The organism is Hymenobacter canadensis, assembly GCF_027359925.1.
Taxonomy (GTDB): Bacteria; Bacteroidota; Bacteroidia; order Cytophagales; family Hymenobacteraceae; genus Hymenobacter; species Hymenobacter canadensis.
Genome location: NZ_CP114768.1, coordinates 1 through 115,343, shown reverse-complemented (window position 1 = coordinate 115,343; position 115,343 = coordinate 1). Strand labels below are relative to the sequence as shown.

Here is a 115,343-nt window from a genome sequence, read left to right as displayed (position 1 = left end):
GCGCGGGCGTCCAGGGCGGAGTGCGCAGCGAGTGGTTGGGGTCGGCTAGGAAGGCTTCCTCCGAAGGGTAGGCCAGCAGCCGCACCCCGGCCGGGTTGACGTGGGTGAACCAGCCCAGGGCCAGGTCGTAGATGCCCGCCATTTCGCCGGAATGGGCATACAGTACCTCGGCCAAAACAGCGGTGTAGGCAACCGGAAGGAGGGGCATAGGGAGGGAAACACCGCGCGGAGGCCCCAAACGGGCAGCAGGCACGCGCGGCCGTATGCAACCGGACTTGACAAACGTCAACCCGGCTCCCTGATAAGCGTCATACGCGCCGGCGGCGGCTTCCGGTAATTTTACCAGCACTTATTCTGTCGAGCTTCCGACCTGTTACGGTGCACCTACCTTATTCCCCGGCCCATGTTTCCTTCCTCCATTCTTCCGCTGCTGCCCGTTCACCCAGCCATGCTGCTCGTGCTGCTGCCCAGCGTGGGGCCCGGCACCCGGCAGGAAACGCCGCTCGTTCGCTCGGCCACCAATCTGCTGCTAAAGAGCCTGCAGGTGCAGCTGGGCGCGGCCATTCGGATACTGAAGGTAGATGAGGCCAGCCACCCTGGCGTAGTGCAGGCCTTCGACGGCCGGGGCGTGCCCGCCTTCGTGCTCCTGCGCGACGGTGCGGAGCTGTGGCGGCAGCAGGGCCTGCCCGAAGGCGAGCCGATGGCGGCCCTGCTGTTAAGCAAGGTGGCAGATGCGACGTGACGGGGCTATAAGAACGACGTGCTGAGCTTGCCCAGAATCATCTTCCCATGCGCCTGACCATCAAACAAGAATTCGAGAAAGTGTATCCGGATATGAAGCGGGTGATTGCCCGCTATTTTTTTACGGGTAAGAGCGCGCTCGGCAGGTTATTGGCCGCGTGATGGCCCTGAGCGAGCAGGAAGTATTCGGCACCATCTCGCCCATTTTGCAGGAGTATTCCAAGCGCCACCGCAGCATCACGCGGGTGTTGGGCCGCAATTGCGCCCGGCTGCAGCCGCTGTTTGCGGGCCTGGGGCTGGATTTTGAGAAGTAGCTGCCCTACCGCAGGCTGCTGATGGGCAGCTACTTCACCCACGAATATTCCATCGAGTCGGCGGCGTTTTTCAACCCGTCCATTGTGGAAGACCCCGACCAGTCGGAGCTGTAGGAAGGCGAGAAGCACGTCATCATCAGCTTCTAAGGTGTACGACCCCAGGCCGAACGTTGATTTTGCCCTGGCTGAGCGCATCGGCACCCGCTGGTTCTGGTCGAGCGCCTTGCACAACCAGGACATCGAGGTGCTGGTTGCGAAAGGCCGGGCCACGCTCACCGGCACCGTGGCCACCTGGCTCGACCGGGAGCAGGCCGCTTACGACGCTTACAGCGTGGGCGCCCGCTACGTGGACAACGACCTGCTGGTATCCACCGCCGGCGGGCGGTAGTAGAAGCAGGCCGGGAGGAGGTGCAGGCGCTGAACAGCAGTAGGCCAATCAGTAGGCCAATCAACAGCAAAACCGAAAGGGAGCGGGGAGCGGACAGCGGACATGAAAAGGGTAATAAAAGTGGAGGCAGAAGGCCTGTGCGGGTGAATGGCTCGATTTAGCGAGCCGGCTCAATCACCGAAACAGCACGACAAAACAGCGTAGTGGGTGCCATAGTCGGGCCAGCAATCAGACCGAATGGGCCCAATCGGCCCCTCAACCGCCGGTAGCCACCCTGAATAAAATAACCGCCTTGCTACTCGAGCCTGAGCAGGCCGTGCGGTGCGGGGTGAACGTGGCTCTGGCAAGCAGCTGGCATAGCGCGCCGCCCGTTGCACGCACACCACCAATCGCTGCCCCCCGACTTGGTCTCGGGTACACCACGTACTCAGCCCAGATTTAGGTTAATTCAACCGTTCATTGGTTGCCCTCGCACATGTTTCCAGCGTGAGGCTCAGGCCGTAGTGCGTACTTTGTACCGTGACCAGTTCCCTTGCCTGCTGGTTCTCCCACCACCCATAGTCCGTCTTCCTGGCAACTGCCAGTCTGGCAAGCCAGTCACGGAAAATGTTTGTCCATGCCCCTGCTTCCCCTCCTGCCAGCCTCCCTGCCAAGTTGTTGCCGCTCCGGCCGGGGCATTTCAATCGCCTCCAATTGCGCATTTGGCCGCCGGTGGGGGCAGGTGCTCCTGCTGTTCCTGGCCGGGCTGCTGCCGTTTTATGGCAGCGCCCAGCCGGCCAGCCGGCCGCCGGTTCAGGCGCTGGCGGCCGATACCGGCGTACTGGACCCATCCACCGAGGTAGAAGCAGCATACCTGACGCTGGGGCGCCTGAATGCCAGCTCCCGGCGGGTGGCCGATACCGAGGATGTGGAGCAGCAGCTGCCCGTCATCGAGGCCAACCTGCAAACCATCTACCACAACCTGACCCAGTACGGCAACGCCCTCAATGCCCGGCAGCTGCTTACGTTTCAGATTCTTCTGAAAGATATGCGCCACGACCTGACCACCTGGCGCACCACGCTGACGGGTTCGGGCCGGCAGCTGGCGGACATGCAGCAGCAGCTAAATCAGATGGGGGAGCGTTTGAGTCGGGTAGCCATTGCCCCGGCCACGCCGGGCCAGGCCGTGCTGTCCCAGACGCTGGGCAGCATTCGGCGCAAGCAGGCCCGTACCAGTGCGCGGGTGCAGCAGCAGCATTTGGGGGTAAGTGCGCTGCAAAACCGCGTTTCCGGCAACTATGTGCACCTGCTGGAGCTGGAAGACAATGTGGCCGTGGCGCTGCGGCAGCTCGGCCAGCGCAGCCGCCAGCCCGACGCGGAGCCCTTGCCGCGCGCCTCGGCGACCGATGCGGGTGAGCAGGCCAAAATCAGCCAGCTCGTGAGCCAGCTCTACGCGGATCAGCGCCAGCTGCTGACCTATTACTTCCACCAGCACGGTGGGGGCTGGGGTTGGATGCTGGCCATCGGCGGGCTGTTTTTTGGGTGGGTGTACCGCAATTTCCGCCGGGCCGACCAAGTGGCCCCGGAAACGGCGCTGGACCAGCAGGCCCTGACGCACCTGCGGCCGTGGCCGGTGGCCGGTACGTTGGTGGTGGTTCTCACGCTGGCGCCATTTTTTGATTTGCAGGCTCCGGCGGGCTACATCGATCTGCTGCAGTTTCTGCTGCTGGCGACGCTGACCTTTCATCTGGCCCGTAGCTGGCCCCGCCCGCTTTATGGGCGCTGGCTGCTGTTTACGGGCCTGTTCTTTGGCCTGAGCTACGCGTACGCCGTGCCGCTGCCGGGGCCGGGGCTGCGCTGGCTCACGCTGGCGCTGCATCTGGCCGCGGCGGCGCTGGGAGCCGTATGGGCCCGCCGCCTGCGGCCCGGCCCGGAGCTGGCCTGGTTCGTGGGCCCGGTGCTCTGGCTGAGCGTGGCGCTGCACCTGGCCGCCGCCACGGCCAATGGCGTGGGCTATCTGGGGGTGGCCAAGCTGATTTCCGGGGCGGCCATCTACGGGGTGCTGCAGATTATCGCCTTGTCCACGTTCATTCGCCTGATCACCCAAGCCTTGCACCTACAGATGCAGCGCAGCCGCCTGGCCAGCGGGGCCTCCGCCCGGTTTAACTTCGACCTGATTGAGCGGCAGCTGCATACGCTGCTCTCCGGGGTGGTGCTGGTGCTGTGGCTGGTGGTGTTTCTCACCAACCTGAACCTGTTCAGCACACTCTACGGCGTAGTACACTACCTGCTGACTACCCCGTTCCAGGTGGGCAGCGCCACCTTCAGCCTGCTCAACCTGGTGCTGAGCGGCGGCATTGTCTTCCTGACCTTCCAGGTGCAGCAGTACGTGGGCTACTTCTTTGGGGAAGCCGACGACGAGTTTCAGTCAAATCAGGAGCGCAAGGGCTCCAAAATGCTTGTCATCCGGCTGGTGGTGTTTGCCACGGGTTTTCTGCTGGCCGTGCTGGTTTCGGGCCTGCCTCTGGATAAGATTGCACTGGTGTTCGGGGCCCTGAGCGTGGGCATCGGCCTGGGTTTGCAGGGCATCGTCAACAACCTGGTGTCAGGGGTTATCCTGATTTTCGAGCGGCCCTTCCAGGTGGGCGACTACATTGAGGTGGCCGGCAAAACGGGCCGGGTCAAGGACATCGGCATCCGGTCCAGCAAGCTGATTTCCATGGCCGGCTCAGAAATTATCATGCCCAACGGCGACCTGCTGGCGGGCCACGTCATCAACTGGACGCTCAGCAACAACCACATGCGCGTGGAACTGGACCTGAAACTGGCCCCCAACACCGACCTGGAGCGGGCCCGGCAGCTCATCAGCGAGGAAGTGCTCAGTAACCGCAGCGCCCTGCAGCAGCTGCCGCCCGAAATTCTGCTGCGCGGTATCAACGGGCAGGTTTACGACCTGAAAGTGCTGTTCTGGATCAACAACATCCGGCAGGAGCAGCTGATTAAGAGCGAGATACTGGCCAGCATCCACAAGCGCCTGACGGAGGAGGGTATTCTGCTGAATTAAGCTACCCCGGCAGGTTGGATGTTGGTCCGCAGTATGGCTACTCTATCGGCTCCACGCCGTGTAGGGGCGGGTTCATGTGTCGATTTCCAGCTGTCCAAACCTGCCAAAAAACCGCGTGAATTGCGCGGTACGGCCTGTCCAATTCCTCGCTTTTCTTGCCTGCCGGCCACAAAAAAGCCCTGACCAGTTGGCCAGGGCTAGACAGCGGCAGCGCAGGGCTGCCGGCCAGGTGCTATGTGCTAGTCGTCGTCGCGCTTAACCTTGAGCTTGTTGCCAGTTGCTTTCATCTTCCCGCCGCGGGCCTGGCTCATCTGCTCCCGGCGCTGGGCCTGCAGCGCCGTGAACTTGGTGTACTGTTCGGCCGTCAGGATGCCCTGCATATCGGTGTTGAACCGGGCCTGGCCAGCCTGCATGGTTTCCATCATCTGCTGGCGAGAGCCGGGGCCACCGGCCTGCCCGCGCATGGCCTGCATTTCCTGGATCCGGGTAAGCGAGAGTTGTTTTACACGGGTCGTCTGTGCGTCGTCAAGGCCCAGCTCCTGGCGCAGCTGTTCGCTCTGGCGGGCGGCCATTTCCTCGGGGGAGCGTTGCTGGCGGTTGCCATAAGGCGTGGAAGCGGAAGTTTGGGCAGTAGCCGCGCCGGCCAGCAGAACCGAAGCAGCGAATACAATCAGCCGAAGCTTTTTCATGAAAGTGGGGTAAGTAAAAAAAAGGGTTGATGACCAGTTGGCGGCGGTCTTGGTCCCGGCCCCGGCCCTAATGAACGGCCCTAGGGTCAGGAGTTGAGTGGTGAACCAAGGACGCGGCGCGAATGCCGGGACTTTTCTGCCTCAACTAACCTGGCGAAATCCGTCACAGCTTTACTGGATACTTGTTTACTGGCTACTTGCGCGCATCGGCCCGCTCGTAGAGCGCGTCAATCGTTTGCTCGTCCTGCCGCAGCATGGGAAGCATGCGGGCAGCATACTCCTGCAGTTCCGGGGTAGATAACTTGGTGGCCGCTTCCGAATACTGCTTGAGCGTTCGGGCGTGCTGGTCTTTCAAAGCCCGCAGGTACTTCTTGTCGAAGCCCAGGTACTTGCGGTCATCCACGTCGTTGTAGAGGTCCCGGTCGTCTTCGCTCAGGGCGGTGGGCAGGGTGATGTGGTTTCTCTCGGCTATTGCCTGTAGTTCCCGCTGAGCCTGTTCGTGGGTGGCTTCCATCTGCCGGCCCCAGTCCAGTACTTCGGGCGCAATGGCCTTTTGCTGCGCCAGGCGGCCCAGGGCCACTTCCAGCTGGTGGTGGCTGGCTACGGCCACCACGAATTCCGAGTCGTAATTCAGCTCACTCTTGCGCAAGGGCGAATCGTCGGCCTTGAGTTTGTTGCGCTGCTTGTTGATTTTGTTGGCTTCTTTCAACGGCTTGTCCTGGGCGTGGGCCGGGGCCAGGCCAGCCAGAGAGAAGGAACCGAGCAGCGCGGCGGTCAAAACGAATTTCAAGTGATTTTTCATGAGGTAAAAACGTAGCGTGAGTATATCAAGTAGGCGGCCGGGACTAGGCCTGCCAGCATCCTGATTTATCACTTCAAACGCCAGCGCCGTAACGGGGGGGCTGCAAATCCGCTGAACGCGCCCAATCAAGCAGTGAACCGGCCGATGCGGGTTGTCAGCTGTCAGCGTCCGGCCCATCCCCACGGCCGGTTCAGGCGCGGCGAACGGGCTACCAGGAAATTTACAGGCCGCCCTTGCTGGTTTTAGCCAAGCCATACAGCAGCTCGCGGGCGCGGTGCAGCTGCGCCTTTACCGTGCCCAGCGGCGCCCGAAGCTCGGCGGCCAGCTCTTCGTAGCTTAGCTCATCGAAGTAGCGCCTGACCACCAGCCGGCGGTATTTAACCGGCAGCATATCCACAAACTGGCGCACTACCACTACTTTCTCCTCGTGCATGAGCTGCGCCTGCGGGTCGCGGGCCGGGTCGCCGAAGGCCAGCAGCTGCTCCTCCAGAGGCCCGTCGCGGTGGGTGGGGCCGCTATACATGTGCACAGTTCGCAGCTTTTGGCGGCGCAGGAAGTCAATGCTGTGGTTGGCAGCAATGCGCAGCAGCCAGGTACCAAAGGCGTACTCCGGGTTGAAGTTGGGCAAGTGGCGGAAGGCTTTGGTAAACACTTCCATTGTTAAATCGTCGGCATCATCGGGGTTTTTTACGATGCTGCGCACGCTATGGAACACCGGCCTGCGGTAGCGGTCCAGCAACTCGGCGTAGGCTTTCTCGTCGCCGTGGGTGGTGGCGGCCACGATAAGAAGGTAGTCGTGGCGGGTCCGCTCCGACAGCTCACGGGTCACTTCAATGTTGTTGACGCGCATAAAAAAGGATAATAGAGAGATGAGAACGACAATGCCTGCCCGGTTGCGGGGCAGCTGCCGGGCCTTCCGGTAGCAGGCGGCCCCGTCAACCGGCCAGAGCTGGCTGCTGCCAGGCGAGCCATTCAGTGGCGGCCTGTTCCTCGCTGAACGCCTGCCAGGGGGAGGCCATGGGCGACGGGGCGGCGGAAGCGGCGGCCGGCAGCTCCGCCAGAGGCGGCGGCAATACCAGGTAGGCTACGGCCACCCCGGAGTGCATGTACAGACCCTGCGTGCGAGGAAAAGCCATCAGTAGTCCACTGGCTGCTCATGGTGCCGCCGGCGTTGCGGCGCCGAAGATCCAGCCGCCAGCGGCGGCACTGGCACTGCCGGGCACCGTCCGGAAAGGTCAGCGCTACCTGGGCCAGACGCAGGCGGGAGTGGATATCCACGTCCAGGTCGGGGTGGAACAGGTCTTTGCGCAAGCCCCGGCGCAGGTTATGCTGGATGTACGTCAGCACGCAGCCGTTCTTATGGCTGAGCCAGAGTTGCCAGGCGGCAGGGTAGTACTTGTGCAGGCCGTAGAAGATGCCGGGCTGCACGGCCGTCAGCTGCCGGCGCAGCCACTCGCGCAGCGCCAGCAGCTCATCGTGGGCGGTGGCGGCCTGGCGGCTCAGCGGCTCAACTGCTCGCACTTCAGGCGGGCGGTGTCCAGGTCGCACTTCAGCACATCGTGTACCACCTGGTCTTTGTTGTCGAATCACTTGTAGACCGTCTTCTTCGACGTGCCCAGGTGGGCGGCAGTGTCGTCCATGGTCATGCTTTGCACGCCGTAGCGCAAAAACAGCGGCAGGGCCGGGGTCAGGATGCGTTGGTGAGAGGTCATGGGAGCTGGAAAAAGCTGTACCGGGGAAACATTACCAGAGCCGGGCGTTTCCGCTGCTGGTGGATCAGGTACCGGAAGCCGGGGCAAATCTAGGCCGCTTCTTTCCCCTTGATAACTTTAGTCTTTGATAAGTAGGGGCTTAAGGCCTGTTTTAGGCGGTTTTAGAGCTGGCTCAGGCGGGCTTTGGGCGCGTTCATGCCGGAACGCGGCGCGTTCAGCCGGAAAATGGTCAAGTTGAACGCATTTGGGCCGGATGGACCCCCAGACCGGGGGGGAGCTGGCTTGTTTGACACGGGCTTCCTTCTACCTTTGTGCCACTTCCCCGGCCCGTCTTGGCCCGGTTGCCGCCGGCCGGTGGTAGGCCCCGCGCCGCGGCCCAGTTAACACCGCTTTCACTTGCCCGTGCCTACCCTCGGAGCGAGCATCCCCTTTTCAGGTAGGTTGTATGGAGATACTATTCACCACCGATTGTCTGCGCGTACAGTGGCACGCCGCCACTGGCACCCTGGAAATGGCCTGGCAGTGCTTCGCCAGCGGCGACGAGTTTCGCCAGGCGGTTAGCACTACCCTGGACCTGGCCCGGCAACACGGAGCCCGCAACTGGCTCAGCGACAACCGGCTGATGCGCGCCATTCGGGTCGCCGACCAGGAGTGGTATTCCACGGCCCTGCACGCGCCGCTGCTGGCGCTGGGGCTGCGGCGTATGGCCGTGGTGGAATCCGAAGACGCTATGAACCGGATGGCGGTGAATGGGCTACTGCGCCAGCATGCCAATACGTTCACGTTCGAGCTGCGCCAGTTTGCTACCCTGGAAGAGGCCCGCACCTGGCTGCGAAGCGAGTAGCGTTGCTGGCCACTGGCCTTGCGCTGGCCTTACCTTAACTTCTCCCGTATGCCGCAGCACTCCGCCCCGCCAGCCGCCCGGCCGCTGAACACGGCCATGATCAGCCCGCAGCAGTATCTGCGCATTGCGTTTCTGACGGGCGTTATCCTGGCGGTACTCGGCCTGCCGGGCCTGTTGCGCCGCCCCGAGGTGACGCCGGCCCTTGTGGTGGCGCAGTTTGTGCAGGTGCTGGTATTCACTGATGTGCTGCTGGGGCTCAACTACTTCCTGCGCTACAGCAACTCGCCCGTGCAGCGGTGGCTGCGGCGGCTGCCCCTTCGGGGTAGCCAGGCGTTGCGCGTGTTGCTGAATCTGCTGCTGGCCTCGCTGCTGGGGCCGCTGCTACGTACCGCCATGGTGCGCCTGGGCTACGGGGTGGAGGATACTTCCTGGCCGCTGCTGCTGGTCAGCTCCTGGCTGCTCACCTTTATTATTCTGGTGATACAGTACTTTATTGAGGTGACCGAGCGGAGCCGCCGCCTGCTCCAGGAAAACGAGCTGCTCAAGCGCGAGCAGCTGCAGGCCCGCTACGAAGGCCTCAAGCAGCAGCTCAGCCCGCACTTTCTGTTCAACTCCCTGGCCACTTTGCGCTGGCTGATTCATGACGACCCCAACGCGGCCGAGCAGTTCGTGGAAGAAATGTCGCAGGTGTACCGCTACCTACTGCAGTACGGCGAGCAGGACGCCGTGCCCCTGCGCGATGAAATGGCCTTTCTGCGCTCCTACGTGTTTCTGCTGCGCATGCGCTTCGGCGAGAGCCTGCAGCTCGATGCCGAGCTGCCCGAGCAGGTGCTGGACCGCCTGGTGCCGCCCCTGGCCCTGCAGACGCTGGTCGAAAACGCCGTCAAGCACAACGCCGTGAGCCGCCAGCACCCGCTGCGCATCACCGTGGCGCTGGGCGTGCCCGACTGCCTGCTGGTGCGCAACTCCCGGCGCGCCCGCCTGACCCCTGAGCCCAGCAGCGGGGTGGGGCTGCGCAACCTGGCCAACCGGGTCCGCATCCTGCACCAGCAGGAGCTGCAGATAGAGCAGAGCGCGGACGAGTTCAGCGTGTGTCTGCCGCTGCCGCCCATGCTCGTTGGGGAAGGCGTTTCCTGATTGGTTTACCCCCGTACCCTGGCCGCGGCTCTGACAGCGGGCTAACTACCTGTAGTTCCATATGCAAGTGCTCATCATCGAAGACGAATACGCCGCCGCCCGCTCCCTGCAGCGGCTGCTGAGCGAAGTGCGGCCCCAGGCGCAGGTGCTCGACCAGCTGGAGTCCGTAGTAGACGCCGTGGCATGGCTGGCAGCCAACCCCGCCCCCGAGCTGATTTTTATGGATATTCATCTGGCCGACGGCAGCAGCTTCGAGATTTTCCGGCGCACGACTGTTACCAGTCCGGTAATTTTCGTCACGGCCTTCGACGAGCACGCGCTGGAAGCCTTCCGCGCCAACGGCATCGATTACCTGCTCAAGCCCCTGACGCGGGCCGACCTGCAGCGCAGCCTCGACAAATTCGATGCGCTCCGCCAGTCCCCGCCGCCTGGTGTGGCCCCGCCGGCCCCAGCCGGACCGCCGGTGCCTGATTTTGCCCAGTTGCTGCGCAGCGTGCAGCAGCAGCTGAACGGCGGTGCCGCCGCCTATAAATCCAGCTGGCTGATTCCGCACAAAACCAAGCTGATACCGGTGGCCACTGCCGACGTGGCCTATTTTGCCATTCGCCACGGCCTGGTGTTCCTCACCACCCTGACCGGCCAGGAATACCAGATGGAGCATCCGCTCGATGAGCTGGAAAGCCAGGTAGACCCCCGGCTGTTTTTCCGGGCCAACCGGCAGGTGCTCTTCGCCCGGCCCAGTCTGGTGGCCCTGGAGCCCTATTTCAACGGCCGCATGCAGCTCTACCTGCGGCCCGAGTCCCGCGAGGAAGTCATCGTGAGCAAGCCCAAAGTGACGGAGCTGAAAAACTGGGTAGCCGGTGGCTGAATACCTCAGGCTATAGTAGCCTCAGATGGTAGATAGGGTGTTGTAACATCGTCCGGAACTTGGTTTACGTGCCTACCAGCTGCTACTAACGGACCTGAGCCCGCAGCAGGCGGCCCAACAGATGGAAGATAATCAGTTGCCGGACACGCTAACGGACTTACTCGTAAGTGGTTAAGTGTTATTTTTCCCCCGTAACCCAGCGTCCCATGCCCGCCGAATCCGTTTTCAGCGCCCTCACGGCCTTTCAGCAGCAACTTGACTCGCCTGCGTTCCAGGACGCGATGCGGGCGCAGTTGCGGGCCGAAGCCGCCGCCGTCAACACCTTCCTTTCCTACCGCGACGCGCAGGGCCGCTACGTGCACGAGTACCCCGCCACGGGCGAGGTGTACGAGGTCTCGCTGACCCAGCCCCGGACGCGCCGTCTATTACCCTCTATTCAGCCCGAGCGCCTATGAAGCCCCTCCCCAAAGAGCCGATTTTGGACAAGGCCGACGGTTCACGCACAGCGCACCTGCAGCCCGTCATTGACTTTCTGAAAGCCCAGGGCAACGAGCCGGCCACGGGCGACGCGTTCGAGTACAACCGGGACGGGTTGGGCACCTATGGGTTTGCCCAGCCGCTCGATGTGGACTTGCTGCAGCAGCATTTCGACTTCCCGCCCAGCATCCACCTTTCCAGCGCCGGCTTGCACGACAGCCGCAACTTTGTGCGCATCGCCCAGGACTTCGGCCCCCAGCCGGTGCGGCCCTTGTCGTTTGAGCTATAAGAGGCAGGCCTTTCCAAGCGACAAAATCACCTGGAAAGGCCTTTTTGGGCATTGTAACACCCTCCCTTTGGCCCGGCGGCCTTTACAGGTGTGTGGGGCTGACAAGGGCAGGTAATTCTCCCATTCCGCACCTATTGCAACATAAAGGGGAAGCTGCCAGTGGTAGCTTCACCTCTTGTGTAGAGCCTATTTCCCGGCAAAATACCACGCTTGGCAAATAGGGGCGGTAAGGCGAAAAACCGCCACTTTTCCAGGAGTGCGGGTACAACCCATCTCATGTTAAGGGACGAAAATTAGATAGAACAGGGAGTTTCTAGAAGCCCCTGCGCAAAAAAAAGTCTTGTTTTGCTACCCAACTGGGTTAATAGGTTACGTCAAACCGACCATTCTGGATCGTAACAAAAGAACCTGGGCTAAAGCCATTTTCGAGACGTCCTTCAAAAGTGCCGGAGACAATGCGGCGGACTGTATCTACGCGGGTTAGCACGATGCGCGTGGCGTTTGCGCGGCTCACAAAGGATTCGCGCGCACGACGACTCTCGGTGAGGGTAATGCCGTTGGCCCCGGTGGACACAGCACCAATCGGATAGGAAGGAGGAGGTGATCTTGATATATATGTCCCGGTACCACGCAAAGTATCGATGGTTAGCGCAAAAGATTCTTGATGGCGGGGTGTAATTAATCCCGCTGATATGGAAAAGCGCCGTACCCCTTGGTAAGTGCGGGAATACGCCCGTAAAACATTGTCAAAGCAGCCTCCGCCACCAGAGCCGTAGCAGCCTCGGCCAAAGTTGATCCAAACACGTCCGTCCACCTCAAACCCCAGCGTGTTGGCCCCGATAGCAGTGATAGGCGGCAATTCCAACTCAGGATCCGGAGTTGTTTTGTCGCAACTACATAGCAGTAACGACCAGACAAGCCAGCTAGTCACACAAGAAGTATGTCTTTCCATAGAAGTCCACAGAGGTGACCGCACAAGTGAAGATATGCCCAACGTTAGCCCAGTCCAAGGCTATTAGTTGGGTAAGTAGACACACTTTTTAGCTTGCTTATAAATGTAAAATGCTGTTAATCAAATTATTAATTAATAAAAAAAGGACTTTTGATTTCACGATAGTGGCTTTGGCCATTTATACATTCCAACGTCGCAGTGCTTTAAGCAGCCACCCCTGAATAACGGTCTATAAAGACTCACCATCAGGTATAAAAAAGGCTTTCCGGAGAATGAAACCAATAGCACCCTGTAAATGTAATTACATTGTACGTACATTTGCTTTATGAACACGCGCCTGATTCGGGTGGGCAATTCCCAGGGGATTGTGCTGCCTAAGAAGTTACTGCAGCAGTACAATCTCACCGGCGAGGTAGACCTGCAGCCCACGCCCGAAGGCCTGCTCATTAAGCCGGTCGTGAAGACCCGCCGCCAGGGCTGGGACGAGCGCTTTCAACAAGCCATTGCCCAGGGCCAGGCTCCGGAGGGCGAACTGTTGGAGGGCTTTTCGGATGAGGCCTTTGAAGAAACGGAATGGCAGTGGTAGGCGTGCAGCGCTTCGAGGTGTGGCTCATCAACCTTGACCCGACCCAGGGCAGCGAAATCAATAAGACCCGCCCCTGTGTCGTGCTCTCCCCCGACGAGATGAACCGCTACCTGCGCACGGTCACTATTGCGGCTCTGACGAGCACCCGGCGTGACTACCCTTCCCGGGTGGACTGCACTTTCCAGGGCAAAGAGGGCCAGGTCGCGCTCGACCACATCCGCTCCGTGGACAAAACCCGCCTGGTACGCCGCTTAGGTGTATTGCCCAAAGCCACGGCGCAGGCCGTCTGTGACCGGCTGCAGGAGATATTCCAGTACTGATATCCACTAGGGGGGTATGGACTGCTTGTTGCTGTAATACCTTGTATAATAAACATTTGAGTCTTGTAAACTAAACTCATGGTTTTGTAATACTAAACATCCATATCCTGAACTATCCTACATTCGCTGTTAAAATAAACGTTTAACAAAACCGGATGAGTCAGCAAAATGCAGGACAGAACCGGAGTTAAGTAGTACTTCTGCTGGGGAAGCCGCAACAGAACCCGAACAAAACATAACTACACCCAAAGCCAAGGGAGGCCGGCCCCGCAAGGCCCCCGATACAGGACTTTGGGCCATTCGGGGAGTAGATATGGAAACGCGGGCCATCGTGGAGAAAACCGCCCAGCGCGCCGGCAAGACCATCGGCCAATTTGTGAACGAGGATATGCGTTCCTTCTGTCAGGGCCAGCTCACCCAATCGCAGCTGCCGGCCAGCCCCCGCGACCTGCAGCTGCAGGTGGAGCAGCTGACGCAAATGGTTGAGGGCATTGCATCCAAGTTAGCCGAGCCAGCGCGAAAGAGCCTTTGGCAGCTTGTTTTCGGCAAGTAGGCGAGAAAACTGCTTCTTGGTGGCCGCGTCAAACAGCGGCCCGTTTGCGAGCTTTTTAAGGCCCAGGATGGTGAGTAGGAGTCCCGACACTGAATGAGCCTTGATATGCCTAGTGTGTTGTTAAACAAATAGGGAAAAACCTCCGCCTCCGCCCCGCAACTACGCTGATTTGCTTATTATGGGCTTAAAAGTCAATATTTTATGCAAGAAACAGATAAAATATAGTCGCAACGTTCATTTTCACTACCCTCTTCTGGTAGCCTTAATGGGCGAGGGAAAATTATCAACCCTCGTTACTCTTACGGCGCTTTTGGGCCTTATCAGTAACATTCAGGCCCCTTGGCTTCCGAGTCGGAGGTTTTTCCCGTATTTGTTTAATAACACCCAAGGCCATAGCCGGGACGCGCCCGCCAGCAGCGAGAGCAGCATGGCCGTAGCCAGCATGGGGCGCAAATACCAGTGCGGAAAAGTATGGGGCAACGCCGGAGTTAGCAGCTACAAAACAGCGTCTTCGTCAGGGGCAGCCCGCCCTGTTGCATTACGCGGGCGGGTACCGGGCGGCCCTCACACAATCAGGCCGTCGCTCATATCAATTATCCGGTCACTGTTGCGGGCAAAGTCCTCGTCGTGGGTCACGGCGATGATGGTTTGCCCGCGCTCGTGGGCCAGCTCCCGGAAGATTTCAAAAACGTTCTGCGTATTCTTCGAATCCAGGTTACCGGTTGGCTCGTCGCCCATAATCACGGCCGGGTCGTTTATCAGGGCGCGGGCAATGGCCACGCGCTGCTGCTGCCCGCCCGAGAGGCGGCTGGCCAGCTTCAGGGCCTGGCCGTCGAGGCCCAGCAGCTTCAGGTTCTGGTAGGCCTTCTCCTCGATTTCAGCCCGGCTCTTTTTGTTAAGCTTCAGGGCCGGCAGCATCACGTTGTCGAGCACCGTGAAGTCGGTGAGCAGGTAGTGAAACTGGAACACGAAGCCAATGTGCTCGTTGCGGAAAGCGGCCAGCTGGTTTTGAGTGCGCCCGGTCAGGGCCTCGCCGTTGAGGTGCAGCTGGCCTTCGTAGTCGGTATCCATCGTGGACAGCACGTAGAGCAGCGTCGACTTGCCCGAGCCCGACTTGCCGGTCAGGGCCAGGAACTCGCCTTTTTTCACCTCAAAGCTGATGCCTTTCAGCACCTGGAATTTCTCGGGCTCGTAGAAATACTTGACAATGTTGTCGGCCCGCAGGGCGATGTGGCTTTCCATTTCTTACCCTCTGAGGATGGCCACGGGGTCGATTTTCGCGGCCTTGCGGGCCGGCAGATACCCCGCGATGAGCGTGGTCAGCACCCCAAACCCGAACGCCAGCAGGTAGTTGCTGGGGTGGTAGGTCATAGGCAGCGTTTGCAGACCCGCGATTTTAAAGGGAATCACGTTCACGATTCGGGCTACGCCGTAGCCAAACACCATCCCCACCAGGCCCCCCACCAGGCCGATAACTAGGGCCTGGGTCACAAAAATCTGGGTCACGTCGCCGCCCGAAAAGCCCATGGCTTTCAGAATGGCAATCTCCTTGATTCGCTCGTTGATGGTCATGTTCATGATGTTGTAGATGCCGAAGCCCGCCACCAGCAAAATGGTCAGCGACACGGCCAGGGCAATGATGTTGCGCAGCTGCGAGCCGGCTTCCAGCTGCTGGTTGGCATCCTGCCAGCTTTCCACTTTATAGGGAATCACCGGCGCAATGCGCTGCACCAGCGGGGCGGTTTGCTCGTAATCCTGCACGTTCACCTGCAGGTCGGTCACGTACTCCTGGTTTTCAGCCAGCAGCTGCCGGGCAGCGGTGATGTTGAGGTAGGCCTTGGCCTTATCTACCTGCTTGACATTGGTTTGAAACAGCCCGATGAGCTTGTAATTGTGGCTGATGCCGTCGGAGGTGAGGATGTTGATATTGTCATCGACGTGCACGCTCAGGTCGTGGGCCAGGTCGGCGCCGAGGATGATGCCGTCGGGGCGGTAGCGCAGGCTGGCCCAGGTGCCGACGGTCATGTACCCCCCGATGCCGAAGAGCTTGTCTTCATTCTCCACGTCAACGCCCGAGAGCGTGCCGTTGAGCTTGGCGCCGCCGTTGCGAAAAAACACGTTGATGTTGACCTGCGGCGTGATGGCCACCACCTCGGGCTGCGCCCGCACCAGGGCCAGGATGGCGGCCGTGTTTTTGATGCCCGTGGTGTAGGGCAGCACCCGCGCGTTGCGGATGTGGGAAATGGTCGCGGCCGGATACACCTTTTTCACCAGATTGGTATTGTCGGCTGGCCCGTTGTTGTAAATCCGCACGTGCGCTAAGGAGGTGAACGCCAGCACCGTTTGCGCATCGTTGACGCCCGCCATGAAGCTGTTCATGAAGATGTACATCGAAATGCCGAACACCACGCCCAGCAGGGCCACCACGGTCTGCCGCAGGTTGGTGGTGAGGTGCACCCGGGCGATTTTGAAGTTCGTGGCCAGCATCGCTACTTCGCTTTGGGCAGGGTGAGCCGGTCGGTGGCGCGCAGGCCGCGGGTAATTTCCGTCCACTCCAGGGTGCGGATGCCAACCCCGACGGCTCGCTTCTGCTTGCCGCCGTCCAGCAGCACGTAGGCATCGTTGAGCAGGGCGTAGGACGGAATAACCAGGGCATTCTTCTTTTCCTCCACGATGATGTTGGCCTGCAGCTGGGTGCCATTCAGCAGCCCCCTGGGGGGCGGGTTGAAGGTGGCCTCGGCCACGAACGACTGGTCGGTGGTGTTGAACGCGGGGTACACTTTGCGGATGGTGGCGCGGTAGGTCTGGGCTTTGTCGCTGTTCAACGAAATCAGCACCGGCTGGCCCACTTTCACCCGGCCAATGTCATCCTCGGCAATGTCGAGCTTGATAAGGCTGCCTCCCGCGCCCAGCAGGGCCAGGGCGTCGCCTTTGCGCACGTAGTCGCCCGGTTTTTTGCGCACGTTCATCAGCACGCCCGGCTGCTCGCTGCTGAGCACGTAGTACCGGTCATTCTCGCGCTGAATCGTGTACTGGTTGGCTGCGTTGGCCACGCTCAGGTTGAGGGTGTTTTGCAGTTCGGCGCGGTTTTTCAGCAGCACGCGCAGGTTGGACTGCGAAGTCTGGTACGTGAGCCGGGCGTTTTCAAAGTCGGCCGTTGCGACGGCCTGGGTTTTCACCAGCCGCCCGTAGCGGGCGTAGTTGGCCGAGTCGACCAGCAGCTTTTGCTGCGCCTGGGCCAGCTGCAGCTGCAGCTGCGCCAGCTGGGGCGAGCCCTGCCGCGCGTTGCTTTTCGCATAGTCCAGGTTTACGGCCGCGTTGGCTACCTGGCTGCGCTGCACGGCGTTGGCGAGGCGAAACAGGACCTTGCCGGCCGGTACCGTATCGCCTTCGGCCGCGTAGGCGGCCTGCAAAAAGCCTTCGGCATTGGCCACTACGGTGTATTGGCGGGCGTTTTCGAGGTGGCCGCTGCCAAACACGGCATCCACGATGTCGCGGCGCTGGGGCGCTACTTCCGGCGCGGGCCGGCAGCCGGCGGGCCCGGCCACGGCCAGCACCAAAAGCAGTCGATAACAGATGCGTTTCATGAGCACAGAATGCTTAATTACCAGCGCTACTGCCGGGCCAGGAGGCTGGCGTAGTTGGCAAGAAACAAGGATAAGTTGTTCAGGTACAGGTTTTCGGCCATCAGGTAGTCCTGGAAGGCGCGCAGGTACCCATCCAGCGGCAAAACCCCCTCGCGGTACTTCTGCTGGCTCAGGCGCAGGTTGTCGCCGTAGAGGCGGAAGCTGGTGGCGCTGCTGCTCACCATGTCGCGGTAAGCGGCCTGGTTTTTCAGCAGCAGCCGGTCGCGGCTGACGCTCTGGTCGCGGGCCTGGTCGAGCTGCAATTGGGCAATGGTGGCCTGGGCTTCGGTGCTCCTGTTCTTGTTGTAGTTGGCAAAGCCCGTAAACAGCGGCACGTTGATGCTGAGCCCAATGTACTGGTACGGCCGCCAGGCATTAGCCCCAAACGACAAGCCAAAGTCGTCGCGAAACTGCTGGTTGCCCAGAAACGCCGAGGCCGCAATAGCCGGGTAGGCGGCCGCGCGCTGCAAGCGGCTTTGGGTAGCCGCGAGGCCCAGCTGGGTTTCGTAGGGCGCCAGGGTTTTGTCGGGCTGCAGCGCCGGGCCAGCGCCGGCCGGCACGGCTCCGGGGGGGAGGGTTTCCGTCAGGCAAAGCTCACGGGTGGGCTTTTCGCCGAGCAGGACTTTCAGGTTTTCGAGGCTCTGGTCGAACAGCTGCTGGCTCTGGGCCTGGTTCTGGCGCACGTTGCTGGCGTTGATGGCGGCCTGGTTGGCCGACAGCAAGTCGGCGGTGCCTGCCTGCAGGCGCTGCCGCGCGAGCGTTTGCACGGTATCCGCCAGGCGGGCATCCAGCTGGTTGATTTGCAAAGCCGCCTTGGCAATCAGCGCCGAAAAATACAGCTGGGCCACCTGCTCTTTCAGCGTTTGGGCGTAAGCGGCTTGTTGCGCCCGGTTCAGCTCGACGTTGCCCTGGGCCACTTTCGCTTGCAGCACCGTCGGCCAGTCAAACAGCTTCTGCGACAGCGTGAGGCCGGCGGTGTAGGCGTACTGCCGGCCAAACTGCGCATAATACGTGGTGCCGGGCCGGCCAACTAGCTCGCCCGGCACGGGCGTGACGGGCAGCTTCAGGTTATCCGTGCCCGTGAAGCCGGCCGAAGCCTGGGGCAGCCGCAAGCCTTTGGCAGCCTTGTAGTTGTACTGCGCCTGCCGGAGCTGCTGCTGGTACACGGCCTGCGTCGGGTTGTGCAGCAGGGCCCCGTCAATAGCGGCCCCCACCGATGCAATGCGCACCGTATCGGGCTGGCTCTGCGCCTTGGCCTGAGCCAGGGCCAGGCTCAGGAGCAGCCCGCCCACCGTCGCTTTTTTCATGGGAAATGAGATTTTCTGACCAGACCGGAAATACGGGCTGCCTACCGTAAAAACCACGCTAGTTGGCCGCCACGCGGGTCCAGGTCTGGGTCTGGCTCATGGGGCCCACTGAGCCTTTCAGCTCCAGCGTCCGTGGGTTAGGCAGGTACACCGCGCCGTTCACCCAGCGGCCGCGCTTAGCGGCGTAGAGCTGGCCGCCGGCATACTGGTTTTTGCTGCCTTTCAAGCCTTTGGCAATCACATCACCCACCTTCAACTTACTATCATCCGCCCCCGGCTGCACCCAGGTAATAGTGGCGGTATAGGTTTGGTCGGGGGCCTGCGTGAACGTGATTTTGCCGTTCCAGTCTTCGCTGAGCCACGTGCCCAGAATAGGGGCCGCCGGGGCAGGTTGCTGCGCAGCCGTGCGCAGCACCAGGCCAAGGAGCAAAACCAGCGCCAGCAGGAAAGTCTTTGCCGATTGCATGGGAGGAATATTTGACGTGAGCGGCCCGCCACCAGTGGCGTTCCGTGGCACAACAATACAGCCCCCAGTAGTACTAGGCCCGCAAAACCTATTCGAACTACCCAAATTCGGTCCTGAACTACCCGAACTTGGCACTGAAATGACCAGGGGGCACGGTAGTTTTGGGTAGACCAATGCCCCGCGCACCACCGGTCAGCGCACTTCCGGAAGTAAGCGCGGACTATCGGAGAGCATCAAAAAGGGTGGGGTTGTTGAGATTAAGCGGTTATCAATAAGGTTTCCAAGGGAGGAAAGTAGTCACTCCAGTTATGCTAGGTCTGACCGGAGACAGGAAGTGCCCCACCCTTTTTGATGCTCTCCTGCTAAGAATGGATTTACACGTCAGGTATCTGGGGGTTGCGGAGTGCAGGGCCGGGCTGGAAAACTGCCTTAATTTTTTTCAATGACCACTTTCCTGGTCACCTGCCCGCCATCCGTGACGATGGTCATCACGTACAGGCCCGCCGGCAGGGTGTGTACGTCCAGCGTTGGCGAAGTAACGCGCTGCACCACCCGCCCCGCCATGTCGGCCAGGAAAGCGCCGCGGAAGGCGTGGTTTTTCACCTCGATGGTGAGCACCGAGCGGGCCGGGTTGGGGTAGGCACTTACCCCGGCCGCGTCGGCCAGCGCGCCGCGCGTGGCGGTGGGGTTCAGGCGGAAGTCGCCCCGGTACACCCAGGCGGTTTGGCTGGCCGGCACCCCGTTGCTGTCGTAGCCGCCGGCGTAGAGCACCCGGCCGGCTTCGGAGGCAAAGGGCGACACGCACAGGATGCGCACGGCCAGCAGGGTGTCGGTGGGCGGCGTGCCGTTCTGCAGAATGTTTTTCAGGGTGTAACCGACCGCCCCGTTCACGATGGCCCGCTCGTAGTACATGCCGTCGATGCTCCAGCGGTCCACGTGGGCGCGGGGGCCGGGAGTGGTGTAGCGGGCCTCAAAGCCGATGAGCTGCACGGTGGCCTGGCGCAGGGGGTTGTACCAATTCAGAATGTTGTCATTGTAGGCAGCCAGCACCCCGTTGATGGGCGTGCCCAGGCGTAGGGCCAGGTCGGGCGCATAGGCGAATTCTGCCTGGGCCAGGCCGGTGGCCGGGTCGAGGGTGCGGGCACTGCCGGCCCAGGAAAACCACAGCCGCTGGCCACCGCCGGGAAGGTCGACCACCGACAGCCCGCGGATATCAGCGTTGGTGCTGCCCTGGTTGTCGGTCCAAATCTGGGTCCAGCTCGGGCTGGTGGCCGAGTCGTTGCGGCGGTAGATGCGGGCCACGCCGTTCTCGCTCGTGCCGCAGTAGAGCACCCCGTTCGACTCCGTGAAGCCCATCACCCGAAACTCCTGGCCCACCACCAGCTCCGGCACCAGCGTCCAGTCTATTTTGGTGGACAGGGTGGGATTATACACGCCCCGCAGCACGCCGGTGGTTTTGAGGCCAAGGAAGATGTATTGCCGGTTGGCCGCCGCGTCGTAGTGCATTCCAGCGGAACGGACGCTCACATCGGCCCCGGGGGTGGTGAAGGTCGTGATGCTGTCCTTGACCCAGGTGTTGGCCGCGTCGTCGCGCAGGTACACGATGAGCCGGCCGTCGCCGTTGCCGGGGTTGGCCAGCAGCACCGTATCGGGCCGGGCCAGCACGCTGCCGTTGTGGTCGCGGGTGAAGATGAACTGCTTAAGGTTGTTTATTCGCAAACTGCCCGGAAACTCCTTTTCCTCCTGCCAGGGGGCGGTGGGCGAAGCCTTGCTCAGCAGCTGGCAGCCGGCCACGGGCAGGGTGCGCCGGCTTTCCATCCAGTAGCTGTTACCGGCGTAAAGCCGACCCTTGTGCGGCACGAGGTGCAGGATTTCGGTGCCGCCCAGGTACTGGCCGGCCACCGTTTGCCCGGCGGAGTAGGACTTGGCCCATTGCTGAGCAGCCGCAAACCGGCAAGGGAGCAGCAGCATAAAAAAGGCAAAGTACAATATTTTCACGGGCGTCGGGGGTAATGTTCAGCCCTTCAGACAAGACCAGCGGGAACAGGTTTACCCCCCGGGAAAAGATTTTTTGTTTGGGAATCAAGCGCTTAAACCCCGAAGGCAAATCTTCCTCTATGGTAAAAAGTCACTCCACTGCCCCATGCGCCATTTCCTGACCTCCCTATTTGCTGCCGCCGTATTACTAGGCAGCGCCGCCTGCACCAAGAACGACGGCCCTTCCCCCACCAATACCTACGGCGAGCCTACCACTGCACAGTACAAGACGCTGCCGGGCACCAACGCCAACCTGCTCAGCCTGGACGTGTACACCACCGGCGCTACTACCGGTACCAGCGCCGCGCCGCGGCCCGTGGTCATCTGGGTGCACGGCGGGGGCTGGCGCCAGGGCGACAAGGCGCAGCAGCTGGCCAACAAGCTCAGCCTGTTCAGCTCCCTGAACTACGTGTTTGTGAGCGTCAACTACCGGCTCAGCCCGTTCTCATTTGAACTCGATAACCCCAACCGCATCAAGTTTCCGGACCACAACAACGACGTGGCCGACGCCGTGCAGTGGGTGCTGAGCAACATCGACGCGCACGGCGGCGACCCGGCCAAGGTGGTGCTGCTGGGCCACAGCGCCGGCGCCCACCTCGTGTCGCTGACGGGCACGAGCCCGCAGTTTCTGCCCGCGCGCGGCCTGGCCCTGAACCGGCTGCAGGGCGTGGCCAGTATCGACACGGACACGTACGACCTGACGGGGCAGGGCGGGGAGGACATCTACCAAAACGCTTTCGGCAACGACCCGGCCGCCCTGCGGCAGGCCTCGCCGATGACCCACGTAGCCGCGGGCACCGTCTACCCCCGGTTTTTCGTCGCCAAGCGCGGTGCCGCCGCGCGCATCGCCAACGCCAACGCTTTCATCAGCCAGTTGCAGGCGGCGGGCACCGTGGTGAGCCAGGTAGACGGCAGCCGCTACGACCACGAGGGCGTCAACAACGCCATCGGGGAACCGAACGAAACCGTGGTTACGCCGGCGCTCCGGGCTTTTCTGGAAACGTGTTTTCAGTAAGCCGAGGGCAACGGCTACCTGGCACGCCACGCAACACAACCTGTTAGCGGCTGCTTCGCTCAGGGCAGAAAAACGGGCTGGTGCGAAGCTTGCCCGCCCCCTGCTTACGCGCTGCGCGGGAAACCAGGCCATTCACGGGCGGTCAAATGCCCCCCAAAAATCAGTCGGCGAAATCCAACATCCCGGCACCACGGCGGGGCGTGCGGTTGTGGCCATTTCTCGGGAATTAAACGCGCCAACCAAAGAACAGTCTGATAGCTAACAGCAGTTCGATGCGCTGGCCGGCTTCTTCGTAGCGAGCGCCTCACAGCTTCAAATGCCCTCCCCATGAAAAGAATCCTACTCTTCACGCTCACCCTACTGGCCTTCTTCGGCCCGGCCCGGGCCCAGTTTACGGTGCAGGACGTGCGCATCGGCGACCCGACCGCCAGCTACCTGGACTTCGAAATCTGGCAGGCGGGCAACCGGCTCTGCTTTCAGGACGAAAACAACCGCGGCTATGTGGGGATGCTGGACAGCCAAACGGGCAACCTGGTGTCGGCCAGCGGCAAAGACTACCTGTTCGACACCGCGCTGACGTCCGTCACCCAGTCCCTTAACGGGCCGGAGTGGGGCTACCGGGTGGGCGGGGCCGACGTGTTCTACACCAAGCAAATCGGCACGGCCGACAAGCACATCGGGCAGGCCATCTGGAACGGCACCGGCTACACCGCCACCGACCTGAGCGCCTCGCTGACGGGTCGGCGCTTCGCCACCATCTGCAGCAAGAACCCCACCGACCCGGCGGCGCGGCTGGTGTACGCCCGGGGCAACAACCTGCTCAACTTCACCATTCACTGGAGCGCGGTGGCCAATCCGGTGAGCGATACCCCGGTGCCGTACGGCGCCAACAGTTCCAGCGGGCCCCGGTTCATCGAGGGCGAGCAGGCGCTGCTCACCAACGACGCGGTGAACGGCACGACCCAGATTTTCCGCTACGACTTGGCCACGGCGAACCTGACTCAGCTCACGTTCGACTCCGGCAACAAGATTGACGCCTTCACCTGGAACGCCCCCGACTACGGCAACGCCCGCCTGCTGTACTGCACCGTGAACGACACCATTCTGCGTCTGTACCGCCAGGTGGGCAGCGCCTTTACGCCGGTGTACGATGTCCGGCTGCCCGACCCGTCGTACGGCTACTACTTCTCCGCCGAGCCCTTCGTGTTTCAGAACAAGTCCTACCTGTTCGTGTGCGCGGCGGCCCGCAAGTTCATTCCCGGCTCGCAGAGCAACTCCCTGCCGGCCGACGTGTGGGTGGTGGCCCTGGACCCCGCCCGCCCCGCCCCTTCTTCCGCAAGGTGAGCGACAGCCGGGTGGCCCTGCGCCTCGACCCGGAGGTGTTCATCACGCCCACCGAGGCCTACATCTACTACTACGAGTACAACCAAAACGGCAACGTGCACCCCGTGGCCCTGCGCAAGTGCAGCGCGGGCCTGGCCAGCGCTCCGCTGACCTCGATGGCCGCGGCAACCGCGCCGCTGCGGCTGACGGTGTTCCCCAATCCGGCGCAGGGCGTCATCAACATGGAGGGGGCCAGTGCCCTGCGGGAACTTTACGTGTACGACGCGCGGGGGCGACAGGTGTTTGCGGCCACCCCCAACGCGGCCACGGCAACCATCAATTCAGCCGGCTTTGCGGAAGGACTGTACTTCATCAGGGCGCGGACGGCGACCGAATCACTCGCGCAAAAAGTAATTGTCAAAAACTAACCGCTTCATGAAATTCCCCTCATCCCTCCGGGCGCCATGGCTGCTTGGCACCGCTCTCCTACTCGGCGCCTGCGGCAAAGAGGCCACTACCACGCCCACGCCCAGCGCCCCGGACAGCGCCACCGACATCCTGGTCAGCGACGAGCGGGCGCAGATTGGCGACCCCGAATTTGACCCCTACACCGGGCGCATCTGCTGGCAGTCCATCACCGACCACAAAATTTGGGTGTGTAAAATCGACCCCGCGACGGGTAAGCTGGCCGTGGGCAACGGGCAGCAAACGCTGGTGGACGGTGGCGACGTGGTGCCGCTTACTTCTACCTTCAACGCCGGCGAGTGGGCCTTCATCCAAGCCGGCGCGGCCATCGTGTACACCAAAAACAGCGGTGGCAGCCGCTACGTGGCCGTGGCCACCGAAACCGGCGCGGCCGGTACGTCTGCCGCGACCTGGACGCTCAATACGCTCATGGCCACGCCCAACCGCTTCCTGCCGCGGGCCACGAAGAACCCGAACGACAACGTGGCCGCGTTTCAATGCGCGACTTCGCCCGGCACCGGCACCACGAAATATAAATTCTTCAACAACCCCGGCACCGAGTTTTCCATCGGCAGTTTTTCCGACGCCCACTGGGCCGAGGACGAGCAGGTGCTGACCGGCATTCTGCCCAACAGCCAGGTTGGGTTGTTCAACCCCGCCACCCCCACCGCCGCGCCCGTGCAGCTCACCCAAAGCAGCGGCACCACCTACTCGCGGCCCTACATGTGGCGGGCGCCCGACCAGGGCAACGCACGCATGTTCTTCGCCAAGGCCAACGGCAACGAAATTCGGGTGTTTAAGGAAACCGCGCCGGGCAGCAACACCTACGCCCCGTTCCAACAGTTCCGCTGCCCTTCCACCAACCCGGCCTACGTGAACATCGGCTCGCCGGAGCCGGTGATTTACAAGGGCAAGTCCTACATCACGTTCATGGCTTCGGCCTCGCCGCTGGAAACGTCGGGCCTGCCGGCCGAAATCTGGCTGGCCAGCGTGAGCGCCACCGCGCCGACGTACAAGATGGTGTCCGACGCCGCCGTCCGCGTCCGCACCGACCCGGAGTCGTACCCGACGGCCACCAACCTCTACGTCTACTACACCGAAGTGGACGACGCCGCCACCCCCGACGGCAACCTCGACCCGACCACCATCCTGCGCCTGCGGCGCTGCGAAACGGGGCTTTAGGCTGGTCCGGGTCGATGGACCCTTCTAACCCGTCCAGCTTCCCCCTTTCCTTTTCGGAGAGGAGGCCGGGGGCAAACGTTGGAACAAACCGCTTACACCGATTCCATGATACCCTTATCCCATAGTCCCCGCCCCATGATTATCGAATGCACCCCCGCGGAAACCGTGGGCCGCAGTACACTTACCCGCGTGGCGGGCGGCCTGACCCGGCGGTTCGCCGGGTTGCTCGTGCTGGGCACCGCACTCCTGGGGGCCTGCCAGGCCGACAGTTCTGCACCCGACCCCACGCCGGGTCCTACCCCGGCGGCCTTTGTGCCCAAAGATGAAATCATCGGCAGCAATTTCCTGCAGGTGGAATTCTCCGACGACAGCCGCTCGATGGTGTGGATTGAAGCCATCGGGGGCGGCCGGGCCAAGGTCTACTACGCCGACGTGAACCTGACCACTGGCCTGCCCGACCTGGCGGGCAAGCAGTACGTGGACACCATCCTGGGCCAGGGCTGGCCCTACTGGGGTGCCGACAGCCAGGGGCCGTTTTTTCTGCTCCAGAACGAGAGCGGCCAGCTGCGCTACTTCCGCCGCAGCGGCACCAACACGCTTACGGCTCACACGCTGAGCCCGCTCAACGCCGACCAAAAGTCCCTCCTCAACGTGTCGCACGACCCCGGCCGGCCCTACTTCTGGGTGAGCTACGTGGTAAAGTCCAGCGTGGCCTCGACCAAGGACAGCCTGTTCTGCCTCCGCTCCGATGCGCCCGGCACCCGCGTGTTCGTGGCGGCCGAAGTGAAGAACACCGCCGGCTCGGCCTACGAGCTGACCTTCCCGCGCTGGCTGAAAAACTCGGAAACGCTGCTCTACCCTTTCCGGGGTAACCCCGCCCAGCCGGTGTTCGACATCAAGCTCTGGAACGGGCAGACGGGGACTTCCACCCTGGCCACCAACGACGGCGCCGCCTTTCACCACGTCGACGACCTGGCCTTCGCGCTCAACGGCCAGCAGTACCTGTCCAGCAGCAGAAACGCCGGCCGGCTCACCATCTGCCAGCAGCAGGCCGGCGGCCTCTACACCGAAATCGAGAGCCACGCCACGCCCACGGCCATCCAGCCCTACACCCTGACCTCGTTCGAACCCTTCGCGTTCGATGGCCGGGTGTACGGAGCCTACCAGGTGTACGCCGGCGGCGGCATTCCAGGCAGCACCAAGGGCGAAATCTGGCTCAAGGGCATCCTGGGCGAACCAGCACACCTCAAAATCAGCACCCTCGACGGCGTGACGGTGGACCCCGAGTACGTGGTGGGGCCCAACAAGGTGTGGGTGTACTACTACGGCAAGCCCGTAGGCCAGCAAACCTTCGATTTGCACCGCTGCGAAACGCCCCTGACCAGATGAGGGCGTGAATAAGCAGGGGTGAGGTTTCAGTCAAGCCGTCCGCCTGCTTCGAGAGCTGCATTAAACCAACTGCCACCAGATACATCAATAGACTGCCACCCGATTGCTCGGGACCTTTCTTACTCATTGCCATTGCGGCCCCTTATTCCCATGAAAAAAACTCTGTCCTATCCGACGTTTCTGCTGGCGCTGCTGTGCGTAGCCTGCTCCACCACCAAGCCCGCGGCTACCACGACACCCGCCGCCGCCTCCTCGGCAGCGCAAACCCGGACTTCCGCTGGCGGCGGCAACCGTCAGGAGATGCTGCAGGAACTGGCGGCCGAGCTGAAGCTGACGCCCGAGCAGCAGCCCCAGGTCACGGCCATTCTGCGCGAGCAGGTGGGCCAGCTGCAGGCCGCCCGCGACAATGCCGGCGGCGACCGGCAGCAAATGATGAGCGAGCTGCAGCGCATCGGCGGCGCTACGGATGCGAAGATGAAGGCCGTGCTGACCGCGGAGCAATACGGCAAGTACGAGGTGTTCAAGCAGGAGCGGCTCCGCGCCCGGCGCGGCGGCCAGTAGTTTGCCCGGGGTCAGGCCCTGCACCCGCTTAAACCACCATCGGGAAGCCAGGTGAAAGAGGCCCGGATGATTTCCAACCAGATGACCATGAAAAAGACCTTACTCCTTCTTTTCGCGTTGCTAGCCAGCGTCGCGGGGCGGGCGCAAACGGTTTCTTATAACGGCCCGGAGTCGCTACTGCCCAACGCAGAAGGGCAGTATTCCAGCGTCGCGCTGCCGCCGGGGGCAACCGTGAGCTGGTCGATTTCCGCCAACGGCCAGCTGCTGGGCCCCACCACCAATTCCATCGTGCGGTACGACGTCGGCACGACGCCCGTTACCCTCACCGCTGCCTTGTCCAACGGCACCAGCGTGGTGCGGACCATCCCCATCACCCCGCAGGGGCCGACTCTGTCGACCGGCACCTTTTCGATGGCGCCCGGCACCCGGCAGCACCTGATTAACCAGGTGCTGCGGGGCGAACGAATCAAAATCAAGCCCATCAATTACAGCGGCGCGGCGCCCGTCCTCAAGCTGCTGGATTTTCAGGGTCGGTTTCTGGCCCAGGGAGATTCCATCGACCTCAACACGCCCATCCGGGGCAGCTACTACGTGGTGGTCAATTCGGCGTCCAGCGGTCAGCTAAAAGTAGAAGGCATCATGCCGTTCGTCCCGGATTTCACCCCCCAGAGCGCCTCGACCCTCACGCAGCCCGCCTGCACGGTGGGCAGCATCAGCGCCACCCTCGACCTCTCCCTGAACCACACGGGCGGGGAGGCCATGACCACCCTGGGCAATAAAATCGTGGTGGCGTTTTACGATTTCACGCTGCGGAAAACCGTGGTAAAAGCCTATCAGAACGGGGTGCTGGCCTGGACCTGGCTGAGCAACCCCAACGAGTACATCCGCACCCTGACCGCGCACCCACTCTACGGCATTGCCGGCATCGGCAGCTCCGGCGGGGCATTGGCAAGCCAGGATGAGGTGTTCGTCGTCAAGCTCAACAGCAACGGCGTCTGGCAGCAGACGACTACTTTCGGCACGGCCGACGGCAAGGATTTTGGCTACGGCATCTCCTTCCTGAACGACGGCTCCGTGATGGCCACTGGCTTCAGCAGCGGCACCTTCACCCAGGCCAACGCGGGCGGGGTCGACGCCATAGCGGCGCATATATCAACTGCGGGCGTCGTATTGGAAAAGCTGCAGTTTGGCACCCCCGAAAACGACCGGGTTTTTGGCAGCCAGACCCTGAATAACGGGAACGTGATTCTGTTCGGCGACACCCGGGGGCAGGTCGGGGACACGGGCACTCCCCGGGGGGCTTACGACCTGTTCATCACGGAAATATCGCCGGCCGGCGTGAAAATCAAGAGCACGCAGTACGGCTCGCCCGAAAACGACCTGGCCTACGCCCTGGTGGTGGACCCCGGCAGCGGCGACATCTTTCTGAACGGCCTCACCTCCGGGGCGATAGTCCCGGGCTTTGGCAATCCGCAATTGCAGCAGGTGTACACAGCCCGCATTGACCACACAACGCATGGGGTGGTCTGGCTGAAACAATTGGGCCCAACCGAAGGCCAGGGCGCGGACGGCATCGCGCTGTCGGGCACCGGCGTGGGGGTAATATTCTACACGAACGGCAGCTTCAGCGGGGCCACCAACAACAGCCTGGGCTTTATCACCAGCGAGGACATGGCCCTGGCCCTGTACGATTTCAACGGCAACCTGCTGCGCCTGAATCAGTTTGACCAAACGGCGGAGCGAATCTGGGCCCGCGCCCTGGCGTTTGACGGCCCGGATATTTACGTCCTGCGGGACCACGCCTACGAGCCCGGCAAGCCCTTCGTCACCACCAGCGTCGATAAGTTGAGCAGCAGCCAGCCACTGAGCGCAACCACCGCGACCAGCCGGCCCGGAACCCTGCAAATTTACCCCAACCCGGCCCGTGCCGCCCTGACGGTGTTGGACGCGAAGGCCGGGGCCCCGGTGACCATTTGCGATGCCTTGGGCCGGGCAGTAGCCACCGCCCCGGCCGATGCCACCGGCACGACCCGACTGGCGCTGCCGACCGGTCTACCGGCCGGCGTGTACCTGGTGCGCAGCGGGTCGGCGACGCAACGCCTGGCCGTGGAATAAGAGCCAGCTCGCCGCACCGCGCCGGGGCAGGCCGCGGCCGACCTCGGTCGCCCGGACGACGTGCCTGCCGCTGGGGCGGGCAGGCACGTCGTCCGGAATGAATTGTACCGCCGCCGCACCGTGAGCAAGCGGCCCACCGCCGGGCTTCATCTTGTACTAATTGTTCCTATCCTTTTATTCGCATGGAAAAGCTACTATCCGGCCTATTGCTGGCCTTTTCGTTGGGCAGCTCCGGCCCGGCCAGTGCCCAGCTGACGGTGCGCGGCGGCTACGGCAGCGGCACTTACGCCCCCGCCGACACGGCCTACGTGCTGGCCAATCCCACCCCGGCCGGGCAGGTGTTCGACCGGTGGCTGGCCACGCCGGCGGCCGTGCTCAGCGACACTTTCGCGGTGGCCACGCGGGTGCGCCCCCCCGTGCCCACGGCTACCCTGACGCCCGTGTACCGGGCCGCCCCCGCCTGGACGCCCGTTTTTCAGCGGTTCAACGGCAGTAATCTGTATTACCACTTTCCCCGGCCGGCGGCGCAGCTGCGCGGCATCATCTCCTTCCACCACGGCGCGTCCGGCAACGCCACGGGGTGGTTCACGAGGCCGGAGAACCGCACGTTCCTTGACTATGCCGTGGCGGCCGGCTATGCGGTATTCGCCACTGAAAGCACCGACCGCCTGAGCAACCCCGCCGCGCCCAAGCAGTGGAGCAACGCGGGCACGGTGGCCGCCAACCCCGACGTGCAGAACATTCAGGGCATCCTGGCCTCGTTTCGGACCCAGGGCCTGATTACCGCCGCGACGCCGGTTCTCGGGGTGGGCTTCTCGCAGGGCAGCGGCTTCACGTCCATCATCGCCGGGCTGCTCGGTTTCCGGGCCAACGTGCTGGGGGCGACGCCGGGCCTGGTGCCGGCCATCACGGCCACCTTGTCGCCGACTTACTGGATGGCTTCGCGGCGCGACACGCTCGAAGACCCTCAGCGGCTGCAGCGCTGTGTAAGCAATTTTCAGCTGCTGCGGGGACGGGGCATCGCGGCCCGGCTGATGATTCACGAGCCCTTCCCCGTGACGCCCAACCGGTTCCGGCGCATTGCCGGGATTGACTCCACTATGTCGGCCGATATCTACACCCGCCTGAAAACCGCCGGCTTGCTGGATGCCCGCGACTTTCTCACGTTCAACCCGCGGACGGCCTCGCCCTGGCAGGCCCTGCTGCCGGTGGCGTACCAGCCGTTTTTCGACGACATTGACGACCAGCTGTTCATCTGTTTCACGGAGCACAAGTTTCACAGCGACCTGGTCCATGACATTGTCCGGTTCTTTAACCGGTTTGCGGCGCCCATCGTCACGGCCACCCAGGGCGCGGCCCCGGCGAACACCGCCGTGACGCTCTTCCCCAATCCGGCTGCGGCCAGCTTCACCTACGCGGCCGCCGCATCCGTAAGCCGCCTCACGGTTTATGACGACCTCGGCCGTTTGGTGCTCACTGCGGCCGGCAACGGCTCCTCGGGCCGGGTAGATATCCGGCCACTCCCCGCGGGCCTGTACCTGCTGCGACTGCAAACGGCCGCTGGATTCCTGCCGTCCTTTCGGTTTTTGAAGGAATAGGAGAGCATCAAAAAGGGTGGGGCATTCAATTTCCGAGTTCTGTGGTTAGGTGCTTTGCTGTTGCCCAGCACAACTGAAAAAGAGGATTAACCCACGCTTTTTGATGCACTCCAGTTCTTAGCAAATGCTTCCCATCCGAGGCCGGCAGGCGTGGCAAGTCCGGGCCGTGACCATTCCGCTGCTGGCCGTGCTCACGGCTCAGTTGGTCATCAGCTTGGCCGAGCCGGCGGTGAACCCCAAAGCCATTGAGTTGGAGCGCGGCATGTTCCGCGTGTCGCCCCGGCAGCTGGCGCTGATTACGACTATCATCCTGCTCATTACGGGGCTATACGTGAAATTCTGGTAGCCAGCCTTCTGACTCATCGCTTACCTACTGCCAGCACTGTGATGGCAAGCGGCAGCTTGGCGCGGCGAAATGACTACCCTTTCCTGTTTTTGCCAGCTGCCACCGCAGCACTTGTGATTTGCTAGCGGCTATTGACGGTTTTGGCGGGCGTCGCGCAATTGTTCCCGACGCTGCGCTTGTAGCTGCTCATAGCGTGTGAATTGCTCGGGGGTGAGAACGGCCCGGAACTGGCCGTTGTACTTCTCTTGGGCGGCTTTGAGCTGTTTGAACAGCCCCCGGCGGTTTCCGCCCCCGTTGGTTTGGGCCCGTAGCGCCTGAAGTTCCTGCTGTTGTGCCTGGACAATGCTCTCCACTTTCGGGGTTTGCTCGGCTGTCAGGTTAAGTTCCTGGGTGAGGGTTTGAATCTGACGTTCGGCGCGCTGCGCGGGTGCCGGCCGACTGGCCGAACTGGCTGGGGGCGCAGTGGCGGGAGTTTGGGCGCGGCAAGTGGCCGTCAGGGCTACAGCAGCTAACAGCAGAAGCATATTTTTCATCGGGGAAGAAAAGAAAGGAAATAGAGGAATAAACTATTGAACAGCTTAACACAAAACTTATTCTTTTAAAAATCGCTTGGTTTCGGTGCCCGCACGGGTCGTGATTTGGTAGTAATAAGTGCCCGCCTGCAGGTCGCCCAGCGCTACTTGCTTGGTATGTGTGCCGGGGGCCTGTTGCGCTTCGGTGGCGAGCGTACGCAGCAACTGGCCCCGGCTGTCCAGCAGGTTGATGGTCACGGCCCCTGCTTTTTCAACGCGGTAATCGAGCTGCGCGGTGGCGCCGGCCGGGTTAGGATACAAGGTAGTTGGCTTGCCCAGCTGTCCCGTAGTGCCTGGGGTACTGGGTGCCAGGAGCAGGAAGGCCACGGGCCGGAAAAGTCCGTTGACCGCCCCCCCCCGGTGCCCCCGCCGGCCCGCGAAACGGCTGAGCTGCTGCTGCTGCTCGGGTGTCGCGTGTTTCAGCACAATGGCTTCGATATCGGAGGCCCATTGCTCTTTCTGGGGCTGAAGCTGCACGAGCTGCTGGGCGATGGCGGTTTCGTATTTCTGCGCCAACTGGGCCACGCTCAGCAAAATGGTCCGAGCCTGCGTGCGCAACTGTTGGGCCTGTTGGCGTTGGACCGCCGTCAGGGCAGGAAGGGCACTGTCCGGAGCAGCAGTTGCTCCGATGCTTTGCTGCAGGGCCTGGCGCTGCTGGCGAATCGCCCGGAGTTGGGTCCGATAGCCGGCGAGCTGGGCTTGGTCTGCCGCGGAGAGTAAGGGTTCCAGTTGCTGGCGCTGGCGCCGCACCACGGGCAATACGTTCTGTTTTAGGTAAGCCTTGATTTCGGGACGCCCGGGGCCACCAGGGCCTTGGAAGGGGGCGGCTGTCGGGCGGCCCATCCCCGCAACGGTGGCGACCAGCAGCAAGAGCAGAGCGAAAATAGTGGGTTGAATACGGATGCGCTTCATGTTGGTAAAATTTGACAAAGTGAAGAAGGGGTTGACTTTGCCGTTTGATGATGCAAAGCGCGCCGGGTTTACTGGAGAGCATCAAAAAGGGTTGGGCTGTCGAGATTAAGCGGTTGTCAATAAGGTTTCCAAGGAACCAAAGCAGTCACTCCAGTCATGCCCTTACTGACGGAGACAGTAAGTGCCCCACCCTTTTTGATGCTCTCCAGGTACACCGCGCCGTTCACCCAGCGTCCGCGCTTAGCGGCGTAGAGCTGGCCGCTGGCATACTGGTTTTTGCTGCCTTTCAAGCCTTTGGCAATCACATCACCCACCTTCAACTTACTATCATCCGCCCCCGGCTGCACCCAGGTAATAGTGGCGGTATAGGTTTGGTCGGGGGCCTGCGTGAACGTGATTTTGCCGTTCCAGTCTTCGCTGAGCCACGTGCCCAGAATAGGGGCCGCCGGGGCAGGTTGCTGCGCAGCCGTGCGCAGCACCAGGCCAAGGAGCAAAACCAGCGCCAGCAGGAAAGTCTTTGCCGATTGCATGGGAGGAATATTTGACGTGAGCGGCCCGCCACCAGTGGCGTTCCGTGGCACAACAATACAGCCCCCAGTAGTACTGGGCCCGCAAAACCTATTCGAACTACCCAAATTCGGTCCTGAACCACCCGGAATTGGCCCTGAGATAACCAGGGGGCCGGTGGTTTTGGGTAGGCAAATGCCCCCGTAAAGATATCGGGGTTGGATACCTTGACCCGTACTCTGATGCTATCATCAGCGGGTAGGGACAACGGTCGTTAAGACTGTATTTTTATCTGTTGCCTGAATAAAGTATTGAATTTCAAGTCTATAACCAGATAAAATGGCGTAGGTGTGAGGCCGGGCCGGCGGTTTCCTTCCAGTTGTTTAAAATCCCCCTACTTGACCTGATCGGCCGGATCCTGCGCCGGCAGCCAGTCGCCGGCAACGCTGCCGGTCCGCTGGATCTGACGGGGCTGCCCACTGGCATGTATCTGATAGGACAGGCTATTGCTTGGTGAACCTGGCCGGAACCGGCCTGCGCAGAAGGCCGGCTGATCTACATAGCACGGCAGCAGGGGGGAGCCCTAAGCTGCGTTCTTGGCTCATCCGCTGGAGAAGCGGATTCGTCCGCTGCAGCGCCGCATCGGAATACAGTATGCATCCGGGCTGCTGGCCTGACTAGTACCTTGAGCCCTGATCCAACGGAAACGGCGAAGCATTCTGTTTACTTTCGCCAACTCACCCGATTGCCGCGTCTCCCATGTCATCCTTAGCCGAACTCACCCGCCAACTCGCGGAAGCCCGGACTGCCTGTCAGGCGGCAGAGCAGCGCGCCAACTTCCTGGCCGCACAGATCACTGTCCCGGACGCCGCCCCGTTGTTTATGACGATGCTCAGCCATTTGCCGGTGGGGTTGGTGGCAGTGGATGACCAGCAGCGGATTGTGTTCATCAATGAGCAGGTATGCCAGCTCTTTGGTCTGGACAAGCCTGCCACCGAACTACTGGGCTGTACCCTGGAAGAGGTACGCCCCCTGGGCAGGCAACTGTTGCAGGACGAAACCCAGCATGCTTCGACGCTGGCAGCGCGAGACTTGGCCCCGGGCGTACTGGTTACGGATGTGCTGGAGCTACGGGATGGCCGCCGGCTGCAACGGGACTGCCTGCCTGTCACCTTGCCGGGCCAGGACCGAGCGATGGGCAAGATTATCAGCTACCAGGATATTTCGGCCGTGTGGGCTGAGCGCGAGCGGGCAGCCGTGCTCCAGCACATGATGGAGGGTAATCCCAACCCAGTTCTACGGCTAAGCCAGACGGGAGCACTGCTCTACGCCAACGCCGCGGCCGCGCCCTTACAAGCCTGGTACGAAGAGAACCCGGAAGGAAAGCTGGCCCGACGACTACGCAAAGTTATTCAGACCGCCCTGCATGCCCGGCAACTTCTATTCCATCAGGTAACGCTGGCCCGGCGGGATTACCAGGTAAGCATTTTGCCTTTCCCAGGGGAAGAATTTGTGCACCTCTACCTGACGGATGTGACTGCCCTGCGCCAGGCAGAGCGCCAGCTCGATGAGCAACAGCACTTTTACGCGGGTATCTTAAACGCCCTGCCCGCACGCCTGGCCGTGTATGATGCCGACCAGCGCTACCTGTTTCTGAACCGGGCCGTAGAGCCCGAGGCAACGCTGCGCCAGCAGCTGCGGGGCCAGCCGGTTATTGCCGACAGCCGCTTTCGCCAGGAGTTCGACCTGGCCCGCCGGCAGGGCCAGGCCATGGCCTGGGAGGAAGCCGGTAGCGAGCGGCACTGGCTACGCCACCTGTTCCCGATTCTGGATGAGCGGGGCCAGCTGAGCCGGATGCTGGACTACCAGGTTGATATCACCGACCGGGTCCGGGCGGAAGCGCATGGCCAGCAGCAGGAGAACCTGATCAACGACCAACGGTCTTTCATTAATGAAGTCATGGACGCCAGCCCTACGCTGGTGCTGGTGACGGACGAGCAGCATCAGCCCTTGTATGCCAACCCGGCTTTCCAGCAGATAGCGGCCCAGGGGCGGCACGCTACCGCCGCCGCTAACTCCGTGGAAGCGGCCGAGCTGGCCCGCCACATCGCCGACCAGCAGCGCGCCCTGGACCTGAATCGGGAGCTGGAAGTGGAAATGACCTTCACGCTGACCAGCGGCGAAGCGCGGTGGTTTAGAGCAATCAAACGCCCGGTTGTCCGCGCCGACGGCAGCCGCATTGTCATCAGTGTCGCCACCGACATTACGGATACGCGCCAGACCACGGAGGCCCTGCGTCGCAGCGAGAAGCAGTACCGCGACCTGATGAACTACTCTCAGGCCCTCATCATCACCCACGACCTGCAGGGCTACGTGCAGTCCGTTAACCCAGCCACGGTCCAGTTTATGGGCGCACCCACTGAGCAGCTGGTCGGGCAGCATCTTTCCTCGGCCTTGCCGCCCGCGCAGTGGCCGGCCCTGGAAGACTACCTGGCGGGCATCACCCACCAACCCGAGCAGCGGGGCATCATGAATCTCCCCGACTCGGACGGGCAGCCCCGGTATCTGCTGTACTCGAATTTCCGGGTAGACGAGCCCGGGCAGTCCCCCTATGTTATCGGCTACAGCCAGGACATTACGCCCCGCATTTTAGTGGAGCAACAGCTACGGCAGGCCAAGGAAGCGGCTGAAGCCGCCGCCCAGGCGAAGGAAACGTTTCTGGCCCACATGAGCCACGAAATCCGGACCCCTCTCAATGGGATTCTGGGTATGGGCCGGATGCTGGCCGATACCTCCCTGACCGGCGTCCAGGCGCAATACGTGCAAACGCTGCAGCAGGCCAGCCATCATCTGTTGGCGCTGCTCAACAACGTGCTGGATGCCGCCCGCACCACTTCCGGCCAGCTGGAGCTGGAGGCCGGCACCTTTCATTTGCCGCAGACCCTGCGCACTACCGTCGATACGCTGACCTATCGCGCCCGGGAGAAAGGGCTGACTTTGCGGCTTACGCTTCCGAAGCTCGCCTGCCCCTGGGTACTGGGTGATGCTCTGCGGCTCAACCAGATCATTCTCAATCTGCTGGGCAATGCGCTCAAGTTCACGGAACGGGGCGGCGTGGAGCTCCGGCTGGAACTGACGCAGGAAACCAGCTCCCACCAGTCCTTCCGCTTCAGCGTGCACGACACGGGCATTGGCATTGAGCTGGCGCAGCAGGAGCGCATCTTTGAGGAGTTTGTGCAGGCCAGCCCGGCCATTGCCCGCGAGTATGGCGGCACGGGTCTGGGACTAGCCATCAGCCGCCGGCTCGTGGAGCAGATGCAGGGCCGCCTGTGGGTGGAAAGCGTGCCGGGGCAAGGCAGCACGTTTTGTTTCACGCTTACCCTGGCCAAAACGTCGGCCCCGGCCCCGGCTGCTGCCGGCCGTACCCGGCAGCAGGTGGCAGCCCAACTGGCCGGGCGCGGAATCCGGCGCGTACTGCTGGTCGAAGACAATTTGGTCAACCAGCAACTGGCTCTTCATCCCCTGCAACAGTGGCAGCTGCAGGTAAGCACGGCCCTGGACGGGGAAGCCGCCATGCGCCTGCTGACAGAACAGGACTTTGACGTGGTACTCATGGATATCCAGCTGCCGGGCATGGATGGGGAACAGGTGACCCGCTGGCTGCGGGAGCAGCCGGAAGCCCGCCAGGCCAACCTGCCCGTAGTAGCCATGACCGCGAATGTGCTCTACGCCGATCCGGCGAAGTGGCGCGAGTGTGGTTTTAGCGGGTATCTGCCCAAGCCCTTCGAGCCGAAGCAGCTCCTGGCCGCTTTACTTGGCGCATCATCAGGTGCTATGGCCCCGCCAGCGCTGCCCGCCACTACCGGCCGGGCATTACGGATGCTACGGGCCCAGGCGCAGGGCGATGAGGCATTCGTGCAGCGCATGATTGCCTTGTACCTCCAGGAGCTGCCGACACGGGGGCAGGAGCTGCGCCAGGCCGCCGCCCGCAACGATTGGGAGGCGGCCGGGCAGCTGGCGCACCAGATTCGGCCGGTCCTGCTGGTGCTGGGCATCCGGCGGGCCCAGAAAGCGCTGGCTACGCTGCAGGCCCCGCCCCTGGATCTGCGGCAGCTCACGGAGGCTACGCACCGGGTGCTGCTTACCCTGGAAGAGGCGCGGCAACTGCTGCTGCGCGAGCAAACCCACTAGCTAACGTTCAGCTTTTCCAGAAATGCGTCGCGGTAGGACTTGCCAATGGCCACGGTGTGGCCCCCAACTAAATGCACATCGTGGTTGTCGAGCGACTCGATCCAGCGAGTATGGATGATGAACGACCGGTTTACCCGCAGAAAACGTCCTTCCGGCAGCCGTTTATGAAAGTCCTTCATCGTCGTGTACACAATCTGCTTGCCCTTGGTGGTAACCAACACCACGTAATTGCTTAAAGCTTCCACGTACACGATATCATCAAGCAGCACCTGCACAAGGCGGTTGTTGACTTTGACGAACAGGCCCGACGGCGGCAGTTTCGCCGCGGCCGGCCCGCCCATGGGCTCCCTAGCCGGGAGAGCAGATACTTTGACGGGCTTTTGCAGCCGTTTTACTGCCTGCATAAAGCGCGGAAACTTGAACGGCTTCATCAGGTAGTCCACCACCCGTAGGTCAAAGGCATCGACGGCAAACTCGGCGTGCGCCGTGATGAGGATAACCGAGGGGGGCTCGTCGAGCAGGCGTAGTAAATCCAGCCCGCTCAGATGGGGCATTTCCACATCCAGAAACATGATGTCGGGCTCGTTGCCCGCCCGGAAATACTCCAGGGCGCGCAGCCCGTCGGGGAAGGACGCCACCAGGTTCAGCGTGGGCGTCAGGGATACGAAATGCTCCAGCGTAGCCCGGGCCGATGCGTCGTCATCCACCACGATGCAGGTGAGCGGGGAAGTGGCAGCAGAGGCGGTGGAAGACATAGGCAATAAGGGAGTAGGGAGGAGAGCCAGCCGCCGATGGCGCCCAGGGGGCTGTTTGGCCCGTGCCGGACCGTGCCGGACCGGCTGCGGCAAAAGTACTATTCGCCCCGCGAAATCCCCACTTCGGGAAGCAAAGCCGCCGGTTCAACCAATACTCGGATTTGCTGCGTGTGGGGGCTGATAGCTTTGTCAATTCCCACGGCCAGGCGTTGATCAGCACTGCGCCGAAGCTACTTCTTTTCTCTTTTTGAACCACCTATGTCCGCAATTCGTACGCTACATCTTGCCTTGCTACTAACAAGCCCCGGCCTTGCCGCTGCCCAGGCCCCGGCCGTCAACATTCAGCAAACCAGTGAAGTGGTAACTGGCCGGATAAGCGACCAGAATAATACGCCAGTGGCCAATGTGCTGGTGGCGGTGGAAAACACCTTTTACAGCGCCCTCTCAGACGCGGAAGGCCGCTTCAGCCTGCGCATCCGGCTGGATGGCCCTGAGCCGGCGCGCCTGGTTCTCACCCGGGCTGGTTTTACGTCGCAGGTGTTTGAGCTACCCCGCCAGGGAGCGGGGCAGGAACTGCAGCTGGTGCTGGCCGCCGCCGGTGCGGCCGACCGCGGGGAGGTAACCACGGCGGCTTCCCGCAAGCCGGAAAACGTGCTGCGCGTGCCGGTTACGCTCGACCACGTGGGGGAGCAGCGTCTGGCTGATTCACCTACGCCGGAAGTGTACGGCACGCTCACGCACCTGAAATCGGTGGACGGCAATGCCGCCAGTATGCTGCTCACCAACCTGAGCACCCGCGGGTTCAACGCGCTGCAAACCACCCGCACGCTGCAGCTCGTCGATTACGTGGACGTGCAGTCGCCGAGCCTGAGCGCCAACCTGGGCAACCTGCAGGGCCTGCCGGAAATTGACATAGCTGGAGTGGATGTACTGCACGGGCCAGCCTCCGCGCTCTACGGGGTCAATGCCTTGAGCGGGGTGGTGCTGATTAATTCCAAGGACGCCTTTCAGTATCCGGGCCTGGCGGTGGAAATCCGGGGGGGCTCCCGCTCGATGCTGCAGGGGCAGCTGCGGTATGCCCAGCGCCTCGGCGATAAGCTCGCCCTGAAAGTAACCGGTAGTGCCTTCCAGGCCAACGATTGGCTGGCCGCTTCTGATGAGGCCCAGAGCCTGCTGGTAGACCCGACCAACAACTCCCGCCAGGATGTGCGGGGCTACAATGCGGTAAACCGCTACGGCGACATCGGCAACACGTTCCGGAGTGGAGCGCTGGCAGGGCAGACCATCTACATGCCGGGCTGGACGGAGAAGGAGATAGTAGCCCGGGACGACCGGGCGCGCAACTTCCGCCTCAACCCGTCCCTGGCGTATCTGCTGACGCCGCGGGTGAAAGCCTTGTATGAGTACCGCTTTACCCGCTCCGACGCGGCGTTTCAGAGTGCCAGCCGGTTTCGGGTAAAGCAAGCCGATACGCACCTGCACCACCTGGAGCTGAACGGCGGCAGCTGGTTTCTGCGCGCCTACAGCAGCCAGGATCAGGGTGGCGACACCTACGACATGAGCCTGCTGGGGGCTTACATGCAAACCAGCGTAGATCCGCGCACCGGCCCGGCACAGCTCAGCTACGCTCAGCAGTATTTCGGCATTTACGAGCAGGTATATACCCAGTTTCTGACTGCCAGTCCCGGCAATGTGACCGGTGCGCACCAGGCCGCCAAGTCGGCCACCGCATCCTTGCAGCTTACCCCTGGCGCGGAAGAGTTTAATGCCGTGCGAAGCCGGGTAGCGGGCACTAGTTTGCCGGGCCAGGGAGCCCGCATTGATGCCGCTTCCAGCATTCGGAACGTGAGTGGTCAGTACACGGTGCCGGTACGCTTTGCCGACGTTCTGGTAGGCGCCGAGTACCGGCAGTTCCGGCTGGGCAGCGAGGGGGGCAACCTGTTCGCTCAGTCCTCACCGGAGGAGAAAATTCGCAATTACCAGTACAGCGGCTACGGGCAGGCTACCCGCACCTTACTGGACCGGCACCTGCGGCTGGCCTTGGCGGCACGGGTCGACGCCTTCCGCAATTTCAACACGGTGGTTTCTCCCCGCGCTTCGGCCGTTGTGTCGGCCGGCGAGCAGCGGCAGCACAATTTCCGGGGCAGCCTGGGCCAGGCCTACAGCGCCCCCACGCAGCTTTATCAGTACTCGCGGCTGGATGTCGGGCAAGCCATCCTGCTGGGCAACGTAGGCCGGGGCTTTGACGGCTATTCACTGGATGTGCTGACGCCGGGCGTGGACCCGGCCACCACCCTGGTGCGCCTCGATGCCTTGGATTTGGAGCGGGTGCAGACGGCGGAGGTAGGCTACCATGGTCTGCTGGGCCAGCGCCTAACGCTGGACGTAAGCTACTACTACAACCACTACCGGAACCTGGTGGGCATCCGGAACCTGATCAGCAAAACCGATGGCAGCCGGCCGTCGCCCGCAGAACTGGCTACCCTCAACCAGCCCGGCAGCCCGGTGCGTGTCGTGCAGACGGCCTACAGCATAAGCGGAACCACGGGTTCGGGTGGGGCGGTGGCCGATCTGACGCTGGCCATTGCCAAACCCCTGGCAGTGAATGCCAACTACACCTATAGCTTCCTGGATGAAACTCCGGCCGGCGAGCTAAGCTACTTCAATACGCCCAAGCACAAGTACAACCTGGGGCTGCGGGGCGAAACGGGCCGGCTGCGCTACAGCATGGACTACCGCTGGGTGCAGGGCTTCCGCTACGAAACGCCGTTTGCCCTGGGCAACGTCCCTACCTACTCCTCGTTGGACGCGAGCGTAGCCTACACGCTGGGCAAAAGTGGCCTGACACTAAGAGGTGGGGGTACCAACCTGGCGGATGTGCACCAGGTTCAGATCTATGGTGGTCCTGATCTGGGACGACAGGTGTATATGGGCCTGCGGCTGGAGGTGCGTTAATTGCTCATTCATTGCCTGTTGACTCATTTATTCCCACAGCCTCTCCCTAACCGGGAGAGGCTGTTTGTTTCCCGGGGTGGGAAACTCGCGTAGCGTAGCGGTGCATTCGCTTCGTAGAAACGACGATTGAGCGAGCAGCTAAAAACCGGATAATTCCCAGTAGTAGTTTTGTTCTATTCTGATACGCCACCCCACACACCGCTATGCTTCTCCGCTCTACGACTCTGCTGCTTGCCACCCTGCTGCTGACTTCGCCCGCGCACGCACAACGTATTGCCTTGCTCGTACCCAAAATGGAATCGAACGGCCTTCCTAACACGCAACAGGAATTCCTGCTGCTGGGAACCGTACTCACCGAAGCTGACGAACCGTTAAGCGGAGCGACGCTAATGATAGCCGGGACGCGGCAGGTTGTCGCGACCGACGCAGACGGCGCCTTTGTGCTGCCCGTAAATCTGACCGCCGGTCCTGTGCAGTTGGTATGTGCGTACGCCGGGCGGGAAGAGCAAATTGTCACCATCAGCACTAAAAATCAAAACAATCTGCGGATTCTATTGGCCAGCAAGCCAGCGCCTGTGCTGCCGGCAACGGGAGTCGTGCGCGAATTATAAGGCAGGCTCCGGGGTGATGAGGTACTGCCCTCCCGGGAGCGAATGACTACAAGACATTAGTCGACCACCATTTCCTCGTTTCTCGTTTCCTCACTCACCTGCTTGTATGCTGCACCTCTGCCTTTGCCTGCTCTTGTTTGTCAGTTCCTGGTTTGCTTCTGAGCCTACCGAAACGGAAAAGGAGGACATCCGCCGCTCCACCCTGCAGATTACGACGTTTCTGACCTCTGCCTTACGCCTGCAGGGAGCCCAGAGCACCCAGCTGCGTAGCCTTACCCACCAGCACCTGAGCGCCCAGACTACAGGCACCGCAATCCGGCCGTATCACACCGCGCTGCAGGAAGTGCTACAGCCGGAGCAGTACCAGCGCCTGTTGCAGCTGGAGGCCCAGCCGAATCCGTCCGCCGTAATCGTCCAGCTTACCCGGCTGCCCTAACGGCTTTCCGGCAAGGCCTTTAGAAAGCCTGTCAGCCCCCACAGCCAGAACGGCTTGAAGCAACTGGTACAGCTGCTTGCTCTCTGACCTGCTTCTTTCCTCTTAGTAGCAGGTCATTGCGTTGGTTATCAAGTGTATCACATCAAGCTAAAAGACGAGCATCCAGCAAATCCGGCCATTCGCATAGCGTAGAGTGTATCTGATCAAGCCATTACAGCAGCTGTTTTCCGCAACTCGACAGTAAATCCAGTCAGAAAGCTATGCCTGTCCCTGATGCCTTCTGTTGCGCTCCTGACCCAGAGACCTGCTCCGGCATGCACGTTTTGCATTGGTCCGGGACCAAGCCACTGGAAGCGCAGTGGTTGGAGTTGCTGCAGCACAGCAGATGCTGCTCCCATGCCCGCCCGTTTAAGTTGCTGGTCGACGTAGGGCAACTTCCTCCTCTGCCGGTGGAAGTACAGGAATGGCTACACACGCATTGCCTGCCGGTGTTGCAGGCCATGGCCCCGGCGCAGCTGGCCATACTGCTGCCACAAGACGTGTACAGCAGCTTCATGGTGGAGCACCTGGTACTGAACCCAGCGTTAGTAGGCAGGGCTGATCTGGATATTCAGTTTTTCACGGCCTCGGACTACGACATGGCGCTGGAGTGGCTGACATTTGGTTTGCTTATCGCGCGCGCTCCGGTCTTTTCTTCGATGGCCTCAACGGGTGCCTGGGTGCGTTCACCCTTCTATTGGGTGGCTTAAGGCTGATAGTGGTGGTGCTTACGGGACGTACGGACGTACTTTCAACATCTGTACGCTCCGTCTCTGATGCCTGGTTTGCCTGCTTTTCGTCGCTCAATTCCCTGCCTGAGGCTGGTGCTGCTACTCGTGCTGTTGCAGGGCTTGCTGGCAGGACTTGTCTATGCCGTAGCGCTGGTAACAACGGAAACAGAGCCGGCGGCGCCCCAGGCGCCTACGACGGTCATGTCAACCCGCCAGCCGGAATCACGAGGATAAGTCGCACTCGCCGCACCCTTGCTTCTGGGTGGAAGACGGATGATCTGATGCCAGTGTGCAGTCATTGCTGACTGACCGCGCGTTCGTGAACAGGCAGTTTATATACTCGTTATTGTTTGCGGGTCAGCACCCGGAACCACTTGCCTGGTCCCATTCCTCGCATAGCCGATCAACTATCTGCTGCTGCTCAATAAGATAGTGCAAAGCTCCCTGACAGTCGGAAAAGTAGTGAATGGCAAAGCTAGGCGCAATGTTGCTGTCATGCAGGGGAGTGAGGGCAACTAGCTCATTATGCAGGTCGGAGGGCAATACCAGAAGTAAATCTTCGACGGGAGTGCCACCCATGGCAGGAAACCAGTGCTGGAGGATCCAGTCCAATTCCTGGGGCCCGATCTGAGGCAGGCCCTGCATATCTATCAGCCAGTTCCTTACCGTATGCTTGCAGCTGAATTGCATAAGCAGGTGCAAGGCCTCCGGAAACCGCGTGAGCGGTTGTCCGGCCTGCCACCCGGCCCGAAGGAGGGTAACCTCCGGAGCGTACTGCACTTTGATCACGGGAAACTCGGGCAGGACAATCATAACGACAAATGGAGGAAGCGTAAAGCTGGCATGGCGTAGTGGTGGTAAGCAAAAACCAGTAGCCTCAGTCCGGTGCCAGTGATACTCATTGCTAGGGGTTGGTGGCTTACTGCACCCATCAGATAGTTTGGCCGGAAGCAATACCGCGCAAGGCCGCAGGCTGGCTGGAGGAAATCATGGTGCTTATCCCGTAATAGCTTGGGGATTTTGGAAGCAAACCATCACAACAGGAAGTTTTGTGTTTAGCTAAGTATTTGAATTTCAGTTGTTAGGAACCCTTAAAGGATGCGCTTTACATATCGCAAAAGTCTTTGAAGGACATTTTTTTTACAAACATCAGCATGTCATGCACTTGCGCCCAATCAAGGTCTTGGCTATTACCTCCAGGGTAAATCATCCTCGAAAGCTGCCAGTTGCGGCGGGGCCTTCTACTTTAAGATTCCTTCAGCAACGCAGCACGCGCTTGGATGTTTCACGGGTCGATAATTTGCAGATAATACAGTATAATTAAAATTATTCAAATAACCCTGTTTGTCCCTTGGGCTACTACTGGTCACCAAAACAGTTGGAAGTAACGAGGCTTTCTGACAGCCTGGGTAAGCCAAGCGGGATGCCGGGCAGCCGGAGTAACTGATTCACGGGAGCTGTGGGTTCATTCAGGGCTAACCTGGGCGTCTTCAGCCGAATTGCCGTGACTTGTGCGGTGGGGTTGCGTTGCTTTGGTGCATGAAACCCTTCTGGATCAAAGCAACGCAACCCACCACTACTTCCTGCTTTGGCCTGCCGGCCCTCACTCTGGTTGGCTTGCCGCATTCCCTGGCCTTCCGCATGAAACGCCTGTTGCTGCGCCTGGCTAACACCCGCGACCAATTGCTGACGTGGGTGTTTACTGCCGCTTTTTTCGCGGTTTTCCTTCTGTACCTGTTCGTGGGGATACTCCTGACGACCTAGCCGGCCGGAAGGCCACTCATTCAGGGCCCGACCCGGCGTCTTCAGCTCCTATTCGGGCGGGTTCACCCGGCAAGTTATTGTCAGCCTGCGCCAGTTGCCCGTGCTTTGCCCTGCCGTAGCGGAGCCCTTCCGTTGTTTTTCTTCTTCCATGCTCCGACACGTTTCTCTTCAACTGACCTGCTTACTGTTGCCGCTTGCCGCCGCCCAGGCCCAGCAGGCCCCACCCGCCAAAGCGCCCTCCTCGGCCGCCAAAGGCCAGGCTACGCTCAGCGGTACGCTCAAAGACGCTGCCAACGGCGAAGCCCTGGTGGGCGCTACCGTCTCCATTCCGGCCCTGGGCCTGGGTACCGGGGCCAACGAGTACGGCTTCTACTCGCTGAGTGTGCCGGCCGGTACCTACGCGGTGCAGTTCAGCTTTATCGGCTACGAAACCCAGACCGTCACGCTCACGCTCACCCAGAGCCAGACCCGCGCCGTGCGGCTGGCGGCGCAGGGCGTGCAGGTGGGCGAGGTAATAGTGCGCGGGCAGCGGCCCGACCAAAACGTGAAAAGCACCGAAATGAGCGTCAACCGCCTCGATATGAAGCAAATCAAGCTCATGCCGGCGCTGCTGGGCGAGGTGGACGTGGTGCGCGCCATTCAGCTGCTGCCCGGCATCAGCACGGTGGGCGAGGGGGCTTCGGGCTTCAACGTGCGCGGCGGCGGGGTCGACCAGAACCTGATTCTGCTGGACGAGGCCCCGGTGTACAACGCCTCCCACTTGTTCGGGCTGTTTTCCACCTTCAGCCCCGATGCCGTGAAAGACCTGAAGCTGCTCAAAGGCGGCATTCCGGCGCAGTACGGCGGCCGGCTTTCGTCGGTGCTCGACGTGCGCCTGAAGGAGGGCAACACCGAGCGGCTGGGCGTGAGTGGGGGCATCGGCCTGATTTCTTCCCGCCTGGCCGTGGAAGGCCCGCTGGTGAAAGACAAAGCGTCGTTTATCGTGGCGGGCCGGCGCTCCTATGGCGACCTGTTTCTGAAGGCCATTCCCGACCAGAAAGACAACCAGGCGTATTTCTACGACCTGTCGGCCAAAGTCAACTACACCCTGGGCGAGAAGGACCGGCTGTATCTGTCGGGCTATTTCGGGCAGGATGTGTTTGCGTTCGGACAGGATTTTAAGAACGATCTGGGCAACTCCACCGGCACGCTGCGCTGGAACCACGTGTTTTCGCCCAAGCTGTTTGCCAACGTGACGGCGCTGGTGAGCCGCTACGGCTACGGCCTGGGCATCCCCGAAGGCCGCAACGCCTTCAACTGGAAATCCGACATCCAGACCTACCAGCTCAAAGCCGACTTCAACTATTACTACTCGCCCGGCAGCACGTTCAACGCGGGGGCCAGCGCCACGTATTTCCGCTTCGCGCCTGGCCAGGTAACGCCCACCAGCGAAACCTCCGCCCTGCAGCCGCTCAAGCTCGACGAGCAGCAAGCCGCCGAGTACGCGGTTTACGCCGACCACGAAATCACGCTCTCGCCCCGCCTCTCGGGCCAGTACGGGCTGCGCCTGTCGGTGTTCGACTACCTGGGCAGTGGTACCACCTACGACTACGAGGGCATCACCGGGCAGAAGCTGACTCCCGTCAATGCGCGGGAGTTCGGGTCGGGCCAGCTCATCAAGCGCTACGTCAACCCGGAGCCCCGCGCCTCGCTGCGCTACGTGCTTAACGAGCAAAGCTCGCTGAAAGCCAGCTACAACCGCATGGTGCAGAACCTGCACCTGATTTCCAATACTACGGCCTCCTCGCCGCTGGACGTATGGCAGCCGAGCACCACCAACATCAAGCCGGAACACGCCGACCAAGTGGCCGTGGGCTACTTCCGCAACTTCCGCGAGGATGCCTACGAGGCCAGCGTGGAGGTGTTCGGCAAGACCATGGACAACCAGATTGACTACATCAACGGGGCCAACACCCTGCTCAACCGGAATCTGGAGTCAGAGCTGCTGTATGGCCAGGGCCGGGCGTATGGGGCCGAGTTCTACGTGAAGAAAAACAACGGGCCGCTGACGGGTTGGGTGAGCTACACGCTGAGCCGCTCGGAGCGCAAAATCGACGGTATCAACCAGGGCGACTGGTACGTGAGCAAGTTCGATAAGACGCACTATCTCTCGGTGGTGGGCATCTACGAGCTGTCCAGGCGCTGGAGCGTATCGGGCACCTTCAACTACAGCACCGGCATTTCCACCACCTTCCCCGACTCGCGCTACGTGTACCAGGGGCTGGTGGTACCCAACGTCACCGGCGACGTGCGCAACAACTACCGCGTGCCCGCCTACCACCGCCTCGACCTCTCGGCCACGCTGCAGGGCAAGCGCAACGCTGAGCGCCGCTGGCAGGGCAGCTGGGTGTTTTCGGTCTACAACGCCTACGGCCGCCGGAATCCCTACAGCATTTACTTCCGCCAGAACGAGGACCAACCCACCCAAACCGAAGCCGTGCGCCTGAGCATTTTCGGCTCCGTGCTGCCCTCGGCAGCGTACAATTTCACTTTCTAGCTTCTATGCATCTGCTGCCGATTTTTGCCCGCTACCGGGTGCTGCCCTTCCTGGCCCTGGTCGGCCTGCTGACCACGGCCTGCGAGGACGTGATTGACGTGGACCTGCCCACCGGCGACCCGCTGCTGGCCGTGGAGGGAGGTATCACCGACCAGCCTGGTCCTTATACGGTTACGCTGACCCGCACGGCCGCCTACTTCAACGCCGCTACCCCACCCCCCGTGACGGGCGCGCGCCTGGTGCTGCGCGACGAAGCAAGCGGCGCCATCGACACGCTGCGCGAAACCACGCCCGGCCGCTACCAGACCACGGGCCGTATCCGGGGCCGGGTGGGGGGGCGCTACACGCTGCGCATCGGGGCTGAGGGCGAGGAATATGCCGCCGAAACCAGCATTCCGCGCACGGCGGAAATTGACAGCCTGCGGGTGCAGTTTCAGGAAGAAAGCCTGGGTCGCGACGCGGGCGACTACGTGCTCTATTACGGCCCGGAGCTGCCCGGGGAAGGCGACTACTACCGCCTGAAGGTATTCATCAATGGCGCGCTGCTCAACGAGCCCAACGACCTGCGCCTGTCCTCCGACCGCCTCACCGACGGCCGTTACATCAACGGCCGGCGCCTGACTACGGAGCTCTACGACCCCGGCACCTGGGTGCGCTTCGAGCTGAACGCCCTGCCCCGCGACTACCACACCTTCCTCGACGAGTTGGGCACGCAGGTAACCAACGGCGGCCTGTTCGCCAACCCACCCGCCAACGTGCGCACCAACGTGCGCAACGCCCGGGGCAACGAAGGGCCGCCCGCCGTCGGCTATTTCGCCGGCTACACGGTTCGCCAGGATTCGGTGCGCCTGCCGTAAAAGTCAGCCTTTACCACCAGTAGTGTAAAACGCACCGAGTGTACTGCTTTCACTCAAGGCTGTAATGCATGCTATGCGGGGCGAGGAACACCTACCGCTGACCTCTGTCACTACGCGCGCCGCCTATGCCTCGTCGTACTACATTGGCCTTGGTTAAAAGTTTGGTACAAAGATTAAACACGGAGCTTACACGAATATGCTGTACGCCTCGAGGTGCTCAGGGCCAGCCCGTTTTCGATAGTAGCCGCTTCAAGGGAATACAAGGTTTAGAGGAGCCGAAAAGGCAGCTGCCAATTAGGACTTCCCTTGGGCGGATGGGTAGCAAGCGGACCATGAAGAAAGAAGGACGGATACTGCTTGCGCTTTAAAGCTGGTCGTTATTCCCAGAATTCTCAGATTTATCACGTCCCCGTAAACATTCGCCCGTTTCAGTCCACGCAGTTACTGTAGTCGGGCCACTAGCCCGACGGCCAGAAACAAGGGGCCGTGATAGTGGCCCGACTACAGGTGCTCAGCCCTGTTATCCGTGTTCTAACTTTCGTGCTGCCACCTGCGCTTGAAAAGCTGTTTGATTTAATGAACCATACCATACCTGCTTCGGCTGCCATTGCCTTAGTGAGCTGCCTGCGGGGGGGCTACGTAGCTCTCAAATGGCATAATGTAGCGGCCACGGATGAGCAGCTGCAGGCCGTATATGAGCAGGCGCTCCTGTTTATGCAGTCGCACCGTACTCCGCGCCTGCTGAGCGACCACCGGGTACGCCCGCCTTTGTCGCTCGACCTGCAGCAGTGGCTGCGGGATGAATGGATACCCCGTGCCATCCGGGAAGCGGGCTACAGCCACTGCGCCATCGTGGAGAGCACTAGTCCCCTGGGCCGGCTGGCGGCCCGCGCCATCGGCATGGCAGTAACTCCGACACTTACCGCACGGCATTTTGAGACGGTGGAGCCGGCGCAGGCTTGGCTGCTCCAGTTTGCCACGGCCGCTAGCGACATCCGATGAGGTGGCACCTGCGCATTTCGGGTGTGGCGATAATGCGTGGGACTGTCTTGCTGGCGGGGTAGTCAGTCGGTCACGGCCTTCAGCCACGGGGGGGGCATGGCGTTTGTGGTGCTGCTAGTGGCCGTGGTGCTCTATGCAGCGTTGGGGCAGCACCGGGATTAAATGGGCGACGGAATGAGCGGCAGAGAATGCCTTTTGTCGATTGTGGACAGTGTCGCTACCCGCAATTCCGGGGTATCCGGGAGCCTGCATGCTGCTTACTAGTGCCGCCGCACTCTGTGCGCGGAAGTGGCCACCATCCGTAGAGAGTAATAGCTGAACGGTCCGCGGCGGGCGCCGTTTTAATAAGATTTAATCCGCCTCCCGCGTCAGGGATGCGTTCTTTGTAGCTTTCATCCTGCGCCGGACGTGCCGGCGTTTTATCCCGCTCCGTGATGCAGGTACTCCTGGTAGAAGACGAGCAGGCCCTGGCGCAGTTCATCCGCAAGGGGTTTCTCAACGAAGGCTACGACCTGAGTGTGGCCTACGACGGACTGGTAGGCCAGTCGCTGCTGCGCCAGCACCGATACGACCTGATTATTCTCGACGTGAACCTGCCCCACGTCAACGGCTTCGAGCTGTGCCGGGAGGCGCGCACCCTGCTGCCGGGCGTGCCGGTACTGCTGCTCACGGCCCTCGATTCGCTCGACGACAAGGTGATGGGCTTCGAGGCCGGCGCCGACGACTACCTGGCCAAGCCGTTTGCGTTCAAGGAGCTGCTGCTGCGCGCCCGGGCCCTGACGCGCCGCAGCACGGCCGACGGCAGCCTGGAGCGGCAGGTGCTGCGCCTGGGGGATCTGGAGATGAACCTGACGGCCAAGGTCGTGACCCGGGCCGGGCAGCGCATCACGCTCACCACCCGCGAGTACGCCCTGCTGGAGTTTCTGATGCTGAACCGCGGCAAAGTGGTGACCCGGGTGGACATCAACGAGAAGGTCTGGGACCTGAATTTTGACACCAACACCAATGTCATCGACGTGTACGTGAGCCACCTGCGCAAGAAAATCGACAAGCAGCACGAGCAGAAGCTCATCCACACCGTGGTAGGTATGGGCTACGAAATGCGGGAGGGCTGATGCTGATCCGGGCCCGACTGACGCTGCGCTTTACGCTGCTGGTGCTGGTGATTCAGCTGCTGTTCGCCGGCTTTGTGTACTGGCTGTTCAGTTCCGCCCGCGAGCAGCGCTTCGCGGGCCAGCTGGAGGCCGAAGCTGGCTTGTCGGCGCGGCTGCTGGTGCGCCAGGCCCACCTGAACCCCACCATCCTGCGCACCTTCCGCCCCCGCAATGTGCCCAGCATGGCCGGCGAGCAGCTGAGCGTGTTCGACCCGGACGGTCGGCTTCTGTATACCAGTGCCGACGCGCAGAGCCTGGTGCTGCACCGGGCCAACCTGCCCAGCATCCGGCCGGCGCGGCCGGCGTTCTTTCAGGACGAGGAAGGGGAGACGGTGGGTATTTCCTTTCTGGATGAAGGGCGGTACTACACCGTGTTTGCCGGCGGCGTGGATGAGGACGGCTTTCAGCTGCTGGAACGCCTCCAGCTTATTCTGTTGGTGGCCAACATCGGGGCGCTGGCGCTGAGCGTGCTGGCCGGCCGCTATTTTGCCGGGCAGGCCCTGGCCCCGATGGGAGCCGTGGTGAGCCAGGTGCGGCGCATTTCGGCCGAGAGCCTGAGTTTGCGCCTGAGCGAGGGCAACGGCACCGATGAAATTGCCGAGCTGGCCGCCACCTTCAACCAGATGCTGGACCGGCTGCAAAGCGCCTTTGCCACCCAGAGCAGCTTCGTGGCCCACGCCTCCCACGAGCTGCGCACGCCCCTGACCACGCTGCTGGGCACGCTGGAAACGGCCACCGACTACGACCGCACCTTACCCGACGCCCAGGAGAGTATGGCCGTGGCGGTGCAGGAAATCCGCAAGCTCATCGGGCTGGCCAACGGCCTGCTGGCGCTGGCGCGAGCCGACGAGTCCACGTTCACCGGCGAAACCGTGCAGCTGGATGAGTGCCTGCTGCAGGCCATGGCCTACTGTCGCGCCCATTACCCCACCCAGCCGGTGCACTTTGCGCTGGGCGACATTCCCGAGGCTACCGACAGCGGCTACGCCGTGCGCGGCAACGAGCAGCTGCTGACTACGGCCCTGCTCAACGTGCTGGACAACGCCCTGAAGTTTTCCGGGCAGCCCGTGCGCGTAACGCTGGAATATGCTACGGCAAACCAGCTGCAGTTGACGGTGGAAGACCACGGCCCCGGCCTCACGGAAGAGGAGCAGCAGCGCGCCTTCGAGCCCCTGTACCGGGGGCCGAGCGGGCAGCACCGGCCGGGCCACGGCATCGGGCTGGCCGTCACGCACAAGGTGGTGGCTTTGCACGGGGGGCAGATTCACCTGCGGCCGGCTTCTACGCACGTGGGCACGGTGGCCGTGCTGGTGCTGCCGGCAGTGGCGTAAGCCGGTTTTAATGATTTTTAATTCGGTGTTCATCCCGTTGTAATACCCGGGCCAGACCTTTGTGGCCGGTTCGTGAGGGTTCCTGTTGGAGTCCGCCGGCGAGCTGCTTGCTAACCGAGTTACTGTGATGCGCACCTCTTTTTCTCTGCTTACCCTGGCGGCCCTGGCCAGCGCCGTCCTGGCTGGCTGCAACCGCGCCGAAGGCGAAAGCGCGAAGGCTACCCCGGCCAAAGCCCCCACCGTGCCCGTGGCCCGGCTGGCCCCGCGCGACACGCTGCTCACCCAGGACTACACGGCCAACATTCAGGCCCTGCGCAACGTGGAAATCCGCAGCCTCGTGGGAGGGCAGCTGTCGGCCATTCTCGTGGACGAAGGCCAGACCGTCCGCAAGGGACAGCCGCTGTTCCGCCTCAACGACGCCCAGCTGCGCACCCAGCTGGCCAGCGCCCGCGCCGCCCTCGATAACGCCCAGGCCCAGGCCCGGGTGACGGAGCTGGACCTTAAGCGCATAGAGCTGCTGACGGCCAAGAAAATCATTTCCACCACCGAGCTGGAATCCGGCAAGGCCAAGCTGCGGGCTTCCCGGGCCGAAGTGGCTCAGGCTCGCGCCGCCGCCGATGCCGCGGCCCTCACGCTGTCGTACACCACCATCCGCGCCCCCTTCGACGGGGTGGTAGACCGCATCCCGCAGCGCGAAGGCAGTGCCGTGGAGGATGGCACGCTGCTGACCACCATCTCGGATACGCGTGGGGTGTACGCCTACTTCACGGTGTCGGAAAACGAATACCTGCGCCACGAGCAGGACCGCCAGGCCAACCGCCCCGCCCAGCTGGTGCTGGCCAACGGCACCGAGTACGTCGAGGCCGGCCGCGTGGAAACCGTGCAAAGCGAATTCGAAGCCAACACCGGCTCCATCACCTTTCGGGCCCGCTTTCCCAACCCCCAGCGACTGTTGCGCCACGGCGCCACCGGTAAAGTCCGCTTGACCAACACCCTGACGCAGGTGCTGCTGGTACCCCAAACCGCCGTGTTTGAGGTGCAAGACAACAACTACGTGTATGTGGTGGAGGCAGGCGGCACTATCCGTCAGCAGGCTTTCGTGCCCCAGGCCCGCCTGGGTAACTCCTACGTGGTAGACCAGGGCCTGAAAGCCGGCGACCGAATCGTGTGCGAAGGCACCCAGGACCTGAAAAACGGCGACAAAGTAACGGCCCGTGCCCTGACGCCGCCCGCCCCGGTCGCGGGCCTGTAGCCGCCGCCCACCCCTCTGCTTATTAGGCCGCTTCCGGCGGCCGCTTGCCTGCCCGCGCTGCTTGCCGACGGCTCCTGTAAGGGGGCGTTCGGGGAGCGGAACAGACCCTCTTTGCTATGGTAGAAACCTTTGTCCGGCGGCCGAAACTCTCGCTGGTTATCTCCCTGTTCATCGTGCTGCTGGGGGCGCTGGCCCTGTACACGCTGCCCATCACGCAGTTTCCCGACATAGTACCGCCTTCGGTGACGGTAACGGCCACCTACACCGGGGCCAACGCCGAAACCTGCGCCAAGGCCGTGGCCACGCCGCTGGAGCGGGCCATCAACGGGGTGCCGGGCATGACTTACATGCAGAGCACCACCAACAACAACGGCCTGACCGTGGTGCAGGTGTTTTTCAACGTGGGCATCGACCCCGATCTGGCGTCGGTGAACGTGCAGAACCGGGTGACCACCATTCTCGACGAGCTGCCCCAGGAGGTTATCCGGGCCGGCGTGACGACCGAGAAGGAAATCAGCGCCATGCTCATGTACCTGAACCTGAGCAGCACCGACGACAAGATGAACGACAAGTTCATCTACAACTTTGCCGACATCAACGTGCTCAACGAGCTCAAACGCATCGACGGTGTGGGCTTCGTCGATATCATGGGCGCCCGCGAATACGCCATGCGCGTGTGGCTCAAGCCCGACCGGCTGCTGGCCTACAACTTGGCCGCGGAGGAAGTAGTGGCCGCTATTCAGGCCCAGAACGTGGAGGCCGCTCCCGGCCGGGCCGGCGAAAGCTCAGAACGCAGCCAGCCCGTACTGCAATACGTGCTGCGCTACACCGGCAAGCTCAACCAGCCCGAGCAGTACCAGAACCTGGCCCTGCGCGCCAACCCCGACGGGTCGGTGCTGCGCCTGAAGGACGTAGCCGAAATCGAGTTCGGCTCGCTCGACTACGGTATGGTTTCGCGCACCGACGGCCGGCCGGCGGCCTCCATCATGATCAAGCAGCGGCCCGGCTCCAACGCCCGCGAGGTGATTGCCGCCGTCAAAAGCCGGATGGAGGAAATGAAAGGCGCTTCGTTTCCGCCCGGCATGACCTACTCGGTCAGCTACGACGTGTCGCGCTTTCTCGACGCGAGTATCAACGAGGTGCTGCGCACGCTGGTAGAAGCGTTTCTGCTGGTGTTCGTGGTGGTGTTCATCTTCCTGCAGGACTGGCGCTCGACGCTGATTCCGGCGCTGGCCGTGCCGGTGGCCCTGATTGGTACGCTGGCGTTTATGCAGGCGGCGGGCTTCTCGCTGAACCTGTTCACGCTGTTTGCCCTGGTGCTGGCCATCGGCATTGTGGTCGATAACGCCATTGTGGTGGTGGAAGCCGTGCACGTGAAAATGCACGAGGAGCACCTCTCGGCCATGGAGGCCACGCTGGCCGCCATGCGCGAAATAAGCGGGGCCATCATTGCCCTCACGCTGGTGATGTCGGCCGTGTTCGTGCCGGTATCGTTTTTGAGCGGGCCGGTGGGCGTGTTCTACCGCCAGTTTTCGCTCACGCTGGCCATTGCCATTGTCATTTCCGGCATCAATGCCCTCACCCTCACACCGGCGCTGTGCGCTTTGCTGCTGCGCGAAGCGCCCCAGGGCGAGGCTAAGCGCAGCTGGCTTCAGCGTCTGTTCGGCGGCTTCAACCGCTGGTACGAGGGGCTAGAAAACCGCTACCAGCGGCTGGTGCGCGCCATTGCTAACCGGCGCGTGGTCACGCTGGCGGCCCTGGTGGTGTTTTGTGCCGCTACCTGGGGGCTGAGCACGGTGCTGCCCACGGGCTTCATCCCGACGGAGGACCAGGCCATGGTGTACGTGAACGTGGTGACGCCGCCCGGCGCCACCGTGGAGCGCGCCCAACGGGTGCTGGAGCAGGTGCAGGTCACCGCCAGCAAGCACGGGGCGGTGGAGTCGGTGACGACGCTGGCCGGCTACTCGCTGATGAACGATGCCGCCGGGGCCTCCTATGGCATGGCCATGATTAGCCTCAAGGCCTGGGATGAGCGGGAGGAGTCCGTAACGGATTTGATGGGCACGCTGGAGCAGGGCACCCGCAACATCTCCGATGCCAGCATCCAGTTCTTCCAGCCCTCGGCCGTGCCGGGCTTCGGCAACGCCAGCGGCTTCGAGCTGCGCCTGCTCGACCGCACCGGCCGCGGCGACCTCAACCAGACGGCCCAGGTATCCCAGGATTTCCTCAAGCAGCTGGGCCGCGAGCCGGCCCTGCGGGGCGTGGCCACCAGCTTCAACCCCAACTTCCCGCAGTACCTGCTGCACCTGGACACCGACGCGGCGGCCAAAACCGGCGTCACGGCCGACCAGGCCATGAGCACGCTGCAGACGTTGCTGGGTTCCACCTACGCCACCAACTTCATCCGCTTCGGCCAGATGTACAAGGTGATGGTGCAGGCCGACGCCAGCTACCGCCTCCAGCCCGAGGACGTGCTGAAGCTGCACGTCAAGAACGACCGCGACGAGATGGTGCCCTACTCCAGCTTCGTGCGCCTGGAGCGGGTGTACGGCCCCGAGCAGCTCAACCGCTACAACATGTACACCACGGCCGCCTTTTCCGGCGAGGCCGCCCCCGGCCGCTCCTCCGGCGAGGCCATCAGTGCCGTGGAGCGGGTGGCCGAGTCGCTGCCGCGCGGCTACACCATCGAGTGGGCCGGCATGACCCGGGAGCAGATTCTGAGCGGCAACCAGACCGTGGTAGTGTTTGCCATCAGTCTGGTGTTCGTGTATCTGCTGCTGGTAGCGCAGTATGAGAGCTTCCTGCTGCCGCTGTCGGTGCTGCTGAGCTTACCCACGGGCGCTTTCGGGGCGTTTCTGTGCCTCAAGCTGGCGGGGCTGGAAAACAACATCTACGCCCAGGTAGCGCTGGTGATGCTCATCGGGCTGCTGGGCAAGAATGCCATCCTCATCATTGAGTTTGCCGAGCAGCGCCGTAAGGCCGGGGCCAGCGTGCTCGACGCGGCTGTAGAAGGCGCCCGTTCCCGCCTGCGCCCGATCCTGATGACCTCGTTTGCCTTCATTGCCGGCCTGCTGCCGCTGGTGATTGCCAGCGGGGCCGGGGCCATCGGCAACCGCAGCATCGGCACCACGGCGGCGGGCGGCATGCTCATCGGCACCTTGTTCGGGGTGCTGCTGGTACCGGGCCTGTACGTGCTGCTCTCACGCGAGAAAAAACCGGCGGACCCGGCTGAATCCCCTCTACCTGCTGCTCCTGCCCGCCAGCTGGCTCACCCTGAACCCGCCACGGCCTGATGCGCCGCTTTTCCATGCAAGTACCTGTTTTCTCCCCCGTGACATTCCGAGTAGGCGTGGCAGCCCTGAGTCTGCTGGCCACTGGCTGCCGGGTGCCCGCCCTGGTGCAGCAGCCCCGCGCCAAAGCCCTGCCGGCCACCTACGTAGCCGCGCAAACCACCGATTCCGCCACGGCCACCACGACCACGCCGGTGGCCACCAACCTGGCCCCGCGGGATTCGGCTACCGTGGCCGACTTGCCCATCGGGCAGTTCTTCCCCGACCCGGTGCTGGTGGCCCTGCTGGACACGGCCCTGCGCCAGAACCCCGATTTGGCGCAGGCCGCTGCCCGCGTGCAGCAGGCCCGCGCTGAGCTGGTGGCCCGGCGGGGGGCCTTGCTGCCTACCGTGGATGCGGTGGGCTCAGCCGGCCTGGACCGCTACGGCCGCTACACTCAGAATGGCGTCGGTAACTTCGACACCAACTTCTCGGACAATATCAGCCGCAACCAGAACATCCCCAACCCCACACCCGACTTCTTTGCCGGGCTGCGGGCCAGCTGGGAAGTGGACCTGTGGGGCAAGCTGCGCGGCCTGCGCCGGGCGGCCTACCTGCGGATGCTGGCCTCGGAACGGGGCCGGCAGCTCGTGCAAACCGACCTGGTGGCCGAAGTGGCCCGCACCTACTACGAGATACTGGCCACCGACCAGGAACTGGAAATCCTGACCCGCAACGCGCAGCTGCAGGCCCGCACCGTGGAGCTGAGCCGGATTCAGAAAGAAGGGGCCCGCGCCACCGAGCTGGCCGTACAGCAGCTGCTGGCCCAGCAGCGCCGGACGGAAGCCCTGACCTCGGAAGCGCGGCAGCGGCTGGTAGAAGCCGAAAACCGCCTGAACCGCCTGCTGGGTCGCTATCCGCAGCCTATCTCACGGGGCACAGCGTTGCTGCAACAAGCCATCCCTGAGCAGGTGCAGGCGGGCTTGCCCGCCGGGATGCTCCGCCGCCGCCCCGATATCCGGCAGGCCGAGGCCGAGCTGCTGGCCACCGGCGCCGAGGTATCGTCGGCCCGGGCCGCCTTTTTCCCCTCGCTGGTTTTGACGCCCTACGCCGGGGTAAATGCCTTCCGGGCCGAGCTGCTGCTGCGCGCGCCGGAGTCGCTGGCGCTGGGCATCCTGGGTAACCTGTCGGCGCCGGTGCTGAACCGGGCCGCCATCCGAGCGGCGTACGGGCAGGCAGCGGCCCGCCAGGCGGAAGCGTGGTACGCATTTCAGGAAACCAGCCTGCGCGGCGTCGAGGAAGTCACGACCCACCTGCGGGGGCTGGAAAACTACCGCCGGGCCTATGGCTCGCGCCAGCAGGAGGTAACGGCCCTGAACCAGGCCGTAAGCATCTCCGACGACCTGTTCCTGGCCGGCTACGCCAACTACCTCGAAGTCATCACGGCCCAGCGCAACGTGCTCGATGCCGAGCTAGAGCTGGTTGGCACCCGCCAGCAGGAAATGGAGCAGCTCATCGAGCTCTACCGGGCCCTGGGCGGCGGCTGGACGGCGGCCCCGCTGCCCACCGAACGGCGCTAACCCGGCCTTACAATGGCCTGCCTTTATTCTTAAAATGCGTGTAAACCAACTCTTTCCGGCGTTGCTTTTCAACTTTCTCTTCAGCGGTGGTACCGCCGCGTGGCGCCAGGCACTTCCGTCCTCACCACCGAAGCCACCCCGGGGACAACTCACCCTGTCCGTGACGCCGCTCCTGCCCGGGGAGAAAAACCTGTCGGCTCAGGAGCGGGCCGAACGGGATTTTCTCATGCCCTCCCGCCGCCAAATCCGGCCGTGCTCAAAAGGGCACTTGGGACCATTTTCCGCTCAGAACTCCAGGATGAAACCGATGGTGGGCGTCGTGATGGGGTCGTCGTTGGTGAGCAGCAGTGGGATGCCGTTCGAGCCGTCTAACCGAATAGGCTGCCCATCGGTGGTGGCGAAGTCCGAGTTATCAGGCAGGCGCTGGAAGGCGTAGCTGGGAATGGCCGGATTACTCAGTACGAAGGCGTTTTGCACGTCAAAGAACAGGTCGAGCGTGAAGCGCCGCCAGTTCACGCGCTTGTCGAGGCGGAAGTCAAATTGCTGGAAGGTGCCCAGGCGCTGGGTATTCAGCTGGTCGAAGTCGAACACGCCGCGGCCGGTGGCCAGGTAGCTGGCCCGCGAGGCCGCCAGGTTCAGGGGCGTGTAGGGCGAGCCGCCGCCGGCCCGGTACTTGAGGCCCATCTCCCAGCCCTTGCTGAACTTGCGCCCGAGCAGCGCCGAGGCCAAAAAGCGCGAATCCCAGGCCGAGGGCACGTACGCGCCGCCGCGCCGCGTGAACTCCGAGCGGAAGCCGGTGAGCGAGAGCACGGCAAATACCTTGCGGGTCAGCTTTTGCTGAAAGAAGAACTCCACGCCGTAGGCCCGGCCCTGCCCGGTGCTGGTCACGGCCTCGTTGCCGATGGCCCCAAAGTCGCCGCCTAGGTTCGCCAGGCTGATGCCGTCGCGCACGGTGACCGGGTAGTCCGCATATTTTTTGTAGAAGCCTTCCAGCGTGAAGCGCGTGGCCGGGGCCGGCAGCCACTCCAGGCCCGTCACGTAGTGGTCGGAGCGCAGGTACTGGTTGCCCTGGTTAACGAGCTGACCCGCGTTGTCGCGGAACCCCAGCACCGGGTTCGTCGGCAGCTTGTAGTAGCGTCCCACCGAGGCGTTCAGGTTCAGCGTCGGCAGTAGGGCGTAGCTGGCCGACACCCGCGGCGAGAGGGTGCGGAGCAGGTTGCGGCCGTCGTCGGTGAGCGTGTTGCCATCGGCTCGCACCCCGGCCGAAAGGGTCAGCCGGTCGCCGTCCAGCAACGAGCGGGTCAGCTGCCCAAACGCCCCGAAACGCCCGAAGTCAATAGCCGTCTGGAAGCGCACGTCCACGCCCGGCTGCAACTCGTTGCCCTGGGCGTCGAGCACCGGGCGGCGCAGGCGGTTGAAAAAGCGGTTGTCGTACTGCACGTATTGCCCCATCACGCCGTAGCTGTAGGCCCACTGGCCGGCCGTGCCGTTCACATCGGCCCGCAGCTTGGTTTCGGTTTCGCCCGAGCGCGTGAGCAGAATGCGCCGGCTTTCGTCGCCCTCGGCCCCGGCCTGAAACTGGTCGAGCTGGTTGTCGAGCTGGGTGCGGCTCAGGGCCACGTTTAGGTAGCCTTTGCTCACGAGCTGCCGCAGGTTCACGCCCACGGTGTAGTTCCACTGGTCGGCGGTGGGGTTCTGGCGCAGCTCCTGCTCGGTTTCCGGGGTGGCGTTGCGGGGCACGCCCAGCCGAAACTTATCAATAGCCCCGAGGCCCAGCGTGGTGAGCGTGGTTTTCGGCCCCAGCCTGGTCGTGGTTTTGAACTGAAAGTCCCAGTACGAGGGCCGGATGGGCAGGTCAATCAGCTTGAAGAGCACCTGCAGGTAGGAGCGTCGGGCCGAGGCCAGAAACGTGGTGCGGGCCACCCCGCTGCTATCCTTGCGGCTCAGCGGTCCTTCCAGGGTAAGGGCCACCTCGGTGGCCGAGGTGCGCAGGTTGCCCTGCACCCGCTCGGGGTTGCCCTCGCGCTGCCGGAACTGCAGCACGCTGCTCAGGGCGTTGTCGTAGCGGGCATGGAAGGCCGAGGTGCTCAGGGTCACGTCTTCCAGGAAGCTCACGTTGAGCATCCCCTGCGGGCCGCCCGAGCTGCCCTGGGTCTGGAAGTGGTTAATAACCGGCACCTCGATGCCGTCGAGGTAGTACACGTTTTCGTTGGGCGCGCCGCCCCGGATGACGATGTCGTTGCGGAAGGCCGCCGTGCCGCCCGTGCCGCCGCCGCCCACGCCGGGCAGCGTCTGCACCACCTTCGAGACGTCGAAGTTGCCGCCGGGGTTCGAGCGGATTTCCTCGGTATTGATGCGCTGCACGCTCAGCGGCGTTTCGGCCGTGGCCACCCGAATGGCGCGGTTAGCGGTTACGGTTACTTCGCCCAGGGCCTGGTTGGCGGCCCCCAGCTCCAGGTCGATGATGTTGGCGTTGCCGCTGCCCACCCGCACGTTGGCCCGCAGCAGCGGCTCGTAGCCGAGGAAGGTGGCTCGCAGGTTGTAGCTGCCCGTGGGCACGCCGCTCAGGCGGTAGCGGCCGGTGCCGTCGGTGGCCGCGCCCTGGTCGGTGCCTTCCAGTACCACCGTCACGCCGGGCAGCAGCTCTTGGGTCGCCCGGTCGCGCACCAGGCCAGTGATGGTGCCTGTAGTCTGGGCCGGGGTCTGGGCCTGGGCCGCGCGGCCCGCCCCGGTCAGGAGCAGCGCCAGCAACAGCAGTAGCACGGAGTAGCAACGCTTCATCAACAAACGGATTTAGAGTAAAAAGTGGTTTAGTGCCGAAACTTACCGGTCGAGGTAGTGAACCCCCGTCAGCTCCTCGCTTGCCTGCCACAACCGGTCCGCGACGTTTTCATCCCTAGAAGCGTCGTCCGAATCCACTTGGGTGGGATAGCCCCGCAGCTGCTGGAAACCGGCCGGGCCGATAAACTCGCCGCCTTTCAGCTGGTCCGCCAGCGCCGCGTACAGGATGGGCAGGGCTCCCTGGCTGGCGGGTTGCAGGAAGAGGCTGCCCAGCGGCCGAATCAGCGCTGGGAAATACTGGTCCAGGTTGGTCTTGGCCAGCCCCGGATGCGCCGCCACCGACCGAGTGCGGCCACCCGCGGCGGCCAGCCGGCGCTGTAATTCGTAGGCAAACACCAGGCAGGCCCGCTTGCTTTGGCCGTAGGCTTTGCGCCGGCTATAGCGCTGTCGCGCCTGCAAATCGTCAAAGTCAATCCCGGCCCATTTGTAGGACAAACTGCTGACCGTGACGACCCGGGCGCCGGGCGTTGCGGTCAGCAACGGCAGCAGCAAGCCGGTGAGGGCGAAATGGCCCAGGTAATTGGTGGCCAGCTGGTTCTCGAAGCCGTCCTCACTCACCGCATACGGCGACATCATGATGCCCGCGTTGTTGATGAGCAGGTTCAGCTGGTCGTAGCGGGTGCGAAAGTGCGCCGCGAATTCGCGGACGGAGCGCAGGCTGCTCACGTCCAGCGCCCGGCTTTCGACGCTGGCGGTGGAGCAGGCTGCGAGTATCCTTGATTTGGCGGCGGCGGCTTTTTCCAGATTCCGGCAGGCCAGCACCACCCGCACGCCCTTCCTGGCCAGGGCCAGGGCCGTTTCGTACCCCACGCCGCTGTTGGCCCCGGTTACCACGGCAACGCTGCCGGGCTGCGCGGGCACCTGTTCTACACTCCACTTCTGGTCCATATGGTCGGGCGGTTAGAATACGCTGTAGAGCTTGATGGCGGCGGGCTTCGAGGCCGGGCCGTGGTCAATCAGCGCCGACTCAAACTTGGGCTCGCCGAAGGGCTTATAATTGTTGCCGAACCCGATGGGTTCTTTGGGAATTTGCAGGAAATTCATGCCCAATTCGCCGTTCTCGTTGGTGTCCTGGTAGATGGAAACGGCGTATTTGCCGTAGGGCACGTCAAACACCGCCTTTTTGGTGTTGTCATCCGGGGCCAGCGTCACCCGCCGAAAAGGCTTTTTCAGCCAATCCGCTTTGGCGTTGTAGATTTCAACGACCACCTTCCCGTTGTTTTTTTCGACGCTCAGGATTTGAATTTGCAACTGGGCTGGTTGAGCCAACGGCTTGGAGGCCGCCAGTACGACGGCCAGCAGGAGCAGCAGGAATAGGGAAGCGGTGGAGCGTAGCATGTTCCTTTTCTGACGTTACGGTTGAGGCCTTTCAGCAAGTAGGGCTTTCCCTCCTGTGAGCCCACAAAGGTCAGCAGCGCACCCGCCTTGCCGTCGGCAGGAATCGTGCGCTTATTCGGACAAACCTTGCCAGAATGCGTTTCGGTATTCGGTGGGCGTTTGCTGGGTCACCTGCCTGAACAAGCGGCCGAAGTAGGACGGGTCGGCAAAGTTGAGTTCCACCGCAACTTGGGCAATATCCTTGGAACGGTCCTGCAACAGCACCTTGCTCCGCAGAATTACCATTTCCGTGATGTGCTGCTTGGGCGGCTTGCGGGTCAGCTGATTCACGCACCGATTCAGGTAATTCTCCGACACGGCCAGAGCATCCGCATAAAACGCCACCACCCGGTGAGTGCCCACGTGCTCATACACCAGCTCTTTGAAGCGCATGGTGATTTCGGAGGGTCGGTCGGGCTGGCACAGGGTGGTGGCCGAGGCCTGGGCCACTTTCAGCACCATCGCCCGCAGCAGCGCGCATTGGATTTCTTCGGCGTACCCCTGCTCGCCGGTCTGACTCAGGATGAGTTCGCAGCACTGGCCCAGCCAGGCCATGTCGGCGGGAGAAACCGCATGTTTGGGATAAAACGTGAGCCGGTGCAGCAGCGCGCTGTCCGTAAAAATGCGGGGGAGCAGCACATTTTCTAGGTGAATGTAGTAGCCCTGGGTGCCTTCGCCGATGGACTTGATGGCATTCAGATGGCCCTCCCGAATGAAGAGCACATCGTTGGCCTGCAGGTCCAGGGTTTCATTATCCACCTGCTGCTGCCCCCCGCCCGTCAGAAAAAGCAGCAGAAAACTATACTCGGCCTTGAACAGCGGGGTCGGGGGGGTGATGCGGGCGACGGCCAACGACAGCGGATATACCTGGACGGCGCTCTGTTGAAATACAAAGGCGTCGGCAGGAGAGTCTAAGTAGCGGTCTACGAACCGCTCTAAGGTGACCACCTCGTAGTTTTTACGGCTCATGTTCGTTGCGTTTCGACCAATGGTGGCCTCGTGATTGATGTGGTGCAAAAGTCCCTTGGGAGCAGCTGCCTGCTTCACAGCAGGAGAATTTGATTTCTCCGACGAGGCGCTGGGCGATGCGCTTCGACTTGGGCGCGTTGCTCACTGTAGAGTGGGAAGCCGCTGAAGGATAAGGAGCTACCGCGCCAAATGCGACTTTTGGACCAAACATTTAACCAAGGTCAAGCGCCTGCCGCCGCCGCCGCCCCCTCGCCCCGGTTGCTACACGCGGACAAGAAACAAGCAGCTCGGTAACAGCCGGCGCCCGAAAGCGGCTAAACCGGTTGAAGGACGGGTTGAGCGAGACACCCGGAACTCAGAGCCGCTGTTAAGTCGCCTTAGGCCGGAACAGGATTTTGTCGATGTGGCTGCGGTCCATGTCCACAATCTCGAAGTAGTGGCCCTCCCACAGGAAATGCTCGCCGGCTCGCGGCAGCACCGAAAGAATGTGCAGGGCAAATCCGCCGACACTGTGAAAGCCGGTTAGTCCCCGCCGCTGGGTTGCCGGAATATGGAACCGGTCGGCAAACTCCACGAACGGCAGCTGCGCGTCAATCAGGAAGGAGCCATCGGCACGTTCCACAATGGCCGGATCGGTGTCATGGTCCGGCGACACGTCGCCCACCAGCGCGTCCAGGATGTCATCGATGGTTACCAGGCCGACTACTCCGCCGTATTCGTCCACCACAATGCCCTGGTGCACCCGCCGCTGCCGGAACAGCTCCAGGGCGTGGTAGGCCTTGCTGCTGGTGGGAATAAACAGTGGCTCCTGCTGCAGCTCGGCCAGGCGGGCCAGCTGCTGGTCGAGGTCATCGGCCACCAGGTCTTTCAGGTACACCATGCCGCGCACCTCGTCCAGACTGCCCTGGCACAAGGGGTAGGCCGACTGCTTACGCGCAAGCACCAGCTGCTTGATGGCAGCCGCGTCCTGTTCCAGGTCCAGCCAAACGATGTCCTGCCGGCTGGTCATGAGCGAGCCCACCCGCCGGTCGCCCAGGTTGAATACGTTTTTGACGATGTCGTGCTCGATTTCCTGGATGGTGCCACCCGAGGCGCCTTCCTTTACCAGCGCCTTGATTTCCTCTTCCGTAACCGGGCTGTCCTGGGCCTTGATGCCCAGGATTTTGATCAGGAAATCACTGGACACGGTCAGCAGCCAGATAAACGGCGAGGTGATGCGTGAGAGGATACTCATCGGCCCGGCTACCATTTTGATGATGCCTTCCGGGTTAGTCAGGCCGATGCGCTTGGGCAGCAGCTCGCCGATAACGACCGAGAGGTAAGTAATCAGCACCACCATCCCCGTAACGGCAATACTCTCGCTGAACCGCTCCAAACCGGGCACCTGCGCCACGACACTTTGCAACTGCTTGGTCAGCGTCGCGCCGCTGAAGATACCGGTCAGGATACCGATGAGCGTGATGCCGATCTGCACGGTGGACAGAAACCGATTGGGGTCGTTGGCCAGGTCCACGGCGGCCTGCGCCTTGCGGCTGCCCAGCTTGGCTTCGGCTTCCAGCTTGGACTTGCGGGAAGACACCAGGGCAATTTCCGACATGGAAAAAACGCCGTTGACAACAAGCAGGAGCAGAATAATGAGTATTTCCATGGAAAGGTTGGGGAAGAGTGGGGAGCAATGAGTGAGTGGACCGGTAGCTAGGGCACCTCCTGCAGCCAATAGTTCCGGTAGGCTTGAGGCTGCGATGGAGGAACTGCGGCCTCACCCAGGACGGGCGGCGGCAGATGCTGGCAGCTACTCTCCCAGGCCTGACGCTGAATTAAAGGTGCCAACCGCGCAAAAACAGCATTTTCAGGTAGGGGTACGGTGGCCTTGTTAAGCACCTGCGAAGCAACGAAAAAGGTGGGTACGGTGCACCGCTTACGCGTGAGACGCCCCAATGATGGGACCGGACGTCCCGGCGCGCCGCCGTGTTGGCACGGAGCAGGAGCATGCCGTCCACCAAGCAAAACAGCTGCTACAAGTCATTCAGCGCTGAAAACAGCGTGCCTGCCTGGGCTGGCAGCCCGGGCAAACGGGGCGCTGGAGGAGGTGAGTTTTAATGTTTTTTAATGCGCGCCAGCTCCATCGTGTACGTACTAGGAGCACCGCTTTGCCAGAGTCGGCGTCCCATTTGCCCGTTGCCTTATGCTACTCGTTGCTTTTGCTTTTCTGCCGCCCACCATCCAGACGCATGTAGCCGCAGACCTGCGGGAACAGGTGTGCGCCCATGCGGCAGCTGAGTCGGCGTCCTCCGTGACCGAATGGGTGCGCTTGCTGGCCAGTCTCAACCCGGTGCTTAGCTGGCACCCGGCCGATCCGTGTATGGCCCTGGCCGAAAACGGGTGGGAGCGGCTCCTCCAGTTCTCCCGGCCGCATCTGCAACCAAAGTCGGCAGCCGCTACTTCCCGGCCTGCTTCCTCCTGGTCCTGATGCGGTTTTTTGCAAGCACGACGGGCCTGTTGGCGGCCACGGTTACCCTGGCAGGCTGCGGTACCGCTCGCCGGGTGCCGGCCTGCGGATAGAGTTGTATGATGAGGCCGAGCAGGACCAGGTGAAAACTACTGCTGATCTGGCGTCTGGTCCCAAAGTTCGAGTGTACGATAGCGGCGACGGCAACGAAATCAGCCGCCATGATGCCCTGCGGGTCCGGGCGTACAAGCCGGTAGCTACCGAGTTCGACGCGGCCGGCTGGCTGCTGCGCCACCGTTTATACTAAGTATCAAGGCTGAGTGCTCCAGTCTTTATTCTCACCATTTTTTCCACTCCAGTATGCCGTCCGTTCTCTATTCAGAAGTTAGTAATGAGCGGGAGATTTCCCTCCGGGCTCAGGAAGATATGCGACTGGTAGAAGAGGCCTTGGCCGGCAGTGCGAAGGCCTATGAGGGTCTGATGCGCAAATACCGTAAGTCCGTGTATCATCTGACGTTGAAAATGGTGCGTGACACGGACGACGCAGAAGACCTGACCCTGGAAATATTTGCCAAAGCCTTTCGGGCTCTACCCAAGTACCAGACCATGTTTGCCTTCAGCACCTGGCTTTTTCGTATTGCCACCAACCACACAATTGATTTCGTCCGGCGCAACCGCCTGCGTACACAGTCGTTGAGTGCCGGCATTGCGTTGGGAGAGGGCGAATCCATTGCGTTGGACGTAGCCTCGCTGGACCTCGATCCCCAGCAGGCTTATATGCGGCAGCAACGGATTGAGCTGGTGCAAGAGCTAGTCGAGATGCTGCCTCCCAAATACATGGCGCTGATTCGATTACGCTATTTCAACGAGTTAAGCTACGACGAAATAGCCCAGCAGATGGGGGCTCCCTTGGGAACCGTGAAGGCCCAACTACACCGGGCCCGGGAGTTACTCAGCATGTTCGCGAAGGGAAGCAAAGCGGCTATTTAACTGAATAAGTGACGTAATATTGGTTAGCGAGGTGGGGCAGGGAAGGTGTAGTGGCTGTTGCAGAAGCCACCATCCAGTTCATGGTTGCGCGCCTAGCAGGAGTATGCAAGGCCAGAAGCAGTTCACGGACAGATAGGTCACGCGCTTTCGTTTGTCCGAGCGCGTACCCCACACAATTTCTACCGCCGACTAGCGGACCTCGTTGACTGGGGTTTTCTCTATGAAGATACAAAACCGCTTTACAGCTATACGGGGCAGCCCTAGCTCGATCGGGTCGTCTTCTTTAAGCTCGTGCTGGTCAGAAGACTGGAGAAACTGGTCCGCGACCGGGCGGCTGGCAGAGCACTGTGCTTTACGCCTCGACATCCTCTTTTTTCCTGGCTACGAAGTAGATGAGGAGTTGCCGTGGCATTCTACCAGCAGCCATACCCGGCAGTTCTGAGGTGGTCGGGTGAATGTGGACGGAATAGGGTCTTATCTTTCGAACGTCATGAAAGACAGCCCCCAACATAGTAAATGCCGGCGCTACGATGCTGCCTTCCGGGCCGAAGCCTTGCTCTTGGCCAGTGAACCTAATGTCAGGTCCTCGCCATGACGTTCGTCAAGGGCACGCCACCGGCGCCGGCCTGATGGATGTACCCGATACGGCCCGCGGTAGCGGCGAAAGGCGGCCGCAAACCCCGCTTCAGGAGGCCAGGGTCAGCTCGGTGAGCACCATATTGGCGTAGCCGGCAGCCATGGCAAAGCCGGGCGTTTCGGTGACGGGCACCGGCGGGGCAGTGGGCAGCACCAGCACCGGGCAGGTCTGCAGCAGCTGGGCCGTGACGCTGTCGTGAAACAGCTCACCGAGGTAGCTGTGCTGCCGGGCCAGCACCACCACGAGGTTAGCGCGGGCGAGGGCGGCGGCCAGCACACCCTGCGCATAGTGCTCGTGCTGGTAGCCGCGCAGCTCCGGCGTGGGCAGCCCGTCTACCAGCCCGTTGGCCTGCACGGCCCGCAGCGCCAGGGCGCAGCCCTCATCATCCTCCACGCCACTCGACACGTGGGCCACCATGACTTCCACACCAGCGCCACGGCCTGGCTATTGCGCGAATGCCCTATTCCCGTGTTGGTATTACCGGCCGAGGCGTAGCCGGCCGTAGCCGCCCGCTCAGCTGCTTCCGATTTCAGTTACTAGCTCAACTTTGCCCATAAACGACTCCATCCTGGTTCTCGTCAGCTTTGCCGGGGCCGCGGAGGCCGCGGCCCGCTAGGCCGCCACGCTGGGTGCCCTGCTGACTAACTGCCTAACCAACTCGCCTGGGAAGCCCACTCCATCAGAAGACCGGCGTTTTATGCTGGGCGGAGGGTGGCGCGACTGTTGCTACAATGCGGCTGCGCGCTTCTTCATCCCCGAAACGCGTGGTCAGCTGCACGTAGTATTCCACGGGGGTATCGGTGGCAAAGCCTTCCGCATCCAGGTAGGGGGAACGGGCGTTGGCAGCCAGCCGGGTCCAGGTACCTGCCTTGCCGCCAACCCGGCGGAAAAGGTGGGCCCTGTCGGCCAGGTCCCTGTTGAAGGCCAGGTGGCGGCCAGCGGGGCCGAGCGAGAGTTCCAGCTGCGTTTGGGAGGTCATTGGCGGCGTTCGATCTTCCTGATTACGCTTCCACTACCGTGCGGCCCGTGGTGGTAACGATGTTTTCCGTTTCCAGGCCGGCCACGTAGCGGTACTCGGCGGTGGCGTTGCCGGCCGTGAAGGTTGCTAAAATGTAGCCCCGCCGGGAGGCGTTCAGGTATTGCAGGTCGTCGATCAGCAGCGCGTTCGACTGCTCGAAACCCGCAATGGCCGTAGCGTCGCCGGCCAGCAGGGCCTCAAAGCCGGGCGACGAAACGGAGCTGCAGGCAAACTCGGCCCCGGCCCGCTGGCCGGTGGCGGTAGTCAGGTCGCTGTGCCAGGCGTTGTGCGTATCACCGGCCAGGGATATCAGCTTTTTGCCCGCTGCCGCCGCGTACACTCGCTCGCGCTCGGCGGGGTAGCCGTCCCAGGCGTCGAGGTTGTAGGGCAGCACCGTGGTTACGCGGGCGCGCTCGGTGGCCGTTACGGTCGGGTCACCGGCCAGCACGCGGGTTTTGATGATGCTGAGCTGGGTGGCCTGGGCGCTGTACTGGGCCAGTAGCGCGGGCGTGGGGCCGGCGGCCAGCTGCGCCACCAGCGGCAGCAGCTCGGCCGGAATGTTCATTTTGCCCATCAGCACCTGCGAGCCCAGCACCTGCCAGCGGGCGCTGCTGCCGGCCAGTGCCCCCGCCAGCCAGCTGCGCTGGTCGGGCCCAAGCATGGAGCGGCTGCTGCTGGTCAGCGCCTGCAGAAAGGCGGCCGGATTCGTGGCGTAGCTGCTCAAACTCAGCTGCTGGTCGCGGCCCACGATGCGGGTGTCGAGCATGAGCAGGTTCACCAGGTTGCCGAACTCGAAGCGGCGGTAGATTTTGGTTTTGTCGGTGGTGCGGGCGGGCAGAAACTCAAACCACGCCTGGTTGGCCACGCGCTTGCGCTCTTCAAAGCTGCCCTCGGTGGCGGGCTGGTGATTTTCGGCCCCACCGACGTAGGCGTCGTTGGTGTACTCGTGGTCGTCCCACACGCAGATGAACGGCTTGAGCTGGTGGGCGCGCTGGAGCTGCTTGTCGGAGCGGTACTGCCGGTAGCGGGTGCGGTAGTCGCTGAGGCTGATGATTTCGGTGGCCGGCAGGTGGGCGCGGTTCAGGCTGGCGGTGGCCGGGTTGGTGCCGTAGCCGCCCGCGCCGTACTCATAAATGTAGTCGCCCAGGTGCACCACGGCGTCGGCGTCGGAGGCCGCGACGGCCCCGTACACGTTGAACAGGCCCGCCTGAAAGTTGGCGCACGACACCACGGCCAGCTTCACGCTGCCGGCCTGGCTGCCGGTGGGCAACGTCTTGGTTTCGCCCACCACGGATTCCACCTGGGTACGCTCATTGCGGAAGCGGTAGTAATACTTGGTGTTGGCCGTAAGACCGGGCACATCCACGGCGGCCGTGTAGTCGGTGCCGGCGGTAGCGGCTACTGTACCGCTGGCGACCAGCGGGCTGAAGGCGCTGGAGGCGGCCACTTCCCAGCGCAGACTGGCGTCACCGCTCTCGTTTTCGGCGTTGGTGTAGCGGGTCCAGAGGATGATGCCGGTTGCCGAGGGATCGAAGCTGGCCACTCCCTCCCGAAAGCCAAAGTCTCCGGTGTAGTTGAGGCCGGGCTCGTCGTCGTCCTGGCAGCTGGTCAACAGGCCAGGTAGCAGGGCCAGGCCGCCGGAGAGCACGGCCGTGTGACGCACGAACGTGCGACGGGAGATTTTGGGAGTGTTTTCCGACATGGCCGAAGCAGTGGTTAAAATGCCTGGCAAAGATGAAAAACGCTTGTTGCCAAAAAGTTAAGCGTAGATTATGAATTGAATATCAGGATTTAATAATATATACACTTCCTTTTGCCGGCTGACGCCGTGCCGCGCACCCGGTGGCGGTTATCATTCTATTACGGTTGCCTGCCGCGCTTCCAGGGAGCGAACCCGGGTCGTACTTTTGAGGGGTAAATGCTACTAAGCCCCGCTTGGTCCTGGTGAGCCGGATCAGGCGGGCACTAGTTATTTTAGATTACCGGGTGAGCCAACGTGTCCTGTCTGCTTATACCAGTGCCTGTTATACGCCCCGCCCCAACCTGCAAGTTGGGGCGGGGCTGTTAATGGGGCGTGTGGCGGTAACTACCCGATCGGGTAACGACCAGATCGGGTAACTAGCGGCGCGTGGCCCGCGGTTGGGTGGAGTACACCAGGATAGTGAACACAGAATCCGTCGGGCTGACCCGGGTATCGCGCGCCAGATATCCCGGGTAGTCGACCAGTAGCAGGTAGCTTCCGGTTGGCAACTCCAAGCGGAAGAGTCCTTCGGAGTTAGTCGTCGCGGCTATCAGGGTGCCCTTGGCCCAGACGCTCGCTCCCACTACGGGCCGGCGGCTGACATCGAGTACCCGGCCCCGGCAAATCCAGTTTGCGGGCGAAGACAGAAGCGAATCCGGGGGCGAAGGCAGGGGCGCCGACTGGCCCGCCGCCGTCAGGACCGCAAGCGTACAACCCAGGATCAGTATCGGGCGCAATGTGAAATGCATACAGAAGTCGGTCGGAACAGGAGTATTCTTCTTCCGGTATCGGCAAAAGTACAGCAACGCTCACCAGTTTGCAGGCTAACAAATGGTTATCTCTGTGCCTACCTGACCTCCTCCCATTTATTGGACCGGCTTTCCGAAAAAAATCAGTCGTTTTGAAGCTCGGCAGTAGTGGCGGCCGCCATCACCTGATCAGGCGTTAAATTCTGCAGCGAATTGTGCGGTCGGAAGCTGTTATACTCTTGCCGCCACTGCTCGATTTTCTCCTGCGCGTCAGTCAGCGATAGGAACCAATGCCCGTTCAGGCACTCGTCCCGGAAGCTGCCGTTGAACAACTCAATATACTGGCTGTCAGTCGGTTTGCCGGGCCGTGAGAAGTCCAGCGTGACCTGCTGCTCATAGGTCCACTTGTCCAGCGCTTTACTGATAAACTCGCTGCCGTTGTCGACCTGAATGCGTTCGGGCACGACTCCCAAGGTCTGCTGCAGGCGGCTCATCACGGCCACTACATCGTCGCCTTTCAGCGACTGTTCCACGTGAATGGCCAGGCACTGGCGACTAAAGTTATCGACTATCGTTAAGGCGCGGATCTTGCGCCCATCGAAGAGCTGATCGGCCACGAAATCCATGCGCTAGTTCTGGTGCGGCCGCTGCAACTCGACCTGCTCCAGGCGGTGCGCCGCGGCCCGGCTGCACTTGGGACGTTTGCTGCTGCACGCACTTGTGGTTGTCGGGCGAGCCCTCCCGGCGTAACAGCATAAACAGGCGCTGGCAGCCGTAGCGCACTAGGGATCTGGGCCAGCTCCCGTAACCGGCGGCGCAATACCTTGTCATCCCGCCCGTGCGGTCGGTAGTACCAGCTCGAGCGTCTTAGCCATACGACCTGACAGGCTCGGCGGGTCGAAATACGGTAGGCGTCGATCAGGTGTTGAGCCGCGTGGCGACGCTGCACGGGCTTCAGAAGGTTGTTTGAGCACGTCCTGCAGCATCTGTTTGTCCAGGCTCAGGTCGGCTACCAGCTGTTTGAGGTGCAGATTCTCCTCTTCCAACTGCTTCAACCGTCGTAGCTCGGGTACACCCAGCCCGCCGTATTTCTTCTTCCAGTTGTAGTAAGTCGCCTGGCTGATGCCCGAAGGTGGTCTAGGCAGGCTGGACAGAAGAAGGACGTATGTTTCTTCTGTCATGACAGCGAAAAAGAGCGGGGCGTCGCCCGACAAACGCCGCCAATACGACGAGGCATTTAAGGCCGAAGCGCTGCGCCTGGCCAGTGAGAGCCGCAGCACGCAGGCCGCGGCCCGACAATTGGGTATCAGCCCCAAGTTGCTCTACCGCTGGCAACAGGCCCAGGTGGTGGCCGAGGTCGGCAGCGTGGACGTGGCCCGCGACCCGGAAGCGCGGGCCCTGCGCGCGGCCAATAAGCGACTGGCGTAGGAGTTGGACATGTTGAAAAAACCTTGCAATATCACCGGACCGCCGCTAAAGAAGGCGAACAATCTAGACTCAGTGGCCTCCCAACCCATTTGCTCTTGGATTGGGAGGAAGATTACAACGTCTTATCCTTTATCAACCGCTGCGCTGCCAGTTATGCCTGGACGCGGAACAAAGGGCTCTTGGGGCTGCAATTCGAAGCGCTGATTCACCGGTGCCCATTGGAGCTGCGCAGTCATCAACAAGGAGTGGATTGAAGCCAACGGGTACAAGGAGCACTAGTTGTATAGTCCCTGCTGCTTACGGGGATATCAGGATGGGCAAGGGTCCACGCCCCCAGCGAGTAGCCCGGACCGGGGGGCGGTTTCAACAGGGCCTAAAATGCCTCCGCCACGTTGAGATAGAACGTGCCGCCCGAGTCGCCGAAAGCCGCGTCCAAGCGCAAGTTCAGGTTTTCGGCTTTCACCAGCTTGAAGCGCAGGCCTGCGCCCGCGGCCGGATGTACGTCCCTGAAATTGAAATCGTGCAGGCGCGGGGCCACCTTGCCGGCGCTGACGAAGCCCACCACCCCCAAGCGGGTGGTGAGCGGCCGGCGATATTCGACCTGGGCGGCGGCGTAGTTGCGGTCGAGGTAGCGACCCTCGTAGTAGCCGCGCATCAGTTCATTGCCTCCCAAGGCTCCTTGTTCCAGCAGCGGCACGTTACCGGAACTCAGGTAGCCGAACACCTGATAGGCCAGCACGTGCGGGCGGGTGGCCCCGAGCTGAAAATACTGCCGCAGGTCGATTTTGGTCAGCTCGTAGCGAAACTGACCACCCAGCTGTTCGCCATACCAGCCGTGGGTGATTTCGGCCAACACGCCCCGCTGGGCGTTCAGCACGTTGTCGCGCGTGTCGTAGGTGAGGGCCGATTCCAGGCCCGTGCTAACAGCACCGAGCGCGCCGGCCGCTCGCGGCTGGCCGGTTTCGTCGAGCAGCAGGCTTTGTGGGGCCAGCTGCACGTCGCTCACCCGCACGTGGCGCAAGCCGCCGCCCACAAACAGCTTGCCCGTTAGCCGCCGCAGCAGTAGCGGCTCGATAACCGTGTAGCGGTAGTCGTAAATCTCCTCGTTGGATTCGGGCGTGTTGTTGCCCACACCGTAGAAAAGCTGCGGAAAGCTGGAATGCAGCAGGTTGCCGCGCAGCAGGTAGTTTTCGTGGTTGAAAAAAACCGTGTAGCCCGAATACAGGATGAACTGATTGTTCAGCGTGTACTGAAACGAAACCGGAATGTTGGAGGTCCGGGTATCGGTGCCGGCTCCCTTAGGTTTGAAGAGGAATTTGGCCCCCACTCCCGCGCCCCAACTGGTTTCAGGGGCATACGAGATGATGGGGGCCAGCACCAGCCGGGTCGGGTACGCGCCGCCCTGTGCCACAGCCGACCGGTTGAGGTCGAACTCGAACACATCAAGTACGCGGTCGAGAAACGAGCGGCTGGTATCAGTCTGGGCTATCTGTCCGCCCGCCGTGCGGCCGCGTAGCGAGTCGACCGGTATCTGCTGGGCCGCCGCCGCAAAAGAGGTTAGGGTGCTTGCGGCTGCCAACAAGGCCGCCCGAAGTGCGCCCATAAATACATTCATACACCTGGTTGAGCTGATTAGCCCCAAAGGTAGGGCGAAAAGGTAATTCAGAACCGAACGTGGCTTGCAAGGCCGGCCACGTTCGGGCGCCGATCAGCTGGGTCTGGTCACGACGGAGGTGGTCTGATAAAAACAGATAGCTTGAGGACTTAGAAGCTCCTGTGTTTGAGCGTCTGCGTAAACCTGCGCCACGACGCACCGGACGGAGGTAAGAGGAATTCAGAGGCCTGGGGCCAGTAGAGCCCGGCCAACATGCGCATCCCCCGTCCGTTCTACGGCCACTTTGGACCGCTCCGTTAGGCCATGTGAGCCTGTAGTAGGATCAAAAATGCTGCTGTGGAAGAAGGCGCTCTGTATCCTTTCTAAGCCTGTTTCCCATGCAAACAACCTCTGCCGTGGTGGGCGTCAACGTGAGCAAAGCCACGTTGGCCGTGTGCCACCAGCAGGGCTCCAGCCCGCAACACCTGGACGTAGCGAACACGCCAGTCGGCTTCCGCGAGGTGGTGCGCCGCTGCGGCCCCCACAGCCTGTGAGGTGGTCTAGCTAAGCCGGACACAATTGGGACGTCGCTTGAAGATGGATTTCAAAGTGATTGGGCGCTTGATAGCCGAGGGCCGAATGCCTGCGTTCGGCGTTGTAATAGGCGATGTGGTGGCTGATTTCGAGCTTGGCCTCGGCTAGGCCAGGAAAGCTTCCGCCGTCGAGCAGTTCGGCTTTGAAGCGGCTTCAGAACGATTCGGCGTGGGCGTTATCGTAGCAGTTGCCGCGCCGGCTCATGCTCTGCAGCGCGCCGTGGCGCGCCAGCAAGTCCTTATTGAGCTACGCGGCTATCTGTTCTGTTTTGCGTTGAGTGAAAACAGGATTACCCTACACTTTTTGATGCTCTCCCAATACGCAGGTCCGTGGTCGGCCGCGCCATCCCGAGCAACGCGCAGCGCTGGGTAATCACCTGACTGGTGCCTCTGGCTGGTGCCGGGCACGATGCAAGGTTGCAACCTAGCGAGGGTGCCGTTGGAGGGATGCCCGGCTGGCTGGACGGGCCTGGCACACCGGACCGGATTGGGTTCCGCTCACACCACCGCGCCCCCGCCGGCCAAACCTAGTCGTCGTCGTCGTCGCGCCTGCGCTCCAGCTGCAGAAAGGCGCCGCGCCGGGGCGCCGGCATCACGGCGCTTTCGCCCTTCACCGACTTCCAGATGACCTCGTTCAGGTCCAGGTCGGGAGCGGCATCTTCGGTGGCAAAGTCAAACTGCTCGGATCGTTCGGCGCTCCGGTTCCAGGCCACGTTGCGCTCGTCGAGGTTTACCTGGGCAGGCTTGGCTTGGTAGGGCGTGAGGTTGGGCGCGGCCTGAAAGCACTCGTAGAGCGGGCGGGCCGCGGCGTCGTACTGGCTCATGGGCGGCAGGCCGAGAATGAGCTCCATGGTGCGCAGCATGCCCGAGGTGGAATACATAGCGTGGTTAACCGCGCCCCGGCGGGTAAAGGGGCTGATGACGAAGGCTGGCGAGCGGTGGGCATCCACGTGGTCGGGGCCATTCTGGGCGTCGTCTTCGAGTACAAAAATGGCCGTCTCGGCCCAGATGGGGCTTTTGGAAAGGTATTCCACCAGCTGGCCCAGGGCCAGGTCATTGTCAGCCACGGCGGCGGTGGGCGTCACCTTGCCGCGGCGCTGCCCGCTGGTGTGGTCGTTGCTCAGGCGGATGGTGTTGAAGCGCGGCACGGCGCCCCGGGCCAGCAGCGAGTCGAAGTCCTGCCGCCAGATGCGCACGCGCTCCACGTCAGTAATGTCCATGTTGAAACCCGGCGAGCGGGGGCTGACGTGGCCTTCCAGCGACTTGAGGGTAGTTTTGCCACGGTCGGCGAACTCGCCGTAGCTGCGGTAGCTCACGCCGGCCCGCTGGCAGTAGTCCCAGATGTAGCCGTCGCGGGGGTAGGCAATTTTGCGGCTGCCCTCGTAGTCGTAGGTGCCGCCGCGGCCGCCATAGCTGGTGGGCCAGGTTTTCTCGGTGTAGTCGGTGGCGTAGGCGGCCGTGCTCCAGTTGTGGCCGTCGGCACTCACCTCGGCGTCGACGTAGAAGTTGTCGAGCAGCCCAAACTCCCGGGCCAGGGCGTGGTGGTTGGGCGTTACTTTCTCCGGAAACAGGCACAGGGACGGGTCGCCGTTGCCCTCCTTCACGTCGCCGAATACCTGGTCGTAGGTGCGGTTTTCCTTCACCACGTAGAAAACGTACTTGATGGGCGACTTGTCGGCGGCGGAGCGGGGCACGGGGTTGCCGGCCTCGCCCGGGGCCCGGGCTTCCACCTGCGGCGTGAAGGGGCTGTTGGCGTACACCTGCGCCGAGTAGGTCTTGAGCTGGACGTCGGTGGGCGCGTCGATGAACGACAAGGTGCCCTTGAACAAGCCGCCGATGTACTGCGACTCGGTTTTCTCCATCGCGCCCATTGCTACGCCGGTGTCGGCGGCTTTCTTCAGCGGCTGCGGCCCCTTGGGGTTAGCCAGCGAGGAGAAGCCCTTGCCGTTGGCCACCAGAATCTGCTTGCCCAGGGCGCGCACGCTGCTGGGGTACCAGCCGGTGGGGATGAAGCCGCGCCCGGCGCTCTTGCCCGGCGTGGCCACGTCGAACACGGCCAGGCAGTTATTGTCGGCGTTGGCGATGTACAGGGTTTTTTCGTCCGGCGACAAGGCCAGGGAGTTAGGCGTGGCGCCCGTGAGCTTGGTGGGGTAGAGGGTGGTGGAAATGACCTCCTGCACCTGCCGGGTCCGGGCGTCAATCACCGACACCGAGTTGCTGTTGGCGTTGGCCACAAACAGGCGCTGCCCGTTGCGGGTCTGAATCACCTCGTTGGGGTGGCTTTCGGTGGCGATTTCGCCGGTCACCCGGCCGGTGGCCACGTCGTACACGGCGAGCTTGTCGCCGCCCCAGAGCGTGATGTAGAGCGTCTTCTTGTCCGGGGCCAGCAGGCAGCCGTAGGCCTCGTGGCCCAGGGCCACCTTGCTGAGCGTGGCGTTGGTCTTGAGGTCAACCACGTACAGGGAATTGTCCTCCTTGGTCACCACGTACAGGCGCTGCCGGGCCTCATCCAGCTCCAGGCCCGTGGGGCTGATTTTGTCCTTGGGCCAGGCCGCGCCCAGCCGCAGCGTGTCGGTCCCGGTAAACTTGCCCTTGGCAATGCGGTAGGCCAGCACCACGTTGTCGTTGCCCCCGGAGGCGTACAGCCGGCTCGCGTCGGCGCTAAATTTCAGCCCGTACCAGGACTTGCGGATGATGGCCTCGTCGAGCACGCGGCTGGCCCGCGGGTCAATCAGCTGGATGGTTTGCTGGCTCTGCCCGTTGTTGGTGACGGCCAGCAGCCGGCCCGAGCGGCTGAGCTGCATGTTCAGCGGCAGGTCGCCGAGCGGCACGGCGGCCCGCGTACCAGCCGGGCTCAATGACCACCCGTTGGGCAGCAGAATGCGGCTCGTAGGGGTTTGGGTGGGGGTGGGGACTGCCGGGTTGGTAGGCTGCTGGGCGGCCGCCGGCTGAGCCACGGCCAGCACCATGACCCCAAGAATGATTTTGAAGACGTTTTTCATAACCTGCTGAAAATGGGGGCTTACCGGAATCCAAGCTAAAGGCAGGGTTCATGACTACCTGCCTGCGCCACGCGCTTGTGCACAACAGCAATCGTGGTCAACACCGAGCCAGGGTGGGCAAAGCTGACCGTTTTTCTGCCCGATTCCGGGGCTAAAGTTACCGCCCGGTGGTAGTCAAAGCTGGCCCGAAGTCAAGTTGCCGGGTTAAGAAATTGTTAGGTGCGACAGCGTCGTTAAGGGCAAACGAAGGCGCAATCGCGCTGCGCAGCCCGGAAACGCCCTGTCGCTAGGCGGCGGGCTCCCCGACCAGGGCCGGGGCCGGCCGGGGCTGGTCGGGGAGCCAGGCGTCGAGCAGGCGCTGGCACAGCGGCAGCAGGGGCGCAAACAGCAGGACCCCGGCCACGTTGAACAGCACGTGGGCGTGGGCAATCTGGCGGGCCACGTCGGCCTGCCCAGCCAGCCGCAGCACCAGGGCCGTGAACGGGCCGATAACCAGCAAGCCCAGGCTGATGGTGACCAGGTTAAATCCCAAGTGAAACAAGCCCGTTTTGCGCGCCGCCGGTCCCCGGCCGACGGTGGCCAGCAGCGTATCGGAGCAGGTGCCCAGCTCCGCGCCCAGCATCACGGCAATGCCGGCCGGGAGCGTAAGCAGGCCTTTGCCGGCCAGCTTGATGACCATGCCCAGCGTGGCCGACGACGACTGCACAATCAGGGTGAGCAGCGCGCCGGCGCCAGCGCCCCGCACGGGACTTTCCAGTTTGAGCAGCCAGGCCTGCACGCCCTTGTATTGTTTGAGCGGCGCGGCGGCTTCGCCAATCAAAAACAAGCTAAAAAACAGCAGCCCAAAGCAGAACAAGGCCCGCCCGATGGTGCGGCCCTGGCGCTTTTTGCTTAGCGTCAGCAGGAGCAAGCCCGGCAGCATGGCCACCACCGCGTACTGCCCCAGGTCGAAGGCAAACAGCTGGCTGGAGATGGTGGTACCGATGTTAGCGCCCAGCACCACGCCCAGCGAGTTGCGAAAGGGCAGCGCCCCGGCACTCACCAGCGCAATGGTCAGAATGATGACCACCGAGGAGGAGTCGAGCAAAGTGGTGACCACGGTGCCGGTGAGGATAGCGGCCGGAATGGTGCGCGTGAAGCGGTCCAGGATGCCCTTCACCCGGTCGCCGGCTACGTGGCGCAGCGCCAGGGCCAGGCGGCTCACGGCGTAGAGAAACAGCACCAGGCCGCTGGTGGCCAGCAGCGAAATTGACAAAACCGAGGAATTCATACGGGCGGGCCCGCCGGCTTATTCGGTGGCGGGCTTACAAACGCAACCGAGGCAGTAAGAGCGACTTTGCCTACGTAAAGAAATTGTTACCTGCGGCGAAACGCTTGCCATTACCTGCTTGGCGCTCAGGTTATCTCGAACTCCATGCTTTCGATTTTCTATGGTGCTTGCAATCCCATGGGAGCGTCGGGAGCGTCATGCTGAGCGGACCCGGCGCATTCCCGCCGCGCCGCACGCCTTCAGCTCGTCCACAGAATCCAGCAGAAAGCCGTTTTTCCTGCGAACAGAACGTCGTGCTCATCCTGCTTCCTGTCAGTCCCTGGATGAGCACGACGTTTCGCCGATGAGTGCAACGTCACGCTAACAGCCGGGCGCTTAAAACGCGTAACATGCGCCGAGCTGAATCTGATAAGGTGTGCCGTTTTTCCGGATGATCCCCACGTTTGTGTTTACGCCGTAGTGTAGTGCCGGATCCACTGGCTATGGCTGGTTGAGCGTGGCCCTGCGGGTAGGTCGGCCAAGGACAAATCAGGAAAACGAGAAATAATCAAATCGTAATCCGGGAGGGGTTGCCTCCACTAGCCAGCAGAGTATCTTGAACTGCTCAACTACTCGCTGCTGCTATGTACCCGTTGCCTGTTTTTCCAGTTGAAATAGCTTCGCCCGTAACAGTCCGTCGGTTGCTTAGCATTACGGTGGCGCTGCAAATGAGCGGGTTTCCTGCTCCCGATGCCGCGCGCTTGGTGCTACTGGCTCGCTACGTGACCGGGAAGAATACGCTCCAGGATATCTTGCCGGTGCTGGAGTCTCCTTTGAGGAGCTGAAACAGCCATACCTGGTTTCCGGGTCATGCACAAGTGCGCACAATAAAGCGTAGTCGGGCAGAAATCATGATCAGTTTCTTCTGCCAGAGAGGCCATTCTCTTACTTGTTTCCTCTTACTGGTTTCCTCCGAGGTACACCCGGAAGGTCGCCCCTTCGCCCACGCGGCTGTCCACCTCGATGCGCCCGCCCCGGGCCTGCACCAAGCGGTTGACCAGGTACAGGCCCACCCCAGTGCCCTCGGTGTGGTCGTGGAAGCGGCGGAAGAGCTGGAACAGTTCGGGGCCGTGGGCCGTGGCATCGAAGCCCAGGCCGTTGTCCTTCACCCAGAGCACCGGCTGGCCGGCGTCGAGCCAGAGCGAGACGTGCACGCGGGCCGGGCGGGCCGGGTCGGCGTACTTGAGCGCGTTGCTGAGCAGGTTGAGCACAATGGTGCGCAGGCCGGACTGGGAATAGGCCACCACCGGGAGGGCCGTAAAATCGGTGGTGACGCGGGCCCGGGCGGCCCGAACCTGCGGCTCAAGTGTGAGCAGCACGTCCGCCACCACCTCGGCCAGCGCCACGGGCTCGGCCACGGCGTGAGCCGCCTGCTGCACCTGACCCAGGGCCGAGAGGTCGTCGAGGGTGGTGCCAAGCTGCTGCAGGGCCTCCTGAATCAAGGGTACCAGCGTGGCTTCTTCGGCCGGGTCGGCGAAGGTGACGCCCCGGCGCAGCTCGTCGAAGAGGCCGGCCAGGTTGAGCACGGGCAGCTTCAGATCGTGGCTGGCGGCGTACACGAAGTTGTCCAGATCCTCGTTGGTGGCCCGCAGGTGCTGGTTGCGCTGGCTCAGCGCCGCGTTGGCCAGCTCCGTGTCCACGTGCGCCACCTGCAGCGTGGCGTAGGCCTCGGCCAGCTCCCGCCCCAGCGCTTCGAGGTGCTGCCGGGCCCGCACCTGCTCGCTCACGTCGGTGGCCACCAGCGTGATGCCGCTAATGCTGCCCTGCGCGTCGAGCAGGGGCTGGTACACGAAGTTGCAGTACACGGTGTCGCGGTGCCCGGCACGGACCAAGGTAACGGGCAATTCCTTCGCCACGAAGGGCACGCCCGTAGCCAGCACCCCGGCCAGTAACTCCTCGAAGCCCTGCCCCGCCGCGTCGGGCAGAGCCTCGAATAGGGGCTTGCCCACGACCTGTTCGGCCGTGCGCCCCCAAATGGCGCACACGGCCGGGTTGGCCATCTCGATGATGCAGCGCGGCCCCCGGAAGATGGCCACGGCCACCTGTTCGCGCACCCGCACCTGTTCCGTTACGTCGAAGGCGCACACGGCCACGCCCACCACCGTGCCGCTTTCGCGAAAGGCCTGGTAGGTGAAATCAAAAAACCGCTCCCGCGGCCCGTGCGGCCCTTCTTCGCGCATGGGCATCTCCTGGCCGTGGTACGGCTCGCCGGTCTGGTACACCCGGTCGAGTAGGGCGGTGAAGCCCTGGGCGGCGGCTTCGGGCAGGGCCTCGGCCATCGGGCGGCCCCGCAGCACCCGGTCGGGGTATTGGCGCTGGAAGCTGCGGTTGAAGTAGGTGAACCGGTGCTCCGGGCCGCGCAGCAGACATAAGGCGGCCGGGGTCTGATCGAATACGGCGGTCAGGGTAGCGCTGTGCTGCCGGCACTCGCGCAGGGCGGCGTCCAGTTGGCCGGTGCGCTCGGCCACGCGGGCTTCCAGTTGCTGGTTGAGCTGGCGCAGGGCTTTTTGGCTCCGGTGCAGGGCCTGGGTTTGCGTCTGCACGTAGGCGCTGGCGGCGGTTAGCTCGGCATTAGCTCGGACGAGGCGCTGGTTGCTTGCGGCGAGCTCCTCGTTGGTGGCATCCTGCTCGGTGATGGTAGCGTCCCGCTCTGCCAGGGTAACGGCCAGGGCTTGGGCGGTGGGGACTGGTGGCGTAGCGGGGTCTTTTGCGGCATTCGCGGGCGGCGTGGGCACGGCGGGAAGCGCAGGGTCGGGAAGCGCAGGGTCGGGAATCGTCACGGAATCAGGATATAAATACCAGCAGCACGGAAATCACTGGAAGGTACGGCTTCTGGCAGTGGAAACCCTGGCCGGCCGCTTGGCCTGCAACGGGCAGCCCCGCGCGCTCAGGCGCCGGCGTGCGGGAGCTTGTTTTTCTGGAACTGCAGGTCGCCGCTGAGGGCTTCCTGCTTGAGAATGGACTGGTGCACGACCCGGGCCTGGCGGCCGGTTTCGTCGGCTTTGCGCAAGAACAAGGCGGCCACCTCGGGCTGCTCGTTGTCGGCGAACTGCCCCGCGATATTCTGGAGTAGCATCTTGGTTTCCTCCAGGCCCCGCATAGACTGGTAGAGCAGGCTTTCCACCGACTCGGTGACTTCGCTCAGCAAAGCGCTGACGGTGTAGGCGTGGCCCGTGTGGCAGCGGTAGCGAATCAGCTTGCCCTCGATGAGCTGGGTGAGGGCGCCGTGACAGTCCGGGCAGGTGAAGGGGGTGAGCTGGCCTTTATCGATGATGCCCAACTCGAAGCCGCCGCCCTGCTTGGCAATGGTCAACTCGATTTTCAGTAACTCCAGCTGGTCGGCGGGCAGGCGAGGCTTGGCCGGCGAGGCCTCCGTGGTGAGGCGGGCCAGCAGCGCGCCCAGCCCGGCCAGGGGCACGAGGTGGTCGGCCTGCACGAACTCCAGCGCGTTGGTGGGCATCGAGGGCTGCTCGGCGTCGAGCGGGTCCTGCACGATGGTCAGCCCGCCCATGCGCTGCACGCTCCACAGCCCGGAGGTGCCGTCGTCGAGGTAGCCGGTGAGCACCACGCCAATCACGCGGGGGCCGTAGGTGTAGGCCGCCGAGCGGAACAGCGCGTCAATGGAAGGCCGGAAGCGGTTTTCCTTCGGGCCCCGCGCCACCAGTACCCGGTCGTCTTCGAGCAGCAGGTGATGGTCGGGTGGGGCCACGTAAATGACCCCGGCCTCCACTGTTTCGCCGTCCTGGGGGTGTTTGACCCGCAGCGCCGAGACGAAGCCAAGTAGCTGCGGCAGGATGCTGGGCGAATCCGGCGCGAGGTGCTGCACCACGAAAATTGGGGCCGGAAAATCCGCCGGCAGGGTTTTCACCAGGGCCAGCAGCGCCGAGACGCCCCCAGCGGAAGCCCCGATGACGACGATGTCCCGGTGGTGGCGACGGGTTTTGGTGCGGGTAGGGAAGGCCATTGGGGTTATTGCCGGGAAGTATCGGGCAATTACCCGGCATACGCGGCCCCAGCCCTTTCAACCGGATAACCGCAGTTCATCGGCCGCCCCGCGTTGCGCCAATAGCACGCCCAACCCCGTCCTCGTGTTCTATATATTAGCATTGGTAACCAGCGAAGTAGTTTGCCATTCGACAGTGAGCAACGCGCCCAGGTCGAAGTGTCGCGCATCGCTCAGCGTCTCGCCGGAGAAATTAAATTCTCCTTGCAGGTCGATCAACTCCTTCAAGAAGCTCACCGGCAGCACGCCCACGATGGTGCGGGAGCACGGCATTATGGCCGGGTAGCATAAGTTACCAACAAACGAGGGCCCCATGCCGCACGCATTGCAGCATAGGGCCCTTATTTGAAAGGGTAGCAGGCGCCTGCCCTAGCGCTGGGTGGCCAGCTCGGGCAGCAGGCGGTTGATGACGCTGTAGTTGAGGCCGGTCCAGAACTCCGAGCGCTCCAGGTCGATGAAGGTGGCTTCGTCGGCCTCGATGGCGCGGTAGCCGTCGGTGAGCAGGTAGTCTTCCACGTCGTTGACACTGGCGAAGGAGAGCACCGAAACGGCGTCAATCGGGCGGCCCTCGGGGTCGGGCTGCTGGGTCGAGCCGATGTTGTGCAGCTGGGCGTAGCGGCGCACGTACTGGTGGGTGGCCGGCTGGGCGATGACCAGCGCCGCGTGCTGCTCGAGCAGCCGCTGCTGAAACGCCTCGCGGCTCAGCTCGGGTCGGCGGTAGTGGATTTTGACCAGGCTCAGCGGGTCGCGGTGCTGGGGGCTGGGCAGCAGGATGTACTCGCGGGCAATTTCGCGGGTCACCAGGCGGAACACCGTTTGCTCGTCGGCAATGATGCGCTTGTCGTACTGCGGCTGCTTGAGCACGCGCTCGATATCGGCCTCGGCGGCGTAGGCGATATAGGCGAAGCCGTCGAAGCGGGGGCGCTGGTAGGCTGGTACCTGCGCCTCGGGGTCGCTCACCAGCTTTTTATCCGCCGTAATCATGGCCAGGTAAGGGGGGCGGAAAAACGAGGACGGGCCGCCAGCGAAGCGGTGCACCTGGTCGTAGCGCAGCACGGGCTCATTGTCGGTGCCGGGCTCCTGGTAGGCGAATTTGGGACCGTGGACTTTGCGCCAGTATTCGTCCCAGTGCTCGTAGGCCAGGTTGGGGTTGGGTTCGAGGGCAATTTCGGTGGGCTCGGCGTCGGGGTTCTCGAGGCCGTCGCCGCGGCGGGTGCGGGTGGAGCCCTCATCGAGCGGGCGCTCGGCACGGGGCGTGTTATCGGCCCGCGTGAGGAAGGTGGGCGTAACGATGAGCGGCGCGGTGGTGGTGTGGTAGCTGGTGCGCACGGGGGGGCGGTGTTGGTTGTCGGCGCGCGGGTTTTCGGCGGCCGCGCTGGGCAGTTCAGAAGACATAAGCGGGGGAGGAGAAGGAGCGCGCAGGCCACCATTTGGTCGGCCGCGCGCCCTGCGGTTGAAAAAACAGTCCCAAGGGACAAGCCGGTTTACGCACAACCGGGCGCAGAGGTCGGAAAACGTGCCTCCGGTGGCCTGCGGGCCGGTCTCGAATCCAGGGAGCAGTTTTTGCATACTCAACCCCAGCGAACGGGGGCAGGGGTACGCCGCTTTAAATGTGTAAGCATTGGTTTGAAATGTAATCCCAGCCGGGTGGCGATGTATTTGTTGGGCGCGAGGGCCACGGACTGGCCAATCGAAATGTCGGTCATGCGCAGCAGGGGAGCGGTTTGGAACCCTGTAATAGCAAAGCCTTCCTCCTGTGCGAGGCAGAGCCTCCACCAGGTAGCGTGCGCGGCGCAAATGGCCCCCTTATTCCATCGCCTATCAACTTTCCGGCCGGCCGTATCCGGCCCCCCGGCAGCTACCGGCCACTCACTCCCGCGGCTGGGGCGGCGCGGCCACTTCGCCGGCGGCTGCCGGCGGCCGGGGCTGGTGCCGGGCGATGTAAGCCAGCCGGCCATCGGTGAACACGGTGTGGAAATACACCACGGCAATGGCGAACACGACCGAAAAAACCCCCAGCAGCGCGTTGTAGTACACCGGGGCCAGCAATGAAAACCGGATGAAGACCGTCACCAGCACGAAGGCCGAGTAGCGGAAAATATCAGGGTAGTGCAGCGTGTAGCGGAAGGCTACGAGCAGCAGCAGCACGTCGGCGTAAATCAGCAACAGATAAAACCGGTCCACCGACTGCACCCAATGGCCGGTGCGCAAAGCCTGCATTACGTCGTGCCCGATGAGCAGCAGCAGCGCCGCCAGCACCAGCAGGGCCATGAGCTGCTTGAGCTGCACGAAGCCTGCCCTGTCGGCTTCCGGCGTGATGGCGCGGTGCCGCTGCACCCCGTAGTAGAGCGAGAGCAGCAGAAATACGAGCAGCGCCCCGCCGCCATCGGCTACCATCTTGTAAACCGACTCCAGCTGGCTTTGCAGGGGCCGCTCGAAGTTGTAGTGAGAAAATTCCTTGAACGAGGATCGTAGCAGCACCAGGCTCAGAATCTCAATCTGCTTGCCGATGGAGTTGGCGATGGAATCCGGGATGACGAACACCAGGCTCACCATTTCAAAAAACAGCAGCAGCGTGAAAGATACCTCCACTGCTTGCAAAAAATGGCAGCGCGCCAGCAAGCCCGGCAGCGCCAGCAGATGCCAGTAGTTCACCACCGCCAGCGCCATGCTCAGGCTAAAAGTCGTTACCAGGGCCACGCTCAGGTAGTGCGCCGTGCGGCGGCTTTCCCAAAACGTGCGCAAGGGCGGGTAGGTATAGTCAACAAAGGCGGTCAGGTACTGCACAAAGCGGGAGCCGGCTTAGTGCGGCTTAGCATAAGTACCGCTCTGGCTACCAGATGTTAACAGCGGCCGGCGCGGCCTACCACCGGAGTGCCCCGGGCAGGCGCCCTCTTGGGGCTTTCTGGATCCCAAATACCTGCCTCAGCACCTTTTCGCGCAGGTCGCGGCTGACGGGTACTCGGTGCGGGCCCAGTAGCAACCCGTTGCCGCTGAGGGCCGTGACTTGGGCCATCAGACGCTGAGCAACTGCCGACTCAGCAAATTCAAGACCGGCGAAATGAAAGCCTCTACTAATACAACAGGGCCACTTCTTGTTGTTAAATATGAGCAGCTAAGAGGGGATAGACTTTAGTACAAGTCATAGTATAAAATAGGGGTAGTAAAAGAATTTGGAGAGTAGACACGCCAAGTAATAAATAGTAAATAAATCATTAACATTTTATGCCATTTATTACTGTTTCTCAGCAAGTTATATATTCTGCTTGCCTGACGGAATACTAGCATTGAAGTAGTTACTGATTGCAAGTATGGCACAAAAATACAGGGACTGGCCGCCACCATCAGGCAAAGCAGGCCGGCCACCAGCGAAGAAGCTACTTGTTTCATAGCCCAAAGCTCACGCGAGTGCTCAAGGCCTGGAAATAACGGTTGGCTAATTCCGGTTTCAGGTAGCGAAATGCCGGAAAAACGGGACTGAGTTATGGGGCGGCAGCCCTGACAACCTCAGCAGCTACCTTGGGGACGGGCAGCCGGCATGAAGCCACAAGTGAAGCTGCGCGGATAAGGCTTAGCGAAATTTTTGTCCCCCTCCGCTGCAAGCAGGATGTGCTGGCGGCGTCTTCCGCGCCAGATTCACTGGCCTTTACGGGTCGCAGTCGGAAGAATGTCGTTCCAGGGGCCAATACCTTTACCATGGGGCTACGTACAACCTGCTTCGCAACCGTCAAAACCACATTTGAGTAGACGCAGTTGGCACCCGGCGCAGGCCCTGGCGGCCCCGGCGCGGCGCGCGGCGGAGCAGGCTTATTTTCCCACTTTCACTTCACTCCATGCAGTCTGATTTATTCCCGGACACCCAGCCGGAGGCGTCGCAGTCATCCGACGGCTCGCGCCGTACGTTCATGCAGCAAGCCGGGGGCATCCTGGGCTTCGCGCTGGCTTCGCCCATCGCCAGCCAGGCCGAAACCCTGGCCCAGAAGCTCGCCCCGGTCAACCCTGTGATGTCGGGTGCCAGCCCTATGCAGCTGCGCATCAATGGTCAGGTGAAGAACCTGACCCTGGAGCCCCGCACCACCCTGCTCGACGCCCTGCGCGAGTACCTGGACCTGACCGGCACCAAGAAGGGCTGCGACCATGGCCAGTGCGGCGCCTGCACCGTGCACGTGGATGGCCAGCGCATCAACGCCTGCCTGACCCTGGCCGTGATGAACCAGGGCAAGGAAATCACCACCATTGAAGGCTTGGCCAAGGGCGACGCGCTGCACCCCATGCAGGAGGCGTTCATTAAGCACGACGGCTTCCAGTGCGGCTACTGCACGCCCGGCCAGATTATGTCGGGCGTAGCCTGCGTGAAGGAAGGCCACGCCACCACCGACGGCCAGACCCGCGAGTGGATGAGCGGCAACATCTGCCGCTGCGGCGCCTACCCCAACATTGTGGCCGCCGTGCGCGAAGTAGCAGGTAGGGCTTAGGAACTTAGGTTTTAGGGCTTAGCATGCTCCATCAGTGGGGGGCTGCTTGGCCGTATTCCAAAATCAATCCTAAATCCTAAGCCCCTAATCCCTAAGACCTGACCCATGAACGACTTCAGCTACACCCAGGCCACTACGGCCAAAGAGGCCACCGGCCGCACCAAAGACCAGCCCCAGGCCGCCTACATTGCCGGCGGCACCACGCTACTGGACCTGATGAAGGCCAACCTGACCGAGCCCCCGCAGCTGGTCGACATCAACCAACTGCCCTTCAAAGGCATCGAGCAGACCAAGGACGGGCTGCGCATCGGGGCCATGGAGCGCATGAACGCCGTGGGCGAGCACCCGCTGGTGAAGGCCCAGTTTCCGGCCATTTCCGAGTCGCTTCTGCTGGCGGCCTCGCCGCAGCTGCGCAACATGGCCAGCATCGGGGGCAACATTCTGCAGCGCACCCGCTGCGGCTATTTCCGCGACGCGGCGTTTCCGTGCAACAAGCGCGTGCCCGGCTCGGGCTGCCCGGCCCTCACCGGCGACAACCACAACCTGGCCGTGCTGGGCACCTCGGAGAGCTGTATTGCCACCGCCTACCCCGGCGACCTGAGCGTGGCCCTGGCCGCCTTCGACGCCGTGCTGACCCTGGAAAACCAGAAGGGCAAGCAGCGGCAGGTGCCCGTGACAGAGTTCTACCTGCTGCCCGGCAGCACGCCGCAGAAGGAAACCGTGCTGGAGCCCGGCGAGCTGCTGGTGGCCGTCACCATTCCGGCCGCCGCCCACGCCCAACGCTCCACCTACCTGAAGGTGCGCGAGCGGAGCAGCTACGCCTACGCCCTGGCCTCGGCCGCCGTGGGTCTCGATGTGCAGGGCGGCACCATCCGCTCGGCCCGCGTGGCGCTGGGCGGGGTGGGCACCAAGCCCTGGCGCTCCCTGGAAGCCGAGAAGGCTTTGGTGGGCCAGCCGGCCACCGAGGCCACCTTCAAGGCGGCCGCCGCCGCCGCGCTGCAGGGCGCCAAGCCCCGCAGCGAAAACGCTTTCAAAGTGGAGCTGGCCCAGAACACGCTGGTGCGGGCGTTAGAAGCGGTTAGCGCCTAGCCGTTCGCCCTCACCCCGCAAGCCACCCCGACAATTCCTCACCACAAAGCCCGTAGCCAACGGCTATAAGCTAACAGCCCGAACCATGGATACCGAATCCGCCTTCTTTGAAACTCCCCCCCAAACGGTCGCTGTCGGCCAGCCGCTGAGCCGCGTGGATGGCCGGGCCAAGGTGACGGGCGCGGCCAAATACTCGGCCGAGTACAACCACCTGCCGGGGATGGTGCACGCCGTCATCAAAACCAGTGACGTGGCCAAGGGCCGCGTGACCGGTTTCGACCTCAGCGCGGCCCAGCTCGAGCCGGGCGTACTGGCCATCCTAACCCACCAGAACCTGCCCAAGCCCGCCCTGACGGCGGAAACCAAGGAAGGCAAGGAGGCCATCGGCTATGCGGTGCAGATGACCTTCATGCCCCTGCAGTCCGACCAGATATTCTACGCCGGCCAGCCGGTGGCCATCGTGGTAGCCGATACGCTGGAGCATGCCCAGCAGGCTGCCGCCAAGCTGCGCGTGAGCGTAACCGCGGAAGCCCCCGTGGCCTCGTACCAGGATACGAAAGCGCCGCGCTACAACCCCGGTGGCAAGCCCAATGCCGACGCCGAGGGCACCAAGCGCCGCGGCAAGGCCGCCGAGGCTTTCGCCGCCGCGCCGGCCCAGGTGACGGCCACCTACACCCACGCCACCAACCACCACAGCCCGATGGAGCCCAGCGCCACCATCGCCCACTGGGAAGCCGCCGACCGCCTCACCGTCTACGACGCGACGCAAGGCGTCTCGTGGCAGCAGCGCGCGTTGAGCGCTATTCTGGGTTTGCCCCAGGACCAGGTGCGCGTCATCACCAAGTACCTCGGCGGCGGCTTTGGCTGCAAAGGCCCCATCTGGCCCCACAGCGTGCTCACGGCCCTCACGGCCAAGGCCGTGGGCCGGCCGGTGAAGCTGGTGCTGACGCGCCCGCAGATGTTTACCAGCGTCGGCCACCGCGAAGACCAGGAGCAGACCCTGCGCCTGGGCGCCACCAAGCAAGGCAAGCTGCTGGCCCTGCTGCACGAGAAGACCTCGACCACCTCGCCCTGGGACGACTACGCCGAAACCAACAGCAAATTCATGGGCATGCTCTACCAGTGCCCCAATTTCGAAGCCACTACCAAGCTGGTGAAAGGCAACGTGATGACGCCCACCTGGATGCGCGCGCCCGGCGAAGCGCCCGGCTCGTTTGCCCTGGAAAGCTCGCTCGACGATCTGGCCTACCAGCTCGGCCTCGACCCCGTGCAGATTCGGCTGGTCAACCACGCCGACAAGGACCCCGCCACCGGCCAGCCCTGGAGCAGCAAAAGCCTGAAGCAGTGCTACGCCCGCGGCGCTGAGCTGTTTGGCTGGAGCAAGCGCAACCCCAAAAACGGCCTGACCCGCGACGGCAAATACCTCGTGGGCTGGGGCATGGCCACGGCCACCTACCCGGTGAACGACTCGCAGGGCAACGCCCGCGTGCGCCTCTACGCCGACGGCCACGCCGTGGTGCAGGTGGCGGCCACCGACCTGGGCACCGGCACCTACACCGTCATCACGCAGGTGGCGGCCGACTGCCTGGGTATCGCGCCCGACAAGGTGCGCTTCGAGCTGGGCGACTCGGCGCTGCCGACCACCAACATTTCGGGCGGCTCAATGGGGGCCGGCACCTTCGCCTCGTCGGTGTACACGGCCGCGCAGGACTTGTGGGAGAAGCTCACCAAAATGGCCGTGAAGGATGCCAAGTCGCCGCTGTTCCGCGCCAAACCCGCCGACGTGGAAGTGGTGAAAGGCCGCCTGCAGCTGAAAGCCAACCCGGCCAAAGGCGAGGAATTCGCGGCCCTGATGAAGCGCGCCAGCCTGACCGACCTCGAAGGCTTCGGCCAGGGCAAGTACGGCGCGGGCTACGAGGCGGCCCAGGCCGGCGCGGCCAAAGCAGACGACGCCGGTAAGGAAAGCGGCCACGCCATGTACTCGTTCGGGGCGCACTTCTGCGAGGTGCAGGTCGACCCCGAGCTGGGCACCGTGCGCATCACCAAATGGGTGAGCGTGGTGGCCGGCGGCCGCATCCTGAACCCCAAAACCGCCCGCTCGCAGGTGCTGGGCGGGGCCACGATGGGCATCGGGGCGGCCCTGATGGAAAAGACCGTGCGCGACCCCAACCTGGCCCGCTACACCAACGCCACCCTGGCCGACTACCACGTGCCCGTGAATGCCGACATTCCGGACATGACCGTAGAGTTTATCGATGAGAAAGACCCGTACATCAACGCCATGGGCGTGAAGGGCATCGGCGAAATTGCCATCGTGGGCACCGCCGCGGCCGTGGGTAACGCCATTTTCCACGCCACCGGCCGCCGCCTGCGCTCCCTGCCCATGACGCCTGACAAGGTGCTGGAGGCCATGCGCCAGCCGGTGTAAGCAGGTTAGTTCCGGCTGATGGTCAGACTACGTTGGCAGAGTCGTCTGCATCAGTGATTTGCCATAAGCCCTAAAACGTCCACGCCTGCTGTTGCTGTTGTTACTGATTCTGGTTGGGGCCGGCGCGTGTAGGAGCGACACGCCCCAACCAGAATCAGCCACCCTGCCCACTATGAGCACGAAAATTCGCCTGCGCATCGGCGCCGACACGTTCACGGCCACGCTGCTGGACAACCCGACGAGCACCGCCTTTGTGGCCCGGCTGCCCCTCACCCTGGCCATGAGCGAGCTGAACAGCAACGAGAAATATCACGATCTGCAGGCCAGCCTGCCCACCAACGCCGCCAGCCCCGGCTCCATTCAGGCGGGGGATTTGCTGCTCTACGGCGCTAATACGCTGGTTTTGTTTTACCAGCCGCTGTCCACTTCTTACCGCTACACCCGGATGGGCCGCGTCGATAACCCGGCCGGGCTAACCGCGGCGCTGGGCCGGGACAGCGCCACGGTCACGTTCGAGGTGCAGTAATCAGCGCGCCGGCAAACACCTGTTTGACAGGCAAAAAGCCTCCTGCAATAATGCAGGAGGCTTTTTGTTTTCACACTTGGCTGAACTGGTTGAAACCTGCGGGGCCCGTCTGCTCTACCTGCCACCCTATTCGCTGGACTTTAACCCCATCGACATCGTCTTTAGCAAGCTCAAAACCCGCCTGTACACCGCCTAGCCCCGCACCCGCGATGCCTTGGAGGAGTTCACCAGGCGGCCATTGAGTGGCTACACTAAAGGGGCGAAACGGGGCGCAGGCGCAGTAGAAGGCCACCGAGCCCAAACACGACGGCCACGCTCAGCAGCAGCTTGCTCAAACCGTGCTGCGCGGTGGCCAGCTCGGGTACGCTCGTGAAGCTGTGCTGCGGCTCGCGGGCGTAGTCGGCGTGGGTGAACTCGACTTTGCGGAACAGGAACGGGTAGTAAAACGCCCGCAACGAGTCGTGGTAGCGGGTGGCGCTGCGCTGGAAGGCCAGATGCGCGGGCAAATCGGAGCCGGCCAAGGCGTTGAAGCTGCTTTGGGCGTTGATGGCGGGTGACAGCAGGTTGAGCTGTTCCACCAGGTTGTAGCGGGCCTGCAGGCCGTGGGCGTAAGAGGCGGCCTGCGGGGCCACGGCCTGGTCGCCGAGGTGCTGGAAAGCGTAGTACCAGCGCCACACAAACCGCTCCCGGATGGTGGCCGTGTCGCGCCACTGCGGGTAGAGCGCGAAGAAGCGGTTCATGGTTTCAGCCTTGGGCTTGTCCCAGCCGGCGTGGATTTCCTCGCGCTGCCGGATGGTCAGCTCTAGGCCCTGGGGCACAGGACGGGCCGCCGCCACGGCCAGGTTCAGCAAACTGGGCACCAGCACCACCAGCACCAGCCACACGCCCAGCAACACCACGGCATTCACGGCCGAGGGCCGCTGCCAGGCCGTGACCACCAGCACCACCCCGAACCAGAACAGGCAGTACAGCGCCGTGAGGGCCAGCCAGCTCGCCACGCGCCCATCCAGCGGCACCCCGGCCCACAGCATCCCGGCCACGGACAACAGCCCCGCCAGCCCCAGCACCAGCGCCAGCCGGAACGCCAGCTTGGCCGCTACCACCGTCGCCGGACGCACCGGCTGGGCCAGCAGCAGCGTCAGGATGCCTTCTTCCCGCTCGGCCGACAGCAGATTGAAGCCCAGCGCAATGATGAGCAGCGGCAGCAAATACACCAGCACGAAGGCCAGGTCGAAGTTGCCGCTGAGCAGCTTCATGGGGTTGGCATTGTCGGTGGCGTAGAGCTGGTTGTGCAGGCCCAGCAGGCGCAGCTTCACGTAGCTGGGGTTCACGTCGCGCAGGCCGAGGGAGAGGGCGGCCCAGGCATCAGGATGATGCACGGCGAAGGTGCTGTGGTAGTAGCCGATGTCGCCGGCGTCGGCGGGGCCGGGGAATTTCACTTGCAGCTCGGCCACGTTGCGGCGCGTCAGCTCGGGCAGAGCCGCCAGCTGCGCGCGTTGCCGGGTCACTTCGGTGGTGCCATAGTAGATACCGTAGAGGCCCGTGGCCAGTAGCAGCCCGCACAGCAACACGAGGCCCCGGGCGGCGCGGAAGTGCCGCCACTCGTAGAAAAACAGGATTCGGAACAGGTGCATCAGCTTACTCAACAGAGGTTTTAGAAATCAGGCGCAGCCCCAGCCAGCTCAGGCCCGCAGCCCAGAGTAACAGGGCCGCCACCGGCAGCAGCAAGTGTGGCCATGCCCAGCCCAGGGTTGGGGCTTGGTAAGCGAAAACCGGCAACTCGCGCCAGGTAGCGGCGTCGAGGCGGCGCTCTTTGTCGCCGTGGCCCATGCCGGCCTGCAGGCCGTTGAGGCGCTGCACCAGCGCGTAGCGGTAGGCTTCGGCGGCCTGCTGGAAGTGCACATAATGACCGAAATCGGAGCCGGCCACACCCATGGAGAGCGGCCGGATGGCCTGGTAGGGATTCAGCAGCCCGGCCCAGTCGGAAAGGCGGTTCTGGCGCTCGTAGGTGGCGTTCAGGGCCGCGAAATGCTGCTGGTAAACCTTAGCGGAATACTCCTCGCCGGCCGCCATCTGCACCCCGGCCAGACTCACGGGCAGCTGGTCTTCGGAATCGACGCCGTACTTTTTCAGCAAGTCGGCTTTCAGGGCTTCGGCGCGCTTATCGTGCGGGTCGTGGCCGTCGATGCCGTGCTGGGCTTCTTCATGCACATCGGCGTCCAGCTGGGCCTTGGTGATGGTGGGGTAGATGGAGGCACCCAGGTTGGCAGTGGCTTTGGGCAGGATGATGCCGCCCAGAATCCAGAGGCCGAGCAGCATGACCAGGGCCGTGCGGGAGCTGCTCTGCCGGGCCGAAACCACCACTGAGCCCACCACTATCAGGAAGAAATACACCGCGTAACCGAGGCCAAACAGGGCCAGCCGCGCTACCAGGTCGGTATTCGAGGCAAACTCCTCGCCCGTAAACAGCAGGGCCGCCGCCAGCGCCAGGGCCGGCGTGACCACCAGCGCCACGGCCTGGCCGTAGCCCGTAATCTTGCCCCAGGCCACCTGGCGCAGGCTCACACCCTGACTGAGCAGCAGCTTGAGCGTGCCGGTTTCGCGCTCCTGCGTGAAGGCCCCGAAGCACAGGAAAATAATGAGCAGCGGCACCAGCAGCTGCAGCACAAAGGCCACGGTCATCTCCCCGAACCGGATGAGGGAACCCGACTGCTGAGCCTGGCTGAAGTTGACGCTGTTCTGCTGGTGGGCCTCCAGGTACACGGCGCTGCCAGTAAACGAGTCCACGCCGCCATCCAGCAAGCTCAGCCCTGACTTGGGCCGGAAGGCAAACGAGCCGTAGTGCGCCACCCGGTGCGGGTGCCGGGACGGCTGGTTGCGGAACTGCTCGTTCACGGTGCCTTGGGCCGTTTGCCGCTCCCGCTGCAACGTGCGGAAACTGGCCCGGCCCACCAGCGTGGCGGCCAGCAGCAGTACGAGCACCAAGGCGCTCAACACCGCAAAGCGCCGGTCGCGCAGGGTGCTGATGAATTCTTTTTGGGCAATGCTTCTGATCATCGGTTAGTGCATGTAGGTGAGGTAGAGCTGCTCCAGCTCCTGGGCGTTGAGGGCGGCGGTGGGGCGCACGTCCACCAGCTCGCCCTCGCGCATGATGCCCACGCGAGTGCCCACTTCCTTGGCCCGGAAGATGTCGTGGGTGGCCATGAGCACGGCCGTGCCCTCGCCGCTGAGCCGCCGCAGCAGCTCCGAAAACTCGTTGCTGGCCTTGGGGTCGAGGCCGGAGGTGGGCTCGTCAAGCAGCAGCACTTTGGCGTGTTTAGCCACGGCAATGGCAATACCCACTTTCTGGCGCATCCCCTTGGAATAGGCTCCCAGCCGTCGCCGCGCCGCCTCGGCCGGCAACCCGGCATCGATGAGGTACTGCAGCAGCTCACTTTCCGGGTACTTGTAGCCGGCCAGACTGCTGAACAACGCCAGGTTTTCCAGCCCCGTCAGGTGCGGATACAGCATCACGTTTTCCGGAATGTAGGCCAGGTGCCGCTTGATTTCGACCGGATTGGCGGCCACTTCCAGCCCGTTCACGAAGGCCGCCCCCGAGGTGGGCTGAATGAAGCCCAGAAACAGGTTGATGGTGGTGGATTTGCCCGCGCCGTTCTGGCCCAGCAAACAGAAGATTTCGCCCGGCGCAATCTGCAGGTTCAGCTCGCGCAGGGCCAGCTTATCGGCGTACTGCTTGCGTAGCGCCCGGGCTTCGAGGAGATAAGTCATGTGGTTGAAAAGGAGGATTATCGTTTGAGATGAACGGTCATGCTGAGCTTGCCGAAGCATCTCTACCGCTTCGTTGCAAGGGTATTGAGCATTGCGGTAGAGATGCTTCGACTCCGCTCCGCTGCGCTCAGCATGACGTTCTGGTGATTGTGGCCGGCTCGGTACGGCCGCTGTTCTGCCGGCCTAGAACGTGTAGCCCAGCGTGGCCATGAAGTTGCGGGGCGCGCCGGGGCTGGCGCGGAAGAAGTCGTAGCCGCCCACGAAGTAGTAGGTATCGAGCAGGTTGCTCACGTTCACATGGAAGTTGAACTTGCCGGTGGTGTAGAACAGGGCCGCATCCAGCGTGGTGTAGCCGGGCCAGTAGCCCCAGTACAGCTCACCGGTGGTGGTGTTCTGCACCTGGTTTTCGGTGCGACGGCGGCCCACGGCGTTGCCGCCCACGGCCACACCCAGCCCGCGCAGCGCGGGCGTCACGAAGGTGTATTTGGTCCAGAGGCCGGCCGAGTGGCGGGGGGCGTTGGCCAGGGGCTGGCCTTCCTCCACCGCCAGAGCCGCATCCAGCACTTCGGAGTGGTTTAAGGCGTAAGTGGCGTTCAGGTTGAGGTTGGGGAGCAGGTTACCGGTCAGCTCCAGCTCGGCCCCGCGCGAGCGGACCAAATCATTCTGGCGGTACACGGTCGTGCCATCGGGCATCAGGGCGTTGGTGGGCACCAGCTGGTTGCGCTTCACAATCTGGTAAGCTGCCACCGTGGCCAGCAGGCCGTTGTTGAAGAACTCCCCCTTAAGGCCGGTTTCCAGCTGGTAGCTGGTTTCAGTATCGAAGGGCGTGCTACGGCCGTAGCGCTCCGGAAACCGCAGAAACTCCGGCTTGAGCGGCCGGAAACCGGCGCTGTAGCTGGCAAAGTAGTTCAGGTTGCCCAGCAGGGCATACGTGAGGCCGGCGCGGGGCAGCAGGCGGCGCTGCGGAATGGTTTCCTCGCCATTGCCGTAGTCCCGCTCATCATGGAACAGCTCGTAGCGCGCGCCCAGCAGCACGTCCAGGCGCGGCGTCACCGCAATCTGGTCCTGCACGTAGAGGCCGGTGGTGTGGTAGATGGAGTTGAGGTAATCGACGAAAAACTGCGGCAGCGGCCGGCGCACGTACTTCGTGGGATCCTGGATTTCGTAGAGCGGCTTTTTCAGATCGAAGGTCAGCGGCGTTTCTACCCCGTTTACCAGCTTGCGCCGGGCCTCGAACATGGTGCTCTGCGGGTCGGTGGTGAAGCGGATGTAGTCCACGCCCGTTACCACTTTGTGCTTCACCGGACCGGTAGCCGCGTTCAGCACGAAGTAGGCAGCCAAGTTCTTGGTGTATTCCTCGGCCCGCCGGTCGAAGTAGCGCAGGTTCATCACCGTGTTGGCCGGCGCGTCGGCGTAGGAGTTCAGGGTGCGGTGCTCACTCAGATCCTCGTGGTAGGTGAAATCGAGGTAGGAAGCGTTGAACGACAGTCGGTCGGTGAAGCGGTGGTTGAGCGAAGCGTTGAGGTAGTAGGTGCTGGTGCGAAAATAGTCGCTGGGCTGGCTGAGCGTGAACGAGCGGGGCAGCGCGTACAGGTCGCCACCCCGGATGGTGATGCCCCGGTCGAGGTAGCCGTCGATGTGGGTGTACACCAGCTCGGCGTTGAGCGTGGTCTTGTCAGTGGGCAGAAACGTGACGGTGGGCGCCACCATCAGCGAGCGGGTATCGTTCACACTGCGAAACGTGTTCGACTTCTCAAAGCCCGCATTGAAGCGGTAGAGCACGTTTTTCTGCTCGTTCACCGGGCCCGTCAGGTCGGCCGTGGCCCGCATGGTGTTGAAGCTGCCGGTGGAGAAAGTGACAGCCTGCCGGGCTACATCAAGCGGCTTTTTGGTCACCATGTTCACCGTGCCGCCGGGGTTGATGTCGCCGTAGAGCGCCGCGCCAGGCCCTTTCAGAATTTCCACCCGCTCCAGGTTCACCGTCAGCGGAGCCTGGGTGAACGAGTTGCCGTAGCTGAAGCCCGAGCGCAGCCCGTTCAGCAGCCGGAAGCCGCTCTCGTAGCCGTTGCGGAAGCCCCGAATCGTGAGGTCGTCGTAGTGCGAGTACTGCGTGACGCCCGCCACGTTCTTCACCACGTCGGTCAGACGCAGGGCCTGGCGGTCGGCCATCAGCTCCTTGGTCACGGTGGAAATCGACTGTGGCACATCAATGGGCCGGGTGGCCGTTTTGGTGCCCACGAAGCTGTAGTCGCTCTTGTAGGTGGTTTCCTGGCGGCCCAGCACTTCCACTTCCTGCAGGGCCGTGGCGGTGGGCTGCAAGGTAAAATCCACCGTCAGATTCGGTGTTTCCGCACTCAGCACCACCGAGCGGCGCTGCTCCTGATAGCTCAGGCTGCGGGTAATGAGCGTGTATTCGCCCAGAGGTAAGGTCAGGGAAAAATGGCCGTCGGCCCCGCTCAAAGCCGAGAACCGACCCGTGGTTTCCACCACCGAAACGCCTTCTACGCCGTGGATACCCGACCCAGTAACGTGGCCGTCGATATGGCCCGACGGCAATTGGCCCACGGCCCAAAAGGGCCAGCACAATAAGAAAAACAGGAAAAACCGGGGCATACGCTACCAAAGAGAATGAGCACGCCCAGCCCGGCGCACTTATGTGCCGCCAGTGGGGTAAGGCCCGAAAAGAGAAAAATTTGCTGTCGCTACCCCCCGGCTGCCGCCGTCACCAGTGCTTTTCCAGCGCCGGAAAACGGCCGCCCACGCGTACCCAGCCGGGCACACGGAGCCCGTAGGAGAATTACCGCAGGAAGAGGGGGGGGGATTTAAACGCGGCCGGCCGGCGGGCCGCGCAGCGAAGCACCATCCAGCAAGTGCGAAGCACGGCAGACGGGGGCCTGCGGGCGATACGTGGCGTAGCGCAGCAGCCGTACCGGAACAGGAATTACCACCGGTGCGACCGGCTGGAACGGGGCATCATACAGCTGCTCGACGTGGCAGTGCTTGTGCTGCGGCGAAAGCAAAGCTTTGCCAGCCGCCGTGGCTGTACTACCCATGCGGGGTCCGTCCTGCGTGTGCGTATGCAAGTGCAACTGCAGCACAGCCGCTTCCGGTGCCAGCACCCGCAAGAGCAGGACTAACAGCCACCAAGCCACAATACGACGTTTTACCTGCACTTACCTGTAGCTGTGATGAAGCTGCAAAAGTAAGCGCAATTTCCTTTATGCAGCATTGATGCATAAAGGAAATTGCGCAAACCAGCCATTGCGGCACCCGCCCGGGCGGGGCGTCTCGCACAACGACCGTTCTCCCAGTACCTGCGACGCCTCAAAATGCTCTCCCCGCCGCAGCACGGGCAACTGGCCTTCGTAGCCCGGTGCCAGGTAGGGCTGCACGTCGGGCAACAGCAGCCAGCACCGCTCCCGCAACAGCCGCTTGGCCTGTTTGTGGGCTGTGACTCATCCTGATAGTCACAATGCTCTCCTGGAGCCCGGATGTGGGACTGGCACCGGAAGTAGGGCGTACGCTTCGGGCCCTGGCAAAAAGAGAGTGGCCGCCGGCCGCCGCGGCAGCGGTACTCAACGTCGTGGGACTTGCAAAATCGACTTTCCCCCGAGCGTCTGGGGCAGACGTGGCAGTGTTTTTTTCCTGCAGGGAGAGAGAAGGTATGGCGTGTGCGGCCCGCTAGCGGCGTAAAAGCTTCCGCAGCTTGGCGTAGAGCTCGGCTTCCTCAAAGGGCTTGGCCAGGCAGTCGTCCATGCCCGCCGCCCGGTACTGCTGGTGGTCGCCATGGAAAGCGTTGGCGGTGAGCGCCAGCATGGGAATGTTGGCCTGCCCCGTCGCTGGCTGCGCCCGCATCAGGGCCATGGCCTCCAGCCCGTTCATGCCGGGCATCTGAATGTCCATCAGTACCAGGTCGAAGGGCTGCTGCTCGAACAGGGCCACCCCGCTGGCACCTTCCACCGCTTCCACCACCACCACGCCCCAGGCCTGCATGGTGCGGCGGGCCACGAAGCGGTTGATGTCGTTGTCCTCCACCAGCAGCACCCGCACGCCGGCCAGCACGCCGGTGTCGAACTCCTCGAAAGCTGCATTCGGCGCGGCCTCCGTGGCCTTGGCTAGGGTGAGGCGGAAGGCAAAGGTGCTGCCCACGCCAGGGGCGCTTTCGGCCGTCAGCTCGCCACCCATCTGCTCCACCAGCGCGCGGCTGATGCTCAGGCCCAGGCCCGTGCCGCCAAAGCGCCGGGCGGTGTCGGCATACGCCTGGGTGAAGCTCTCGAAAATGCGCGACAGCACCTCCGGCCCCATGCCCACGCCCGTGTCGGTGATGGCAAACCGCACGGTGAGGGTGTCAGCCGTTTCGGCCAGCAGCTCGCCTTTCACCTGCACCAGCCCGCCGGCGGGCGTGAACTTGATGGCGTTGCTCACCAGGTTCAGCATAATCTGGTTGAGGCGATGCGCGTCGGCCTGCACCATCGGGTACGGGCAGGTGGCGCTCAGCGGCGTGCCTTCGAAACGGATGCCCTTGGCCTGGGCCTGCAGGGCCAGCGGCTGCACGGCCAGCCTTACCGATTCGCAGAGGTTGAACGATTCCAGATTCAGCTCCAGATTGCCACTGGCGATTTTGGCCATGTCCAGGATGTCGTTGAGCACGGCCAGCAGGTGCTGCCCCGAGCCGCGAATGATGTGCAGCAGCTCAGTTTGCTCAGCGGTAAGGACGGTTTTGGCCAGCAGGTTGGCCACGCCCAGCACGCCGTTCATTGGCGTACGAATTTCGTGGCTCATGTTGGCCAGGAAGTTTTCGCGGGCTGTCACGGAGGCATCGGCGGCCTGCTTGGCGCGCTTCAGCTCCTTGCTGGCCAGCACCCGCTCGGTGATGTCGTGGGCGTGCGAGGCAATGTAGGGGTCCTGACCAGCCGGGCGCACCACGTAGTTGTGGTAGAGCAGGTAGCGGATTTCCAGGCTTCCGCGCGGGCACACCCGCAGTACGCCCTGGTCCTCGCCCTCGGCGAAAATACGGGTGAGGTAGGGCGCCACAAAGCTTTGGTCCTCGGGCGGCAGGTGACTGGCCATGGGCCTGCCAATCAGCTCAGTAGCATCTTCGTTGAGCAGCTTGGCCAGGGCCGGATTGGCAGTCAGGGTCCGGCCCTGCAGGTCGCAGGTGCCAAAGAGGGTCTGGCCGTAGTGCATCAGGTCGCGGTACTGCTGCTCACTCTGCGCCAGGGTTTGCTGGGCCAGCCGCAGGGCCGTAACATCGGTGCTCACGCCCAGCACCTGCACGCGCCCATCGGGTTGGTGCAGGGGACGCTTAATGGTGTAGTACCAGCGTTGCGTACCATCGAGCAGGGTATGCGGTTCCTCCGTGGCAATTTCCTGGCCCGTGGCCAGCACTTCCCTATCGACGGCGGCGTAGGCAGCCAGTTCCCGGGCCAGCACGCTGTTGGGGGCCACGGGTTCGGCCCGAGCTAGCGCCGAGCCCTGCAGCATGACCTGCATGGCGTGGTTCTGAAAGACGAGCTGCTGCGCCTCGTCCCGCACAAACACCAGCGTGGGAATGGTATCGAACACCTGCTGCACGAACTGCTGCTGCGCCTGCAGCTGCAGACGCACGGACTCCCGCTCGGTGATGTCGGTGAAGTAGAGGTTGACGTAGCCTTCGCCCGGAAACGGCACGACGGAAATGGTGAAAGTGCGCGCGCCCAGGCGCACTTCCACCTGCTGGGCCCCGCCCAGCGCCAGCGCCGTGGCGGCCCCGGCCCGCAGCTGGCGCTGCACCCGCACCTGCTCGGCCCTTGGCAGGCCCTGGGCCAGCTGCCGGGCGGCGGCGTTGGCGTAAAGCTGCTGCTGATTGGCCCCGATGCGCACGATGGCATTCGGGTTTTGGTCGGGCTGGCTGGCCAGGGCCTGCAGCTCGACGGCAAGCAGCTTCAGCGCTGCATTGGCTGCCTGGGCCGCCGCCAGGGATTCGGTCAGCTCCTGAAGGCGCTGCTCTACCGTAAGTGGGGCCGGTGGGCCGAACCCCGTGGGCACGGTAGAAAAGATTGCCGTTTTCATAATGGACAATAACGGCTGGGAGAAAAGGGAAAATCAGCGGGAAATTACCGCGCTGAAAAGAGGATAGTACCAGTGGGCGCCAGGGAAATCACGCATGACCAAAGCCGCACCCTACTCCCGGGCTAGTCGAGAAAAGCCTGGAGCAGGGTCTGGAGGCGGGCATTGACGATGGCCAGCTCGGGCAGCCGCTGTTGCCCCTTAATCGCGCCGAGCACGCGCTCGACTTCGGGCCCTTCCACCACGCCAAAGTCCATGCTCCACTCTGCAAACTGGCGGGCCGGCTGCAGGCCTTCACTTACCGTTTGCAAGCGCGTGTGCCGGGGGTCCTGCTCAATCCGGGCGTAGAGCGCCCGGACGGCTTCTTCCGGCCCTTCGAGAACTTGCACAAACATGCCTTCGCTGTAGAGCAGCATGCCCGAAACCACTAACCGGGCGTTTTTCGCGCGGGCCTGGACCATCAGTTCCTGGAGTTGGACCGCGCTGAGATGGTGCGTGGCCCGGCTGCGGTAAAGCATCCGGTACACGCTGGTGCTGAGCAGCGCGGCTACCTGCGCAAGGCTCAGCTCGCCGCGTTGGTGACGGGCCAGCACCTGCTGGGCATACCGGTGCGATGCCGGCAGGGGAATGTTGGCCGTGAGGGACACAATCCAGGCCACCGCGTGCTGGCGCTGGCGCTCGATTTCGATATCGGTGAGTGAGATTTGCATGAGCAACGGCGAGTGAGCTAAATCACAGGGAAAGCAACTGGTCCGGTTTACCCGGAGCATCAAGCACCAGCCAGTAACTTGGCGGCGACAAGCTCAGCGAGGTGGGGGAGCCCAGGGAAGAAAAGCCAGACTTGCTGAAGCCGGATTCCAGCACGCCGAGGCGGATCTTCTCTGCAGAAGCATTTTTCAAGCTTCTGTGGGCGAGTTTATTCAGTAGGCCGACCCGAAGCCAAGGTTGTGCCAACGCACATTATATACTTATTTACCTGAATATCATATCATTGATTTTATAACTTATTGAAGCAGGGCTCTGATTCCGGGAGACAGGTCCAAAAAGTAGAGTGCTGCTACGCGGCTTGTCGGCCCGACCGGCGGCCCTTCAGCCTACTGGCCAGCAGTGGTCAGTTCGGGCGGGGTTACAACTTACTTCAGGGGGCCGAAAGAACAAGTACAGCAGCCTGGGGCGCCTGTCTCTTCCGGCAATAGGTATACCGGTTGTCCGATCCTGGAAAAAAGTCGTCAGTCTTCGTGGGAGAAAAAATGACTGGTTTTAGTCCTAGTAGTAGGCTAGCAAGTCAAGCCCTATCGGTTGAAGTGGGGGCTGAGGAGTCTTGTAAACTTTGGGTCTCCAGTGCTTTTGCAAAGGCTCGGTACTGGTGTGAGCAGCCGCCGGTATGGGATACCCGCAGCTCATGTGGGGACGCAAATTATAGTTGCGCACGCTCTGCTCGACGGCGCGAACTGCTTCCTCAAAGGTGGTAAGCACGCGGTTCAAGCGAGAATCTGTTTTCAGAATGCCGTTGACGAGTTCCGTCACGGCATTCTCGTAGGGGTCCTACGGCTGGGTCATACTGATGGGAGTCCCCGCTTGCCGAAGCCGTTGGATGTACGCAAAGCTGCCCTACTGACTCGCACGGCCCGGACGGTGAATCAAGGAGGCGGCGCTAGGCTGTTGGCACTGCAAGGCCATTTCCCAGGCATTCAGTGAGCCTTGCACGGTGAGCAGCGGATGCAGGCAGCAGCCCACGATAAGTTTCGAATTCGCATCGGTTGGTAAAGCTGATGCCGTTTGTCACGCCCTGTTTTAAGGGTGAATTGCCGGCGCTGCGGGTGCGGCGGAATGCTCTTACCACTCCAAATGCTGGAACAGCAATCCGTGAGCTGGAGCGTTATTGCCGTTTAATTTATATAATATCCTTATTTACAGTTACTTACGGTTTGGGTTTTCTTTGGCCTTTGGGTTGCATTGCCTGATTCCACACTAGCTAGCTGCCCAGCCAGGCAGAAGGTAGCGGCAGCCAGGCAGTTCTACTGCGCTGCGCTATGCACAGCTACCAGCCCTGGGCCGACAGCGGGGAGCAGGCAGCCAGTGCGGATTTTTCAAACGTCTACTCAGTAACCTACTGATACCTCATGCAACTTTATTCACCGGGTTATTTCCCGGCCACCGCCGCACTCAGGGCCTGCCTGCTGCTGCTGTTCCTACTGGGAATTAGTACGACTACCCACGCCGCCAACTACTACTGGGTGGGCAACACCGGCGCCTGGACCGAGATGAGTCATTGGGCCAGCACCAGCGGCGGCACCGGCAATGCCTACGCCAACGTGCCCAAAAACACCGATAATGTGTACTTCGATGCCAATTCCTTCACGGCCAACAGCCAGCGGGTAACCATCGTCGGGACGGTAACCTGCCGCGACATGACCTGGAGCGGCAACGTGCGTCAGGCTACGTTTGTGCAGGGGGCCAGCGGCGTGCTGGAAATAAACGGCGACCTGCGCTACACTGCCACCATGGCCACGACGCCGACTATCAGCGTGCCTCACCGCATGCTAGCGGCCACGACCGGCGCGGTCGTGGACATGCAGGGCGTGCCGTTTGGGGCGACACTGCTGTTTGACAGCGCCAATGGCGGTTGGACCTTCACCAGTCCCTTCAACGGCACGTCGGGAGCGGTGGTGAACATCTCGGCGGCCCGCCAGGTGAGCTTTGGCAGCACCACGCTCACGTTCAGCACGCTCAGCACCTACACGGGCATGACGGCCGTGGCGAGCATTGTGCCGGGCATCCTTGATCTGGGTAGCAGCACCACCACGCTATTAGCGCAGGCAAGCCCCGGCGCATTCACCCTGAACAACCCCAACCTGACCTTAACGGCTGGAACCAGCACGCTCAATGTGGGGGCCAGCGCACTTACCAACTACACCAGCCCGGTAAGCTTTACGACCAGCAAAGCGTTTGCCTTCCATACCGTAGTGGTAAATTCCGGGAACGGCGCACTGTTTAACGTGGCCAACTCGTCATTCAACACCCTCACCGTGAACAGCCGGCTGACGCTGGGCAGCGCTGCCACCATCGGCGCCGACGGCAACCTGACCTTGGCGGCCGATGCGGCGCTGCTACTGGCACCGGGGGCCACGAAAGCACTGAGCTTCGGCAGTGGGGCCACGCTGGCCACGAGTGGCGGCTGCGCGGGCCTAGGCACAATCCAATCGACGCTGGCGGGCAGCCCGGCTATCCTGGCGCGGAGCGGGGGCTGGGCCTCGGCGCCCATTAGCTACGCAGTGTTGCAGGACCTCACCTTTACCGATGGCAGCAGCGGCAACCCGGCCAACGGGGCCGCCGTGGCCACGGCCAGCGCCAACCAGGGCGGCAACGCGGGCATCACGATTTCGGGCCTGCCCGTAACCGACCTCTACTGGGTGGGCAACAGCGGCAATTGGCACGACCCCAGCCACTGGGCCAGCGTCAGCGGTGGTTCTACCGTGGGCAATACCTGCCTACCCACTGTGTTTACCAACGTGCATTTCGATGCTAATTCCTTCACCGCCCCGGGCCGCACGGTGACGCTGGACCTCACCGGGCAGCAGTGCCGCAACATGGACTGGACGGGCGTGACGAACAAGCCCACGCTGAACGCCGCCTCGCGGTGCGGGCTCACGGTGGCCGGCTCGCTGACACTGGTGGGGCCGGCCAGCCTGACGCAGGCGCTGGCGGCCGACGTATTTCTGGGACAGCCGGGCGGAGGCAGCTACACGCTCACCACGGCCGGGCAGCCCCTGGCGGCGCACCTGTGGTTTCGGGCGGCGGGGGGCAGCTACGCGCTGCTGGACGACGTGACCACCACGGGCCGGGTGTTTGTGGAGTCGGGCACGTTCACGACCAACGACCACCTGATCAATGCCCAATCCTTTAGCAGCGGCTACGTATTCAATAACTCGGTGTACACCACCGGCTCGGGACCAGCGAGTCCGCTCAGCCTGTCGCCGCCGACGGTGAACCTGGGTACGAGCGTGCTCAACCTACTGGGCACCAACACCCGCAACGATGCCAATGCGGTGGTGAGCAACTACGCCTGGGACGTGGCCAGCGTCACGACGGCGGACGTCACCACTACGCCCGTCACGCTCAATGCCGGCAGTAGCACCATCAATCTGCTCAACGGCAACAATACGCCCTTCTATAACAGTATTTTTCGTGGAGGCCTGGGCCTGACGTACGGCACCGTCACCTTTTCCAATAACACCGGGGGCACTTCGGCCACGATAATCGGCAATACCACCGCCAACGACACGTTTCAGAACCTGCTGTTCTACGGGTCAGCCACCATCGGCAGCAACAATTCCATCACCGGACAGCTGCTGCTGAGCCCCGGCAAGACCTACCTGGTACCGAATGCCACCACCCAAACCTTCACCCCGGGAGCCACACTGAACGCCGTGGGGACGTGCTCGAACTACATCACCATCATCGGCCCTTCAAGCGCGGCCGCTACCCGCTTCATCTCAGCCAGTAATGCGCCGCTGCAATACGTGATACTGAAGAACACCGATTTCTCGGGCGGGGCGACCTGGCAGGACCAAAGCGGCCTGGATAATGGCAGCAACACGGGCATTGCCTTCCTGCCCCCCGCGACGCGGACCCTGTACTGGGTGGGCGAGGGCGGCAACTGGAACGATGCCGCCCACTGGAGCCTGAGCAGTGGCGGCAGCGGCGGCGCGTGCACGCCCTCACTCGTTGATAACGTGGTGGTGGATGCCAATTCGGTGACAACCACGGGCCAGACGCTGACCATCAACCTGGCCTCGGCCAGCTGCCGCAGCATCGATTGCAGTGCCCTCACCAACGGCAAAGGGCTGACCCTGCGCAACGTGACCGGAAATCTGCTGAGCGTCTACGGCTCCGTAACCTGGGCTCCCGAACCTAACCTGACCCTGGCGCTGGCCGGGGGCCTGGCCATACTGGGGCCGGGTACCGCCAGCACCCTCACCAGCGCCGGTCAACGGCTGACGGGCACCCTCAACCTCAACGTGCCCGGCGGCAGCGTGACGCTGGCCGACGCCTTCGCCAGCACCGCCGGGATTACGCACACGGCCGGTACGCTTGCCACGAATAATCAGCCCGTCAGCATTCCCAACTACGTCACTTCAACGGTGGCGGCAAAGGTACTCCAGCTCGGTGCTTCGCCGGTAACCGTGAATGGCATCTGGGTGGTGGCCGTTACCTCCAACCTGACCATAGCAGCGGGCACCTCGCGGCTCACCGTGAATGCCAACGTCTTCACCGGGGGCGGCCAGTCGTATTATGACGTGCTGATTGACAACCCGCTAACCGTCATCACCCTCGCCGGCAACAATGCGTTTCACGACCTCCAGCTTACCGGCTCCACGAACATCCAGGGCAATAATACCATTAGTGGCACGCTGACCTTCCTTGCCGGCCGGGCTTACGTCTTCACGGCCGGCAACACCACCACGTTTGGGCCTAATGCTACCCTGGTTTCGGTGGGGTTGAGCAACAACCCCGTCACGCTGCAAAGCTCCGTGAACGGTAGCCTCTTCACCTGGACCAAAGCCACGGGCGGCATCTGCGCCGACTACACCTACATCCGCGACAGCCGGGCCACGGGCGGGGCCTATTTCGAGGCCGGCCGCAACGGGGCCAACAACCAGGGCAACAACCCCGGCTGGAGTTTCGGCTTTTTGCCCCGCGCCAGCTACGTGAACCGCACCACCTGCCCCGCTGAGGGCGCCCACACGCTCCGCATCGACTTCACGGCCTACGACAACATTAATAACGTGTCCGGCCTCGCCCTGCCCACTGCCCACTACCCGCTCACCCTGCGCGTGCACAACCTTACGGCCAACACGTACGAGGACGTGAGTGCCCCGACCACTCCCTACTATTATCCCATCCCGACCAGCACCGCCACCACGCAGTATCAGGTAGTGGCGCTGGCCACGTCGCCCACCAGCGGCTGCGGCACCACCAGCAACACCGACCTAAGCACCTTCCCCGTCGTGACCGATGCCATCCTGGCCGGACCGGCCGGCACCTGGAGCGGCAACAGCGCCCCCGCCGATGGCAACTGGCTGGATTGCCACAACTGGGCCAGCGGCAACGTGCCCGATGCCAGTACCGACGCTACCATCAGCCCTAATACCACGTCAGTTAGCCTCGGCAATAGCCTGACGGCCAATGTCGCCGTGCAACCCACGCTGAACGGGGCCGGAGCGGCCGTGCGTACGCTCACCATCCCGGCCGGGGCTACCTTCACGCTGGGCAGCAGCGCCCAGTTGGCCGTAGCCGGCGACTGGGTGAATAATGGCACCGTGACTTCAGTCGCCACCAGCCAGGTCACCTTTCAGGGCACCAGCCCCCAAACGCTGACCGCCGGCACCTTCGGCAGCGTGGTAGTAAAAAACGCCACCGGCCTCACCCTGGCCACCGACGCCAGCACCAGCGGCACGCTCATGCTGAGTGCCGGCACCATCACGACGGGCCTCTATAAATGGGTGCACAGCAACGCCAGCGCCTCCAGCCTCAGCGGCTACGGGGCCGGCAGCTACGTGGCAGGAACCCTGCGCCGCGCTATTGCCAGCAATACCGTGGCTACGTACGCCTTCCCCGTGGGCACGGCCAGTCAATACGCGCTTTATGAGCTGCTTGACCACAACCTGAGCGGCAGCGGCTTCGGCACCATCGATGCCAGCTTTGGACCCAAGCCCGGCACCGATGCCAACCTGACCTACCTCGAGCCGGGCTACACACCCTACCGCGCCATCCACAGCGCCGGGGTCTGGACGCTCACACCCGACAGCCAGCCCAGCGCTGGCACCTACGACGCTAAGGTGAGTTTGCTGCCTTTCAGTGCTTTGATTGACAACTCCTTTACCGTCCTCAAGCGCCCCGACACCAGCACCGACGCGGCCGACTGGACCGGCGGGGGCGGCACGCTCAACCCCAACGGCGGCGCGGGGCGTCTGGTAGCGAACGGCTACGCCCTGCGCCTGGGCCTGATCAGCTTCAGCCAGTTTGGCTTGGGCCAGATGGTAGGAGCCGCCCCCTTGCCGGTAACGCTGACCCGCTTTACGGCCACGGCCAGCGGCTCCTGCGCCGTGCGCCTCGATTGGGCCACGGCCAGCGAAATCAACAACGACCGGTTCGAGTTGGAGCGCAGCGCCGATGGCCGCTCATTTCAGAAAATAACTACCGTCGCGAGCCGCAACAGCGCCAGCGGCAGCACCTATGGCTACACCGATCAACAGCCGGGCGAAGGACTGAACTACTACCGCCTCCGGCAAATCGACCTAGACCGCACCAGTACCTACAGTCCAGTAACGGCTTTTGCCATAACCTGCGGGGCCGGCGGCCCCGTGCGCCTGGTGCCCAACCCGGCCACCAACACTGTGCGCCTCCTGGGGCTGCGCCCCGGCCAGATGCTGTGCATATACAGTAGCGCTGGCCGCCTGGTGTACGCCGCGCCGGCCAGCCAACCAGACGAGTTGCTGGAAGTCAGCGGCTGGGTTCCGGGCCTGTACCTAGTCCACGTTCGCAACGCTGATGGCGGCCTGGCAGGCAAGCACAAGCTCCTAAAGCAGTGAGCTGGTCTGGGAATGCCGGACAGAAGAAGGGGCTTAGTGGAGGCTATGCTCGAAATCAGTCACCACATGGCCTGCTACAACGCTGAATGCCGCCACTCAGCCCTCAACTATCAAACGAACAACCACTTATAAAAACACCTCAAAACAACGTTCCAACTCTGGCCAGGGTAACCAGACTACCTCACTCGGTGAACAACTCAGTAGTTAATGGGGTGCTTGCGGCTGGAAAGTGGCAGTGTGCCAGCCGATGCGAGCGGAATAAAGAGCTAAAGTTAGGCCAGACTGTGCTTGCAAAGCAATGGGTTACGTGAGCCATGATTATTTTTGGACGGCGAAAAGAATGACAAAATGCGTCGTTTAACTCGTCAGGTCGAAAGCCAAGGGCCGGAAAAGCGGCGCGAAAAAAAAATTACCATTATCAATGAATTGCCGGGCGTAACAATGCCGTAGTTTTGCAGCATGCTTCAACCAGGAAACATGTTGATGAAGCGCGGGACTCTGCTCGACAGGGAACTGCGAATGGACCGGCAGGTCTTCGCTGCTATTGGTTCTCCTGATTTTGCCTCTGGGTCTAGTATTTCCGTTGTTTTTTCTGGGTATTGCCCCGCCACCGTTTCGGATTCCGAAACGGTTTTTTTATGCCCGTTGCGTTCATCGACTGCTGCCCCGCAGCCAGCTCACGCCTCTCCTGAACGCCAGCTCCCCCGCCTTCAAATGTGGCGGCTGCCACCAGCCTTTCGGCCCACACCAGCAGCCAGTTTCGCCGCCATGGGGAGTGGCAGATAAGACTTCCTCCTGTTTTTTTAGCTAGACGACCTCACTTTTCCTTCACTCCGGTATGGCACGCAAAGACCTACTCGACATCGCCTCCCTCCATCGTGAGGAAATCGAGTTCCTGCTCGACCAATCCACGTCGTTTAAAAAACTGTTCACCCGCTCGGTAAAAAAAATCCCCGCCCTTGAGGGGAAGTCCGTGCTCATGCTGTTCTACGAGGCCAGCACCCGCACGCACTCCTCCTTCGAGGTGGCCGCTAAACGCCTCTCGGCGGAGGTAACGAATTTCGACGTCGCCCACTCCTCCATCACCAAAGGCGAGTCGGTGCGCGAGACGATTGAGACGCTGCAGGCCATGCGCACCGACTACATCGTCGTGCGCCACGGCCACCCCGGCCTGCCCGCCATGATAGCCCGCCAGACTACGGCGTCGGTCATCAATGCCGGCGACGGGGCGCACGAGCACCCCACCCAGGCTTTGCTGGATGCATTCACCATCAAGGAAAAATTCCCCGACCCCCGGGGTAAAAAAGTCCTCATCATCGGGGATATTCTCCACTCCCGCGTCGCGCGCTCCACCAGCACGCTGCTCCAGAAGCTGGGCGTTGAGGTGGCGTACCTGGGGCCGGGCTCACTGGTACCCAAGTACGGCCCGGCCACCATCCCCCGCTTCACTGATTACGAAGCGGCCATGGCCTGGGCGCCCGATGTGGTGTACCTGCTCCGCGTGCAGCTGGAGCGCCAGGACGTGCAGTTTTTTCCCAGCGTCCGCGAATACCACCGGGTCTACGGCATCACCACTACCCGACTGGCGGAAATCCGCGACCGGGGCCTCTACATCATGCACCCCGGCCCCGTGAATCGGGGCGTGGAACTGTGCGACGCCGTGATGGACTACGAGCGCAGCCTGATCACCAACCAGGTCGAAAACGGCATCTCCGTTCGCATGGCCGTGCTCGACTGGCTCACCCCGGGCGGCGACTTCCCGAAGCAGGAAGCGTATATCGCCCAGCAGAAAGCCGGCTCACCGGTGATTACGCCCTAAAGCCCGGTCGCGGCGGCTGGTTCCGCCCGTGTATTTTCTTCTTCAACTGCCCGAATACCCCCATCCCTTGCCGGTTTACCGCACTTCTCCCTCCATGCTCCTCCTCCAAAACGCCCGCATCGCCTCCGAAAATTCACCCGCACTTGTCGAGAGCGACGTTCTGATTGTCGAAGGAATAATTCAAGAAATCGGCCAAAGCCTGGCCATTCCCGAAGGGGCCCGCGTCATCGACGCGCGCGGCCGGGTGCTGATGCCCGGCATGTTTGATGCCCACGTCCATTTCCGCGCCCCCGGCTTTGAGAACAAGGAAACCATCACTACAGGCAGCGAAGCGGCCATCAACGGCGGCGTTACCGGCGTGGTCATGATGCCCAACACCCGCCCGGCCCTCGACTCGGCCACCGCCATAGCCACGGTGCTGGAAAATGCCAAACACCGCTCCCGCATTCCGGTGTACACCTCGGGTTGCGTCACCAAGAACCGCGAGGGCAAGGAGCTGGCGGAAATCGAGGGCATGCGTGGCCTTGGCGTGAAGATGCTCACCGACGACGGGGACACCACCGCCGACCCGGCGGTACTGCTGCGGGCCATGCAGTACGCCACCGAGTTTGGGATGTTTTTCGCCAGCCACTGCGAGGTGCCGGAGCTGGCCGGGCCGCGCGCCCTGAACGAAGGGGTGATGAGCTACCGGCTCGGCATCAAGGGTTCGCCGGCCTGCGCGGAGGAAATCATTATTGACCGCGACATTCGGTTGGCCCACGCGGCCGGCGCGCACGTACACATCCAGCACGTGTCCAGCAAGATGGGCATGGAAACCATCCGCTGGTGGAAATCCCGCGGCGATGTGAAGGTCACGGCGGAAGTGATGCCGCACCACCTGATGTTCACCGACGAGCACATCGGCGACTACGACACGAACTACAAGATGAACCCGCCGTTGCGCACGCAGGCCGATTGTGATGCGCTGCTCGCCGGACTCATTGAGGGCGTCTTCGACATCATTGCCACCGACCACGCGCCGCATACGCCGTTCGAAAAAGCCCAGGATTTCATCAGCGCGCCCAACGGCATCACCGGCCTGGATACGGCCCTGGTCTCGCTCTATAACCACTTCGTCGAGCCCGGCAAATTTGGGTGGGACCTGGTGGTAAAGCGCTATTCGGCCGAGCCCCGCCGCCTGATGGGTTTGCCGGTAGCCGCCATTGAAGTGGGCCAGGAAGCTAACTGCGTTTTGTTCGATACCACGGCCGAAACTACCTTCACCAAGGAGTTCATGAAATCCAAATCCCAGAACACGCCCTTCATCGACCAGACCCTGAAGGGCCGGGTGGACCTAGTGGTTTTAGGTGCCGAAATCCTGCTGGAGCGCTAACCGTTCGTTGAGCTTAGCCAGATAATAGTCGTTCGACAAGCTCAGCATAACACAAATATTTCCCCATGAGTACCCTTTTAACATCCGACACCCCCATCCCCAGCGCCAACCTGGACAAGCCAGTGGTTGGCGTTGTCATGGGCTCCAGCAGCGACTGGGACACCATGCAGCATGCCGTGCAGATTCTCACGCACTTTGGCGTGGCCCACGAAGCGCGCGTCGTGTCGGCCCACCGCATGCCCGATGACCTGTTTGCCTACGCCGAACAAGCCGGCCCGCGTGGCCTGCAGGCCATCATCGCCGGCGCGGGTGGGGCCGCCCACCTGCCGGGCATGATGGCCGCCAAAACCGCGCTGCCCGTGCTGGGCGTGCCGGTGGCCAGCCGCCATTTGCAGGGCGTTGATTCGCTGCACAGCATCGTGCAGATGCCCAAAGGCGTGCCGGTGGCCACGTTTGCCATTGGCAATGCCGGGGCAGCCAATGCGGCCTTGTTCGCGGTCAGCATGCTGGCCCTGCACAACCCGGAGCTGGCGACCAAGCTGCAGGCGTTTCGCGCCGAACAAACCGAGGCCGCCCGCGCCATGACGCTGCCGCTATGAACGAGGGAACTGACATGGCCACCATGACGCCGATTTTCCCGGGCAGCACGGATGCCGCCGGCCAGCGGGCTACGCTGGGGGTACTGGGCGGCGGCCAGCTGGGCCGCATGTTTGTACACGCCGCCCAGCGCCTGGGCTACTTCACCGCCGTGCTGGAACCCGACGCGCAAAGTCCGGCCGGGCTGGTGAGCCATCATCATATTCAGACCGCCTATAACGACCCAGCCGGGCTGGCGGAATTGGCCCACCTGTGCCAGGCCATCACCACCGAGTTTGAAAACGTACCGGCCCAGGTCCTGCAAACGCTGGCCCTGACCCGGCCCGTGGCCCCGGGCGCCGCTGTGGTAGGCATTGCCCAAAACCGCATCGAGGAAAAAGCCCACTTCACGGCCTGCGCCGACGTGTCGGGGGTGAGCTGCGCGCCTTATGCAGTGATTGAAACGCCGGCCCAGCTGCAGGCCGTGCAGGCTGACCGGGCTGATTTGCTGCCCGGTATCCTGAAAACCGCCCGCATGGGCTACGATGGCAAGGGCCAGGTGCGCGTGAAGACCGCCGAAGAGCTGGCCGCCGCCTGGGCCGAGTTAGGCGGCACTGCCTGCGTGCTGGAAAAGATGCTGCCGCTCACCGCCGAGTGTTCGGTGCTGGTGGCGCGCGGCTGGGACGGGCAGGTCGTCAGCTTCGCCCCGCAGCGCAACGTGCACGTCGAGGGTATTCTGGCCGTGACCCACGCCTACGAAGGAAATATGCCGCCCGCCCTGGCCGATAGGGCCCGCGACGCGGCCGTTTCCATTGCGCGGCATATTGGCTATGTCGGGGTGCTGTGCGTCGAGTTTTTTGTGGTGGACGACGGCAGCGCGCATGGCGGCCTGGTAGTCAACGAAATGGCCCCGCGCCCGCACAACAGCGGCCACTACACCCTGGACGCCTGCGACGCGTCGCAGTTCGACCTGCAGGTGTATGCCATGGCGGGCCTGCCCTTGCCGCAGCCGCGTCAGCATTCCCCGGCCATCATGCTCAACCTGCTGGGTGACGTGTGGTTCGACGCCGATGGTCAACTGCAGGAGCCGGACTGGCAGTCCGTGCTGAGCCTGCCGGGCACGCACCTGCACCTGTATGGTAAGTCGCAGGCGCGCGCCGGCCGCAAGATGGGTCACCTGACCATCACCGGCCCGGATGTCGCCAGCGTCAAAACCGTGGCACGCCGCGCCGCTGGTTTACTCGGCTTGCCGGGGCTAGATGCCATTTAGCGGCTATCCAGCTTACTTTTGGCAGCTGTAACGGACCTCTGAAAACGCTTCAATTTGCCGCCATGCGCCACGCCTTCATTCGCAACGGATTTATTGCCGCCGGGCTGATCAACATTCTGGCCGTGCTGCTTTTGTCGCGGGTCTTTACCAATGCCGTCATCCCCGCCACCGACCCGGTGGTTATGTCCAACTTCGGATTGCTGATGATTGTCGTCTGGGGGCTGGTATTTTTGGCCGTGGCCGCCCGTTACCAGCATGTAAAGTGGGTGGTAGGGGCCTTTGTGGTCGAGAAAATGGTGTACGCCGTGGCCTGGTTTCGCTGGATTACCACCCACGAGGTGGCCGCCGTCTACGCGAAGGATCTGTTTGCCGGACTTTTCTACTCGGTGTACGGCCTCAACGATTTTCTTTTTATGCTCTTTTTTGCGGCCGTTTTCTACCAGCTTCATCAGGCCGAAGCAGCGCCTCTCGCCCAAAAATGAGCCGGCCCCTTTGCTGTCCCGCCGACCTTGAACTGCGGGACAGTAAAGGGGCCGGGGCCGCAGTTTCTCTGCTTTGCCCCGGCCCCGGCCTCCGAACAAAAGGTTGGTTTACTTGGCTTATTCCGGAACGCTACATCTGGCGCGACAACCGATGTTATGAGCACCTTTTGGCCGATTTGCGCGAGCTGGCCTGCCGACTGGCCAGTTGCTAGGCCGAGTCCACGGCCGTTATTTTAGACTCGCGTACGCTACAAAGCACGCCCGAACCTGGCGCTCGGGCCGGGTATGACGGCGCCAACCTGATTTTTCTTCATGAAGGACCGTGACCTATATAAAAGAAGGTTATGTTTTCTTACGACATGTACTGTCCCAGCTTTAACTGGTGGACTAGTGTTGTAAGGGTTGAAGTAAAATCATAAGGACTGATAAGGTTTACTTGTCAGTCTCTAGGGGCCCGGCTTTACAGAAGCTCATCATACTTTTGGGCCGATCCACGGGCCTTGTCAGCCGGGTACTTTTCGGCGTTCTGCTCAATCTTATTCTGCATGAGTTGCAGGATATCCCAGCCGTATTTATCGGCCAGTTGAAATGCGTAGAGCAACACGTCCGCCAACTCTTCCTGTACTCGTTCAGGGTTAGCCTCTTCGGGCTTCTTCCAAAGGAACAGTTCATTGAGTTCGGCGGCCTCAATGCTTAAGGCCAGGGCCAGATACTTGGAGTTATGGAACTGCGCCCAGTCCCGCTCGTCGCGAAACTCACGCAGTTGCCGGAGGAGGTCGTCAATGGAGTTACTCATCTGACTTGCCCTTGTCCAAGGTGTGGGCCATTTCCAACTCGGACAGCGCTTGGCCCAGGACGCGGTGGTACTCGGAAACGGTAGGGTTCTGGCCGATAAGTTGCTGCAGGCGCGGCAGGGCTTGGCGGAACTGGCCGGCTTCACTGAGGCGTAGCACTTTCTGGTATTCGGCCTGCTGGGCCTGGATGGCCTTGGTATCAAGCTTTGCCTCTACTACATCGCCCTTGATCGTGACCGTGGGCCGGTAGGGCCCGAAGGTGTAGAAGTCGGTTAGGTGGTCAAGGAACTGCTCGGGGGCCTGGCCAAATGCCTGGGCTGCCGACAAGAGACTGTAGAGGAAGTCGTTGAGGGGGTGGTTAATGGTCATCGAAGAAAGCGGACTTGAACTGACCGACAATGGCATTGTGGGCCGTGGCTGTGATAAAGTCGGTGGAGGAACCGGCGTAGAGTTGCATTATTTAGTTTACGAAGTTGCTACATGCGCAACCGACTGTTTGCAAGAGCATAATCGTAATAGGTTTAACGAGTATGCCAATTCCCTGCCGACGCTTTAAAATAGTAGCTGGGAAACTATTAGTCATCAGCAAATGCTAAGCGTTGTTTCTGACTAGTCAAATTTGACCAAGTCCTTAAAATCGGTGAATGTGAAGGACTTGGCTATGTATAAATTCATTAATACCGGCTCGTTTTCACCAATGGTACGTGCCTCTCCCCCAATGCTCAACCCGACATTTTTTTCAGTGATGTTAAAGCTTAAGCTACCTGCAGCGTATCTGCGCCCCCCTTCCATTGTAACCCCT

Annotated in this window: 95 protein-coding genes and 4 pseudogenes (1 of these 99 running past the window's edge); 52 read left to right on the top strand and 47 right to left on the bottom strand. The window is 62.5% G+C overall.

Annotated features, from left to right (window positions below; genetic code table 11):
* Window positions 1–208 carry the 5' portion of a sensor histidine kinase gene (locus tag O3303_RS19870; RefSeq protein ID WP_269562182.1) on the bottom strand. 1,403 nt of this gene lie to the left of the window's left edge, so the window shows 208 of its 1,611 coding nt (coding positions 1–208); its start codon is at window positions 206–208; the stop codon falls past the left edge of the window.
* A gap of 195 nt (window positions 209–403) precedes the next feature.
* Between O3303_RS19870 and O3303_RS19865 the strand changes: the two genes are divergently transcribed.
* The 4 genes from O3303_RS19865 (at window position 404) to O3303_RS19850 (ending at window position 4,486) form a co-directional block, all read left to right on the top strand.
* Window positions 404–742: a YbbN family protein gene (locus O3303_RS19865; protein ID WP_269562181.1), complete on the top strand. Its 339-nt coding sequence runs from the start codon at window positions 404–406 to the stop codon at window positions 740–742.
* A gap of 157 nt (window positions 743–899) precedes the next feature.
* A complete protein-coding gene (locus tag O3303_RS19860) occupies window positions 900–1,055 on the top strand; it encodes a hypothetical protein (RefSeq protein WP_269562180.1) in 156 nt (51 codons plus the stop codon).
* Window positions 1,056–1,203: 148 nt separating this feature from the next.
* Complete coding sequence (locus tag O3303_RS19855; protein WP_269562179.1) at window positions 1,204–1,443, top strand: BON domain-containing protein; 240 nt, start codon at window positions 1,204–1,206, stop codon at window positions 1,441–1,443.
* A gap of 721 nt (window positions 1,444–2,164) precedes the next feature.
* Complete coding sequence (locus O3303_RS19850; protein ID WP_269562178.1) at window positions 2,165–4,486, top strand: mechanosensitive ion channel family protein; 2,322 nt, start codon at window positions 2,165–2,167, stop codon at window positions 4,484–4,486.
* A gap of 239 nt (window positions 4,487–4,725) precedes the next feature.
* Here O3303_RS19850 and O3303_RS19845 read toward each other — a convergent pair whose 3' ends face one another.
* From O3303_RS19845 to O3303_RS19825, 5 genes are all read right to left on the bottom strand, one after another.
* Window positions 4,726–5,175 (bottom strand): DUF4890 domain-containing protein, encoded by a 450-nt coding sequence (locus O3303_RS19845; protein WP_269562177.1) that lies wholly within the window; start codon window positions 5,173–5,175, stop codon window positions 4,726–4,728.
* Between the two features lie 193 nt (window positions 5,176–5,368).
* On the bottom strand, window positions 5,369–5,965 hold the full coding sequence (locus O3303_RS19840; protein ID WP_269562176.1) for a DUF4142 domain-containing protein: 597 nt from the start codon (window positions 5,963–5,965) through the stop codon (window positions 5,369–5,371).
* Window positions 5,966–6,197: 232 nt separating this feature from the next.
* The gene (locus O3303_RS19835; protein WP_269562175.1) at window positions 6,198–6,827 is read right to left on the bottom strand and encodes an RNA polymerase sigma factor; all 630 of its coding nucleotides are present in this window, start codon (window positions 6,825–6,827) and stop codon (window positions 6,198–6,200) included.
* A 122-nt stretch (window positions 6,828–6,949) separates the two neighbouring features.
* A complete protein-coding gene (locus O3303_RS19830; protein ID WP_269562174.1) occupies window positions 6,950–7,498 on the bottom strand; it encodes a hypothetical protein in 549 nt (182 codons plus the stop codon).
* Window positions 7,499–7,563: 65 nt separating this feature from the next.
* Window positions 7,564–7,689 (bottom strand): TetR/AcrR family transcriptional regulator, encoded by a 126-nt coding sequence (locus O3303_RS19825; protein ID WP_269562173.1) that lies wholly within the window; start codon window positions 7,687–7,689, stop codon window positions 7,564–7,566.
* Between the two features lie 445 nt (window positions 7,690–8,134).
* Between O3303_RS19825 and O3303_RS19820 the strand changes: the two genes are divergently transcribed.
* The 5 genes from O3303_RS19820 to O3303_RS19800 all read left to right on the top strand — a co-directional run bounded on the left by O3303_RS19820 (window position 8,135) and on the right by O3303_RS19800 (window position 11,304).
* Window positions 8,135–8,533 carry an STAS/SEC14 domain-containing protein gene (locus O3303_RS19820; RefSeq protein ID WP_269562172.1) on the top strand — a complete coding sequence of 133 codons (399 nt, stop codon included), beginning with the start codon at window positions 8,135–8,137 and terminating at the stop codon, window positions 8,531–8,533.
* 48 nt (window positions 8,534–8,581) lie between these two features.
* Window positions 8,582–9,670 (top strand): sensor histidine kinase, encoded by a 1,089-nt coding sequence (locus O3303_RS19815; protein WP_269562171.1) that lies wholly within the window; start codon window positions 8,582–8,584, stop codon window positions 9,668–9,670.
* Between the two features lie 61 nt (window positions 9,671–9,731).
* A complete protein-coding gene (locus tag O3303_RS19810; RefSeq protein ID WP_269562170.1) occupies window positions 9,732–10,538 on the top strand; it encodes a LytR/AlgR family response regulator transcription factor in 807 nt (268 codons plus the stop codon).
* Between the two features lie 206 nt (window positions 10,539–10,744).
* Complete coding sequence (locus O3303_RS19805; protein ID WP_269562169.1) at window positions 10,745–10,993, top strand: hypothetical protein; 249 nt, start codon at window positions 10,745–10,747, stop codon at window positions 10,991–10,993.
* Window positions 10,990–11,304 carry a hypothetical protein gene (locus O3303_RS19800; protein WP_269562168.1) on the top strand — a complete coding sequence of 105 codons (315 nt, stop codon included), beginning with the start codon at window positions 10,990–10,992 and terminating at the stop codon, window positions 11,302–11,304. Before O3303_RS19805 ends, O3303_RS19800 begins: the two co-directional genes overlap by 4 nt.
* Before the next feature lie 361 nt (window positions 11,305–11,665).
* On the opposite strand, the gene O3303_RS19795 is transcribed toward O3303_RS19800, so the two are convergent.
* A complete protein-coding gene (locus O3303_RS19795; protein WP_269562167.1) occupies window positions 11,666–12,256 on the bottom strand; it encodes a Riean_0653 family protein in 591 nt (196 codons plus the stop codon).
* Between the two features lie 325 nt (window positions 12,257–12,581).
* Between O3303_RS19795 and O3303_RS19790 the strand changes: the two genes are divergently transcribed.
* The 3 genes from O3303_RS19790 to O3303_RS19780 all read left to right on the top strand — a co-directional run bounded on the left by O3303_RS19790 (window position 12,582) and on the right by O3303_RS19780 (window position 13,715).
* Window positions 12,582–12,842, top strand: coding sequence for an AbrB/MazE/SpoVT family DNA-binding domain-containing protein (locus O3303_RS19790; RefSeq protein WP_269562166.1), 261 nt, complete (start codon window positions 12,582–12,584; stop codon window positions 12,840–12,842).
* On the top strand, window positions 12,830–13,162 hold the full coding sequence (locus O3303_RS19785; protein WP_269562165.1) for a type II toxin-antitoxin system PemK/MazF family toxin: 333 nt from the start codon (window positions 12,830–12,832) through the stop codon (window positions 13,160–13,162). The genes O3303_RS19790 and O3303_RS19785 overlap by 13 nt, the downstream gene beginning before the upstream one ends.
* A 313-nt stretch (window positions 13,163–13,475) precedes the next feature.
* Window positions 13,476–13,715, top strand: coding sequence for a hypothetical protein (locus O3303_RS19780; protein ID WP_269562164.1), 240 nt, complete (start codon window positions 13,476–13,478; stop codon window positions 13,713–13,715).
* A gap of 564 nt (window positions 13,716–14,279) precedes the next feature.
* Here the strand turns inward: O3303_RS19780 and O3303_RS19775 are convergent.
* The 6 genes from O3303_RS19775 to O3303_RS19750 all read right to left on the bottom strand — a co-directional run bounded on the left by O3303_RS19775 (window position 14,280) and on the right by O3303_RS19750 (window position 21,085).
* Window positions 14,280–14,957, bottom strand: a complete 678-nt coding sequence (locus O3303_RS19775) for an ABC transporter ATP-binding protein (protein ID WP_269562163.1) — start codon at window positions 14,955–14,957, stop codon at window positions 14,280–14,282.
* A gap of 3 nt (window positions 14,958–14,960) precedes the next feature.
* Window positions 14,961–16,202 (bottom strand): ABC transporter permease, encoded by a 1,242-nt coding sequence (locus tag O3303_RS19770; RefSeq protein WP_269562162.1) that lies wholly within the window; start codon window positions 16,200–16,202, stop codon window positions 14,961–14,963.
* Window positions 16,203–16,204: 2 nt separating this feature from the next.
* Window positions 16,205–17,302 carry an efflux RND transporter periplasmic adaptor subunit gene (locus O3303_RS19765; RefSeq protein WP_269562161.1) on the bottom strand — a complete coding sequence of 366 codons (1,098 nt, stop codon included), beginning with the start codon at window positions 17,300–17,302 and terminating at the stop codon, window positions 16,205–16,207.
* Between the two features lie 26 nt (window positions 17,303–17,328).
* Window positions 17,329–18,648 (bottom strand): TolC family protein, encoded by a 1,320-nt coding sequence (locus O3303_RS19760; RefSeq protein ID WP_269562160.1) that lies wholly within the window; start codon window positions 18,646–18,648, stop codon window positions 17,329–17,331.
* 58 nt (window positions 18,649–18,706) lie between these two features.
* The gene (locus O3303_RS19755) at window positions 18,707–19,114 is read right to left on the bottom strand and encodes a DUF2147 domain-containing protein (RefSeq protein WP_269562159.1); all 408 of its coding nucleotides are present in this window, start codon (window positions 19,112–19,114) and stop codon (window positions 18,707–18,709) included.
* Between the two features lie 429 nt (window positions 19,115–19,543).
* Window positions 19,544–21,085: a T9SS type A sorting domain-containing protein gene (locus tag O3303_RS19750; RefSeq protein WP_269562158.1), complete on the bottom strand. Its 1,542-nt coding sequence runs from the start codon at window positions 21,083–21,085 to the stop codon at window positions 19,544–19,546.
* Between the two features lie 172 nt (window positions 21,086–21,257).
* Between O3303_RS19750 and O3303_RS19745 the strand changes: the two genes are divergently transcribed.
* The 9 genes from O3303_RS19745 to O3303_RS19705 all read left to right on the top strand — a co-directional run bounded on the left by O3303_RS19745 (window position 21,258) and on the right by O3303_RS19705 (window position 31,145).
* Window positions 21,258–22,166, top strand: coding sequence for an alpha/beta hydrolase (locus O3303_RS19745; protein ID WP_269562157.1), 909 nt, complete (start codon window positions 21,258–21,260; stop codon window positions 22,164–22,166).
* A gap of 327 nt (window positions 22,167–22,493) precedes the next feature.
* Window positions 22,494–23,510, top strand: coding sequence for a hypothetical protein (locus O3303_RS19740; protein WP_269562156.1), 1,017 nt, complete (start codon window positions 22,494–22,496; stop codon window positions 23,508–23,510).
* A complete protein-coding gene (locus O3303_RS19735; protein WP_269562155.1) occupies window positions 23,507–23,917 on the top strand; it encodes a T9SS type A sorting domain-containing protein in 411 nt (136 codons plus the stop codon). The genes O3303_RS19740 and O3303_RS19735 overlap by 4 nt, the downstream gene beginning before the upstream one ends.
* A 7-nt stretch (window positions 23,918–23,924) precedes the next feature.
* Window positions 23,925–25,136 (top strand): hypothetical protein, encoded by a 1,212-nt coding sequence (locus O3303_RS19730; RefSeq protein WP_269562154.1) that lies wholly within the window; start codon window positions 23,925–23,927, stop codon window positions 25,134–25,136.
* Between the two features lie 105 nt (window positions 25,137–25,241).
* Window positions 25,242–26,525, top strand: coding sequence for a hypothetical protein (locus tag O3303_RS19725; protein ID WP_269562153.1), 1,284 nt, complete (start codon window positions 25,242–25,244; stop codon window positions 26,523–26,525).
* Window positions 26,526–26,675: 150 nt separating this feature from the next.
* A complete protein-coding gene (locus O3303_RS19720) occupies window positions 26,676–27,086 on the top strand; it encodes a DUF4890 domain-containing protein (protein ID WP_269562152.1) in 411 nt (136 codons plus the stop codon).
* A gap of 87 nt (window positions 27,087–27,173) precedes the next feature.
* Window positions 27,174–29,201: a T9SS type A sorting domain-containing protein gene (locus O3303_RS19715; protein ID WP_269562151.1), complete on the top strand. Its 2,028-nt coding sequence runs from the start codon at window positions 27,174–27,176 to the stop codon at window positions 29,199–29,201.
* A 182-nt stretch (window positions 29,202–29,383) separates the two neighbouring features.
* Entirely contained in the window at window positions 29,384–30,799 is a 1,416-nt protein-coding gene (locus tag O3303_RS19710; RefSeq protein ID WP_269562150.1) for a T9SS type A sorting domain-containing protein, read from the top strand.
* A 124-nt stretch (window positions 30,800–30,923) separates the two neighbouring features.
* The gene (locus O3303_RS19705) at window positions 30,924–31,145 is read left to right on the top strand and encodes a hypothetical protein (protein WP_269562149.1); all 222 of its coding nucleotides are present in this window, start codon (window positions 30,924–30,926) and stop codon (window positions 31,143–31,145) included.
* A 128-nt stretch (window positions 31,146–31,273) separates the two neighbouring features.
* Here the strand turns inward: O3303_RS19705 and O3303_RS19700 are convergent, their stop codons facing one another.
* The 3 genes from O3303_RS19700 to O3303_RS19690 all read right to left on the bottom strand — a co-directional run bounded on the left by O3303_RS19700 (window position 31,274) and on the right by O3303_RS19690 (window position 33,159).
* Complete coding sequence (locus O3303_RS19700; RefSeq protein WP_269562148.1) at window positions 31,274–31,678, bottom strand: DUF4890 domain-containing protein; 405 nt, start codon at window positions 31,676–31,678, stop codon at window positions 31,274–31,276.
* Between the two features lie 57 nt (window positions 31,679–31,735).
* Window positions 31,736–32,629 carry a T9SS type A sorting domain-containing protein gene (locus tag O3303_RS19695; RefSeq protein WP_269562147.1) on the bottom strand — a complete coding sequence of 298 codons (894 nt, stop codon included), beginning with the start codon at window positions 32,627–32,629 and terminating at the stop codon, window positions 31,736–31,738.
* 116 nt (window positions 32,630–32,745) lie between these two features.
* Entirely contained in the window at window positions 32,746–33,159 is a 414-nt protein-coding gene (locus tag O3303_RS19690) for a DUF2147 domain-containing protein (RefSeq protein ID WP_269562146.1), read from the bottom strand.
* A 736-nt stretch (window positions 33,160–33,895) separates the two neighbouring features.
* On the opposite strand from O3303_RS19690, the gene O3303_RS19685 reads away from it, so the two are divergent.
* The gene (locus O3303_RS19685) at window positions 33,896–37,327 is read left to right on the top strand and encodes a PAS domain S-box protein (protein ID WP_269562145.1); all 3,432 of its coding nucleotides are present in this window, start codon (window positions 33,896–33,898) and stop codon (window positions 37,325–37,327) included.
* Here the strand turns inward: O3303_RS19685 and O3303_RS19680 are convergent.
* Window positions 37,324–38,082, bottom strand: coding sequence for a LytR/AlgR family response regulator transcription factor (locus tag O3303_RS19680; protein ID WP_269562144.1), 759 nt, complete (start codon window positions 38,080–38,082; stop codon window positions 37,324–37,326). The genes O3303_RS19685 and O3303_RS19680 overlap by 4 nt on opposite strands.
* A 258-nt stretch (window positions 38,083–38,340) precedes the next feature.
* Between O3303_RS19680 and O3303_RS19675 the strand changes: the two genes are divergently transcribed.
* The 4 genes from O3303_RS19675 (at window position 38,341) to O3303_RS19660 (ending at window position 42,833) form a co-directional block, all read left to right on the top strand.
* On the top strand, window positions 38,341–41,037 hold the full coding sequence (locus O3303_RS19675) for a TonB-dependent receptor (protein ID WP_269562143.1): 2,697 nt from the start codon (window positions 38,341–38,343) through the stop codon (window positions 41,035–41,037).
* A gap of 203 nt (window positions 41,038–41,240) precedes the next feature.
* Window positions 41,241–41,648, top strand: a complete 408-nt coding sequence (locus O3303_RS19670; protein ID WP_269562142.1) for a carboxypeptidase-like regulatory domain-containing protein — start codon at window positions 41,241–41,243, stop codon at window positions 41,646–41,648.
* 106 nt (window positions 41,649–41,754) lie between these two features.
* Window positions 41,755–42,084, top strand: coding sequence for a hypothetical protein (locus O3303_RS19665; protein ID WP_269562141.1), 330 nt, complete (start codon window positions 41,755–41,757; stop codon window positions 42,082–42,084).
* Between the two features lie 413 nt (window positions 42,085–42,497).
* A complete protein-coding gene (locus O3303_RS19660; protein WP_269562140.1) occupies window positions 42,498–42,833 on the top strand; it encodes a hypothetical protein in 336 nt (111 codons plus the stop codon).
* Between the two features lie 378 nt (window positions 42,834–43,211).
* On the opposite strand, the gene O3303_RS19655 is transcribed toward O3303_RS19660, so the two are convergent.
* Window positions 43,212–43,667, bottom strand: a complete 456-nt coding sequence (locus O3303_RS19655; protein ID WP_269562139.1) for a hypothetical protein — start codon at window positions 43,665–43,667, stop codon at window positions 43,212–43,214.
* A 726-nt stretch (window positions 43,668–44,393) separates the two neighbouring features.
* On the opposite strand from O3303_RS19655, the gene O3303_RS19650 reads away from it, so the two are divergent.
* From O3303_RS19650 to O3303_RS19610, 9 genes are all read left to right on the top strand, one after another.
* Window positions 44,394–44,618 carry a hypothetical protein gene (locus tag O3303_RS19650; protein ID WP_269562138.1) on the top strand — a complete coding sequence of 75 codons (225 nt, stop codon included), beginning with the start codon at window positions 44,394–44,396 and terminating at the stop codon, window positions 44,616–44,618.
* A gap of 148 nt (window positions 44,619–44,766) precedes the next feature.
* Window positions 44,767–47,154, top strand: coding sequence for a TonB-dependent receptor (locus O3303_RS19645; RefSeq protein WP_269562137.1), 2,388 nt, complete (start codon window positions 44,767–44,769; stop codon window positions 47,152–47,154).
* Between the two features lie 5 nt (window positions 47,155–47,159).
* On the top strand, window positions 47,160–48,011 hold the full coding sequence (locus tag O3303_RS19640; protein ID WP_269562136.1) for a DUF4249 domain-containing protein: 852 nt from the start codon (window positions 47,160–47,162) through the stop codon (window positions 48,009–48,011).
* A gap of 576 nt (window positions 48,012–48,587) precedes the next feature.
* Window positions 48,588–49,013 (top strand): hypothetical protein, encoded by a 426-nt coding sequence (locus O3303_RS19635; protein ID WP_269562135.1) that lies wholly within the window; start codon window positions 48,588–48,590, stop codon window positions 49,011–49,013.
* 434 nt (window positions 49,014–49,447) lie between these two features.
* Complete coding sequence (locus tag O3303_RS19630; protein WP_269562258.1) at window positions 49,448–50,128, top strand: response regulator; 681 nt, start codon at window positions 49,448–49,450, stop codon at window positions 50,126–50,128.
* Complete coding sequence (locus tag O3303_RS19625) at window positions 50,128–51,498, top strand: HAMP domain-containing sensor histidine kinase (protein ID WP_269562134.1); 1,371 nt, start codon at window positions 50,128–50,130, stop codon at window positions 51,496–51,498. Before O3303_RS19630 ends, O3303_RS19625 begins: the two co-directional genes overlap by 1 nt.
* A gap of 127 nt (window positions 51,499–51,625) precedes the next feature.
* Window positions 51,626–52,750, top strand: coding sequence for an efflux RND transporter periplasmic adaptor subunit (locus O3303_RS19620; RefSeq protein WP_269562133.1), 1,125 nt, complete (start codon window positions 51,626–51,628; stop codon window positions 52,748–52,750).
* A 116-nt stretch (window positions 52,751–52,866) separates the two neighbouring features.
* Window positions 52,867–56,043, top strand: coding sequence for an efflux RND transporter permease subunit (locus tag O3303_RS19615; RefSeq protein ID WP_269562132.1), 3,177 nt, complete (start codon window positions 52,867–52,869; stop codon window positions 56,041–56,043).
* Between the two features lie 14 nt (window positions 56,044–56,057).
* On the top strand, window positions 56,058–57,599 hold the full coding sequence (locus tag O3303_RS19610; RefSeq protein ID WP_269562131.1) for a TolC family protein: 1,542 nt from the start codon (window positions 56,058–56,060) through the stop codon (window positions 57,597–57,599).
* Between the two features lie 285 nt (window positions 57,600–57,884).
* On the opposite strand, the gene O3303_RS19605 is transcribed toward O3303_RS19610, so the two are convergent.
* The 5 genes from O3303_RS19605 to O3303_RS19585 all read right to left on the bottom strand — a co-directional run bounded on the left by O3303_RS19605 (window position 57,885) and on the right by O3303_RS19585 (window position 64,434).
* Complete coding sequence (locus O3303_RS19605) at window positions 57,885–60,380, bottom strand: TonB-dependent receptor (RefSeq protein ID WP_269562130.1); 2,496 nt, start codon at window positions 60,378–60,380, stop codon at window positions 57,885–57,887.
* A 42-nt stretch (window positions 60,381–60,422) separates the two neighbouring features.
* Entirely contained in the window at window positions 60,423–61,328 is a 906-nt protein-coding gene (locus O3303_RS19600) for an oxidoreductase (protein ID WP_269562129.1), read from the bottom strand.
* Window positions 61,329–61,340: 12 nt separating this feature from the next.
* The gene (locus O3303_RS19595) at window positions 61,341–61,778 is read right to left on the bottom strand and encodes a DUF2141 domain-containing protein (protein WP_269562128.1); all 438 of its coding nucleotides are present in this window, start codon (window positions 61,776–61,778) and stop codon (window positions 61,341–61,343) included.
* Between the two features lie 111 nt (window positions 61,779–61,889).
* The gene (locus tag O3303_RS19590) at window positions 61,890–62,786 is read right to left on the bottom strand and encodes a helix-turn-helix domain-containing protein (RefSeq protein ID WP_269562127.1); all 897 of its coding nucleotides are present in this window, start codon (window positions 62,784–62,786) and stop codon (window positions 61,890–61,892) included.
* Between the two features lie 367 nt (window positions 62,787–63,153).
* A complete protein-coding gene (locus O3303_RS19585) occupies window positions 63,154–64,434 on the bottom strand; it encodes a hemolysin family protein (RefSeq protein ID WP_269562126.1) in 1,281 nt (426 codons plus the stop codon).
* 537 nt (window positions 64,435–64,971) lie between these two features.
* Between O3303_RS19585 and O3303_RS19580 the strand changes: the two genes are divergently transcribed.
* The 3 genes from O3303_RS19580 to O3303_RS19570 all read left to right on the top strand — a co-directional run bounded on the left by O3303_RS19580 (window position 64,972) and on the right by O3303_RS19570 (window position 66,225).
* Window positions 64,972–65,256 carry a hypothetical protein gene (locus tag O3303_RS19580; protein WP_269562125.1) on the top strand — a complete coding sequence of 95 codons (285 nt, stop codon included), beginning with the start codon at window positions 64,972–64,974 and terminating at the stop codon, window positions 65,254–65,256.
* A gap of 121 nt (window positions 65,257–65,377) precedes the next feature.
* Entirely contained in the window at window positions 65,378–65,542 is a 165-nt protein-coding gene (locus tag O3303_RS19575; RefSeq protein ID WP_269562124.1) for a hypothetical protein, read from the top strand.
* A 53-nt stretch (window positions 65,543–65,595) separates the two neighbouring features.
* Window positions 65,596–66,225, top strand: coding sequence for an RNA polymerase sigma factor (locus O3303_RS19570; protein WP_269562123.1), 630 nt, complete (start codon window positions 65,596–65,598; stop codon window positions 66,223–66,225).
* Between the two features lie 685 nt (window positions 66,226–66,910).
* Here O3303_RS19570 and O3303_RS19565 read toward each other — a convergent pair.
* The 5 genes and pseudogenes from O3303_RS19565 to O3303_RS19550 form a co-directional block, all read right to left on the bottom strand.
* On the bottom strand, window positions 66,911–67,288 hold the full coding sequence (locus O3303_RS19565; RefSeq protein ID WP_269562122.1) for a hypothetical protein: 378 nt from the start codon (window positions 67,286–67,288) through the stop codon (window positions 66,911–66,913).
* A gap of 253 nt (window positions 67,289–67,541) precedes the next feature.
* Window positions 67,542–67,841 (bottom strand): hypothetical protein, encoded by a 300-nt coding sequence (locus O3303_RS19560; protein WP_269562121.1) that lies wholly within the window; start codon window positions 67,839–67,841, stop codon window positions 67,542–67,544.
* Window positions 67,842–67,863: 22 nt separating this feature from the next.
* On the bottom strand, window positions 67,864–69,582 hold the full coding sequence (locus O3303_RS19555) for an alkaline phosphatase D family protein (protein WP_269562120.1): 1,719 nt from the start codon (window positions 69,580–69,582) through the stop codon (window positions 67,864–67,866).
* A 416-nt stretch (window positions 69,583–69,998) separates the two neighbouring features.
* The gene (locus O3303_RS22025) at window positions 69,999–70,370 is read right to left on the bottom strand and encodes a carboxypeptidase-like regulatory domain-containing protein (protein WP_350356630.1); all 372 of its coding nucleotides are present in this window, start codon (window positions 70,368–70,370) and stop codon (window positions 69,999–70,001) included.
* A 143-nt stretch (window positions 70,371–70,513) separates the two neighbouring features.
* Window positions 70,514–71,551 (bottom strand): annotated as a pseudogene (locus O3303_RS19550) (IS3 family transposase).
* Between O3303_RS19550 and O3303_RS19545 the strand changes: the two are divergent.
* A complete protein-coding gene (locus O3303_RS19545) occupies window positions 71,550–71,798 on the top strand; it encodes a transposase (protein ID WP_269562119.1) in 249 nt (82 codons plus the stop codon). The pseudogene O3303_RS19550 and the gene O3303_RS19545 sit on opposite strands and share 2 nt — an antisense overlap.
* Before the next feature lie 373 nt (window positions 71,799–72,171).
* Here O3303_RS19545 and O3303_RS19540 read toward each other — a convergent pair whose 3' ends face one another.
* A complete protein-coding gene (locus O3303_RS19540; RefSeq protein ID WP_269562118.1) occupies window positions 72,172–73,413 on the bottom strand; it encodes a BamA/TamA family outer membrane protein in 1,242 nt (413 codons plus the stop codon).
* A gap of 377 nt (window positions 73,414–73,790) precedes the next feature.
* On the opposite strand from O3303_RS19540, the gene O3303_RS19535 reads away from it, so the two are divergent.
* Window positions 73,791–73,946 carry a hypothetical protein gene (locus O3303_RS19535; protein WP_269562117.1) on the top strand — a complete coding sequence of 52 codons (156 nt, stop codon included), beginning with the start codon at window positions 73,791–73,793 and terminating at the stop codon, window positions 73,944–73,946.
* Window positions 73,947–73,956: 10 nt separating this feature from the next.
* Here O3303_RS19535 and O3303_RS22020 read toward each other — a convergent pair.
* From O3303_RS22020 to O3303_RS19500, 8 genes and pseudogenes are all read right to left on the bottom strand, one after another.
* Window positions 73,957–74,124, bottom strand: a pseudogene (locus O3303_RS22020) (integrase core domain-containing protein); the annotation flags it as partial.
* Between the two features lie 388 nt (window positions 74,125–74,512).
* Window positions 74,513–76,987 carry a bifunctional YncE family protein/alkaline phosphatase family protein gene (locus tag O3303_RS19530; RefSeq protein ID WP_269562116.1) on the bottom strand — a complete coding sequence of 825 codons (2,475 nt, stop codon included), beginning with the start codon at window positions 76,985–76,987 and terminating at the stop codon, window positions 74,513–74,515.
* A 286-nt stretch (window positions 76,988–77,273) separates the two neighbouring features.
* Complete coding sequence (locus tag O3303_RS19525; RefSeq protein WP_269562115.1) at window positions 77,274–78,257, bottom strand: Na/Pi cotransporter family protein; 984 nt, start codon at window positions 78,255–78,257, stop codon at window positions 77,274–77,276.
* A gap of 938 nt (window positions 78,258–79,195) precedes the next feature.
* Window positions 79,196–81,076: a PAS domain-containing sensor histidine kinase gene (locus O3303_RS19520; protein ID WP_269562114.1), complete on the bottom strand. Its 1,881-nt coding sequence runs from the start codon at window positions 81,074–81,076 to the stop codon at window positions 79,196–79,198.
* 107 nt (window positions 81,077–81,183) lie between these two features.
* A complete protein-coding gene (locus tag O3303_RS19515; protein WP_269562113.1) occupies window positions 81,184–82,260 on the bottom strand; it encodes a chemotaxis protein CheB in 1,077 nt (358 codons plus the stop codon).
* Between the two features lie 129 nt (window positions 82,261–82,389).
* Window positions 82,390–82,572, bottom strand: coding sequence for a hypothetical protein (locus O3303_RS19510; RefSeq protein WP_269562112.1), 183 nt, complete (start codon window positions 82,570–82,572; stop codon window positions 82,390–82,392).
* A gap of 96 nt (window positions 82,573–82,668) precedes the next feature.
* On the bottom strand, window positions 82,669–83,694 hold the full coding sequence (locus O3303_RS19505; RefSeq protein ID WP_269562111.1) for an EthD domain-containing protein: 1,026 nt from the start codon (window positions 83,692–83,694) through the stop codon (window positions 82,669–82,671).
* Window positions 83,695–84,168: 474 nt separating this feature from the next.
* Window positions 84,169–85,086 (bottom strand): hypothetical protein, encoded by a 918-nt coding sequence (locus tag O3303_RS19500; protein ID WP_269562110.1) that lies wholly within the window; start codon window positions 85,084–85,086, stop codon window positions 84,169–84,171.
* 1,046 nt (window positions 85,087–86,132) lie between these two features.
* On the opposite strand from O3303_RS19500, the gene O3303_RS19495 reads away from it, so the two are divergent.
* The 5 genes and pseudogenes from O3303_RS19495 to O3303_RS19475 form a co-directional block, all read left to right on the top strand.
* Window positions 86,133–86,774 (top strand): (2Fe-2S)-binding protein, encoded by a 642-nt coding sequence (locus O3303_RS19495; RefSeq protein ID WP_269562109.1) that lies wholly within the window; start codon window positions 86,133–86,135, stop codon window positions 86,772–86,774.
* Between the two features lie 105 nt (window positions 86,775–86,879).
* On the top strand, window positions 86,880–87,863 hold the full coding sequence (locus O3303_RS19490; protein ID WP_269562108.1) for an FAD binding domain-containing protein: 984 nt from the start codon (window positions 86,880–86,882) through the stop codon (window positions 87,861–87,863).
* Between the two features lie 85 nt (window positions 87,864–87,948).
* Entirely contained in the window at window positions 87,949–90,291 is a 2,343-nt protein-coding gene (locus tag O3303_RS19485; protein WP_269562107.1) for a xanthine dehydrogenase family protein molybdopterin-binding subunit, read from the top strand.
* 172 nt (window positions 90,292–90,463) lie between these two features.
* Complete coding sequence (locus O3303_RS19480; RefSeq protein WP_269562106.1) at window positions 90,464–90,817, top strand: cyclophilin-like fold protein; 354 nt, start codon at window positions 90,464–90,466, stop codon at window positions 90,815–90,817.
* Between the two features lie 82 nt (window positions 90,818–90,899).
* Window positions 90,900–91,010: pseudogene (locus O3303_RS19475) on the top strand (transposase); the annotation flags it as partial.
* A gap of 58 nt (window positions 91,011–91,068) precedes the next feature.
* Here O3303_RS19475 and O3303_RS19470 read toward each other — a convergent pair.
* The 8 genes from O3303_RS19470 to O3303_RS19435 all read right to left on the bottom strand — a co-directional run bounded on the left by O3303_RS19470 (window position 91,069) and on the right by O3303_RS19435 (window position 101,533).
* The gene (locus O3303_RS19470; RefSeq protein WP_269562105.1) at window positions 91,069–92,451 is read right to left on the bottom strand and encodes an ABC transporter permease; all 1,383 of its coding nucleotides are present in this window, start codon (window positions 92,449–92,451) and stop codon (window positions 91,069–91,071) included.
* A gap of 4 nt (window positions 92,452–92,455) precedes the next feature.
* The gene (locus O3303_RS19465) at window positions 92,456–93,874 is read right to left on the bottom strand and encodes an ABC transporter permease (protein WP_269562104.1); all 1,419 of its coding nucleotides are present in this window, start codon (window positions 93,872–93,874) and stop codon (window positions 92,456–92,458) included.
* 3 nt (window positions 93,875–93,877) lie between these two features.
* Window positions 93,878–94,585, bottom strand: a complete 708-nt coding sequence (locus O3303_RS19460) for an ABC transporter ATP-binding protein (protein ID WP_269562103.1) — start codon at window positions 94,583–94,585, stop codon at window positions 93,878–93,880.
* A gap of 183 nt (window positions 94,586–94,768) precedes the next feature.
* Window positions 94,769–97,198, bottom strand: coding sequence for a TonB-dependent receptor (locus O3303_RS19455; RefSeq protein ID WP_269562102.1), 2,430 nt, complete (start codon window positions 97,196–97,198; stop codon window positions 94,769–94,771).
* Between the two features lie 209 nt (window positions 97,199–97,407).
* Window positions 97,408–97,638, bottom strand: coding sequence for a hypothetical protein (locus tag O3303_RS19450; protein ID WP_269562101.1), 231 nt, complete (start codon window positions 97,636–97,638; stop codon window positions 97,408–97,410).
* Window positions 97,639–98,266: 628 nt separating this feature from the next.
* Window positions 98,267–100,636, bottom strand: a complete 2,370-nt coding sequence (locus O3303_RS19445) for a hybrid sensor histidine kinase/response regulator (RefSeq protein WP_269562100.1) — start codon at window positions 100,634–100,636, stop codon at window positions 98,267–98,269.
* A gap of 122 nt (window positions 100,637–100,758) precedes the next feature.
* Window positions 100,759–101,343 (bottom strand): BLUF domain-containing protein, encoded by a 585-nt coding sequence (locus O3303_RS19440; protein WP_269562099.1) that lies wholly within the window; start codon window positions 101,341–101,343, stop codon window positions 100,759–100,761.
* A 22-nt stretch (window positions 101,344–101,365) separates the two neighbouring features.
* Complete coding sequence (locus tag O3303_RS19435) at window positions 101,366–101,533, bottom strand: hypothetical protein (RefSeq protein ID WP_269562098.1); 168 nt, start codon at window positions 101,531–101,533, stop codon at window positions 101,366–101,368.
* A gap of 1,223 nt (window positions 101,534–102,756) precedes the next feature.
* Here O3303_RS19435 and O3303_RS19430 point away from each other — a divergent pair.
* The 7 genes and pseudogenes from O3303_RS19430 to O3303_RS19400 form a co-directional block, all read left to right on the top strand.
* Window positions 102,757–108,228 carry a beta strand repeat-containing protein gene (locus O3303_RS19430; RefSeq protein ID WP_269562097.1) on the top strand — a complete coding sequence of 1,824 codons (5,472 nt, stop codon included), beginning with the start codon at window positions 102,757–102,759 and terminating at the stop codon, window positions 108,226–108,228.
* An 838-nt stretch (window positions 108,229–109,066) separates the two neighbouring features.
* On the top strand, window positions 109,067–110,047 hold the full coding sequence (locus O3303_RS19425) for an aspartate carbamoyltransferase catalytic subunit (RefSeq protein ID WP_269562096.1): 981 nt from the start codon (window positions 109,067–109,069) through the stop codon (window positions 110,045–110,047).
* A 94-nt stretch (window positions 110,048–110,141) separates the two neighbouring features.
* Window positions 110,142–111,419, top strand: a complete 1,278-nt coding sequence (locus O3303_RS19420) for a dihydroorotase (protein WP_269562095.1) — start codon at window positions 110,142–110,144, stop codon at window positions 111,417–111,419.
* Between the two features lie 65 nt (window positions 111,420–111,484).
* Window positions 111,485–112,018: a 5-(carboxyamino)imidazole ribonucleotide mutase gene (gene purE / locus O3303_RS19415; RefSeq protein WP_269562094.1), complete on the top strand. Its 534-nt coding sequence runs from the start codon at window positions 111,485–111,487 to the stop codon at window positions 112,016–112,018.
* Window positions 112,019–112,032: 14 nt separating this feature from the next.
* A complete protein-coding gene (locus tag O3303_RS19410) occupies window positions 112,033–113,265 on the top strand; it encodes a 5-(carboxyamino)imidazole ribonucleotide synthase (protein ID WP_269562257.1) in 1,233 nt (410 codons plus the stop codon).
* Window positions 113,266–113,327: 62 nt separating this feature from the next.
* Window positions 113,328–113,747, top strand: a complete 420-nt coding sequence (locus tag O3303_RS19405) for a hypothetical protein (RefSeq protein WP_269562093.1) — start codon at window positions 113,328–113,330, stop codon at window positions 113,745–113,747.
* 215 nt (window positions 113,748–113,962) lie between these two features.
* Window positions 113,963–114,043: pseudogene (locus O3303_RS19400) on the top strand (IS5/IS1182 family transposase); the annotation flags it as partial.
* Window positions 114,044–114,207: 164 nt separating this feature from the next.
* Here O3303_RS19400 and O3303_RS19395 read toward each other — a convergent pair.
* Both O3303_RS19395 and O3303_RS19390 read right to left on the bottom strand, forming a co-directional pair.
* Complete coding sequence (locus O3303_RS19395) at window positions 114,208–114,543, bottom strand: nucleotide pyrophosphohydrolase (RefSeq protein ID WP_269562092.1); 336 nt, start codon at window positions 114,541–114,543, stop codon at window positions 114,208–114,210.
* A complete protein-coding gene (locus O3303_RS19390; protein ID WP_269562091.1) occupies window positions 114,536–114,910 on the bottom strand; it encodes a hypothetical protein in 375 nt (124 codons plus the stop codon). Before O3303_RS19390 ends, O3303_RS19395 begins: the two co-directional genes overlap by 8 nt.
* Window positions 114,911–115,343 lie beyond the last annotated feature (433 nt).

Excerpts from the sequence above, each read along its gene's own strand:
- O3303_RS19865 (WP_269562181.1), top strand. The coding sequence starts at position 404 with ATGTTTCCTTCCTCCATTCTTCCGCTGCTGCCCGTTCACCCAGCCATG.
- O3303_RS19845 (WP_269562177.1), bottom strand. The coding sequence starts at position 5,175 with ATGAAAAAGCTTCGGCTGATTGTATTCGCTGCTTCGGTTCTGCTGGCC.
- O3303_RS19835 (WP_269562175.1), bottom strand. The coding sequence starts at position 6,827 with ATGCGCGTCAACAACATTGAAGTGACCCGTGAGCTGTCGGAGCGGACC.
- O3303_RS19825 (WP_269562173.1), bottom strand. The coding sequence starts at position 7,689 with ATGACCTCTCACCAACGCATCCTGACCCCGGCCCTGCCGCTGTTTTTG.
- O3303_RS19820 (WP_269562172.1), top strand. The coding sequence starts at position 8,135 with ATGGAGATACTATTCACCACCGATTGTCTGCGCGTACAGTGGCACGCC.
- O3303_RS19815 (WP_269562171.1), top strand. The coding sequence starts at position 8,582 with ATGCCGCAGCACTCCGCCCCGCCAGCCGCCCGGCCGCTGAACACGGCC.
- O3303_RS19810 (WP_269562170.1), top strand. The coding sequence starts at position 9,732 with ATGCAAGTGCTCATCATCGAAGACGAATACGCCGCCGCCCGCTCCCTG.
- O3303_RS19805 (WP_269562169.1), top strand. The coding sequence starts at position 10,745 with ATGCCCGCCGAATCCGTTTTCAGCGCCCTCACGGCCTTTCAGCAGCAA.
- O3303_RS19800 (WP_269562168.1), top strand. The coding sequence starts at position 10,990 with ATGAAGCCCCTCCCCAAAGAGCCGATTTTGGACAAGGCCGACGGTTCA.
- O3303_RS19795 (WP_269562167.1), bottom strand. The coding sequence starts at position 12,256 with ATGGAAAGACATACTTCTTGTGTGACTAGCTGGCTTGTCTGGTCGTTA.
- O3303_RS19790 (WP_269562166.1), top strand. The coding sequence starts at position 12,582 with ATGAACACGCGCCTGATTCGGGTGGGCAATTCCCAGGGGATTGTGCTG.
- O3303_RS19785 (WP_269562165.1), top strand. The coding sequence starts at position 12,830 with ATGGCAGTGGTAGGCGTGCAGCGCTTCGAGGTGTGGCTCATCAACCTT.
- O3303_RS19780 (WP_269562164.1), top strand. The coding sequence starts at position 13,476 with ATGGAAACGCGGGCCATCGTGGAGAAAACCGCCCAGCGCGCCGGCAAG.
- O3303_RS19775 (WP_269562163.1), bottom strand. The coding sequence starts at position 14,957 with ATGGAAAGCCACATCGCCCTGCGGGCCGACAACATTGTCAAGTATTTC.
- O3303_RS19770 (WP_269562162.1), bottom strand. The coding sequence starts at position 16,202 with ATGCTGGCCACGAACTTCAAAATCGCCCGGGTGCACCTCACCACCAAC.
- O3303_RS19765 (WP_269562161.1), bottom strand. The coding sequence starts at position 17,302 with ATGAAACGCATCTGTTATCGACTGCTTTTGGTGCTGGCCGTGGCCGGG.
- O3303_RS19760 (WP_269562160.1), bottom strand. The coding sequence starts at position 18,648 with ATGAAAAAAGCGACGGTGGGCGGGCTGCTCCTGAGCCTGGCCCTGGCT.
- O3303_RS19755 (WP_269562159.1), bottom strand. The coding sequence starts at position 19,114 with ATGCAATCGGCAAAGACTTTCCTGCTGGCGCTGGTTTTGCTCCTTGGC.
- O3303_RS19750 (WP_269562158.1), bottom strand. The coding sequence starts at position 21,085 with ATGCTGCTGCTCCCTTGCCGGTTTGCGGCTGCTCAGCAATGGGCCAAG.
- O3303_RS19745 (WP_269562157.1), top strand. The coding sequence starts at position 21,258 with ATGCGCCATTTCCTGACCTCCCTATTTGCTGCCGCCGTATTACTAGGC.
- O3303_RS19740 (WP_269562156.1), top strand. The coding sequence starts at position 22,494 with ATGAAAAGAATCCTACTCTTCACGCTCACCCTACTGGCCTTCTTCGGC.
- O3303_RS19730 (WP_269562154.1), top strand. The coding sequence starts at position 23,925 with ATGAAATTCCCCTCATCCCTCCGGGCGCCATGGCTGCTTGGCACCGCT.
- O3303_RS19725 (WP_269562153.1), top strand. The coding sequence starts at position 25,242 with ATGATACCCTTATCCCATAGTCCCCGCCCCATGATTATCGAATGCACC.
- O3303_RS19720 (WP_269562152.1), top strand. The coding sequence starts at position 26,676 with ATGAAAAAAACTCTGTCCTATCCGACGTTTCTGCTGGCGCTGCTGTGC.
- O3303_RS19715 (WP_269562151.1), top strand. The coding sequence starts at position 27,174 with ATGAAAAAGACCTTACTCCTTCTTTTCGCGTTGCTAGCCAGCGTCGCG.
- O3303_RS19710 (WP_269562150.1), top strand. The coding sequence starts at position 29,384 with ATGGAAAAGCTACTATCCGGCCTATTGCTGGCCTTTTCGTTGGGCAGC.
- O3303_RS19705 (WP_269562149.1), top strand. The coding sequence starts at position 30,924 with ATGCTTCCCATCCGAGGCCGGCAGGCGTGGCAAGTCCGGGCCGTGACC.
- O3303_RS19700 (WP_269562148.1), bottom strand. The coding sequence starts at position 31,678 with ATGAAAAATATGCTTCTGCTGTTAGCTGCTGTAGCCCTGACGGCCACT.
- O3303_RS19695 (WP_269562147.1), bottom strand. The coding sequence starts at position 32,629 with ATGAAGCGCATCCGTATTCAACCCACTATTTTCGCTCTGCTCTTGCTG.
- O3303_RS19690 (WP_269562146.1), bottom strand. The coding sequence starts at position 33,159 with ATGCAATCGGCAAAGACTTTCCTGCTGGCGCTGGTTTTGCTCCTTGGC.
- O3303_RS19685 (WP_269562145.1), top strand. The coding sequence starts at position 33,896 with ATGTCATCCTTAGCCGAACTCACCCGCCAACTCGCGGAAGCCCGGACT.
- O3303_RS19680 (WP_269562144.1), bottom strand. The coding sequence starts at position 38,082 with ATGTCTTCCACCGCCTCTGCTGCCACTTCCCCGCTCACCTGCATCGTG.
- O3303_RS19675 (WP_269562143.1), top strand. The coding sequence starts at position 38,341 with ATGTCCGCAATTCGTACGCTACATCTTGCCTTGCTACTAACAAGCCCC.
- O3303_RS19670 (WP_269562142.1), top strand. The coding sequence starts at position 41,241 with ATGCTTCTCCGCTCTACGACTCTGCTGCTTGCCACCCTGCTGCTGACT.
- O3303_RS19665 (WP_269562141.1), top strand. The coding sequence starts at position 41,755 with ATGCTGCACCTCTGCCTTTGCCTGCTCTTGTTTGTCAGTTCCTGGTTT.
- O3303_RS19655 (WP_269562139.1), bottom strand. The coding sequence starts at position 43,667 with ATGATTGTCCTGCCCGAGTTTCCCGTGATCAAAGTGCAGTACGCTCCG.
- O3303_RS19650 (WP_269562138.1), top strand. The coding sequence starts at position 44,394 with ATGAAACCCTTCTGGATCAAAGCAACGCAACCCACCACTACTTCCTGC.
- O3303_RS19645 (WP_269562137.1), top strand. The coding sequence starts at position 44,767 with ATGCTCCGACACGTTTCTCTTCAACTGACCTGCTTACTGTTGCCGCTT.
- O3303_RS19640 (WP_269562136.1), top strand. The coding sequence starts at position 47,160 with ATGCATCTGCTGCCGATTTTTGCCCGCTACCGGGTGCTGCCCTTCCTG.
- O3303_RS19635 (WP_269562135.1), top strand. The coding sequence starts at position 48,588 with ATGAACCATACCATACCTGCTTCGGCTGCCATTGCCTTAGTGAGCTGC.
- O3303_RS19630 (WP_269562258.1), top strand. The coding sequence starts at position 49,448 with ATGCAGGTACTCCTGGTAGAAGACGAGCAGGCCCTGGCGCAGTTCATC.
- O3303_RS19625 (WP_269562134.1), top strand. The coding sequence starts at position 50,128 with ATGCTGATCCGGGCCCGACTGACGCTGCGCTTTACGCTGCTGGTGCTG.
- O3303_RS19620 (WP_269562133.1), top strand. The coding sequence starts at position 51,626 with ATGCGCACCTCTTTTTCTCTGCTTACCCTGGCGGCCCTGGCCAGCGCC.
- O3303_RS19615 (WP_269562132.1), top strand. The coding sequence starts at position 52,867 with ATGGTAGAAACCTTTGTCCGGCGGCCGAAACTCTCGCTGGTTATCTCC.
- O3303_RS19610 (WP_269562131.1), top strand. The coding sequence starts at position 56,058 with ATGCAAGTACCTGTTTTCTCCCCCGTGACATTCCGAGTAGGCGTGGCA.
- O3303_RS19605 (WP_269562130.1), bottom strand. The coding sequence starts at position 60,380 with ATGAAGCGTTGCTACTCCGTGCTACTGCTGTTGCTGGCGCTGCTCCTG.
- O3303_RS19600 (WP_269562129.1), bottom strand. The coding sequence starts at position 61,328 with ATGGACCAGAAGTGGAGTGTAGAACAGGTGCCCGCGCAGCCCGGCAGC.
- O3303_RS19595 (WP_269562128.1), bottom strand. The coding sequence starts at position 61,778 with ATGCTACGCTCCACCGCTTCCCTATTCCTGCTGCTCCTGCTGGCCGTC.
- O3303_RS19590 (WP_269562127.1), bottom strand. The coding sequence starts at position 62,786 with ATGAGCCGTAAAAACTACGAGGTGGTCACCTTAGAGCGGTTCGTAGAC.
- O3303_RS19585 (WP_269562126.1), bottom strand. The coding sequence starts at position 64,434 with ATGGAAATACTCATTATTCTGCTCCTGCTTGTTGTCAACGGCGTTTTT.
- O3303_RS19580 (WP_269562125.1), top strand. The coding sequence starts at position 64,972 with ATGCTACTCGTTGCTTTTGCTTTTCTGCCGCCCACCATCCAGACGCAT.
- O3303_RS19570 (WP_269562123.1), top strand. The coding sequence starts at position 65,596 with ATGCCGTCCGTTCTCTATTCAGAAGTTAGTAATGAGCGGGAGATTTCC.
- O3303_RS19560 (WP_269562121.1), bottom strand. The coding sequence starts at position 67,841 with ATGACCTCCCAAACGCAGCTGGAACTCTCGCTCGGCCCCGCTGGCCGC.
- O3303_RS19555 (WP_269562120.1), bottom strand. The coding sequence starts at position 69,582 with ATGTCGGAAAACACTCCCAAAATCTCCCGTCGCACGTTCGTGCGTCAC.
- O3303_RS22025 (WP_350356630.1), bottom strand. The coding sequence starts at position 70,370 with ATGCATTTCACATTGCGCCCGATACTGATCCTGGGTTGTACGCTTGCG.
- O3303_RS19545 (WP_269562119.1), top strand. The coding sequence starts at position 71,550 with ATGACAGCGAAAAAGAGCGGGGCGTCGCCCGACAAACGCCGCCAATAC.
- O3303_RS19540 (WP_269562118.1), bottom strand. The coding sequence starts at position 73,413 with ATGAATGTATTTATGGGCGCACTTCGGGCGGCCTTGTTGGCAGCCGCA.
- O3303_RS19535 (WP_269562117.1), top strand. The coding sequence starts at position 73,791 with ATGCAAACAACCTCTGCCGTGGTGGGCGTCAACGTGAGCAAAGCCACG.
- O3303_RS19530 (WP_269562116.1), bottom strand. The coding sequence starts at position 76,987 with ATGAAAAACGTCTTCAAAATCATTCTTGGGGTCATGGTGCTGGCCGTG.
- O3303_RS19525 (WP_269562115.1), bottom strand. The coding sequence starts at position 78,257 with ATGAATTCCTCGGTTTTGTCAATTTCGCTGCTGGCCACCAGCGGCCTG.
- O3303_RS19515 (WP_269562113.1), bottom strand. The coding sequence starts at position 82,260 with ATGGCCTTCCCTACCCGCACCAAAACCCGTCGCCACCACCGGGACATC.
- O3303_RS19510 (WP_269562112.1), bottom strand. The coding sequence starts at position 82,572 with ATGCCGTGCTCCCGCACCATCGTGGGCGTGCTGCCGGTGAGCTTCTTG.
- O3303_RS19505 (WP_269562111.1), bottom strand. The coding sequence starts at position 83,694 with ATGTCTTCTGAACTGCCCAGCGCGGCCGCCGAAAACCCGCGCGCCGAC.
- O3303_RS19495 (WP_269562109.1), top strand. The coding sequence starts at position 86,133 with ATGCAGTCTGATTTATTCCCGGACACCCAGCCGGAGGCGTCGCAGTCA.
- O3303_RS19490 (WP_269562108.1), top strand. The coding sequence starts at position 86,880 with ATGAACGACTTCAGCTACACCCAGGCCACTACGGCCAAAGAGGCCACC.
- O3303_RS19485 (WP_269562107.1), top strand. The coding sequence starts at position 87,949 with ATGGATACCGAATCCGCCTTCTTTGAAACTCCCCCCCAAACGGTCGCT.
- O3303_RS19480 (WP_269562106.1), top strand. The coding sequence starts at position 90,464 with ATGAGCACGAAAATTCGCCTGCGCATCGGCGCCGACACGTTCACGGCC.
- O3303_RS19470 (WP_269562105.1), bottom strand. The coding sequence starts at position 92,451 with ATGCACCTGTTCCGAATCCTGTTTTTCTACGAGTGGCGGCACTTCCGC.
- O3303_RS19465 (WP_269562104.1), bottom strand. The coding sequence starts at position 93,874 with ATGATCAGAAGCATTGCCCAAAAAGAATTCATCAGCACCCTGCGCGAC.
- O3303_RS19460 (WP_269562103.1), bottom strand. The coding sequence starts at position 94,585 with ATGACTTATCTCCTCGAAGCCCGGGCGCTACGCAAGCAGTACGCCGAT.
- O3303_RS19455 (WP_269562102.1), bottom strand. The coding sequence starts at position 97,198 with ATGCCCCGGTTTTTCCTGTTTTTCTTATTGTGCTGGCCCTTTTGGGCC.
- O3303_RS19450 (WP_269562101.1), bottom strand. The coding sequence starts at position 97,638 with ATGGGTAGTACAGCCACGGCGGCTGGCAAAGCTTTGCTTTCGCCGCAG.
- O3303_RS19445 (WP_269562100.1), bottom strand. The coding sequence starts at position 100,636 with ATGAAAACGGCAATCTTTTCTACCGTGCCCACGGGGTTCGGCCCACCG.
- O3303_RS19440 (WP_269562099.1), bottom strand. The coding sequence starts at position 101,343 with ATGCAAATCTCACTCACCGATATCGAAATCGAGCGCCAGCGCCAGCAC.
- O3303_RS19430 (WP_269562097.1), top strand. The coding sequence starts at position 102,757 with ATGCAACTTTATTCACCGGGTTATTTCCCGGCCACCGCCGCACTCAGG.
- O3303_RS19425 (WP_269562096.1), top strand. The coding sequence starts at position 109,067 with ATGGCACGCAAAGACCTACTCGACATCGCCTCCCTCCATCGTGAGGAA.
- O3303_RS19420 (WP_269562095.1), top strand. The coding sequence starts at position 110,142 with ATGCTCCTCCTCCAAAACGCCCGCATCGCCTCCGAAAATTCACCCGCA.
- purE (WP_269562094.1), top strand. The coding sequence starts at position 111,485 with ATGAGTACCCTTTTAACATCCGACACCCCCATCCCCAGCGCCAACCTG.
- O3303_RS19410 (WP_269562257.1), top strand. The coding sequence starts at position 112,033 with ATGGCCACCATGACGCCGATTTTCCCGGGCAGCACGGATGCCGCCGGC.
- O3303_RS19405 (WP_269562093.1), top strand. The coding sequence starts at position 113,328 with ATGCGCCACGCCTTCATTCGCAACGGATTTATTGCCGCCGGGCTGATC.
- O3303_RS19395 (WP_269562092.1), bottom strand. The coding sequence starts at position 114,543 with ATGAGTAACTCCATTGACGACCTCCTCCGGCAACTGCGTGAGTTTCGC.
- O3303_RS19390 (WP_269562091.1), bottom strand. The coding sequence starts at position 114,910 with ATGACCATTAACCACCCCCTCAACGACTTCCTCTACAGTCTCTTGTCG.